Origin of the sequence: Enterobacter sp. MGH119 (assembly GCF_001037675.1) — a bacterium.
GTDB lineage: Bacteria > Pseudomonadota > Gammaproteobacteria > Enterobacterales > Enterobacteriaceae > Enterobacter > Enterobacter hormaechei_C.
Genome location: NZ_KQ089929.1, coordinates 1,912,906 through 2,028,248 on the forward strand (window position 1 = coordinate 1,912,906; position 115,343 = coordinate 2,028,248).

The following is a 115,343-nucleotide window of genomic DNA, read 5'->3' on the forward strand; positions in this document are numbered from 1 at the left end:
ATAACGCCCGTCAGGTGGTGGATAAGATTGGTCACCTGTGCGATTACATTCTGTTTGACTCCGCCTGGGTGGGTTACGAGCAGTTTATCCCGATGATGGCCGACTGCTCACCGCTGCTGCTGGAGCTGAACGAAAACGATCCAGGCATTCTGGTTACCCAGTCGGTGCATAAGCAGCAGGCGGGCTTCTCGCAAACCTCGCAAATCCATAAGAAGGACAGCCATATAAAAGGCCAGGCGCGCTATGTCCCGCATAAGCGCCTCAACAACGCCTTTATGATGCACGCCTCCACCAGCCCGTTCTATCCGCTGTTTGCCGCCCTGGATATCAACGCCCGCATGCACGAGGGGCAAAGTGGGCGCAACATGTGGATGGACTGCGTGGTGACCGGTATCGAAGCGCGAAAACTGATCCTTCAGAACTGTCAGTTTATTCGTCCGTTCGTGCCAGAGACGGTGGATGGCCGTCCATGGGAAAGCTGGGATACGGCAGAGATTGCTACCGATCTGCGCTTCTTCCATTTTGTTCCGGGCGAACGCTGGCACGCCTTTGAGGGATATGCCGAGCATCAGTATTTTATCGATCCCTGCAAACTGCTGCTGACCACGCCAGGCATCAACGCCCGCACCGGCGAGTACGATGATTTCGGCGTGCCCGCCACCATCCTCGCCAACTTCCTGCGTGAAAACGGCATCGTGCCGGAAAAATGCGACCTCAATTCCATTCTGTTCCTGCTCACCCCGGCGGAGGACATGGGCAAATTGCAGCAGCTCGTCGCCCAGCTGGTGCGCTTCGAAAAACTGCTCCAGAGCGATGTGCCGCTGAAAGAGGTTCTGCCCTCTCTTTATAAGCAACATCCGGAACGTTATGCGGATTATACCCTGCGTCAGATTTGTCAGGAGATGCACGACCTCTATGCCCGCCATAACGTGAAGCAGCTGCAAAAAGAGATGTTCCGCAGGTCTCACTTCCCGCGCGTCATGATGAACCCGCAGGAGGCGAACTATGCCTATCTGCGCGGTGAGGTCGAGCTGGTGTCCCTGCGCGACGCGGAAGGCCGTATCGCCGCGGAAGGCGCGCTGCCTTACCCACCGGGGGTGTTGTGCGTGGTTCCGGGGGAAGTCTGGGGCGGTTCCGTGCTGCGCTACTTCGCCGCGCTGGAAGACGGGATCAATCTGCTGCCGGGCTTTGCGCCGGAGTTACAGGGGGTTTACGTCGAGGAGTGTGACGGTCGCAAACAGGTGCGCTGCTACGTCATCAAACAACCTGCCGCTCAGCCATCGCTGCTGAAAGGAGAAAAATTATGAGTAAGGCCAACAAGATGGGCGTGGTGCAACTCACTATTCTCACCATGGTGAATATGATGGGTTCGGGGATCATCATGCTGCCCACCAAGCTCGCTGAAGTGGGGACGATTTCGATTATCTCCTGGCTTGTTACCGCCGTGGGTTCGATGGCGCTGGCATGGGCCTTTGCCAAGTGCGGAATGTTCAGCCGCAAGTCCGGCGGGATGGGTGGCTATGCCGAATATGCGTTCGGTAAGTCCGGTAACTTTATGGCGAACTATACCTACGGCGTGTCGCTGCTGATCGCCAACGTGGCGATTGCCATTTCCGCTGTCGGTTACGGTACGGAGCTGTTTGGGGCGACGCTGACCCCGGTGCAGATTGGGCTGGCAACCATCGGCGTGCTGTGGATCTGTACCGTCGCCAACTTTGGCGGCGCGCGCATCACCGGACAACTTAGCAGCATTACCGTCTGGGGCGTGATCATCCCGGTTGTCGGCCTGTGCATCATCGGCTGGTTCTGGTTCAGCCCGACCCTGTACGCCAACTCCTGGAATCCGCATCACGTACCGTTCTTCACTGCCGTGGGATCGTCCATCGCCATGACGCTGTGGGCCTTCCTCGGGCTGGAGTCAGCCTGTGCGAATGCGGAAGTGGTGGAAAACCCGGAGAAAAATGTGCCGATCGCGGTACTCGGCGGGACGCTGGGGGCGGCGGTGATCTATATCGTCTCGACCAACGTGATTGCGGGAATTGTGCCCAACATGGATCTGGCCAACTCCACGGCGCCGTTCGGGCTGGCGTTTGCGCAGATGTTTACGCCGGAGGTAGGGAAAGTGATCATGGGACTGATGGTGATGTCCTGCTGCGGCTCGCTGCTGGGCTGGCAGTTCACCATCGCTCAGGTGTTTAAATCCTCGGCTGACGAAGGCTATTTCCCGAAAATCTTCTCCCGCGTGACCAAAGCGGATGCACCTGTGCAAGGGATGCTGGCGATTGTCATCTTCCAGAGTGGTTTGTCGCTGATGACCATCAGCCCGTCACTGAACAGCCAGTTTAACGTGCTGGTCAACCTGGCGGTGGTGACGAACATCATTCCGTACATTTTGTCGATGGCGGCGCTGGTGATTATTCAGAAGGTGGCGAAGGTTGATCCGCGCAAAGCCCGTGCGGCCAATATTGTGGCGCTGATTGGCGCAATTTACAGCTTCTATGCGCTCTATTCCTCCGGCCAGGAAGCGATGCTGTATGGTGCGATGGTGACCTTTATGGGCTGGACGCTGTACGGTCTGGTGTCGCCGAGATTTGAATTGAAGAACAAGCACAGTTAGGTAAAAGCAAAACGGCAACCCTGAGGTTGCCGTTTTTCGTGTTTTCTCCCTCTCCCCGTGCGAGAGGGCCGGGGTGAGGGCATCAGCCCGCACCAAACACCACTTACGCGTTTTTCAGCACTTCGCTGACAATCTCTACCGCTTCTTTCTCAATCTGCTGACGATGCTCAGCGCCGAGGAAGCTTTCGCAATAGATTTTGTACGCATCTTCCGTACCGGATGGACGCGCGGCGAACCAGCCGTTTTCGGTCATCACCTTCAGGCCGCCGATGGATGCGCCGTTACCCGGCGCCGCCGTCAGACGCGCGGTGATCGGGTCACCTGCCAGGGTGCTGGCGCTGACCATCTCCGGAGAGAGTTTTGACAGAGCTGCTTTTTGCGCAGACGTGGCGCCAGCCTGGATACGGTTATAGCTTGGCGCACCAAAACGTTCCGCCAGCTCGTTGTAATGTTCCTGCGGGTTCTTACCGGTGACCGCGGTGATTTCCGCCGCCAGCAGGCACATGATGATGCCGTCTTTATCGGTTGACCATGGGGTGCCGTCGAAGCGCAGGAAGGATGCCCCCGCGCTCTCTTCACCGCCAAAGCCGAAGCTGCCGTCGTGCAGACCGTCAACAAACCACTTGAAGCCCACCGGCACTTCCACCAGCTTGCGGCCCAGCGCATCGACCACACGGTCAATCATGGCGGAAGAGACCAGCGTTTTACCCACCGCGACCTCTTTGCCCCACTGCGGACGGTGCTGGAAGAGATAATTAATGGCCACAGCCAGGTAGTGGTTCGGGTTCATCAGCCCAGCCGGGGTGACGATACCGTGACGGTCGTAGTCCGGGTCGTTAGCAAACGCCAGATCGAACTTGTCGCGCAGCGCCAGCAGGCCAGCCATTGCGCATTCGGAGGAGCAGTCCATACGGATCGCGCCGTCTTTGTCCAGGTGCATAAAGCGGAAGGTCTGATCGACGTGATCGTTCACGATGGTCAGATCCAGCTTGTAGTGCTCGGCAATGCGTTTCCAGTATTCAATACCGGAGCCGCCCAGTGGATCCACGCCCAGCTTCAGACCGGCTTTCTGGATAGCGGCCATATCGACGATATCCGCCAGCCCTTCCACGAACGGCTGAACCAGATCCTGCTCTTTCACGTGGCCGGAGGCCATGGCTTCATCCAGTGAGATACGCTTCACGCCGTTCAGACCGTTAGCCAGTAACGCGTTGGCGCGATCTTCCACCACTTTCGTGACGTTGGTATCCGCCGGGCCACCGTTTGGTGGGTTGTACTTGATGCCGCCATCTTCCGGTGGGTTGTGGGACGGGGTGATCACAATGCCGTCAGCCTGCGCGCCACCTTTTTTGTTGTGTACCAGAATAGCGTTAGACACCGCAGGCGTTGGCGTGAAACCGTTGTTCTCCTGAACAATCACGTCTACGCCGTTCGCCGCCAGCACTTCCAGCACGGAGATAAAAGCAGGTTCAGACAGGGCGTGGGTATCTTTCCCTACATAGCACGGACCGGTGACGCCATTTTTGGCGCGCTCTTCCGCGATGGCCTGAGCAATGGCCAGAATGTGCGGTTCGTTAAAGCTGTGGCGCGCCGCGCTGCCGCGGTGGCCAGATGTACCAAACTTCACTGCGTGTTCTGCGTTGCCCACCACCGGTTTCAGCACGTAGTACTGCGCGGTCAGTTGAGCGACGTTAATCAAATCGCGTTGTTGCGCAGGTTGTCCTGCACGGCTGTGATTTGCCATTGCCTGGTCCTTCTGATGCAAGGGTTAAATTGTACCGCAAACCTTTTCGATCAATTCCGCCGGGAACTGCATGGACTGCATGATATGTTCGATCATGCTGCACTTGCGGCCCGTATTGGTATTGGTGATCACCCAGTATGGCGTACCGGGAACGTGTTTGGGTTTGGTTTGGTTGCCATTTTGCAGCAAGGTCTGCTCGTCGCCTGCGAAATAAACGCGCGTGCGACCGTGCAGCGACTCTGTCGCTTCTGCAAATGCGTTGTTATCCAGTGAGTAAAGTGTAGACAGCACCAGCATAAAGCGGTTAACGGCCTTTTTCTGCTCGGCATATTCATCGGACAGCAGCAGCTCGCGCATCGCGCGCACTTTGTCCTTTGCCGGCATGACGGCAGGTTTTACTTGTGCAACAACGCTCGGCTGAGACACGACATCTTTAGTGACAGGAGTGGGCTGTGAGGCGGCGGAAATTTTAAGCATGCGCCGTAAAATGTCGGACGCGCTCTCCCCAATATGCCGCGTCTGGCTGGCAATATACTGATAGAGTTCGTCATCAACTTCGATTGTTTTCATCTTAATCCAGTGCGATATCTTATCTGAATACAAGTCGTTGAGATTATAAGGTCAAATCCCAACAGCGGATAGCGTCAAACCAGGTTGGCGGCAAAAGTCAGATTAAACTGGATCCTTGCCCCCGGGCGGCAGAATGGTCAACATGATACCCTAACCTGACAAACCTAAAAAAAGAACTTTGCCATGAAATTGAATACCCGAGCGCAAACTGCACAATCGCCGAACAATAATTCTCCCATCGTACTGGTTCACGGCCTGTTTGGTAGCCTGGATAATCTGGGTGTGCTGGCGCGCGATTTAGTGACCGATCACGAGATCCTCCAGGTTGACATGCGCAATCACGGTCTTTCAGGGCGCTCGGAGGAGATGACCTACGCAGCCATGGCGCAGGATCTGCGGGACACCCTCGATGCGAATAATATTCAGAAAGCGACGCTTATCGGGCATTCAATGGGCGGTAAAGCGGTGATGGCGCTCACTGCGCTGGCACCTGAGCGAATTTCCGGGCTGGTGGTCATCGACGTTGCGCCCGTCAATTACGACGTTCGCCGTCACGATGAGATTTTTGCCGCCATCAATGCGGTCACCGAAGCGGGTGTCGCAACCCGCCAACAGGCGGCTGCCGTTATGCGCGAGCATCTTGATGAAGAAGGCGTGGTCCAGTTCCTGCTGAAATCGTTTGTTGACGGGCAATGGCGCTTTAACGTCCCGGTGCTGTGGGATCAGTATTCGCATATTGTGGGCTGGGAAGCCGTCCCCGCCTGGCCGCACCCTACCCTTTTTATTCGCGGCGGCAACTCCCCTTACGTCACTGACGCGTACCGTGACGCGCTGCTGGCGCAATTCCCGCAGGCTCGCGCTCACGTCATTGCGGGTGCCGGGCACTGGGTACACGCGGAAAAACCGGATGCCGTCCTGCGCGCCATTCGCCGCTATCTTACTGATACAGCGAATTGATTAAAAAGCCAGCGACCGGAAGACGACGGGCTTCCAGTCGTTGGCGTGTGGATTTGGGTGATGTATGATGGCGCGCTTATCGCCCGGGCATTAGCAGGGCGGCGTGTTTCCCCCGAAGTCTCAGAATCATGGCCAAAGAACAAACGGACCGTACGACACTAGATCTGTTCGCGAATGAGCGTCGACCGGGACGACCGAAAACGAATCCGCTTTCGCGCGATGAACAGCTGCGTATCAATAAACGCAACCAGCTTAAACGCGATAAAAATCGTGGGCTTAAGCGTGTCGAACTGAAGCTGAATGCCGATGCCGTCGATGCGCTTAACGAATTAGCTGACGCGCGCAACATCAGCCGCAGCGAATTGATCGAAGAGATGCTGATCGCCCAGCTTGAGACGTTACGCGGCAAGGCGTGAGTCAGAAAATCCCCAATATTACCTTTTTCATGTAGCACAGAGTGCAGTCCTGCGTGATAGCTGTTTCCGCAGGGTTGCCTGTTCTGCTATTATTGCCCTTATCCGTGGACAATTTGCGCCACCATACCATTAAGTTTCAAGAGGTTATTTTACTCATGGCAATCATCGGCATTTTCTTTGGCAGTGATACCGGCAATACTGAAAATATCGCAAAAAACATTCAAAAACAGCTCGGTAAAGACGTTGCTGATGTGCATGACATCGCCAAGAGCAGCAAAGAAGATCTCGAGGGCTATGACATCCTGCTGCTGGGCATCCCCACATGGTACTACGGTGAAGCACAGTGTGACTGGGACGATTTCTTCCCGACGCTGGAAGAAGTAGACTTCAACGGCAAGCTGGTTGCCCTGTTTGGCTGTGGCGATCAGGAAGACTATGCTGAGTATTTCTGTGATGCGCTGGGCACTATTCGCGACATCATTGAGCCACGCGGTGCGGCGATCGTCGGTCACTGGCCAACGGCGGGTTACCATTTCGAAGCTTCCAAAGGTCTGGCAGATGACGATCACTTCGTTGGCTTGGCCATTGATGAAGACCGTCAGCCAGAGCTGACCGCTGAGCGTGTAGAAAAATGGGTTAAGCAGGTTCGTGAAGAGCTGAACCTGGACGATATCCTTAACGCCTGATATCCCTGCGGCGCAACTCCGGTTGCGCCCGTTTTCCAGGTAAAACCGATTAAATTAATTGCTACAAACTTTTAACTTTTTCGCCCAGACCTGTACAATATCCCCCTGGTAAAAAGTGGGTGCCATCGAACAAGTTTGTTGGTGATACCACGTTTTTATAAGCATACTTTGCTTGAGACTTGCAGTTTTCATTTAGCCATGGCAGTTCTATAATGAGACGCATTATCCCAAGTGCATTTTCTGTCACTTCTTCTTTTGAAGTGAATCGTTTAGCAACAGGACAGATTCCGCATGACTGACAACAATACCGCATTAAAGAAAGCTGGCCTGAAAGTAACGCTTCCTCGGTTAAAAATCCTTGAAGTGCTTCAGGGGCCAGACAATCACCATGTCAGTGCGGAAGACCTTTATAAGCGTCTTATCGATATGGGTGAAGAGATTGGGCTGGCAACCGTCTATCGTGTGCTGAACCAGTTTGATGACGCGGGCATTGTTACTCGTCATAATTTCGAAGGCGGTAAATCCGTGTTCGAGCTGACTCAGCAGCACCACCACGATCACCTGATCTGCCTCGACTGTGGCAAGGTCATTGAATTTAGCGATGATTCCATTGAATCGCGCCAGCGTGAAATCGCCGCCCGTCATGGCATCCGCCTGACCAACCACAGCCTGTACCTGTACGGTCACTGTGCTGAAGGTGATTGCCGCGAAAATGAACATGCGCACGACGCAAAATAAGTGAGTGTTCATACTCTGAGCCAGCCGTGAGGTTGGCTTTTTTTTGCCTGAAAAAAGCCCGGTGACGCTGCGCCACCGGGCGTAAAGCAACTTATTTATTGTTATTGCGTATCTCGTTCCAGATCTTATCGCAACGCTTCGCCACTTCCTGATCGTTACCGGTTTTACGCGCCTGAATACAGGCCTGGTAATCCATTACGCGAACGTTTTCCTGCGTGGCGAATTGCTCATGGGCTTTGTCTTTTTTCAGCACGTTCAGCACGCTTTGACAGGCCTCAATCTTCTCAGGTGAACCCTGTGCGGTATTGATGCACGCGCTGTAGGCCTCTTTCAGACGGGAGTCCTCTTTCGGCACCTGATCCTGCGCGCATGCCACCAGCCCGAAGGTCAGCAACGCAACGATTACCCTTTTATTCATCATGCTCAGTCTCCATAACGGCGGGACACCGCCCGCCGCAGCATTCCTCAGAAGATGGTAAATGGCGCAATGACCATGAATTTCACGTCACGTTCATCCTGGAAGATGTTGCCGTAGCCGCCCGCGTAGCTCGGGATATCGGAGTGGTTGTCATACTGGGTGAAGTGCAGTTTGAACATCGTGCCTTTCGCACGGCCCTCCTGAAGGGTATAAATCGCATCCAGACTGTATGAAGACTCTTTCAGACGGTAGTTCGGATCGTAGTACGCGTCTGGCGTTGCCATATCCCCGGGCTTCGCATCCCAGGCGTACGCGTAGGATGCTCCCACTGCCCAGCCGGGCAGGTTCCAGTTTTTCAGGTCATACATTGCCCCGAAGAAGACCGCCTTTTCGCCGTCGGCGTTAAAGTCAGAGCGGTTATCCCACCAGATATCCAGACGACCGTTAGAGGAGGCGTAGGTAGGCGTCATACGTTGCAGGAAGTAACCCTGCTGCCCTTCTGCCTTGACCCATGTTCCCTCCAGACGCAAATCAACCTGACCTACCTTGTAGCCGAAGGTCAGCGCCTGTAACCACGCGGTGCCGTCATAGATATCATTTACGCTGCCATCACTGACCTTGTCGCGCGTACCGTAGAACTGATAGCTGGTGCTCAGCGGGCTACCCGCGATATCAAATTTGTAGCTGGCTTTAGCAAAGTACTGATCGATATAGCCTTCAGCCTGACCAAATGCAGCTTCCAGCACCAGATCGTTTTTAAAGTCGTACTTCGCTCCCAGCGAGTGGAGATAATCAACTTTGGTTTTTTTATCGTTCTGATAGAACTTGTCCATCTCAATGTGCCACGGCGCTTTGTACTCGTTGGTCCACATATAGGAGAAGCTCAACGCCCCCGCATCGCCGTAGTCAAAATTAGCACCGGCTTCCGCCCCCTGATAGGTGCCTGGCATAAAGCTCCAGTGCGGCGCTAACAGCGTCTGACCGGTTGGCTGGATATAACCTCCGCGCGCCCAGACCGGACCATATTTGAATTTTGCAGCCGCTTTATACAGGCTGATTCCGCTTTTATCGCCGGACCAGTCTTCGTCGTAGGCTTTATTGCTGGAGGAGAACGCAATTTCGTTCGGATGGCCGCTGTCGCCATTTTCGGCCATTTCAATTGCGGTGAACGCTGCAATATCGATCCCGAACATATCGGCGGCATATCCCGACTGGAAATCAAGGTTGGCGTTCCAGGTCGAGTGAGAAAGGTTGGTTTTGTATTTATCTTCAGTGACGTCTTTACGGTCACGCTCACGCTGCCAGTAATAAATACCGCCCGTGAGGGTGGAATCTTCGATGAAACCTGCTGCTTTTGCCTCTGGCGCAACCACCAGGCCCGACATTGCTGTCACACCGGCGATAGCCAGCGCCAGCGCACTACGTTTGCCACTGAACGTACGCATAGATTATTCCTCTTTGACGAATTAAAACGCCTTAAACGGCGAAAAACAGAAAAGACCAAGTGGTCAGGGGTAGTCAGAAATACCCTCGAATTAACTACCGTCTTTAGGTTATTTTTCGCGACGCGAATTATCAATGCTTTTAATCAGGCAAAAGTCAGGATTATGACGAAGAGCACATATTTCGTAGTGCTTTGTAACATTTACCGGGAAGCGAGTACTGGCGGGGGAATGCGCTAATTTTCAGTAAGTAACATTGATATTGTGAATATATTTTTCAGTGTTTCTGTTTTTGGAAAACAACAAACTTTTTTTAAATAAAATAAGTAGCACCACATTGACCTGGAATGTTGGGTTTAAATGATTATCCCGATGCTTAACGACATGATCGTTAAATAAAAAAACGCCGCATTACGCGGCGTTTGTTTCTCATTGACCAGAGCAGCGTTATTATTCGCCGATCTTAGTCCAGGTATCACGCAGACCGACGGTACGGTTAAATACCGGTTTTTCTGCCGTGCTGTAACGGCTGTCCAGGCAGAAGTAACCCTCACGTTCAAACTGGAACGCTTTACCGGCTTCAGCGGCTTTCAGAGACGGCTCGGCATACCCCTGCTTGATAATCAGAGACTCAGGGTTAATGACCGCCAGGAAGTCCTCCGCAGCGCCTGGATTAGGCACGCTGAACAGACGATCGTAGAGACGGATCTCAACCGGCAGCGCATGCTGCGCGCTCACCCAGTGGATTACACCTTTTACTTTACGACCATCCGCCGGATCTTTACTCAGCGTCTCTGCGTCGTACGTACAGAAGATGGTCGTGATGTTACCTTCCGCATCTTTCTCTACGCGCTCGGCTTTGATCACATATGCGTTACGCAGACGCACTTCTTTGCCCAGCACCAGACGCTTGTACTGCTTGTTCGCTTCTTCGCGGAAGTCGGCGCGATCGATCCAGATTTCACCGCTGAACGGCACGTCGCGGATGCCCATTTCCGGTTTGTTCGGATGGTTAGGCATCGAGACCTGTTCGCTTCCGCCCTGCGGATAGTTTTCGATAACCAGTTTCACTGGATCGATCACCGCCATCGCGCGCGGCGCGTTTTCGTTCAGGTCTTCACGAATGCAGGATTCCAGAGACGCCATTTCGATGGTGTTGTCCTGCTTGGTGACGCCGATACGTTTGCAGAACTCACGAATGGAGGCGGAGGTGTAGCCACGACGACGCAGGCCAGAGATGGTCGGCATACGTGGGTCGTCCCAGCCTTCAACGTGCTTGTCAGTGACCAGCAGGTTCAGCTTACGCTTGGACATCACGGTGTATTCCAGGTTCAGACGAGAGAACTCGTACTGACGCGGATGCACAGGAATGGTGATGTTATCCAGCACCCAGTCGTACAGACGACGGTTGTCCTGGAATTCCAGCGTGCACAGAGAGTGCGTAATGCCTTCCAGCGCATCGCTGATGCAGTGGGTGAAGTCGTACATCGGGTAGATGCACCACTTGTTACCGGTCTGGTGGTGTTCAGCGAACTTAATGCGGTACAGCACCGGATCGCGCATCACGATGAACGGAGACGCCATATCGATTTTGGCACGCAGACACGCTTTACCTTCTTCGAAGCCACCGGCACGCATTTTTTCAAACAGCGCCAGGTTCTCTTCCACGCTACGATCGCGGAACGGGCTGTTTTTACCAGGCTGAGTCAGCGTACCGCGGTATTCACGGATTTCGTCAGCTGACAATTCGTCGACGTATGCCAGACCTTTGTTAATCAGTTCAACCGCGTAGGCATACAGCTGATCGAAATAGTCTGAGGAGTAGCAGATATCGCCAGACCAGTTGAAGCCCAGCCATTGCACGTCGTTTTTTATCGACTCAACGTATTCGATGTCTTCTTTTACTGGGTTGGTGTCATCGAAACGCAGGTTGCACTGCCCCTGGTAATCTTGCGCAATACCAAAGTTCAGGCAGATCGATTTGGCGTGACCAATGTGCAGGTAGCCATTTGGCTCCGGCGGGAAACGCGTGTGGACTGTGGTGTGCTTACCACTGGCCAGATCTTCATCGATGATCTGACGAATAAAGTTACTCGGGCGGGCTTCTGCCTCACTCATCGTGGATTCCTCAAAGCGTAAACAACGTATAACGGCATATGATCTTATAAGCCGGACGTAGTGACAACCCTTAAAACGTCCCGGAAGAAAATAATGGGGGCAATTGCTGCAAAAAAAAGCGGCGGAGGATATCCCCCGCCGCTAAAGGCATAACTCTACTCAGGAGCGATTACTTGCCTTTAATCTCATACAGTGGCGTCTGGCCTGCAACTACCTGCCCCTGCGCCTGGATCACCAGACCGCTGAAGTCGTCGATGTTGCTGCACACGACCGGGCTTATCATGGAGCTCGCGTTGGCATTCAGGAAGTCCAGATCCATTTCCAGAATCGGCTGGCCTGCCGCCACTTCAGCACCCTCTTCCACCAGGCGAGTAAAGCCCTGGCCGTTCAGCGCAACGGTATCGATACCCATATGGACAACGATCTCCGCGCCTTTTTCCGTTTCCAGGCAGAACGCATGGTTGGTGTTGAAGATTTTCACGATAGTACCGGCAGCCGGAGAGACCACAGTTTTGTCCGTTGGTTTCACCGCCACGCCGTCACCGACCGCTTTGCTGGCGAACGCTTCGTCAGGCACCTGTTCAAGCGCAACAACGTCACCTGTCACCGGAGAAACCAGCGCAGCGATGGTCACCGCGTTTGGCACAGCCTGCGGTTTTGCAACCGGCGCGTCAGCCACTGGCGCGTTATCCGTTGAGGCGGCAGCTACCGGCCCACGGGCAACCACTTTTTTCATTTCATCGCCGATAGATTCGGCTTTCGCACCCACGATAACCTGGATGGTTTGTTTGTTCAGTTTCACCACACCAGACGCACCCAGGCGTTTGCACATTGCATCGCTTACGCGCGCGGAGTCACCTACGGTCAGACGCAGACGGGTAATACAGGCATCGATCGCTTTCAGGTTGTCGGTGCCACCCACAGCGGCAATGTAGCTGGTTGCCAGTTGGGTTAAACCCTCTTCGGTATTGCTGTTGGCTTCACTGGTCACAACATCATCTTTCGTATCTTCGCGGCCAGGCGTCTTCAGGTTAAACATACGAATAACCGCGCTGAACAGAACGAAGTAGATAACGAAGAAGATCAGGCCCATCACCATCAGGATCCAGACGTTGCTGCTTGCCGCCGGCAGGTTGTACATCAACACATAGTCGATGGCGCCTGCGGAGAAGGAGAAGCCAGCATGGATACCCAGAAGGGTGGCGACGAACAGGCTGATACCGGTCAGGATCGCATGCATCAGATACAGCAGCGGAGCCAGGAACATGAACAGGAATTCCAGTGGCTCGGTCACGCCGGTCAGGAAGGCGGTGATCGCAACGGACAGCAGCATCCCGCCAACCATTGGGCGACGCGCTTTCGGCGCAGCCAGGTACATTGCCAGCGCCGCGCCAGGCAGACCAAACATCATGATTGGGAAGAAGCCAGACATGAACATGCCCGCGGTGCCGTCGCCTGCGTAGAAGCGGTTGATATCACCGTGGAATACCGCGCCGGCCGCGTTGGTGAACTCACCAATCTGGAACCAGGCGATGGTGTTCAGTACCTGATGCAGACCGGTTGGGATCAGCAGACGGTTAATGAAACCGAAGATGCCCGCACCCATTGCGCCCGCAGACACGATCCACTCGCCACCCGCATGGATAGCATGCTGCACCGGTGGCCAAACGTAGCCAAAGATGGCGGCGAGGATCAGACAGAAAAAGCCCGTCGCAATCGGCACAAAACGTTTACCGCCGAAGAAGCTCAGGAAGTCAGGAAGTTTGATACCTGCCCAACGGTTGTACACGGCGCCACCCACCAGGCCAGTAATGATACCTGCCAGCACACCCATGTTGATTTCAGGATTGATGGTTACCATCGCTTTCGTGAGGATGAAGTAACCGACAGCCCCTGCCAGTGCCGCGGCACCCGCGCTGTCTTTTGACCAGCTTGACGCCACACCGATGGCGAAAATCAGCGCCAGGTTGTCAAAAATTGCGCCGCCTGCCTGGGCAATAAACGGCACGTTAAGAAGATCGGGTTGCCCGAATCGCAGCAGCAATGCTGCAACCGGTAGCACGGCGATAGGGAGCTGCAAAGCCCTACCGAGGCGCTGGAAAAAACCTAAAATATTCATCCTATTCCCCCTACGAGACCCTTTGTTAAGACTCGCGCATAAACTATGTTTTTATTGTGTCACGAACGATAGATACAGTTGATGATTCACTGGCAGTGTGAGTGTGTGAAAAATTAATTCGTATCGCAAATTAAACACCTATTTTTTGTGATTATTGTCACCAAATATCGTATTAAACCCTCCCTGTCACTGGCTAACGACGAAAACTTATTTTATCATTCAAAAAATCAAGACGGATTGATCCGGCCTGAAAGGTTCCAGGTTACGCTTAGTTCAGGTTGCACTAATCATCCGCCCACTTTTACTTAAACTTTAGAGGTGAATAATGAGACTGATTCCCCTGGCAACAGCTGAACAAGTCGGAAAATGGGCTGCTCGTCATATCGTTAATCGCATCAACGCGTTCAAACCAACAGCCGATCGTCCTTTCGTTCTCGGTCTTCCAACCGGCGGCACGCCCCTGACCGCTTATAAAGCTCTGGTTGAAATGCACAAAGCGGGCCAGGTTAGCTTTAAACACGTTGTGACCTTCAACATGGACGAATATGTCGGCCTGCCAAAGGAACATCCGGAAAGTTACCACAGCTTTATGCACCGTAATTTCTTCGATCACGTTGATATTCCGGCTGAAAACATTAACCTGCTGAATGGAAACGCGCCTGATATTGACGCAGAATGCCGTCAGTATGAAGAAAAAATCCGTTCCTACGGTAAAATCCACCTGTTTATGGGCGGCGTAGGCAACGATGGTCATATCGCGTTCAACGAACCGGCATCTTCACTGGCTTCCCGTACCCGTATTAAAACGCTGACCCATGATACGCGCGTGGCTAACTCCCGCTTCTTTGACGGCGACGTCAATCAGGTGCCTAAATACGCGCTGACCGTGGGCGTGGGCACGCTGCTGGATGCCGAAGAAGTGATGATTCTGGTGCTGGGCGCGGTGAAAGCGCAAGCGCTTCAGGCTGCCGTTGAAGGCAACGTGAACCATATGTGGACGATCAGCTGCTTACAGCTGCATCCAAAAGCGGTTGTCGTGTGTGACGAACCGTCCACCATGGAGCTGAAAGTGAAAACGCTGAAATACTTCAACGAGCTGGAAGCTGAGAACATCAAAGGTCTGTAATTGAATAACCGCCTCTTTTATCCGGGGCGGTCGCTTTTTTTAACCGGGGGTCGATATGTACGCTTTAACCCACGGTCGGATTTATACCGGCCATGAAATTCTGGATGACCATGCGATTGTAATCGCCAATGGCCTGATTGAACGTGTTTGCCCGCTGGCGGAACTGCCGCCGGAGATCGAACAGCGTTCACTCAATGGAGCTGTAATCTCCCCCGGTTTCATCGACGTACAGCTTAACGGCTGCGGCGGTGTCCAGTTTAACGATACCGCAGAAGCGGTGACGGTTGAAACGCTGGAAATTATGCAGAAAGCCAACGAGAAATCGGGCTGCACCAGCTATCTGCCAACGCTGATCACCAGCAGCGATGACCTGATGAAACAGGGTATCCGCGTCATGCGCGAATACCTGGCAAAACATCCGAATCAGGCGCTGGGCCTGCACCTGGAAGGGCCTTGGCTGAATATGGTCAAGAAAGGCACCCATAACCCAAACTACGTGCGCAAACCGGATGCCGAGCTGGTTGATTACATGTGCGCCAATGCCGATGTGATCACCAAAGTGACGCTGGCCCCAGAAATGACCGGCACGGACGTTATCAGCAAACTGGCCGCCGCCGGGATTGTGGTATCTGCGGGCCATTCGAACGCGACGCTGAAAGAGGCGAAGGCCGGTTTCCGCGCAGGCATTACATTTGCCACACACCTTTATAACGCGATGCCCTATATTACTGGCCGCGAACCGGGACTGGTTGGCGCAATTCTGGATGAACCAGACGTCTACTGCGGCATTATCGCCGACGGCTTGCATGTCGATTACACCAACATCCGCAACGCCAAACGCCTGAAAGGCGACAAGCTCTGCCTGGTGACGGATGCTACCGCTCCGGCAGGAGCGAATATTGACCAGTTCATTTTTGCTGGTAAAACAATATACTACCGGAATGGACTGTGTGTGGATGAGAACGGCACGCTGAGCGGTTCTTCTCTGACGATGATCGAAGGGGTACGTAACCTCGTTGAACATTGCGGCATCGCGCTTGAGGAAGTGCTGCGCATGGCCACGCTTTATCCGGCGCGCGCCATTGGCGTCGATAAACAGCTCGGTGGTATTGCGCCAGGTATGGTTGCAAACCTGACGGCGTTCACACACGATTATAAAATTATTAAGACCATCGTTAATGGTAACGAGGTCGTCACTGAGTAAGTAAAAGTATGACACCAGGCGGACAAGCTCAAATCGGTAATGTCGATCTCGTTAAACAACTTAACAGCGCGGCAGTTTATCGCCTGATTGACCAGCACGGGCCAATCTCACGCATTCAGATAGCCGAACAAAGCCAGCTTGCTCCCGCCAGCGTGACAAAAATTACACGTCAGCTTATTGAGCGCGGCCTGATCAAAGAAGTCGATCAGCAGGCCTCCACCGGGGGCCGCCGCGCGATTTCCATCGTCACGGAAACCCGCAATTTTCAGGCCATTGGCGTTCGCTTAGGACGTCATGACACCACTCTTACGCTCTACGACCTGAGCAGCAAGGCCATTGCCGAAGAGCATTACCCCCTTCCTGAGCGCACGCAGGAGACGCTTGAACATGCGTTACTGAATACCATTGCGCAGTTTATCGAAAGCTGTCAGCGCAAGATCCGTGAACTCATCGCCATCTCGGTGATTTTGCCCGGCCTGGTTGACCCGGAAAGCGGCGTTATTCGCTACATGCCGCATATTAAGGTAGAGAACTGGGGGCTGGTTGAGGCGCTGGAAAAGCGCTTCAAGCTGACCTGCTTTGTTGGTCACGATATTCGCTCGCTGGCGCTGGCGGAGCACTACTTTGGTGCGAGCCAGGACTGCGAAGACTCTATTCTGGTGCGCGTTCACCGTGGTACAGGTGCGGGCATCATCTCGAATGGCCGCATTTTTATTGGTCGTAACGGTAACGTAGGCGAGATTGGTCATATCCAGGTGGAACCGCTTGGCGAGCGTTGCCACTGCGGTAATTTTGGCTGTCTTGAAACCGTTGCCGCCAACGCCGCCATTGAACATCGCGTTCGCCATCTGCTGGAGCAGGGTTACCAGAGCCGCGTCACGCTGGACGATTGTAAGATCGGCGCCATCTGCAAAGCGGCAAACAAAGGCGATGCGCTGGCCTGCGAAGTGATCGAACAGGTAGGACGCCACCTGGGTAAGACCATCGCCATTGCCATCAACCTGTTTAATCCGCAAAAGGTGGTGATTGCCGGCGAGATCGTTGAAGCCGAAAAAGTGTTACTGCCCGCCATTGAAGGCTGCATCAATACCCAGGCGCTGAAGGCATTTCGCCAGAATTTGCCGGTGGTGCGATCTACGCTCGATCACCGCTCGGCAATTGGCGCATTCGCCCTGGTAAAACGTGCCATGCTGAACGGGATCCTGCTGCAACATTTGCTGGAATCCTGATCGGATCTTATAGTAACGCCTTCTTTTTTTGATGTCGGATTGTCCATGACCATTAAGAATGTAATTTGTGATATCGACGGCGTGCTGATGCACGACAACGTTGCCGTGCCGGGTGCTGCGGAGTTTATTCACCGCATCATCGATAAAGGAATGCCACTGGTTCTTCTCACGAACTACCCTTCACAGACTGGTCAGGATCTGGCAAACCGCTTTGCTACTGCGGGCGTCAACGTCCCGGACAGCGTGTTTTATACCTCTGCGATGGCGACCGCGGATTTCCTGAAGCGTCAGGAAGGCAAAAAAGCCTATGTGGTTGGTGAAGGTGCGCTGATCCACGAGCTGTATAAAGCGGGCTTCACCATCACCGACGTGAACCCGGACTTTGTCATCGTGGGCGAAACGCGCTCCTTTAACTGGGAGATGATGCATAAGGCAGCCTACTTTGTCGCCAACGGTGCGCGTTTTATCGCCACCAACCCGGACACGCACGGTCGCGGTTTTTATCCCGCCTGCGGTGCGCTGTGTGCCGGTATCGAAAAAATCTCGGGCCGTAAGCCGTTTGTTGTCGGTAAACCGAGCCCGTGGATTATCCGCGCCGCACTGAATACGATGCAGGCACACTCAGAAGAAACCGTCATTGTGGGCGACAACCTGCGTACCGATATTCTTGCTGGCTTCCAGGCGGGGCTTGAAACCATCCTGGTGCTTTCTGGCGTTTCACAGCTTGATGACATTGATACGATGCCGTTCCGGCCAAGCTGGATTTACCCCTCTGTCGACGAAATCGACGTTATTTGATTCAGAACCACGCCTCAGGGCGTGGTTTTTCATTTCTGCTGTCTGAAAACATCACTTCATCTAACGAAATCAGCTCTTCATTGAGAAATCATCAATAGAATCGCTTAAGGCATACTCTTTTTTTAAGATTCGGCAATTGCCATTGCACTTTTTACGTTTTCATCGGTAAAACGCTTGCGCCCCCTCCCCTTTTTGCGGCATTTTCATAAGCAAGCAACATCACAACGCAACAGGGTTAACGGAGAAGGTTATGTGTTCTATTTTTGGCGTACTGGATATTAAAACTGACGCGGGCGAACTGCGTAAAAAAGCACTCGAATTGTCCCGCCTGATGCGCCATCGCGGTCCGGACTGGTCAGGCGTTTACGCCAGCGATAAAGCGATTCTGGCTCACGAACGTCTCTCCATTGTTGATGTCAACGCTGGCGCACAGCCGCTGTATAACGAGAAAAAAACGCACGCGCTGGCTGTTAACGGTGAAATTTACAACCATCAGGCGCTGCGCGCTGAGTACGGCGATCGCTACGCGTTTCAGACCGGCTCAGACTGCGAAGTGATCCTGGCGCTGTATCAGGAGAAAGGCCCGGAGTTCCTCGACGACCTGCAAGGTATGTTCGCCTTCGCCCTGTACGACAGCGAAAAAGACGCTTACCTGATTGGCCGCGACCATATTGGTATTATCCCGCTGTACATGGGACACGATGAACACGGTAACTTCTACGTTGCCTCAGAGATGAAAGCCCTGGTACCGGTATGCCGCACCATCAAAGAGTTCCCGGCAGGTAGCTACCTGTGGAGCCAGGACGGCGAGATCCGCCCGTACTACCAGCGCGACTGGTTTGATTATGAAGCGGTGAAAGACAACGTGACGGACAAAGCGGAACTGCGTCAGGCGCTGGAAGAGTCAGTGAAAAGCCACCTGATGTCAGATGTCCCCTACGGTGTACTGCTCTCCGGCGGTCTGGACTCCTCCGTGATCTCCGCGATCACCAAGAAATTCGCCGCACGTCGCGTGGAAGATCAGGAGCGCTCTGAAGCCTGGTGGCCACAACTGCACTCCTTTGCCGTGGGTCTGGAAGGGGCACCTGACCTGAAAGCCGCCCAGGAAGTGGCGAACCATCTTGGCACGGTGCACCATGAAATTCACTTCACCGTACAGGAAGGTCTGGATGCGATCCGCGATGTGATCTATCACATTGAAACCTATGATGTGACCACCATTCGCGCCTCCACGCCGATGTATTTGATGTCGCGGAAGATCAAAGCGATGGGCATCAAGATGGTGCTCTCCGGCGAAGGTTCTGACGAAGTGTTTGGCGGTTACCTCTATTTCCACAAAGCGCCAAACGCCAAAGAGCTGCATGAAGAAACGGTGCGTAAGCTACAGGCGCTGCACATGTTTGACTGCGCGCGCGCCAACAAAGCGATGTCCGCCTGGGGTGTGGAAGCCCGCGTGCCGTTCCTCGATAAGAAATTCCTCGATGTGGCGATGCGCATCAACCCGCAGGACAAAATGTGCGGCAACGGCAAAATGGAGAAACATATCCTGCGTGAATGTTTTGAATCCTACCTGCCGGCGAGCGTGGCGTGGCGTCAGAAAGAGCAGTTCTCCGATGGCGTAGGCTACAGCTGGATCGACACCCTGAAAGAGGTGGCGGCGAAACAGGTTTCTGATCAACAACTGGAAACTGCGAGCTTCCGTTTCCCGTACAACACGCCAGCCTCGAAAGAGGCGTATTTGTACCGTGAGATCTTTGAGGAGCTGTTCCCGGTTCCAAGCGCAGCCGAGTGCGTACCGGGTGGTCCTTCGGTCGCCTGCTCTTCTGCTAAAGCAATTGAATGGGATGAATCCTTCAAAGCGATGAACGATCCGTCAGGACGCGCGGTGGGCGTTCACCAGTCTGCTTATAAATAATGTCCAGACTATAATCAGGCCCTCCGGGGCCTGATTTTTTTGCCTCTCTTTTCCCGGCATAAAATCGATTAATAACCAATAATTGTCGAATATTCGGCCTCGCTGTTCGCAACCTAACCAAACAGTCACATTCCGGCTATTTTCATTGAAAAAGGTGTTGACGCTGCAAGGGTCTATACGCATAATGCGCCCCGCAACGCCGATAAGGTAACGCGAAAAAAAGATGGCTACGTAGCTCAGTTGGTTAGAGCACATCACTCATAATGATGGGGTCACAGGTTCGAATCCCGTCGTAGCCACCATCTTTTTTGCGGGAGTGGCGAAATTGGTAGACGCACCAGATTTAGGTTCTGGCGCCGCAAGGTGTGCGAGTTCAAGTCTCGCCTCCCGCACCATTCCCAGGTAAGCGTTGCACGGATGGGGTATCGCCAAGCGGTAAGGCACCGGTTTTTGATACCGGCATTCCCTGGTTCGAATCCAGGTACCCCAGCCATATTTCTTCGATCATGCGGTTCTCCGCGGTATTGGGGTATCGCCAAGCGGTAAGGCACCGGTTTTTGATACCGGCATTCCCTGGTTCGAATCCAGGTACCCCAGCCATCGAAGATTGCAGTACTGGCTACGTAGCTCAGTTGGTTAGAGCACATCACTCATAATGATGGGGTCACAGGTTCGAATCCCGTCGTAGCCACCATATTTACGTTATCGAATAAGATTCGGTAAACTGAACATTGTTGGGGTATCGCCAAGCGGTAAGGCACCGGATTCTGATTCCGGCATTCCGAGGTTCGAATCCTCGTACCCCAGCCACTTTAAAGTCGTTAAGCAGTTTGTTTAACGCAATTGGGGTGTCGCCAAGCGGTAAGGCTCTGGTTTCTGATACCAGCATTCCGGGGTTCGAATCCCTGCACCCCAGCCACTTTAAACAAACAAGCCCGCTCTGCGGGCTTTTTTGTTTTTGTTGTTCAGAATAGTGCGGCCTGATGCCTTCACCCTAACCCTCTCCCACGGGGAGAGGGAATAAAGATCAGAGTCCGAGGGCGTACTTCAGGGCCTGACGCTTCAGACCACCGGCACGTTCCGCTGCCATCAATCCAATATTGCGCACTATACGCACCGGACCAACATCATTGCTGAACCCGGCATAGAACAGATCCATCCCCGACTGCATAATGAAGTTATCCGCCATACGGCGCGTCTGGTAGCGCTTCAGAACCTGATGGCTGGCCCAGGCTTCCGCGTGGGCGCGAGCGTTACCCAGCACATCCAGTAACGCATCGACGTCACGGTATCCCAGATTCACCCCCTGCCCCGCCAGCGGATGAATGGTGTGCGCCGCGTCCCCCACAAGCACCAGTCCTTCACGGGCATACTGCAACGCATGGCGTCGCATCAGCGGGAATGCGCCGGCGGCAACCGGGGTCACGTTGCCCAGACGGCTCGGGAAGTGCTGGCGGATTTCGCGCTGCAACTGATCCATGGACAGCCCCTGCAACTGTCGAATGCGCGCCGGTTTGTCGTACCACACCAGCGAAGCCCAGTTATCAAACAGCGGTAAGAATGCATGCGGGCCGTTCGGCGTAAAATGCTGCCAGGTGCTTTCGCCCGGCGCGTTTGCTGACTGAACGGTGATCAGCATGCAGGACTGCTGGTACTGCCAGGCATGGATCCCAATGCCTGCCATCTGCCTGACCTGCGAGTTCGCGCCATCCGCCCCCACCACCAGCTTCACGGCCAGCTCATCGTCGTTGTCCAGCGTCAGGAGATACCCGCCCTCATGACGATGCAGGCCTTTCAGCGAGTCCGGCACGCGCAGCGTCACCTTCGGGTGCGCCTCCAGCGCCTGCCAGAGTGCCTGCTGGAGCACGTTGTTTTCCACCATATAGCCCAGGCGCGGCAGTTTCAGCTCGGCGGCATCAAACGACACGTGAGCATTTTCCCACTCCCAGGTTTCGAGACGGCTGTAAGGATGCGCGCGCATCGCCAGCACCGCCTCCCAGACGCCCAGCCCGCGAAGCAGATCAACAGAGGCCGCGCTGATGGCGGAAATACGCACGTCCGGTTGGCTGGCAGGATCGAATGCCGGCGGAGCCGCCTGTTCAATAACGGTTACGTCAAATCCCTGCTGCGCCAGCCCCAGCGCCAGTGCGCCGCCGACCATACCGCCGCCAACAACGGCAACTTCGGTGTTCAGGAGTGTCATGGTCACTATTCCTTATTGAAGAATGCCTTAAGTTTACCGGATTTTTGCGGCCCTGAGGTTGACAACCTTCATACTGGTCACAACCGCACCAAAGCATTACAATACGCGGCTTGCAATCCTGAGCTGAGCAAGTCGATGACTAAAAAACTCCATATAAAAACCTGGGGCTGTCAGATGAACGAATACGATTCATCGAAGATGGCCGATCTGCTGGATACCACCCACGGATACCAGCTGACTGAAAATGCGAAAGAAGCCGATGTGCTGCTGCTGAACACCTGTTCAATTCGTGAAAAAGCACAGGAAAAAGTCTTTCATGTGTTAGGCCGCTGGAAGCTTCTCAAACGGAAAAATCCGGACCTGATCATTGGCGTGGGTGGCTGCGTCGCATCGCAGGAAGGTAAGCTGATCCGCCAGAGAGCCCCCTATGTGGATATCGTTTTTGGCCCTCAGACCCTGCACCGCCTGCCAGAGATGATTAATCAGGTTCGCGGCAGCCGTAGCCCGGTGGTTGACGTGAGCTTCCCGGAGATCGAGAAATTTGACCGTCTGCCAGAGCCGCGCGCTGATGGCCCGACCGCCTTCGTCTCCATCATGGAAGGCTGCAACAAATACTGTACTTACTGCGTGGTGCCTTACACCCGCGGTGAAGAAGTGAGCCGCCCGGCAGACGATATCCTGTTTGAAATCGCGCAGCTTGCCGCGCAGGGCGTTCGCGAAGTGAACCTGCTGGGGCAGAACGTGAACGCCTGGCGCGGGGAAAACTACGACGGCACCACCGGCAGCTTTGCTGAACTGCTGCGTCTGGTGGCGGCGATTGACGGCATCGACCGCATTCGCTTTACCACCAGCCATCCGATGGAATTTACCGACGACATTATTGACGTCTATCGCGATACGCCAGAGCTGGTGAGCTTCCTGCACCTGCCTATCCAGTGCGGCTCTGACCGCGTGCTGAACCTGATGGGTCGTCCACATACGGTGCTGGAGTATAAGTCCACCATCCGCAAGCTGCGTGAAGCGCGCCCGGATATCCAGATTAGCTCCGACTTTATCGTCGGCTTCCCTGGCGAAACCGCTGATGACTTCGAGCGCACCATGAAGCTCATCGGCGAGGTGAATTTCGACGTCAGCTACAGCTTTATCTTCTCTGCGCGCCCGGGCACCCCTGCGGCCGATATGGTTGATGATGTACCGGAAGAAGAGAAAAAGCAGCGTCTGTATATTCTACAGGAGCGTATCAACCAGCAGGCCAACGCCTGGAGTCGTCGCATGCTCGGCACTGTCCAGCGTATTCTGGTGGAAGGCACCTCCCGTAAGAGCATCATGGAACTGTCTGGTCGAACCGAAAATAACCGCGTGGTGAATTTTGAAGGCACCCCGGACATGATCGGTAAGTTTGTGGACGTCGAGATTGTCGAAGTGCTCACGAACTCGCTGCGCGGGAAGGTGGTACGCACTGAGGACGAAATGGGTCTGCGAATTGCACAGACTCCGGAATCCGTTATCTCTCGCACCCGCAAGGTCAACGACTCTGGCGTAGGTATTTACCAGCCGTGATCCTCCTGGCCTGCCTGTCCGGCAGGCCTTGTATTTCCTCTCATCACCCCCAATATCTACCGCAACGCTTGCGCCTTTATTCTGTGGCGTGAATAATTTCGGTAATGACCGTTTTATTACGCCGTGTGGCCACAGGTCAGTTAACCAATTAAAGAGGAACAGTTTGAACATAGATACGCGTGAAATTAGCCTTGAGCCCGCAGACAACGCTCGCCTGCTGAGCCTGTGCGGGCCGTTTGATGACAACATCAAACAACTGGAGCGACGTCTGGGTATCGAAATCAATCGTCGCGATAACCATTTCAAACTCACCGGACGCCCAATCTGCGTCAACGCCGCGGCAGATATTCTCCGCAGCCTGTATGTTGATACCGCCCCGATGCGCGGTGAGATCCAGGATATTGAACCTGAACAGATCCACCTGGCCATCAAAGAGGCGCGCGTGCTTGAGCAGAGCGCGGAGAGCGTGCCGGACTATGGCAAAGCCATCAACATCAAAACTAAACGCGGCGTGATTAAGCCTCGTACCCCGAACCAGGCGCAGTACATCGCCAATATTCTCGACCATGACATCACCTTCGGCGTGGGCCCGGCGGGTACGGGTAAAACCTATCTGGCCGTTGCTGCTGCGGTCGATGCGCTTGAGCGTCAGGAGATCCGCCGTATCCTGCTGACCCGCCCTGCTGTTGAAGCCGGTGAAAAACTGGGCTTCCTGCCGGGCGATCTGAGCCAGAAGGTCGACCCGTATCTGCGCCCGCTGTATGACGCGCTGTTCGAAATGCTCGGCTTCGAGAAAGTTGAAAAGCTCATCGAGCGTAACGTGATTGAAGTGGCCCCGCTGGCCTACATGCGTGGCCGTACGCTTAACGACGCGTTCATCATTCTGGATGAGAGCCAGAACACCACTATCGAACAGATGAAGATGTTCCTGACGCGTATTGGCTTTAACTCGAAAGCGGTGATCACCGGTGACGTCACCCAGATTGACCTGCCGCGTAACACCAAATCGGGTCTGCGTCACGCCATCGAAGTCCTGGCCGAGGTAGAGGAAATCAGCTTCAACTTCTTCCACAGTGAAGACGTGGTACGCCATCCGGTGGTCGCGCGTATCGTTAACGCTTATGAGGCCTGGGAAGAGGCAGATCAGAAGCGCAGGGCCGAACTGGCCGCAGAACGTAAGCGCGAAGCGCAGGAGCATGAACAGAAATGAGTCAGGTGATCCTCGATTTACAGCTGGCCTGTGAAGATAATTCCGGCATGCCAGAAGAGGCACAGTTTCAGAAATGGCTGGATGCCGTTATCCCCCAGTTTCAGGAAGAATCAGAGGTCACGATTCGCCTGGTGGATGAAGCAGAAAGCCATGAGCTCAACCTGACCTACCGCGGGAAAGATAAGCCGACCAACGTGCTCTCTTTCCCGTTCGAAGCCCCTCCGGGCATTGAGATGCCGCTGCTGGGCGATCTGATCATCTGCCGTCAGGTGGTTGAGCAGGAAGCCAAAGAGCAGCAAAAGCCGCTGGAAGCGCACTGGGCACACATGGTGGTGCACGGTAGCCTGCATCTTCTGGGTTACGACCATATTGAAGATGACGAAGCGGAAGAGATGGAATCCCTCGAGACAGAGATAATGCTTGCTCTGGGCTATGAGGATCCGTACATTGCCGAGAAAGAATAGTCAGTCACTGACTACCATGCCGCCGCGCAGGGACATAGCGCGGCGGTTAACGTTGAACTAACAAGAGAACCCTTAACAAACGCCATGAGCGACGACAATTCACACAGTAGCGACACGACAACCACTAAAAAGGGATTTTTCTCCCTCATTCTGAACCAGCTTTTCCACGGCGAACCGAAAAACCGTGATGAACTGCTGGAGCTGATTCGTGATTCCGGGCAGAACGACCTTATCGACGAAGATACGCGCGAAATGCTCGAAGGGGTGATGGACATCGCCGACCAGCGCGTCCGCGACATCATGATCCCCCGCTCGCAGATGATTACCCTGAAACGCAACCAGACGCTGGACGAGTGCCTCGATGTGATTATCGAATCGGCTCACTCACGTTTCCCGGTCATCAGCGAAGATAAAGATCACATTGAAGGGATTTTGATGGCGAAAGATCTGCTGCCGTTTATGCGCAGCGATGCCGAAGCCTTCAGTATGGAAAAGGTGTTACGCCCGGCCGTGGTTGTGCCGGAAAGTAAGCGTGTGGATCGGATGCTGAAGGAGTTTCGCTCCCAGCGCTATCACATGGCGATTGTTATTGATGAATTTGGTGGCGTTTCCGGTCTGGTCACAATCGAAGACATCCTTGAGCTGATCGTGGGCGAAATCGAAGACGAGTATGACGAAGAAGAGGATATCGACTTCCGTCAGCTGAGCCGCCACACCTGGACCGTGCGCGCGCTGGCCTCCATTGAAGACTTCAACGATACCTTTGGCACCAGCTTCAGCGATGAAGAAGTGGACACCATTGGTGGTCTGGTGATGCAGGCCTTCGGCCATCTTCCGGCCCGCGGTGAAACCGTTGACATCGATGGTTACCAGTTCAAGGTCGCAATGGCTGACAGCCGACGTATTATTCAGGTTCACGTCAGAATGCCGGACGACTCACCGGTGCCAAAACTGGAAGATTAATGTAAATGGCATTTGCCCCACTCTTTGAACGCCAGCGCGTCCGTTTGCTGCTGGCGCTGTTACTCGGAGCCAGCGGTACGCTGGCTTTTTCTCCTTACGATATCTGGCCAGCCGCTATTCTCTCCCTGATGGGGCTACAGGGGCTTACCCTGAACCGTCGTCCGGTACAGGCCGCGGCCATCGGCTACTTCTGGGGGCTGGGACTGTTTGGCTCTGGTATCAACTGGGTCTACGTCAGTATCGCGCAATTTGGCGGAATGCCGGGGCCGGTTAACGTCTTCCTGGTTGTGCTGCTCGCCGCCTATCTTTCGCTCTACACTGGCCTGTTCGCGGGCATCCTGTCTCGCCTGTGGCCAAAAACGACCTGGCTGCGCGTGGCGATAGCGGCACCCGTTGTCTGGCAAATCACCGAATTTCTGCGCGGCTGGGTACTGACCGGCTTCCCGTGGTTGCAGTTCGGCTATAGCCAGGTAGACGGCCCGCTGAAAGGCCTGGCCCCGGTCATGGGCGTGGAAGCCATCAACTTCCTGTTGATGATCGTCAGCGGCCTGCTGGTGCTGGCCCTGGTGACACGTAACTGGAAGCCGCTGGTTGCCGCGTTAATCCTGTTTGCCCTGCCCTTCCCGCTGCGTTATATCCAGTGGTTTACGCTGGAGCCCGCGCGCGCCACGCAGGTTTCTCTGGTCCAGGGCGATATCCCGCAGTCCCTGAAATGGGATGAGAATCAGCTGCTGAACACGCTGAAAATCTACGCCAACGCCACTGAAAAGGTGATGGGCAAATCGCAGCTCATCATCTGGCCTGAGTCTGCGATCCCAGACCTGGAGATCAATCAGCAGCCCTTCCTGAAGATGATGGACGATCTGCTGCGCGCACGCGGCAGTACGCTGATCACCGGAATTGTGGATGCGCGTCTCAATCAGCAGAACCGCTATGACACGTACAACACGATCATTACGCTCGGTAAGGGCAGCGAATACAGCTATACCTCCACCAATCGTTACAACAAAAACCACCTTGTACCGTTTGGCGAATTTGTTCCGCTGGAGTCTATTCTGCGCCCACTGGCACCGTTCTTTGATTTGCCGATGTCCTCATTCAGCCGGGGCCCTTACGTTCAGCCGCAGCTGCATGCGCACGGTTTTGCCCTGACGGCCGCCATTTGCTACGAGATTATCCTCGGCGAGCAGGTGCGCGATAATTTCCGCCCGGACACCGACTATCTGCTGACCATCTCAAACGATGCGTGGTTCGGTAAATCGATTGGTCCGTGGCAGCACTTCCAGATGGCGCGAATGCGTTCTCTGGAGCTGGCGCGTCCGTTGCTGCGCAGCACCAATAACGGCATTACCGCCGTGATTGGTCCGCAGGGTGAAATCCAGGCCATGATCCCGCAATTTACCCGTGAGGTGCTGACTACTAACGTCACGCCAACTACCGGGCTCACCCCTTACGCGCGCACCGGGAACTGGCCGCTGTGGATTTTGACCGTGCTGTTCGGCTTTGGCGCAGTGCTGATGAGCCTGCGTCAGCGTCGTAAATAACCTTACCTTCTGTTGCCGGGTGGCGGCTACGCCTTACCCGGCCTGCTCTCCGGCGCCGGCGCCACCCGACAATTTCCTCCCAAACTTCAATTCTGGCACGCCTGTTGCTTTGTTTAATTACATCAACGCTGTCTGGCTTAACGTGCAACCTTGTCGCACCAGCGTAGATCATCGGTAGCACCGAAATGGTGCAACGAGGGATTATTGCCTCTGAATGGTGCGGCGCGCTTCGCAAAAATAAACAATAACGCAGCAAAATCTTTACATTAAGCCAGACTAAATGTTAACAAGCTTGCATAACACTGCACTCGCATTGCGCGAGATATAACAACATCACAATGGGTATCTATGCGTCACTGGCGCTGATAAGAAAGGAGTTGGGTATGCAATTACGTAAACTGGCCACAGCAATGCTGGTTATGGGAATGTCTGCGGGGGTTGTCCACGCTGAAGACGCTCCGGCAGCAGGAAGCACTCTCGACAAGATTGCCAAAAACGGCGTGATCGTGGTCGGCCACCGTGAATCTTCTGTCCCGTTCTCTTACTACGACAACACGCAAAAAGTCGTGGGCTATTCACAGGATTACTCCAACGCCATCGTTGAAGCCGTGAAGAAAAAGCTGAACAAACCTGACCTGCAAGTGAAGCTGATCCCCATCACTTCACAGAACCGTATTCCTCTGCTGCAAAACGGCACATTTGATTTTGAATGTGGCTCAACCACCAACAACCTTGAGCGTCAGAAACAGGCCGCTTTCTCGGACACCATCTTCGTTGTGGGCACCCGCCTGCTGACAAAGAAAGGCGGCGACATCAAAGATTTTGCTGACCTGAAAGGCAAAGCGGTTGTCGTGACCTCCGGTACCACGTCCGAAGTGCTGCTGCACAAGCTGAACGACGAAAAGAAAATGGACATGCGCATCATCAGCGCGAAAGACCATGGCGACTCCTTCCGTACCCTGGAAAGCGGCCGTGCCGTCGCGTTTATGATGGATGACGCTCTGCTGGCAGGCGAGCGCGCCAAGGCGAAGAAACCAGACAACTGGGAAATCGTCGGTACCGCCCAGTCGAAAGAAGCCTACGGCTGTATGCTGCGTAAAGGTGACGAGGACTTCAAGAAACTGATCGATGACACCATCGCTCAGGCGCAAACCTCCGGCGAAGCGGCAAAATGGTTCGACAAATGGTTCAAGAACCCAATTCCACCAAAAAACCTGAACATGAACTTTGAACTGTCTGACGACATGAAAGCGCTGTTCAAATCACCAAACGACAAAGCTCTTAACTAATTAGAACGACAGGGGCGGGATCTCCTGCCCTCTCGATTGTCGGGAAGCATGGACAGACTATACGTTGAGTGGTCGTTCCCCACTCAGCGCAAAAATTGAGCTTCTCACCAATCTTCGAGGGTAGCGCTGCTACCCTTTTTTTTCTGGAGTTTACTATGTCAATTGACTGGAACTGGGGCATCTTTCTGCAACAAGCCCCGTTCGGCAACACCACCTATCTCGGCTGGCTGTGGAGCGGCTTTCAGGTTACCGTTGCGTTATCGATAACGGCGTGGATTATCGCGTTTCTTGTCGGTTCGCTGTTCGGTATTCTGCGTACCGTCCCTAACCGTTTTCTCTCTTCAATTGGCACGCTCTATGTGGAACTGTTCCGTAACGTTCCGCTGATCGTGCAGTTCTTTACCTGGTATCTGGTGATCCCGGAACTGCTGCCGGAAGATCTCGGCATGTGGTTTAAGGCCGAGCTGGATCCTAACGTACAATTTTTTGTCTCCTCTATGCTGTGTCTGGGGCTGTTCACCGCTGCGCGCGTCTGCGAGCAGGTACGTGCCGCCATACAGTCACTGCCGCGCGGGCAAAAGAATGCGGCACTGGCGATGGGCCTGACTCTGCCTCAGGCCTACCGTTACGTACTGCTGCCGAACGCTTACCGCGTCATCGTTCCGCCGATGACGTCCGAGATGATGAACCTGGTAAAAAACTCGGCTATCGCCTCAACCATTGGTCTGGTAGATATGGCGGCGCAGGCGGGCAAACTGCTGGATTATTCCGCTCACGCATGGGAATCCTTCACGGCGATCACGCTCGCCTATGTTCTGATTAACGCATTCATCATGCTGGTGATGAACCTGGTTGAACGCAAAGTACGCCTGCCGGGCAATCTGGGGGGCAAATAAATGTACGATTTTGACTGGAGTTCCATTGTTCCCTCCATGCCCTATCTGCTGGATGGACTGGCAATCACCTTAAAGATCACCGTTATCGCCATTATCGTCGGTATTGTCTGGGGCACCCTGCTGGCAGTGATGCGCCTGTCGAGCTTTAAGCCGCTCGCCTGGTTTGCCACGGCTTACGTTAACGTGTTCCGCTCCATTCCACTGGTCATGGTGCTGCTGTGGTTTTATCTGATTGTTCCCGGCTTTTTACAGAACGTACTGGGACTGTCGCCAAAGACCGATATCCGCCTGATCTCTGCCATGGTGGCGTTTTCCATGTTTGAAGCCGCCTACTACTCAGAGATCATCCGCGCCGGTATTCAGAGTATCTCGCGCGGGCAGTCCAGCGCTGCGCTGGCGCTCGGTATGACGCACTGGCAGTCTATGAAGCTCATTATTCTGCCGCAGGCGTTTCGCGCCATGGTTCCGCTGCTGCTGACGCAGGGCATCGTCCTGTTCCAGGATACCTCCCTGGTCTACGTGCTGAGCCTGGCAGACTTCTTCCGTACCGCCTCCACCATTGGCGAACGTGACGGAACGCAGGTTGAGATGATCCTCTTCGCGGGCGGGGTCTATTTTGTGATTAGTTTAAGCGCATCGCTGTTGGTCAGCTGGCTGAAGAAAAGGACGGTATAATGATTTCCCTGAAAAATGTTTCTAAATGGTATGGGCACTTTCAGGTGCTGACCGACTGCTCAACAGAAGTGAAAAAAGGCGATGTGGTGGTGGTATGCGGTCCGTCCGGTTCCGGTAAGTCCACGCTTATCAAAACCGTTAATGGGCTGGAACCTGTCCAGCAGGGCGAGATTGTCGTTAACGGCACCAAAGTGAATGACCGCAAAACCAACCTTGCCCAGCTTCGCTCCCACGTAGGGATGGTGTTCCAGCATTTTGAGCTGTTCCCTCACCTCTCCATCATTGAGAACCTGACGCTGGCGCAGGTGAAAGTGCTGAAGCGCGACAAAAAAGCGGCGCGCGAAAAGGGCCTGAAGTTGCTGGAACGCGTCGGGCTGTCTGCACATGCGGATAAGTTCCCGGCGCAGCTTTCGGGCGGCCAACAGCAGCGTGTGGCAATCGCGCGTGCGCTGTGCATGGATCCGGTGGCTATGCTGTTTGATGAGCCGACGTCCGCGCTCGATCCTGAGATGATCAACGAAGTGCTGGACGTCATGGTGGAGCTGGCGCACGAAGGGATGACCATGATGGTGGTGACGCACGAAATGGGCTTCGCCCGTAAAGTGGCCAACCGCGTGATCTTCATGGACGAAGGGAAAATTGTTGAAGACTCACCAAAAGAAGAGTTCTTCGCAAATCCTAAATCTGAACGTGCAAAAGACTTCCTCGCCAAAATCCTGCATTAATCTTTTTAGTGCGCAATCTGCGGATTGCGCACTGCTTCACGCTTTAGATCTCTTTTTCTATTCGGCGTCACATCGCAGCGTTAACCTTGTCACAAATAATGCTGAGAATGGAGAACGCTATGGCACAGCCAATTATTCTCGACTGCGATCCGGGTCATGATGACGCGATCGCACTCGTCCTTGCTCTTGCTTCCCCTGAACTGGACGTAAAAGCTGTCACCTCCTCCGCCGGAAACCAGACGCCGGATAAAACCTTGCGAAACGTGTTGCGCATGTTGACGCTGCTGAAACGCACCGATATTCCTGTCGCAGGTGGTGCCGTTAAGCCGCTGATGCGCGAGCTGATCATTGCGGATAACGTTCACGGTGAAAGTGGGCTGGATGGTCCGGCGCTGCCGGAGCCGGATTTCGCACCGCAAAACTGCACTGCCGTCGAGCTCATGGCGAAGGTGCTGCGTGAGAGCGCAGAGCCCGTGACGCTGGTGGCGACCGGCCCGCAGACCAACGTTGCGCTGCTGCTGAACAGCCATCCTGAACTGCACAGCAACATCGCCCGTATCGTCATCATGGGCGGGGCAATGGGGCTGGGGAACTGGACGCCAGCAGCAGAGTTCAACATCTTCGTTGACCCGGAAGCCGCGGAAATCGTCTTCCAGTCGGGCCTGCTGATTGTGATGGCGGGGCTGGACGTTACCCACCGCGCACAAATTATGGTGCAGGACATCGAACGATTTCGTACTGTGGGTAACCCGGTTGCAACGACCGTGGCAGAGCTGCTCGATTTCTTTATGGAGTATCACAAAGCCGAGAAGTGGGGCTTCCACGGCGCCCCGCTGCATGACCCATGCACCATCGCCTGGCTACTGAAGCCGGAAATGTTTACCACGGTCGAGCGTTGGGTTGGTGTGGAAACACAGGGGAAATATACCCAGGGAATGACGGTGGTGGACTATTACTCGCTAACGGGAAACAAGCCGAATACCACGGTGATGGTGGATATCGATCGGGAAGCGTTTGTGGATTTGCTGGCGGAGCGGCTGGCTTATTATATGTAGTCCGAAAAAACAGTACATTATTGGGCATTTTAGGCGGTTCTGCTGCCTAATGCCCTTATCATGCCTCCCTCATACTAAAAACTTCATTAAATAAAACAAGCAAGAAAAAACAGAACGCTTTTATTTGATAATAGCTAAACCATTAGCCCCACCCATTTGTCACAATTATTATTACTTGCTACTGATTCACTCCTCAAATAAAAACAATGAATTCTTTTATGGATACTTTCAAAAGTGAGATAAACATCACTTTGCTTGGCAAGGACATGTTCGATGATCGAATGAACATAGCAAGGGAGCACGTTATGTATTACAGCGAAGAAATTATTAAGCAACCTGGAACTGACAAAGAGCTAGCTGTGCGGTTAGATAAAGCGTTAATAGGCGTTAAAGAAGGTGTACAATATTATGTAAATGGTCTTGGCGATGCCACAACACGCTTACTTTATTATACATCCTGTCTTACAGAAAATTATCAAGATGTTTGTAAAAAACTTGGTTCTGAAGATGTCAGATTTATTTGCGCTCTATATGAACTAGTCAAACATAGAAATGTTATATTTCGAATGTTGAATATATATATAGAAACCCTCTTAAAAAATAAAAGCGATGTAGAAAAGAAAACAATCCTTGAAAACTTAACGCCATTCGCCAAAAACTATCCCATTAAATACATTTCAAAAATGGTTTGATTTACTTTATAACATCATATATATGCTACGGAAACAAAATGAATTTATCTGTTCAGAATGCATTAATGAAAAAATAGGAAGCAGAGTTGGGTGGGTCATAGGAGGATTGAATATTTATGGGATTGTACAACGTGCTGCTGATAGCGCAGATAATCTAAAAAATTTCTGCCCAATATTTTATAACGCCTTATATAGAGAGGGGTTAGAAATGATGTATTTCTTGATCGAACCCATGATCATGAAGTCTTGCTATCTAAATATTAGCACAGCATCTGATGAAGAAATTGTCAGAGCACTTAAGAGAATGATGTGAAAATGCTTAATTTGATGAATAATCTATTAAGAAGATGTATCAGGCGTTTTTATAATAGTATCAAAGATGATTGCATCAACAATATTATAGGCTGTGCAATAATTTTCCTTATAGCCATAATCTCCATTTTGGTTTCTATTTTTGTCGATAATAACAAAATTGCATTTGGAATTATCGCCTTGATAGTAACACTGACATTTTCACTAATATTTTTTTACAACGGAAAAGAATGAAATGACTATCCCGGCACATATTTGGCTCATCGATGACAATGGCTCACCTTTGATAGGAGAGTGTTTAATGCCATCACGATTGGGTTCCACTGAGCTTAAGTCCTTTAATCATTCGGTATGGATTCCTACAGACCATAATACAGGGAAACTGACTGGAACACGTCTTCATGTACCGATTAGATTTAAAAAAGAGATAGACCGGCTCACACCCTATCTATTCAGAGCCGTATGCGAAGGAAGAATACTGAAAGAAGCTTTAATAAAAATGTATAAAATTAATGATGCAGGAATAGAACTGGAATATTTCAATATAAAGCTGGAAAATGTAAAGATAACTCAAATCTCCCCCGTTCTATTTCCAGTAGGTATTGCAAGTAAGCATATGGAAGAAGTTGAAATTCGCTATGAGTCTATAGAATGGAAGTACACTGAAGGAAACATAATGTACAAAGACTCGTTGAATGAAAGGGTCACAGCCTAAAGAGGGTGGAAATCTTTCGGGAAACGTTTGGATATTTACTGGCGGAGCGGCTGGCTTATTATTCTGCGGCCTGATGCCCTCACCCCGACCCTCTCCCACAGGGAGAGGGTGCAAACAGTTTTGCTTTTACCTACGGCTCAAACGGCCGACGCTGGAACTGGTCGTGCCCGCACTTCGGACACAGCGACAACACCTCCGGCGTATAAACGGCGATATGGTGGTGGCACTTCTCACACACCAGGTTCCCCAGCCCCACTACTTCGCCGCTGTGATAGACACCGTGGTGGTTTAAATCCTGGAACACCTCGCGCCACTCCAGCTGAGTTTTATCGGTAATATCCGCCAGCTCCTGCCACAGGCTCTCTTTAATTACCCGCATAAAAACACTGTCGGCGATCTCGTCCTGGCTCTCTTCATAGCTTCGCGCGAACTCCTCCAGGTCGCGGCGCACGGCGCGCGTTACCTCTTCCACTTCGGTTCGCGTTAACTCACCCGTTTGCGTCACGCGTGCGCGTGCCTGTTCGACCAGCGCGTCGATATCACGCTCGCCGTTACGCAGCCGTTCCGTCAGAGTCGCTACCAGTTCACGGTAAAATTGAGCAACCTTGTTCATCATTTTGCCTCCCGGGTAAGTAACTGTCTCTAATAATAGACCTTATTTCGTCGCCGCTTTGTCAGGTGAAGCACAGACCCGGTAAATTCCTGCAAAGTGCATTTGCGTGAAAGGCTGTTTTGACGCGGGCGTTTGGGCTATGCTATGCGGATCTGAATTACCACATCCATTGGCTACATTTGTAGCTGTATTGAACACAGGACCACTGGCTGCCATGCAAGAGCAATACCGCCCGGAAGAGATAGAATCAAAAGTCCAGCAACACTGGGACGAGAAGCGCACCTTTGAAGTAACCGAAGACGAGAGCAAAGAGAAGTATTACTGCCTGTCGATGCTTCCCTATCCTTCTGGTCGACTACACATGGGCCACGTGCGTAACTACACCATCGGTGACGTGATTGCACGCTACCAGCGCATGCTGGGCAAAAACGTTCTTCAGCCTATCGGCTGGGATGCGTTCGGCCTGCCTGCTGAAGGCGCGGCGGTGAAAAACAACACGGCACCGGCTCCGTGGACGTACGACAACATCGCGTACATGAAAAACCAGCTGAAAATGCTGGGCTTCGGCTATGACTGGAGCCGCGAGCTGGCAACCTGTACCCCGGAATACTACCGCTGGGAGCAGAAGTTCTTCACCGAGCTGTATAAAAAAGGCCTGGTGTACAAGAAGACCTCTGCCGTTAACTGGTGCCCAAATGACCAGACCGTTCTCGCGAACGAACAGGTTATCGATGGCTGCTGCTGGCGCTGCGACACCAAAGTAGAGCGTAAAGAGATCCCGCAGTGGTTTATCAAAATCACCGCCTACGCTGACGAACTGCTGAACGATCTGGACAATCTGGACCACTGGCCAGATACCGTTAAGACCATGCAGCGCAACTGGATCGGCCGTTCCGAAGGTGTGGAAATTACCTTCAACGTTGAGAACTACGATCAGACCCTGACCGTCTACACCACCCGCCCGGACACCTTCATGGGCGCGACCTACCTGGCCGTGGCCGCAGGTCACCCGCTGGCGCAGAAAGCGGCAGAAAACAATCCAGAACTGGCGACCTTTATCGACGAATGCCGCAACACGAAAGTGGCCGAAGCCGACATGGCGACGATGGAGAAAAAAGGCGTTGATACCGGCTTCAAAGCGATCCACCCGCTGACGGGCGAAGCGATCCCTGTCTGGGCCGCCAACTTCGTACTGATGGAATACGGCACAGGCGCCGTGATGGCCGTGCCGGGTCACGACCAGCGCGACTACGAATTTGCCACCAAATACGGCCTGACCATCAAGCCTGTTATTCTTGCTGCTGACGGCTCTGAACCCGATCTCTCTGAGCAAGCGCTGACTGAAAAAGGCACCCTGTTTAACTCCGGTGAGTTCAGCGGCCTGAGCTTTGAAGAGGGCTTCAACGCCATCGCCGACAAGCTGGCCTCCCTGGGCGTGGGCGAGCGTAAAGTGAACTACCGTCTGCGCGACTGGGGCGTTTCCCGTCAGCGTTACTGGGGTGCGCCAATCCCAATGGTGACGCTGGAAGATGGTACCGTGATGCCAACGCCAGAAGATCAGCTGCCGGTGATCCTGCCGGAAGACGTGGTCATGGACGGCATCACCAGCCCGATCAAAGCCGATCCTGAGTGGGCGAAAACCACCGTCAACGGTCAGCCAGCGCTGCGTGAAACCGACACCTTTGACACCTTTATGGAATCCTCCTGGTACTATGCGCGCTACACCTGCCCGCAGTACAAAGAAGGCATGCTGGATTCTGATGCAGCAAACTACTGGCTGCCGGTAGACATTTACATCGGTGGCATTGAACACGCCATCATGCACCTGCTCTACTTCCGCTTCTTCCACAAACTGATGCGTGACGCAGGCCTGGTCAACTCCGACGAGCCGGCAAAACAGCTGCTGTGTCAGGGTATGGTGCTGGCAGATGCGTTCTACTACGTTGGCGCGAACGGCGAGCGTAACTGGGTTTCTCCGGTTGATGCGATTGTCGAGCGCGACGAGAAAGGCCGTATCGTGAAGGCGAAAGACGCTGAAGGTCATGAACTGGTTTATACCGGCATGAGCAAGATGTCCAAGTCTAAAAATAACGGCATCGACCCGCAGGTGATGGTTGAGCGTTATGGTGCGGATACCGTGCGTCTGTTCATGATGTTCGCCTCCCCGGCAGATATGACCCTTGAGTGGCAGGAATCCGGCGTTGAAGGGGCCAACCGCTTCCTGAAGCGCGTCTGGAAACTGGTTTACGAGCACACCTCTCAGGGCGATGCGCCAGCGCTGAACGTAGCTGCACTGACTGAAGATCAACAGGCGCTGCGTCGTGATGTTCATAAAACTATTGCGAAAGTCACCGATGATATTGGTCGTCGTCAGACCTTCAATACCGCAATTGCGGCTATTATGGAACTGATGAACAAGCTGGCGAAAGCCCCGCAGGATGGCGAGCAGGATCGCGCGTTAATGCGTGAAGCGCTGCTGGCGGTCGTTCGCATGCTGAACCCGTTCACGCCGCACGTTAGCTTTACCCTGTGGCAGGAACTGAAAGGCGAAGGCGATATCGACAATGCGCCGTGGCCAGTGGCGGATGAATCCGCTATGGTGGAAAACACCACGCTGGTGGTGGTGCAGGTTAACGGTAAAGTGCGCGGTAAAATTACCGTCGCGGTCGACGCAACCGAAGAACAGGTTCGCGAGCGCGCAGGCCAGGAGCATCTGGTCGCTAAATACCTTGAGGGCGTTACCGTACGTAAAGTGATCTACGTACCTGGTAAACTGCTGAATCTGGTCGTTGGCTAAGCGCGGGAGGAAACGTGCGACAACTGGCAACAATACTCTTATCTCTGGCGGTGCTTGTCACCGCTGGCTGCGGCTGGCACCTGCGCAACACCACGGCAGTGCCTGCGCAGATGAAAACGATGATCTTCGACTCATCCGATCCGAACGGACCGCTGAGCCGGGCCATTCGTAACCAGCTGCGTTTGAACGATGTTAAGCTGATCGAGAAGGGAACCCTACGTCAGGATGTTCCTTCGCTCCGTGTCCTGAAATCAACGCTGTCACAAGATACGGCCTCGATCTTCCAGGATGGGCGGACGGCGGAATATCAGATGGTGCTAACCGTTGATGCGGCCGTCTTGATGCCAGGTAAAGATATTTACCCTATCAATACCAAAGTCTACCGCTCGTTCTTCGATAACCCGCAGACGGCGCTGGCAAAAGACGCCGAACAGCAGATTATCATCAAGGAAATGTATGATAAGGCCGCGGAACAGCTGATCCGCAGGCTGCCTGCCATTGCCGCGTCGACGAAAAAAGGCGCTGACGTTATCGAAACACCGGATGCCAGCACGCCGGATATGCCAACGTCTCTGGGTAACTGATGATCAGGTTGTATCCTGAACAACTCCGCGCGCAGCTCAACGAAGGGCTGCGCGCGGCCTATCTGCTACTCGGCAACGACCCCCTGTTACTACAGGAAAGCCTTGATGCGGTTCGCCATGCGGCAGCCGCGCAGGGTTTCGATGAGCATCATACGTTCCAGATCGATAACAGTACCGACTGGAACGCTATCTTCTCGCTTTGTCAGGCCATGAGCCTGTTTGCCTCTCGTCAGACAATCCAGATCCTGCTGCCTGAGAATGGTCCTAACGCTGCCATCAATGAACAGCTGGCTATGCTGGTGAGTTTGTTACACGGCGATCTGCTGCTTATCGTACGCGGCAACAAACTCACAAAAGCGCAGGAAAACGCTGCCTGGTTTACCCGGCTAACCCCCAGTGCGGTGCTTGTCTCCTGCCAGACTCCAGAGCAGGCGCATCTGCCAAAATGGGTTGCCGCGCGAGCAAAGCAGCACAATTTGCAGCTGGATGAGGCCGCCAGTCAGCTCCTGTGCTACTGCTACGAAGGCAACCTTCTGGCACTGGCGCAGGCGCTGGACAGGCTCGCCCTGCTGTGGCCCGATGGCAAGCTGACGCTGCCGCGCGTGGAACAGGCGGTGAATGATGCCGCGCACTTTACCCCCTTCCACTGGGTTGATGCGCTGCTGTCGGCGAAAAGTAAACGTGCTCTGCACATCCTGCAACAGCTGCGCCTGGAAGGGAGTGAGCCGGTCATCCTTCTCCGTACGCTCCAGCGCGAATTACTGCTGCTGAACAACCTTAAACGCCAGTCAGCACACACGCCCCTGCGCGCCTTATTCGACAAACATCGCGTCTGGCAAAACCGTCGGGCGATGACCACGGAGGCGATAAACCGCCTGAGCCAGGAGCAGTTGCGTCAGGCAGTGCAACTTCTGATGCGCGCCGAACTGACGTTAAAACAGGATTACGGTCAGTCTGTCTGGGCGGAGCTGGAGAGTCTCTCTTTGCTGCTCTGCCATAAGGCGCTGGCAGACGTATTTATCGATGGGTGATATGCATTCTTTACAGGCAATGTATGGCGGGACCTTCGACCCGGTGCACTATGGGCATCTTAAGCCGGTAGAAATCCTCGCGAATTTGATTGGCTTGCAGCGGGTGATCATCATGCCCAACAATGTTCCGCCGCACCGTCCTCAGCCAGAAGCAACCAGCGAGCAGCGTAAAGCGATGCTCGCGCTGGCTATCGCCGATAAGCCTCTCTTCACACTGGATGAGCGTGAACTGCGTAGAGATACCCCTTCCTGGACATCGCAAACGCTGCGGGAGTGGCGCGCTGAGCAGGGGCCCATGAAACCGTTGGCGTTTATCATCGGCCAGGATTCCTTGCTCAACTTTCCCAGCTGGTACCAGTACGAAACCATTCTGGAAAACAGTCATCTGCTGGTCTGCCGCCGTCCGGGCTACCCGCTGACCATGCGCGACGCGCAGCATCAGCAGTGGCTTGACGCACATCTGACGGACAATATAGAAGACCTGCACAGTCTCCCCGCCGGGAAAATTTACCTCGCTGAAACGCCGTGGTTTGATATTTCTGCGACCCTCATCCGCGAGCGTCTCCAGCAGGGTTTAGACTGTGACGATCTCCTCCCCTCGCCCGTGCTGGCCTATATCCATGCGCACGGTCTGTATCAGAAAAGTACAGATGTCTGAGCATCGCCGGCGAAATTGTCCGTTAATGATTATCCTGCCTTGACAGGCTAAGCCATACTGATATCCTCCGCTGCCAGACTTTCCCGCCGATCGCTGCTTTACAGAAATTGTTTTACAAAAATGGCGATGCAATCTCAGGCGGAGGGTGGGATGATACCCGCCTTCAAAAGCCGGGCGGTGACATTTGTCCCGCGACTGGCGTCAGTTCAGGTATACTGACTGGCCACGAATTCATAGTTGTACAATCTCATTCACCCAGGGGGAAAACTTGCAGGGTAAAGCACTCCAGGATTTTGTTATCGACAAAATTGATGACCTGAAAGGTCAGGACATCATCGCTATCGACGTTAAGGGTAAATCCAGCATCACCGACTGCATGATCATCTGCACCGGCACCTCAACTCGTCACGTTGTTTCGATTGCTGACCATGTTGTTCAGGAATCGCGCGCGGCAGGGCTGCTTCCGCTGGGCGTTGAAGGTGAAGCGACCGCTGACTGGGTGGTTGTCGATCTCGGCGATGTGATTGTCCACGTCATGCAGGAAGAGAGTCGTCGCCTGTATGAGCTGGAAAAACTCTGGGGTTAATGCGTGAAGTTGCAACTGGTCGCCGTCGGCACCAAAATGCCGGACTGGGTACAAACCGGTTTTACTGAGTATCTGCGTCGTTTCCCAAAAGATATGCCGTTCGAACTGGTGGAGATCCCAGCAGGAAAGCGCGGCAAGAACGCAGATATCAAACGTATTCTCGATAAAGAGGGAGAGCTGATGCTGGCTGCCGCAGGCAAAAACCGCATCGTGACCCTCGATATCCCGGGCAAACCCTGGGATACGCCGCAGCTGGCGCACGAACTGGAGCGCTGGAAGCAGGATGGTCGGGACGTCAGTCTGTTGATTGGCGGACCAGAGGGGTTATCTCCCGCCTGCAAAGCGGCAGCAGAACAAAGTTGGTCACTCTCGGCGCTGACGCTGCCCCACCCGCTTGTACGGGTTCTCGTGGCAGAAAGTTTGTATCGCGCATGGAGCATCACTACCAACCACCCTTATCACCGCGAGTAATGACTGACCAGGGTAATTTAAGCAGCGGATGAAACTACAGAATTCTTTTCGCGACTATACGGCTGAGTCCGCGCTGTTTGTGCGCCGGGCGCTGGTCGCCTTTACGGGGATTTTGCTGCTTACCGGCGTGCTGATCGCCAACCTCTATAATCTGCAAATTGTCCGCTATACCGATTACCAGACCCGCTCAAACGAAAACCGTATCAAGCTGGTGCCCATCGCGCCCAGCCGCGGCATTATCTACGATCGTAACGGCACGCCGCTGGCGCTTAATCGCACCATCTACCAGATAGAGATGATGCCCGAGAAAGTGGATAACGTGCAGGATACCCTGAACGCGCTGAGAAGCGTTGTCGACCTGACTGATGACGATATCGCTGCGTTCAAAAAAGAGCGCGCACGTTCTCACCGCTTCACCTCCATTCCGGTAAAAACCAACCTGACGGAAGTGCAGGTCGCCCGTTTTGCCGTTAACCAGTACCGTTTCCCCGGTGTGGAAGTCAAAGGCTATAAACGCCGCTACTATCCTTACGGCTCCGCGCTGACGCACGTCATTGGTTACGTCTCCAAAATCAACGATAAAGACGTCGAACGCCTTGATAAAGATGGCAAGCTGGCTAACTACGCCGCAACCCATGATATTGGCAAGCTTGGGATCGAACGTTATTACGAAGATGTGCTGCACGGTCAGACCGGGTATGAAGAGGTTGAAGTTAACAACCGTGGCCGTGTGATCCGACAACTGAAAGAGGTGCCCCCGCAGGCGGGGCATGACGTCTATCTGACGCTCGACCTGAAGCTACAGCAGTATATCGAGACGCTGCTGGCGGGTAGCCGTGCTGCGGTTATTGTGACCGACCCGCGTACCGGCGGCATTCTGGCGATGGTTTCGATGCCAAGCTACGATCCGAACCTCTTCGTGGATGGCATCTCCAGCAAGGATTACTCCGGCCTGCTCAACGATCCAAACACGCCGCTGGTAAACCGCGCGACGCAGGGGGTTTATCCTCCAGCTTCAACGGTTAAACCGTATGTCGCCGTGTCTGCGCTGAGCGCGGGCGTCATCACCCGTAATACCAGTCTGTTTGACCCCGGTTGGTGGCAGTTGCCTGGCTCTGAGAAACGCTACCGCGACTGGAAAAAATGGGGCCACGGCCATCTGAACGTGACCAAATCACTGGAGGAGTCGGCGGATACCTTCTTCTATCAGGTCGCCTACGACATGGGTATTGACCGTCTGTCTGAATGGATGAGCAAGTTCGGCTACGGGCATTACACCGGTATAGATTTGGCGGAAGAGCGTTCCGGCAACATGCCAACCCGCGAATGGAAGCTGAAGCGCTTTAAAAAACCCTGGTATCAGGGTGACACCATTCCGGTGGGGATCGGCCAGGGCTACTGGACGGCAACGCCGCTGCAAATGAACAAGGCGATGATGATCCTCATCAACGATGGCGTCGTGAAAGTGCCGCACCTGCTGCAAAGCACCGTTGAAGACGGCAAAAAAGTGCCATGGATACAGCCGCACGAGCCGCCGGTGGGTGACATTCATTCCGGATACTGGGAAATCGCGAAAGACGGCATGTACGGTGTAGCCAACCGCCCTAACGGGACGGCGCACAAATATTTCGCTGGCGCACCGTATAAGGTAGCCGCGAAATCAGGTACGGCTCAGGTCTTCGGTCTTAAAGCGAATGAAACTTACAACGCACATAAAATTGCCGAACGTCTGCGTGACCACAAGCTCATGACGGCGTTTGCCCCTTATGATAACCCGCAGGTTGCGGTGGCGATGATTCTGGAGAACGGCGGCGCAGGCCCGGCGGTGGGTACCATCATGCGTCAAATCCTCGACCACATCATGCTGGGTGACAACAACACCGAACTGCCAGCTGAAAACCCGGCAGCCGCTGCGGCGGAGGACCAATAATCATGACGGATAATCCGAATAAAAAATCGCTGTGGGACAAGATCCACATCGACCCAGCCATGCTGCTGATTCTGCTGGCTCTGCTGGTCTATAGCGCCCTCGTTATCTGGAGCGCCAGCGGCCAGGATATCGGCATGATGGAGCGTAAAATCGGCCAGATCGCCATGGGTCTGGTTATTATGGTGGTGATGGCGCAAATACCGCCGCGCGTGTACGAGGGTTGGGCGCCCTATCTCTATATTTTCTGTATCATTTTGTTGGTGGCAGTAGATGCTTTCGGCGCCATCTCGAAGGGGGCACAACGCTGGCTGGATCTGGGGATTGTCCGCTTCCAGCCGTCGGAAATCGCCAAAATCGCCGTCCCGCTGATGGTGGCGCGCTTTATTAACCGCGACGTCTGCCCGCCGTCGTTGAAAAATACCGCCATTGCGCTGGTGCTGATTTTCCTGCCGACGCTGCTCGTGGCCGCACAGCCGGACCTCGGCACCTCGATTCTTATCGCCCTCTCCGGCCTGTTCGTCCTGTTCCTGTCCGGCCTGAGCTGGCGTCTGATTGGTATCGCCGTGGTGCTGGTTGCCGCGTTTATTCCTATCCTCTGGTTCTTCCTGATGCATGATTACCAGCGTCAGCGCGTTATGATGCTGCTCGATCCCGAGACCGATCCGCTGGGCGCAGGCTATCATATTATTCAGTCGAAGATTGCGATTGGCTCCGGCGGCCTGCGCGGCAAAGGCTGGCTGCACGGTACGCAGTCGCAGCTCGAATTTTTACCGGAACGCCACACCGACTTTATCTTTGCCGTTCTGGCTGAGGAGTTAGGGCTGGTTGGCATCCTGGTTCTGCTTGCACTCTACGTGCTGCTGATCATGCGAGGTTTGTGGATTGCCGCACGCGCCCAAACCACCTTTGGTCGCGTGATGGCAGGCGGATTAATGTTGATTTTGTTCGTTTATGTCTTCGTAAATATTGGTATGGTGAGTGGGATTCTGCCGGTTGTCGGCGTACCGCTGCCGCTGGTGAGTTACGGGGGCTCGGCACTGATCGTGTTGATGGCCGGGTTTGGTATCGTCATGTCGATCCATACCCACAGGAAAATGTTGTCCAAAAGCGTATAAAAATAAGGGGATCGCAATGCGTAAGCAGTGGCTGGGGATCTGCATCGCAGCAAGTTTACTTGCCGCCTGTACAAGTGATGATGGTCAGCAACAGGCAACCGTCGCGCCGCCGCAGCCTGCGGTCTGTAATGGCCCGATTGTCGAGATTAGCGGTGCCGATCCCGTTTATGAACCGCTGAACGCCAGCGTGAATCAGGATTATCAGCGCGACGGTAAAAGCTATAAAATCGTTCAGGATCCTTCCCGTTTCAGCCAGGCTGGCTTTGCTGCCATCTATGACGCTGAGCCCGGTAGCAACCTGACCGCGTCGGGTGAAACCTTCGATCCGATGCAGATCACGGCGGCACACCCGACGTTGCCTGTCCCGAGCTATGCACGCATCACTAACCTGGCGAATGGCCGAATGATCGTGGTGCGTATCAACGATCGCGGGCCTTACGGCACCGATCGCGTGATCTCCCTGTCCCGCGCGGCGGCCGACCGTCTGAACACCTCAAACAATACTAAAGTGCGTATCGACCCGATTATCGTGGCGCAGGATGGTTCACTGTCTGGCCCGGGCACGGCCTGTACCACGGTCGCGAAACAGACCTATGCCCTGCCCGCTCGCCCGGATCTGAGCGGTGGTATGGGGGGCGCTTCAACGCCGGCAGAGCCCACACAGCCGCAGGGTGAAGTGCGCGCCATCAGCAACGATACGCTGCAAAGTGAAGACGCGACAGGCGCCCCGGTGAAAAGCAGTGGTTTCCTTGGCGCACCCACCACGTTAGCGCCGGGCGTGATTGAATCAAATGAACCTGCCCCAGCGCCTGCGCCCGTCGTTGCTGCACCCGCTGCACAACCCGCCCCGGTGACCGCGCCTGCTGCTACGCAGACTGCGGCGCCTGCGACGGCGAGCGGCAGCTACGTGGTTCAGGTTGGCGCTGTCAGCGATCGGACCCGTGCAGAGCAATATCAGCAGCGTTTAAGCAAACAGTTTGGCGTGCCAGGCCGCGTTGAGCAAAACGGTGCGGTATGGCGTATCCAGATGGGTCCGTTTGCCAGCAAATCGCAGGCAGCATCCCTGCAACAGCGTTTGCAGAGCGAGGCGCAGCTCCAGTCGTTTATCGCTGTTGCAAAATAATTATTCGGTGGTATCCGAAATGTCAGTTTGTGTAAACCACGTTAACACTCTCATGATGAAAGTCGGATGCCTGCCCGTATAGCATTTGCTATAGTAAGGCACTTTTTTAATTCCATCACGGATGTCGTAGTTCTGACCATGAAGACCACTTTTTCTGCTCGTTTTGTGCAGCGCATGGCGCTGACCACGGCCCTTTGCGCTGCTGCGTTCTCCGCAGCTCACGCGGATGACCTGAACATCAAGACCATGATCCCTGGCGTTCCGCAGATCGACGCGGAATCCTACATCCTGATTGATTACAACTCCGGCAAAGTTCTGGCAGAACAGAACGCCGATGCCCGCCGCGATCCGGCCAGCCTGACCAAAATGATGACCAGCTATGTTATCGGTCAGGCTATGAAAGCAGGTAAATTCAAAGAAACCGACCTGGTGACTATCGGTAACGATGCGTGGGCAACCGGCAACCCCGTGTTCAAAGGTTCATCGCTGATGTTCCTGAAACCTGGCATGCAGGTTCCGGTCTCTCAGCTTATCCGTGGCATCAACTTGCAGTCCGGTAACGACGCCTGCGTGGCCATGGCTGATTTTGCCGCGGGCAGCCAGGACGCGTTTGTGGGCCTGATGAACAGCTACGTCTCCGCGCTGGGTCTGAAAAACAGCCACTTCCAGACCGTTCACGGCCTGGACGCCGAGGGTCAGTACAGCTCCGCGCGTGACATGGCGCTGATCGGTCAGGCGCTGATCCGCGACGTGCCAAACGAGTACTCTATCTACAAAGAGAAAGAGTTCACCTTCAACGGCATTCGTCAGACCAACCGTAACGGCCTGCTGTGGGACAACAGCCTGAACGTCGACGGTATCAAAACCGGCCACACCGATAAAGCTGGCTATAACCTGGTGGCCTCCGCCACTGAAGGCCAGATGCGTCTGATCTCTGCCGTGATGGGGGGGCGTACGTTTAAAGGACGCGAAACGGAAAGCAAAAAACTGCTGACCTGGGGCTTCCGCTTCTTCGAAACCGTGAACCCGCTGAAAGCCGGTAAAGAATTTGCCTCTGAACCTGTCTGGTTTGGCGATAACGACCGCGCTTCCCTGGGCGTGGACAAAGATCTCTATCTGACTATCCCACGCGGTCGTATGAAAGATCTGAAAGCCAGCTATGTGCTGAATACCACCGAGCTGCACGCCCCGCTGCAAAAGAATCAGGTCGTGGGTACTATCAACTTCCAGCTGGATGGCAAAACCATCGATCAACGCCCGCTGGTGGTGCTGGAGGAGATTCCTGAAGGCAATTTCTTCGGCAAAATCATTGATTACATTAAGCTGATGTTCCATCACTGGTTTGGTTAAAAATTGAACACTTGAAAGTGTGATTTTGATCCCCATATACTACGTATCAGTAAAACTCCCGCCCCGTGGCGGGAGTTATTATTTTTTACATACACGCCGGAGCTGACATGAAAACCAAACTTAACGAACTGCTTGAATTCCCTACCCCTTTTACTTACAAAGTAATGGGTCTGGCGAAACCTGAGCTGGTTGATCAGGTGGTTGAAGTGGTACAGCGCCATGCGCCGGGCGACTACTCTCCATCAGTCAAACCGAGCAGCAAAGGTAATTACCACTCGGTCTCAATCACCATCACTGCGACACACATTGAGCAGGTTGAGACGCTGTACGAAGAGCTCGGCAATATCGAAATTGTTCGTATGGTGCTGTAGTCTCTCAGCGGTTACCCGGTTTGCCGGGTAACCCACTTCCCCGCTGTGATATACTCCGCGTTACCTATTCTCCCTTGTCTTCGGAGACGTCCTTTTGTACCAGGATAAAATTCTTGTTCGCCATCTTGGGATACAGCCTTACGAGCCAGTCTCTCAGGCTATGCATGACTTTACCGATATGCGCGATGACACCACCCCTGATGAAATCTGGCTGGTTGAACACATGCCGGTGTTTACTCAGGGCCAGGCAGGAAAAGCCGAACATTTATTGATGACGGGTGATATCCCGGTGATCCAGAGCGATCGCGGTGGACAGGTAACCTACCACGGCCCGGGCCAGCAGGTAATGTATGTCCTGCTTAACCTGAAACGCAGAAAGCTGGGCGTACGTGAGCTCGTGACCTTACTGGAACAGACCGTGGTGAACACGCTCGCTGAGTACGGTATCGACGCTCATCCTCGCGCCGATGCCCCGGGCGTCTACGTGGGAGAGAAGAAAATCTGTTCGCTGGGGCTGCGTATCCGTAAAGGCTGCTCGTTCCACGGGCTGGCGCTGAATATCAATATGGATCTGACCCCTTTCCAGCGCATCAACCCATGCGGGTATGCGGGTATGGAAATGACGCAAATGCGCCAGTGGGTCGCTACCGCCACGCCTGAGAATATCCGCCCCGTGCTTTTGAAGAAGTTTTTAGCGCTGCTTAACAATCCTGACTACGAATATATTGCTGCTTAACACACTTCCGGCAGTGGTTCGGTTATTTGACCAGCCACTGCTTAATTGCCGCATTTACGCTTTACAATAAACCGCATATTCTATATTTTCGAGTCGCCCATATATTAGCGTCCCATATTAATTAGAACCTTAATAGTACCATCACCGGGTATCGTGTAACGTGCGTGATAATCACCCAACTGCTTGTTTTCGATAAACAAGGGAAACTTACGAAACACTTTACGAATCTCTGCAAGCATAATAAATAAATTCAACTATCATTCATATTGTGAATGGATACGGAGTAAGAGCGTGGAGCCTACTAATTTACCAGCCAAACGCCTGAATGAAACCAGCGGCGAAGATAAGCCGCAAATTTTCCGGACTTTACGTAATATTGATCTCAATTTATTGACTATTTTTGAGGCGGTATATGTCCACAAAGGTATCGTTAATGCTGCGAAAATTCTTAATCTCACACCCTCTGCTATTAGCCAGTCAATTCAAAAATTGCGCGCGATATTTCCCGATCCCTTATTTATTCGTAAAGGCCAGGGCGTAACCCCCACCGCGTACGCAACCCATCTGCATGAGTACATCAGCCAGGGTCTGGAATCGATTCTGGGCGCGCTGGATCTCACCGGCAGTTACGATAAGCAACGAACCATCACCATAGGCACTTCTCCCTCTGTGGGCGTTCTGGTCATGCCCGCTATTTACCAGGCTGTTAAACAGCATGCGCCACAGCTGCTGATCCGCAATGTGCCCGTTAACGATCCGGAAACTCAGCTGGCGCAATTCCAGACGGACCTGATCATCGACAGCAACAGCTTCGCGGCCAGAGCATTAGGGCATAACGTTCTCTATACCGACTCTCTGGCGCTCGTTTGTCGTCAGAATCATCCTGTATTGAGCGCACCTTTGACGCCTGAAAATTTGCGTCATTACGAACATGCAACCTTTATGTCCGAGGGGCAGGGCCCGGATCCGCTGCGCCAGCGTATTGACGAACTGTTCCCGGACCGTCTGATCAGCTTCAGCAGTTACAATATGTTTACCCTCGCGGCCCTGATTGGCAGCAGCGATTTGCTCTGTATTATGCCCGTGCGTCTCTTCGCTTTGCTTCAAAAATGCTGGCCGCTGGAGAGCATTCCATTGAGTCAACTTACGACGGAATCTGTTGAAATCTCACTGCATTACAACAAGCTAAGCCTGCGCGATCCGGTGCTGGAAAACGTCATTAACGTGATCCGCCAGGCTTTCTGATCCCGCCTTTCAGCGCAAGCCCCTGCCGCAAGCGGGGCAAAAGGCACAAAACAACAACTATTTTACAAATTGGCGACCTGGCAGGCTGCTTTATCGCCCCTTTAAATGATATACTGCCTGTCGTTCGTTCAAAAATAGTTGATAATTACAACATTCCCTTGAATTGAAACGCTTTCCTTCGATATTCGCAACTGGAACACGCACGCTATGAGTAAACCCATTGTGATGGAACGCGGTGTTAAATACCGCGATGCCGATAAAATGGCCCTTATCCCGGTTAAAAACGTGGCTACAGAGCGCGAGGCGCTGTTAAGAAAACCGGAATGGATGAAAATCAAACTTCCGGCCGACTCTTCGCGTATCCAGGGGATCAAAGCGGCGATGCGCAAAAATGGTCTTCACTCTGTCTGTGAAGAGGCCTCGTGCCCTAACCTTGCTGAATGTTTCAATCACGGTACCGCGACATTTATGATTCTGGGTGCCATCTGCACCCGCCGCTGTCCGTTCTGTGACGTTGCCCATGGCCGTCCCGTTGCGCCAGACGCTAACGAACCGCAAAAACTGGCGCAGACGATTGCCGATATGGCGCTGCGTTATGTTGTTATTACCTCCGTTGACCGTGACGATCTGCGCGATGGCGGTGCTCAGCATTTTGCTGACTGTATTACCGCCATCCGCGAAAAAAGCCCGAACATTAAGATTGAGACGCTGGTGCCGGATTTCCGTGGCCGTATGGATCGCGCGCTCGATATCCTGACCGCGACGCCTCCAGACGTGTTCAACCACAACCTGGAGAACGTACCGCGTATCTACCGTCAGGTACGTCCCGGTGCAGACTACAACTGGTCGCTGAAGCTGCTGGAACGCTTTAAAGAAGCCCATCCGCATATTCCAACCAAGTCTGGTCTGATGGTCGGCCTGGGTGAAACCAACGCTGAGATCATTGAAGTGATGCGCGATCTGCGCCGCCACGGCGTCACCATGCTGACGCTGGGCCAGTACCTCCAGCCAAGCCGTCACCACCTGCCTGTACAGCGTTACGTAAGCCCGGATGAGTTCGATGAAATGAAAGCCGAAGCGATGGCGATGGGCTTTACCCATGCCGCGTGCGGTCCGTTTGTTCGCTCCTCTTATCACGCCGATATGCAGGCGAAGGGCGAAGAAGTGAAATAAAGCTGTAAAATTTATTTACAGTAAAACAAAAAACCGGCCTCGTGAGCCGGTTTTTTTATGCAAGCCTTGCAGCATTGCCATTACTCTTTGTGTGAAAGCTTCTGTGCAGTGATGTCATCTTCGGCACTTTTCTTCGCTGCCGCGTCGTCATCGTTCATTGCTTTCTTAAAGCCCTTAATGGCAGCACCCAGGTCTCCACCCAGCGTGCGTAACTTCTTGGTACCGAACAGCAGGACGACCAGTGCGGCAACCACCAGCAGTTTGGTAATACTAATCTCACCCATAAATACCTTCTTTACATGAAACAGGCTGCATTCCGCCAAAAAACCTGAACGTATTAACGGTCATTTGGCGCGTGCACACAATAGCAATCTGTAACAAGGTGAATCAAGCATTGTTGAAAAAAACATCACATTAATTGCGGTGGCGCAAACCTGCGGTTGCGCAGAACAGGTAATTGCTGCCGCGCAAGCGCTATTCGGGCTGAAATTATCTCCGTCAGCAATAACGCAGGCGTCTCCGCTGCCGCAACAACCGTCACCCCCAGCGGATCGACAACCCTGCTCTGCCCAATATTTTTGTTACCACATTCACCCGCGGCTACCACGTAACAGGTGGTATCCAGCGCGCGTGCTGCCAGCAGCGTCGCCCAGTGATGCTCCTTAAGCGGTCCTTTGACCCACGCGGCGGGCAGAACCAGCACCTCCGCCCCCTGCAATGCCAGGTTCAGCGCCAGCTCGGGAAAACGGATATCGTAGCAGGTCATCAGGCCAACCTTAAAACCCTCCACCTCAATCAGCGGCGGAATTACACTCCCCGGATCGACCAGGCGCGACTCCTGAACGCTGAACGCATCATACAGATGAAGTTTGGCGTAGCTCGCGACAATGGCACCCTCACGTATCGCCACCAGCGTGTTCACCGCGCGCCCCGGCGAGGACGGAATATGGACCGTCAATATGGTGGTGAGCGTGTTGCCAACGCTTTCGGCCAGCAGTCGTTTCAGAAACGCTCCTTCCAGCGTTTGCGCAGACTTTACCGACAGGTCCGGATCGCCATCATCACGGGCCAGTAACGCCTCGGGAAGTACCAGCAACGACGCCCCCTTTTGCTTCGCCGCATGCATCAGGGAGACGCATTTTTCCGCGTTTTCATTCCAGTCCGGCGTCACCGCGAACTGCCCTACTGCAACATACATAATTGTCTCCCGGTCAAAAACAGCGTTACACTCGACGCACTTACACAGCAAATAGCAGGTACTGACAGTGTTACAACTACTTATAGCCGTTTTTATTGGTGGAGGCACGGGTAGCGTTGCGCGGTGGCTCTTAAGCATGCGGTTTAACCCTCTGCATCAGGCCATTCCGATGGGGACACTGGCGGCAAATCTGATCGGGGCGTTTATTATTGGGATGGGGCTGGCCTGGTTTAATCGCATGACCAACATCGACCCTATGTGGAAGGTTCTGATTACAACCGGTTTCTGCGGCGGCTTAACAACGTTTTCTACCTTCTCTGCGGAGGTGGTGTTTCTGTTTCAGGAAGGCCGGATGGGCTGGGCGCTGACGAACATTGCCGTTAACATGCTTGGCTCGTTTGCGATGACTGCGATCGCATTCTGGTTATTTTCCTCCGCCAGCGGACATTAAGCACGGCAACCTTAATGTTGGCTTAATTTTTCTCTGTCACTCTTGGCTCAATATTGAACGAGGGTGATAGCATGAAAGAAAATCTCTTAGGCGTGGGTATGGTATTGCTAAGCGTCGCGATCGTCGCCAGCTTCCTGAAGATCTATCTTATCGGTTGATTCAGAACGAAAAAAACCCGCTCATTGAGCGGGTTTTGAAATTCTTGCTGACGCGTCTGAATTACAGAGCGATTACGTTAGCAGCAGAAGGGCCTTTGGCACCGTTAGTGATTTCGAACTCTACGCGCTGACCTTCAGCCAGAGTTTTGAAACCATTAGACTGGATTGCAGAGAAGTGTACGAACACGTCTTTGCTGCCATCTTCAGGAGTAATGAAACCGAATCCTTTGGACTCATTAAACCACTTAACGTTACCTTTAATCTTAGACATCAAAATTACCTTTACATTAAAAAACGACACAAATGCTGTGTCGGGTATCAGTACAACAATTGTGAGGCGTTTTGTCCAGCGGATCTTTGATAAAAAGTGACAAAAGTCGCGTTAATTTTCGCTGTCCGATTTTTATTCTTTACATTTCCATGTCTGTGCATTTTTTGGCCGATTTAGCAGAAAAACTCAGTTAAAACTGAAACCGCATCCAGGCAAAGTAAACGTTACCGTTGTTATAGGTACCCGGTATGTAGGTCATCTGAAACGTCGCCGGACCGTAACCAATGGAGGCAAGCGGCAGCAGTACCGGAACAGGAATGTATTTCCAGTTATCACGCGCCGTAAACCCTGCCGTATAGCCCAGCCCGAGACGGAAGTTGTCGTCTGATAACGGACGCCAGGTTTTTTCCCAGCCGTAACCGCCAATAGGCTCCCATTTATTGTAGGAGTCCTTAAACGCCATCAGGTACAGGCCATGCCAGTTACCTTTTTCATCCCAGCGAGACTGACCGAAGCCGGCCCCCCACGGACGTTCGTTATAACGGTCTGTTTTTTCTTTATCGTAGGCGAAACGTGCATGCCACGTAATGGCCGGAATATAGAGATCGTAATGCTCAGGTTCATTCCATGTTTGCGCGACGTTATCCGTGAAGGTGGTGAACCAGCCTTTATCCGCTGTATTGCTGTCTGCATTAACAGCAGACGCACACGATAACTGCCCAATAATAAACAACAAAATCAGGGGGAATTTAATTCGTACAATCACAATGCCATTACCATATTTAGTATTCGGTGCAGACCTTAACACAGAATACTTGAATGAACGCTTAACAGCATGGGTGTTATTCCTAATTACCATCCCGTTCCTGGGAATAATCTGAGGATACATAAACTGCATGCCTGAATAAGCACATGCAGTTGACATATTTAACGTTGATGTAACAATTTGTAGAGTGCGGGAATAACTAACATCGACAATAACGGTGCCGTTACCATGCCACCAATCATCGGCGCGGCAATACGTTGCATCACCTCCGAGCCACTCCCACTCCCCCACATGATGGGCAGCAGTCCTGCCATAATAGTGGCGACCGTCATCACCTTCGGACGCACGCGCAGCACGGCACCTTCGTGGATCGCCCGCATCAGCACCGTATTTCCCCCTTCTGGCTCCAGCCTGTGATATTTATCGATCGCATGATTCAAATAAAGAACCATAATTACGCCGAATTCTGCCGCCACTCCGGAAAGGGCGATAAAGCCAACGGCCCCCGCCACTGACAAATTATATTCAAGCAGCCACAATAACCACACGCCCCCAATAAGCGCGAACGGCAATGCCCCCATTATTATCAGGACATTTGATATCCGCCTGAAGGTTAACCATAAAAGGACGAATATAATCATCAGCGTGACAGGTAAAACTATTTTGAGCCTCGCGGTCGCCCGTTCCAGATATTCAAACTGCCCGGACCAGGAGAGAGACACGCCCTGCGGCAATACCACCTTCTCCTCCACCCGTTTTTGCATTTCATCCACGGCGGACTTCAGATCGCGCCCGCGCAAGTCAACATAGATCCAGCTGGAAAGGCGCGCGTTTTCACTTTTTAGCATCGGTGGGCCTTCCGTCACGACGATATCGGCCAATTCCCCCAGCGCCACCTGGCTACCGCTGGCGGTCACTACCGGCAACACCCGCAACGCGTCGACGTTATCACGCAAATCGCGGGGATAACGCAGGTTGATGGGATACCGCTCGCGTCCCTGGATCACCTCGCCAATGTTATCGCCCCCGACCAGCGTGGAGACCAGGCTTTGCAGTTCATCGACGGAAACGCCGTAGCGCGCGGCTTTTTGCCGATAGATACGAATATCCACGTAGCGTCCGCCTTCCAGACGCTCCGCCAGCGCAGAGGAGACGCCAGGAACGTCCTTCACCACCTGCTCAATCTGCCGGGCCACACGCTCAATGTCGGCAATATTATTGCCGTTCACCTTAATGCCGACCGGGCTTTTGATCCCGGTTGCCAGCATGTCCAGACGGTTACGGACAGGCGGCACCCACACATTGGCAATGCCCGGCAGCGACACGGTTTTATCGAGCTCCTCCACCAGCTTTTGCGGCGTCATTCCTGGCCGCCACTGCTCGCGGGGCTTAAAGTGGATGGTTGTTTCCAGCATGGTTAATGGCGCGGGATCGGTTGCCGACTCTGCCCGACCGGCTTTGCCAAACACGCTCGCCACCTCCGGGACGCTTTTGATCAAGCGGTCCGTCTGCTGAAGCAGCCGTGATGCCTCGCGAGCAGAGATCCCCGGCAGCGTGGAGGGCATATAGAGTAAATCTCCTTCATCCAGCGGCGGCATAAATTCGCTTCCCAGGCGGCTCAACGGCCAGAGCGTGGCGATCAGCAGCAGACATGCCAGTGCCAGCGTCGTTTTCGGGAAGGTCAGTACCTTGTCCAGCAGCGGCTCATACAGGCGGATCAGGAGGCGGTTGATCGGGTTTGCCTTCTCATCCGGGATTTTCCCGCGAATGAAAAAGCCCATTAGCACCGGCACCAGGGTGATCCCAAGCCCGGCGGCCACGGCCATCGACCAGGTTTTGGTGAACGCCAGCGGCGAGAACATTCTGCCCTCCTGCGCTTCCAGCGAAAAAACCGGTATAAATGACAGCGTGATGATTAACAGGCTGCAAAACAGCGCCGGTCCCACTTCAACCGCCGCCTTTTCCGCCAGACGCCAGTATTCCCCCGGCGCGGGCTCCTTGCCCGGATTATCATGCCGCCACAGCTCCAGCACCTTGTGCATGTTTTCAATCATCACAATTGCGGCATCCACCATCGCCCCGATGGCAATGGCGATCCCGCCGAGCGACATCATATTCGCGTTAATGCCCTGATAGTGCATCACCACAAAAGCCCCGAGGATCCCCAGCGGCAGAGAGACCATCGCCACCAGCGCGGAGCGCAGGTGGAACAGGAACAGCGCACACACCAGTACCACCACGGCAAACTCTTCGAGCAGCTTGTGCGTCAGCGTTTTGACCGAGTCCTCAATCAGCGTGGAACGATCGTAGACCGGAACAATCTCGACGCCCTGCGGCAGCGTTTTTTGCAGCTCACTCAGTTTCGCTTTTACCGCATGAAGCGTTTCCAGCGCATTCTGCCCGTAGCGCATCACGATCACGCCGCCAGCGACCTCCCCTTCACCGTTAAGCTCCGCCACACCCCGGCGGATCTCCGGGCCAATGCCAATGGTGGCGACATCTTTCAGCAGGACAGGTACGCCATCGCGGGTAGCGATCACCACATTGCGAAAATTCTCCAGCGAGCGCAAATAGCCCGTTGCCCGCACCATATACTCCGCTTCGCCCATCTCCAGCAGGGCGCCGCCGCTCTCCTTATTGGCGGCCTGCACCGCGCCGGATAGCTGGCTGTGGGTAATATTCAGCGCGCGCATTTTCGCCGGGTCCGCCACGATCTGATACTGACGCACCATTCCGCCAATACTTGCTACCTCAGATACATTCGGTACCGTCTTAAGCTCGAACTTAAGCGTCCAGTCCTGTAGGGCCCGCAGATCTGCCAGGCTGTGTTTTCCACTACGGTCGATCAGTGCATATTCGTAGATCCAGCCGACGCCCGTCGCATCCGGCCCCAGCGACACCTTCACGCCCGGCGGAAACTGCGCCTGTACCTGGCTTAAATATTCCAGCACCCGGGATCGCGCCCAGTAGAGATCGGTGCCATCCTCAAACAGCACATACACATAAGCGTCACCAAACATTGAAAAACCGCGCACGGTTTTAGCGCCCGGCACAGACAACATGGAGGTTGTCAGCGGCCAGGTCACCTGATCTTCAATCACCTGCGGCGCTTTCCCGGGGTAACTCGCTTTGATAATGACCTGCACATCAGACAGATCGGGCAACGCGTCCAGCGGCGCGCGTTGCACCGCCCACCAGCCCCAGCCTGCCATCATCAGTGCGGCCAGGATCACCAGCAGGCGGTTACGCAACGAGGCGCGAATCACAGCGGCAATCATGGCGTCACCTCCGGCATCACGCTACGCAGGCTGGCTTCGGAATCAATGAGGAATTGCCCGGACGTCACCACCTTATCGCCCTCTTTGACCCCGGACAGGATCGCCGTCCAGCCCTGCGCCGTCAGGCCGGTTGTCACCGTCACAGGCTGGAAATAACCGTCCCCGGTAGCCAGCAGCAGACGCGCAGACTCTCCGCTGTTAATCACCGCCTCTTCCGGCACCGCCAGCACCGGCGAGCCTTTCATCTCTTCCGCACGCCTGACGGAGAGGTACATACCCGGCTTCAGCTTATGTGCGGAATTTTCCATCACGATACGGGCTTTCAGGGTTCGCGTGGTCGTCTCCATCTGCGGCAGCAATTCGCTGACCGTGCCGTGGAATTGCTCCCCCGGCCAGCTTTCTGACGTTGCGACCACGTTGCTGCCCACTGCCAGAGACTGCGCCTGCGTTTGCGGGTAATCGACCACCAGCCAGACCGGATCGAGGCTGGCGATCTCAAACAGCGGAGCCGTTGCGGTGATTTGCGCCCCTTCCCGCACGTCCAGCTTCACCACATAGCCGGCCTGGTCAGCGCGCAGGATGAGCGTGGTCTGCGGCTTGCCGCTACGCTCCAGCAAACGAATGACCTCTTCCGGCATAAACTGCAACGCCAGCCGCTCGCGTGCGGCGCGGGTCAATGCGGCATCGCCAAGCTGACGAACTGCGAGATACTCCTGCTGGGCGGTGGTCCATTGCGGGATCCACAGTTGCGCCAGCGCCTCTCCGGCTTTCACCTGCTGCTGCGGTGCATTAACAAACAATTTTGACACCACGCCATTGGCCGGAGCTGACACCACCGAGACGTTACGTTCATCCGTTGCAACCGTGGCAAAGGCCGAGAACGGCGAAACCAGCTGGCGCATCTCAACGTTGGCGGTTTTCATCCCCAGGTTTTGCTGCTGTTGAGTGCTGATGGCCACGCCTGACGCCGCCTGCGCTTCATCAGCGTAGCGCGGGACCAGATCCATATCCATAAAGGGGGATTTACCCGGCTTATCGAAGCGCTGACCGGGTACCATGGGGTCGTACCAGTAAAGCACCTTACGTTCAGAGGGTTGTGCAGCCGCAGCCGGCTGATGCGTCTGCTTCTGTCCGACAAAATAGCCGCCAGCGGCAGCTATCGCGATGGCAATCGCCATTAACGTTGTTTTTTTCATTGCGCCAGCTCCTGCGGGATCAACCAGTTCACGGCAGCCCAGGTTCGCGCCATTTCGCGCTCCGCCTGGTTCACCGCCAGTTCCGTATCCAGTACGCCACGACGCGCCTCCAGCAGGGCCGGAAGCGCCGACTGTCCAGAGCGATATTGCGCCGTCAGTACCGCCAGCCGTTGACGCTGCAACGGTAGTACCTCGTCCCGCTGTCGCTGCCACACCGTTTGCGCAGCCTGATACTGCGCCACCAGCGTTTGCACCTGGGCAATGTGTTCGCGCTTGAGCAGCGTCAGTTGATCCGCCGCCTGCATAGAGCGGGAAACATCGGCGGCGTAATCCTTGTCCTGACGTTTTGACTGGAACAGAGGCAGATCCACGCTGAACATCACGCCAGCCATATCGTCATAGCCTTCAGCGCGGTGGGCGTAATAGACCTCCACATCCACATCGGGTATCGCCGCCACGGCAGATTGCGCTGAACGCGCTTTCGCGGTCTCGGCTTCACGTCGTGCGGCCTCCACTTCCGGGTGCCTGACGATCCCCTCCTGCAACGTTTTTTCATCGGCAGGAAGACGCTGATAGCGCGGCAGCGGACCGCGAACCGCCGTAATCGCGTGCCCCGTAAGCTCCAGCAGACGGCTTTGCGCCAGCTGCACATCCCGCTGCGCCAGCGTCTCTTTGTCGCGCATGGCGCTGAGGATCATTTGCAGGGCCAGTACGCTGTCTGGCGTTGCGCTTCCCGCCCCGACGCTCGCCTTCTGCACGCCGCGCTGACGTTCCGTTTCACGGACCAGCGTTCTGGCCGTGTTCAGTGCCTGCTGGGCCAGCGCCAGATCCAGCCAGGCCTGGGCGGTATCACGCTGAAGCGCGGCGCGGACGGCCTCGGATTTTGCCAGCACGCTTCGCGCCTGCGCCTGAAAGGTCTGCGCTTTACGTTCCCGCTTCTCTGAGCTGACGTAGCTTTGCATGATGCCAACCTTCTGCATGGTCATCCCTTCGCGCGTCAGCCGCCGATCGTTGCTGCCCTGTACCGGCACGTTTTCGATACCGAATTTCAGTTTTGGGTCAGGTAATTGCGTGGCGGAATCCGCCATCGCATCCAGCGCCTGCGCTTCGTTACGGCTGGCGGAGAGTTCTGCTGAGTAGCGCTGGGCTTCGGTCAGGGTGTGTTCGAGCGTCCACGGCTCCGCCTGCGCGGCGGAGGTTAACAGGCCGAACAACACCCCACCGAGCCACAGGCTCAGTGTGTGTTGTTTCATGGTGACCTCGCTTAGCGCGCTGGCGTCAGCGAGATAATCTGGAAACCGTCACCCGCACGCTCAAGCGTGAAGGTCACCTCATCCCCCGGTTTGGTGCCATTCAGCGTGGCGCCGGCAGATAAAGTAAACGGCATGGTCATCGCTGACCATTTTAGTTCCGGTATGGCCTCGTGCCGGAGCATGACGGCGCTGTCAGAGATCGACTGAACCACGCCGCGGCCCTGCCAGGTCTGGTTTGCCTGAACGGTATAAGAAGCGAAAGAGACGGACGCGCCAACCAGCGCGGAAAGGAATACGGTACGCATGATAAAACTCCTGTTAAACGTTAAGTAAATAAAATCAACGAATTAACAGGTTTTTACTCCCGAAACCGGCAATAGCGGATCGTTGCCGGCGGCCCCACAGCAGGAGGGGTAACGGACCACGCAGAATGGCTTGCAGACGAGCACTCTGGCGGAGTTAAGGTCAGGGTCATGGCGGCAGGCAGCGCCACCAGATGCGGCTGGGCAGGATCTTTTTGTACCTGATCCGGCACACAATGTTTTTCACACAGCGGTGAAGCACCGGCAGCATAATGCGGCCCCGGTTGCGCCATCATCTCCATATGCTGGATGGTGGCCACCTCGCCGCGCAAATCCATTGAACATTGATGGGAGGCGACGGCCACCTGAGTCTGGATCAACAGCCAGCCAAACGCCAGCAAAAACATCAGCAGATGTTTTTTGATAAAGCGCAGGCGATATGTCCAGCTGGCGTACATATTGAGATCGTCGGACAGGAGAAAGTGAACCGAGTATAAGCAGGCAAAAGAATGAAAGAGAAGTGGTTTTAAAGAGATTTACGTTTTAAATCGATTGTCGGCAAGTAATACTCAAAACCTTAACACTTCACCATCAATTTAATGACATATAATATCTATTCATCAGGTCAATAACGTCTTAATATAAATGACGCAGGGTTAGCAAAAATATCGTCATCAGTGCCTTTAGTAGTCTCTTTCTTGATTTTAATCAGCAAGGACTGGACATTTATTCGGCACATTTCAGCTTCTTTTTTATTGATTATTTGTCTCTCGGGCAGCAAGGAAATAGGGGAAATCATGCTTACTTTTCTCGAACTCCTCATTGGAGTCGTGGTCATTGTCGGTGTAGCACGCTACATCATTAAAGGTTACTCAGCCACCGGCGTGCTATTTGTCGGCGGCCTGACGCTGCTGATCATTAGCGCGCTAATGGGTCATCAGGTTTTACCCGCCAGCGAAGCCAGTACCGGATATACCGCTACCGATATTGTGGAATATATAAAAATTCTGCTGATGAGCCGCGGCGGCGATCTGGGCATGATGATCATGATGCTCTGCGGATTTGCTGCCTATATGACCCATATCGGCGCGAATGATATGGTGGTAAAACTGGCTTCTAAGCCGCTGCAATATATTAACTCCCCCTATCTGCTGATGGTCGCGGCCTATTTCCTGGCCTGTCTGATGTCATTAGCCGTTTCCTCAGCAACGGGCCTTGGCGTGCTGTTAATGGCAACTTTATTCCCGGTAATGGTTAACGTCGGGATCAGCCGTGGTGCAGCGGCGGCTATTTGCGCCTCTCCGGCGGCGATTATTCTCTCCCCTACTTCCGGTGACGTAGTGCTGGCCGCGAAAGCCGCGGAAATGTCGCTAATTGACTTCGCCTTCAAAACCACACTGCCGATCTCCATCACCGCTATTCTCGGCATGGGCGTGGCGCATTTCTTCTGGCAGCGCTATCTCGATAAGAAAGAGAACGTCAGCCACGAAATGATGGACGTCAGCGAAATCACCACTACCGCCCCGGCGTTTTATTCCATCCTGCCCTTCACGCCGATTATTGGCGTGCTTATTTTCGACGGCAAATGGGGCCCGCAGCTGCACATCATCACTATCCTGGTGATCTGTATGCTGCTGGCGGCCATCCTGGAGTTCGTTCGTGGTTTTAACACCCAGAAAGTGTTCACGGGTCTGGAAGTAGCCTTCCGCGGTATGGCGGATGCCTTCGCGGGCGTGGTGATGCTGCTGGTTGCCGCGGGGGTGTTTGCCCAGGGGCTGAGCACCATCGGCTTTATTCAGAGCCTGATCTCTATCGCCACCTCGTTCGGCTCGGCCAGCATTATCCTGATGCTGGTGCTGGTGGTGCTGACCATGCTGGCGGCGATGACCACCGGCTCCGGTAACGCGCCGTTCTACGCCTTTGTTGAGATGATCCCTAAGCTGGCACACTCCTCCGGCATCAACCCGGCTTACCTGTCCATTCCAATGCTTCAGGCCTCCAACCTGGGTCGTACCATTTCTCCGGTATCGGGCGTGGTGGTTGCGGTTGCGGGGATGGCGAAAATCTCTCCGTTTGAAGTGGTAAAACGCACGTCAGTGCCGGTGCTGGTTGGCCTGATTATCGTTATTATCGCCACCGAAGTGCTGGTTCCCGGCGCTGCCTAAGCGAAATTCCTGATATCCAAAAAGCGCCTGCGGGCGCTTTTTGTGCTTTAATAACCCCCAGAAATTAATCGCGCCCAACCAATCAGGAAAGCAAATGTTCAGGAAGGATATCGTTATCCCGTCTGGCGCAGTAGCGCTTGCACTCTGTGTCTTCTCAATTCAGGCAGATCCGCTTAAGCCAACCCAGTACGGCGATTTCGATCGCTACGTTCTGGCCCTTTCCTGGCAAACCGGATTTTGCCAGAGCATGGTCGAACGTAACCGTGACGAACCGGAAGAGTGTCGCCTGCAAAAAGAGAGCAGCAACAAAACCGATTTTCTGACCGTCCACGGCTTATGGCCAGCATTGCCGAAATCGATTGCCGCTCGCGGAGTGGATGAACGCCGCTGGATGCGCTTCGGCTGCGCCACTCGTCCGGTTCCGAATATGCCGGAAGCAAAAGCCAGCCGCAAATGTGACGCCGCAGAGACCGGACTATCGCTAACGGGCGCGGCGAAGCTGAACAGCGTGATGCCCGGCGCGGGCGGCAACTCCTGCCTTGAACGTTATGAATACGCGAAACACGGCGTCTGCTTTGGTTTTGATCCCGACGCTTACTTCGGCACCATGGTGCGCATGAACCAGGAAGTGAAGCACAGCGCGGCAGGAAAATTTCTGGCGGAAAACTATGGCAAAAGCGTCCGCCGCAGCGACTTCGATACAGCCGTGGCCAAAAGCTGGGGAAAACAGAGCGTAAAAGCGTTCAAGCTTACCTGCCACGGCAATCCGGCTTATCTGACCGAAATGCAGATCTCGCTGAACGCCAGCACCATCAACAACCCACTCTCTGACGGCTCCTTTGCGCCACAGCCGCATCCGGGCAACTGCGGCAAACAGTTTGTCATTGATAAAGCCGGTTACTGATGCTGCGCCGGGCAACTTTTTGCCCGGTTTTTCATTGGCTTCCGTGATATGACGATTAACCTCACACTTCCGCTCACACGCATCATTTTTCCAGCAAAAGCATTATTAATCTGGTAAACATCACTGAAACCTCCCCGTCATAATCGTGGCGTTATCTACAGGAGGAATTTCACATGGCTAAAAAACTGATTGCACTGTGCGCCTGCCCGATGGGCCTGGCACATACCTTCATGGCAGCCCAGGCGCTGGAAGACGCGGCGACGGAAGCCGGTTATGAGGTAAAAATTGAAACCCAGGGCGCGGACGGGATCCAGAATCGCCTGACCCCGCAGGATATTGCCGACGCTGACATTATCATCCACGCCATCGCGATCACCCCGGAAGACAATGAACGCTTCGAAACGCGCGACGTGTATGAGATTACGCTTCAGGACGCCATTAAAAACGCGGCAGGCACCCTGAAAGAGATCGAAGAGATGATTGCAGCAGAACAATAATAATCTTCACATCCAGGGGTTTTCGTCATGGCTATTAAAAAACGCAGCGCGGTTCGCCCGGACAGTCACGAGGGTGACACACTTGCCATCAAATCCGCACCGGTTGCCGCCGGTGCGTCTTTCTGGAAAGAGCTTCCACAGCACATTATGTCGGGGATATCCCGCATGGTGCCAACACTTATCATGGGCGGGGTTATCCTCGCCATTTCACAGCTTATCGCCTACGTCTGGCTGGAGATCCCGCCTGACACCGGTATTCTCGACGCGCTTAACTCAGGCAAATTCACCGGTTTCAATCTCTCGCTATTGAAATTTGGCTATCTGACTGAATCGTTCGGCGGGCTGCTGTTCAGCTTCGCCATCCCAATGTTTGCCGCCTTTGTCGCCAACTCTATCGGCGGAAAACTGGCCTTCCCGGCCGGGTTTATCGGTGGCCTTGTCGCCACGCAGCCGACGCTGGTGCTGAACTTTGATGCGGAAAAACTGACCTGGCTTGCCACCAAACCCGTGCCCTCCACGTTTATTGGCGCGCTGATTATCGCCATAGCCGCAGGCTATCTGGTCAAATGGCTGAATAGCCGCATTAACGTTCCACAGTATCTGCTGGCCTTTAAAAGCACCTTTCTGATCCCAATCCTCTCGGCGCTGTTTGTAATGCTGGCGATGTATTACATCATCACGCCGATTGGCGGCTGGCTGAATGCAGGTATGCGGACCGTACTGCTGGCGGCGGGTCAGGCGGGCTCCATGATGTACGCCATCGGGATGGCGGCGGCCACGGCGATTGATCTTGGCGGCCCCATTAACAAAGCGGCGGGATTTGTTGGCCTGGGGCTGACAACCGATCATGTCCTGCCCATCACCTCCCGCGCCGTGGCGATTGTTATTCCGCCCATTGGTCTGGGGCTGGCCACGCTGATTGACCATCGTCTGACCGGCAAACGCCTGTTTAGTCCGCAGCTTTATCCGCAAGGCAAAACGGCCATGTTCCTCGCCTTTATGGGCATCAGTGAAGGGGCCATCCCGTTCCTGCTGGAAAATCCGCTTGCGACGCTGCCGGCGTATATGGCGGGCGCGATCGCCGGTGCAATGACTGCCACCGCGCTCGGTGCCGTGCAGTGGTTCCCTGAATCGGCGATCTGGGCGTGGCCACTGGTCACCAATCTGGGAGCGTACATGCTCAGTATTGTGGTCGGGGCGGCGATCACCGCGCTGTTGGTAGTGATTATTCGTAACAGTCTGCACAAGCGCGGGAAACTCGCTATCGACACGCTGTAACGGGGTGAACCATGGAATTACTGAGAAGGCTTCGTGCCTGGCTGGCTGCGGAAAAACTGGACGGCGTGCTCATCTCTTCGCGCCAGAATAAACAGCCGCACCTGGGCATTTCAACCGGTTCGGGATATGTGCTGGTGACACAAACCGCGGCACATATCCTGGTGGATTTCCGTTACTACAGCGATATCGCTTCACGAGCGGCGGGCTATGAGATGCATCTGCTTAACACGGAGAACCCGTTTGCGCAGGCGGTGAACCAGATTATTGCGAAGGAAGCTCTCACCCGTCTTGGCTTTGAGGGTGAATACGTGAGCTGGCAAACAGGCGTGCTGTGGCGCGATACGCTGAATACCGCCCTTTGCAGCACCTCGCTTGACGCGCTGCGGCAGATAAAAACCGCTGACGAAATCGACCGTATCCGTGCAGCATGCGGCATTGCCGACCGCGCCGCACAGCACATCCGGCGTTTCATTCAGCCCGGTATGCGCGAACGTGAAGTCGCTGCCGAGCTGGAGTGGTTTATGAAGCAGGAGGGCGCGGACAAGCCCTCTTTCGACACCATTGTCGCCAGCGGGCCGCGCGGTGCGCTGCCCCACGGCAAAGCCTCTGACAAAGTGATTATGCCTGGCGAGATGATCACCCTTGATTTCGGCGCCCAACACCAGGGGTATTGCTCGGATATGACAAGGACCTTTCTTGTCGCCGGGCAAAACACGCCGCCGGAGGAACACCCTCTCTATGCGGTGTACCAGATCGTTCTGGCGGCACAACAGGCAGCTATTGATGCCATCCGCCCCGGCGTTTCCTGTCATCAGATCGATAGCGCCGCACGTTCCGTGATTGAACGTGCAGGTTACGGTCCGCAGTTCGGGCATAACACCGGCCATGCCATTGGTATTGATGTTCATGAAAATCCACGTTTTTCCCCTACCGACCGCACCCCGTTGCAGCCCGGCATGGTGCTGACCGTTGAGCCGGGGATCTACCTTGAACACCTGGGCGGGGTACGAATTGAAGATGTGGTGCTGGTGACGGAAACGGGCGCCGAGGTGCTTTATACCTTCGACAAACGGCTATTGCTGACGGGAGAATAAGAGTGGACAGAGATTTACTGCGCGCCCTGAGCGAAGCAGACGCCATTGCGGCCTCAGAGCAAGAGGTGCGCGACATCCTGCTCAGTGAGGCGCAAAAGTACCATAAAGAGGTTCAGTTTGATGGGCTGGGTTCCGTGCTTATCCGCGTCAACCAGAGCCGGGGCCCGAAGGTGATGGTCTGCGCCCATATGGATGAAGTCGGTTTTATGGTGCGCAGCGTCTCGCGCGAAGGGGCCATTGATGTCCTGCCCATCGGCAACGTGCGCATGATGGCCCGTACCCTTCAGCCGGTGCGCATCACCACGCGTAACGGGAAAAAAATACCGGGACTGCTGGATGGGGATCTGAAAGGAGAAAACGTTGACAATTTGCGTGTCGACATTGGCGCGACGTCGGCGGAGGAGGTGTTCGCCGCCGGTATCGACGCAGGCGACCGCGTGACGTTCGATACACCCTTTCAGACCCTTCCCCACAATCGGGTGATGGGTAAAGCCTTCGACGATCGTCTCGGCTGTTACCTGCTGATCGCGCTGCTGCGCGAGCTGCACCAGACGCCGCTCGACTGCGAGCTTTGGCTGGTGGCCAGCTCAAGTGAAGAGGTCGGCCTGCGCGGCGGCCAGACCGCCACGCGCGCCATTCATCCTGATATCGCGCTGGTGCTGGATACCGCCTGCTGGTCAAAAAATTTCGATTATGGCAGCGCCAACCATCGCCAGATCGGTGCGGGCCCGATGCTGGTGCTGTACGACAAAACGCTCATCGCCCCAGCCAAACTGATTGCGCTGGCTGAGACAATCGCGCGCTCGCAGGGGATCCCGCTGCAAAAAGACATGTTCAGCAACGGCGGAACGGACGGCGGGGCGATCCATCTCTTCGGCACTGGCGTGCTGACTCTTGTGCTTGGTCCCCCTACCCGACACGGGCACTGCGCGGCATCCATTGCCGACGAAAAAGACATTCATCACACCCAACAACTGCTTGTCGCGCTTGTGGCAGGCATGAACCGTGAGACCGTGGATCATCTGACGGACTTCAGATGCTGATCTCACGCGGCCAGGAGGAAGTATGCTTTCAATTGAATTTTTCTGCCCACTGCCCAACGGCCTGCATGCGCGTCCGGCCTGGGCGTTAAAAGAGCAGTGCAGCGCATGGCGCAGCGACATCCGTTTTATCAACAGACGGCTTCACACTCACGCGGATGCCAAAAGCTCGCTGGCGCTGATCAGTACCGGTACGCTGTTTAATGACAGCTGCGTGCTGGAAATTAACGGCAGCGACGAGGAGCAGGCCCGACGCGTGCTGGAGGCGTATCTCACCGGCGCGTTTATCGACAGCGACAGTATTCCCTCCGGCGACGCGCCGCACGTTGCGCATCCCCTGCCCCGCTCGCTTGTAAGGCTTGCTCCCCATCTTCAGCACGGCATTACGCTCGCCAGTGGCATCGGGGCTGGCACTCTGCGAGGCTGGCAGAGCGATAACCTCAAACGTTATTGTCAGATCCCCGCCTCGCCGGAAGATATTACCCGCCTGGAACACAGCCTGGCGACGCTGGCCGAACGGCTCAACCACCGCCTGCGCGGGCTCGACGGCGAGAGTAAAACCATTCTTAGCGCGCATCTTTCGCTGATCCAGGATGAGGAGTTTGGCGGCACCATACGCCGACTGATCGCCGAGGAGCGGCTAAGCCTTGCGGAGGCGATCATTCGTAATATGGAGCTGATCTGCGACAAGCTGTCACTCTCCGCCAGCGACTACCTGCGTGAACGCGTCAGCGATATTCGCGACATCAGCGAGCAGCTTCTTAACATTACCTGGCCGGAGTTGCAGCAAACCTCCGCATTCACCCTCAGCGCCCCCACTATTCTGGTGGCGGAAGATCTGACGCCCAGCCAGTTTCTCAGCCTCGACACGCAGTACCTGAAAGGCATGGTGCTTGAAAAAACAGGCCGGACGTCGCATACGCTGATCCTGGCACGCGCGGCCTCCGTGCCTGTGCTGAGTGGTTTAACGGTCGCCTCACTGGCGCCGTTGATGGGAAAAGAGGTCATTCTGGACGGCATCTGTAGCGTGCTGGTCGTTGAACCCAACGACGCGGTGAATGATTACTACAGCGTGGCGCAGCGCCTTGCCGACCGACGCCACCAGCAGCAGATCAAAGATGCGGGTCTTCCAGCGCTCACCCGCGACAACGTACCGGTAGAGATTGCCGCCAACATCGGCAGCGCGCTGGAAGCGCCCGGGGCGTTTACCTGCGGCGCGCAGGGTATCGGGCTGTTTCGCACTGAAATGCTGTATATGGACAGAGACACCGCGCCGGACGAGCAGGAGCAATTCGAAGCCTATCAGCAGGTGCTGCTCTCCGCGCAGGGCAAGCCGGTCATCTTTCGCACAATGGACATCGGCGGCGATAAGCAGATCCCTTACCTGAACATTCCCCAGGAAGAAAACCCGTTCCTCGGCTATCGCGCCGTTCGCATTTATCCCGAATTTGCCGATCTCTTCCGCACCCAACTGCGCGCGATCTTACGCGCAGGCGCAAGCGGCAATGCGCTGTTGATGATCCCGATGGTGCACAGCCTCGATCAGATTTTATGGATCAAACAGGAGCTGCAAAACGTTCGTGACGCCCTGGCCTCACAGGGGTTACGTCACACCGCGCGCCTGCCGCTGGGGATCATGGTTGAAGTGCCTTCAGTCTGCTTTATCATCGATCACTTCTGCGAAGAGGTGGATTTCTTCAGTATCGGCTCGAACGATATGACTCAGTATCTCTACGCTGTCGATCGCAACAACCCGCGCGTTTCGGGGCTGTATAACCCCATCACACCGTCTTTTTTACGCATGGTTCGCCAGATCGTCACCGCAGCGCATCGTCACGGGAAATGGGTCGGCATTTGCGGGGAACTTGGCGGAGAGCAGCGCTACCTCCCTCTTCTGCTTGGGCTGGGCTTAGATGAGTTCAGCATGAGCGGGCCGCGCATCCCTGCGGTAAAAACCCAGTTGCGTCAGCTGGACATGGCGACCTGCCGGGCGCTGGCAGATAAGGCCTGCGACAGCCGCAGCGCAGAGGAGATTGAAGCCCTGCTGGCGGATTTCACACCGGAAGCGCCGCCGCGTCCATTGCTGGCGCTGGAGACTATCGTGGTCAATGAGCCGCTGACCTCAAAAGAGCAGGTGCTTCAATTCTTATGCGGAAATCTTGCGATTCATGGCAGGACCGAAAACCCGCTCGAGCTTGAAGAAGATCTCTGGCAGCGCGAAGAGATTGTCACCACCGCCGTCGGGTTTGGCGTGGCGATCCCTCACACCAAATCGCAATGGATACGCCACTCCAGCATCAGCATTGCCCGTCTGGACAAGGCGATTGACTGGGAGTCGGATATGGGCGACGTCGAGCTGGTGATCATGCTGACGCTCGGCGCTCAGGAAGGGATTAATCACGTGAAGGTCTTTTCCCAGCTGGCGCGGAAGCTGGTCAATAAAACGTTTCGCGAGTCGCTGTTTGCAGCAACGACGCCGCAAAGTATCCTGGATCTGTTGAACGCAGAAATCACGTTCTGACTGTCACTGAAAGCGTGCGCGATACTCCCCCGGCGTCAGGCCAAACTGGAGCCGGAACAGACGGCTAAAATAGTCGCTATCGGCATAGCCGCAGCGCTTCGCCACTTCCCCCACCGGCAGGTGGTATTTTTGCAGGATGGTTCTCGCCTTCGCCATACGCACCCAACGAACGTAATCCACAAAACTCATCGTCCCCTGTTGAGAGAACAGGCGTGACAGATGGTTAGCCGAAATATTAAACAGCGAAGCGACGCTGTCCCGCGACAGGGGTTCAGCATAGTTTTCCTGCACCCAGTTACAAATGCTCTGATAGAGGAAATCCCCGCGCGACACTCCCGGTTCAGGCAGCGACGACACCACTTTACGGCACCAGTGCAGCAGGCTCAGCACCAGTGGTTGAATAATAGCCTGGTCCTGCGGGGAAGCGCTCAGGTGCGTCAGGGCCATCAGCATCGCGGCACACTCACCTCGTTCAGGGTGAGGAAGCTCCACGTGTCGCTGCGCAGGCACGGATCGCCCGTGCCGGGTATCATGAAACACCAGCCCCAGCCACGACGGCGCGAAAAGAATGCTCAGCAGCATGACCGGTCGTTCAAACACCGGGACGCTGGCGGCCTGGGCGGGAAGAAACAGCATTTCCCCCTGGTGGAGGGGCTGCTGCCCGGCAACCAGTCTGTTGCCATATTCCCCGCGAAGAACGACGTCAAGCCGTGGCCAGTCGCGGCTCACGCTTCCGACAGCGTCAGACGCGCCACGATGAGCAAACCAGACTCGCCCCAACTGCTGTGGGTTGAGCACCAGGCCGCTCAACAGATCGGCAAAAAACTGCTGATCGGCGGGCAACAGGGTTGCGCGCATATTACCCCCTGCGCGCATCCGGGCGTACCAGGTCGAAGCGATGGCTATCACTGATGGCATAGTAGGCCGTCGGTCCACCCGCACGCAGAATGGGCTGCGCTTTCGCGGTCTGGTAAATCCCCTCTTCCAGCAAACTCTCGGCGATATGGACGCCCACGACTTCGCCGAGCACCAGCCAGGTATCAATCGGTGTCCCATCCGCGCCGCTAAGCTGAATGCACTGTGACAATCGACACTCGAAATTCACCGGGCTTTCCGCCACGCGCGGCGAGCTCACAAGCTGGCTGGCTACGGGCGTCAGGCCGGCAAAGGTAAATTCATCCTCGCCATGAGGGAGCGTGGCGGAGGTTTCATTCATCGCCTCGGCCAGATCGCGGGTTGCGAGGTTCCAGACAAACTCCCCCGTTTCGGTAATATTCCGCACGCTATCCTTCCAGCCATTGCTGGAAAAACCAATGATCGGTGGGCGATAGTTAAAACAGTTAAAGAAGCTGTACGGGGCAAGGTTCAGTTGACCGGCCTTATCACAGGATGAGATCCAGCCAATCGGACGTGGACCGATAATGGCGTTCAGCGGGTCGTGCGGCAGGCCGTGCCCCTGAGAAGGTTGGTAAAAGTACATATCGCTCTCTCTACGCTGGGGCTGCAACGCGCATTGCCCGGGTTCAGTCTTTCCAGCGTAACGAAATTTCCGTTCAGCGTGAATCGGGACGCCGGGTTTATTGCCAAAAATTCATATGGCGCATGATTGTGACCTTCATCACTTCAAACTTACGGTTTCAGACAGTATCATCAGCTAAGTTAAACCCTCGCTGCCAGACGGCGAGGGTTTTCTTTTGGATTGGTTTCTGCGTTACACGCAGCATTAACGACATGGAGTAAAAATGTCCAGACCTACGATTATCATCAATGAACTCGACGCAGAACGTATTGACCGACTGTTGGAGAAACCAGAATTCGCCTCGCTGCCGGTAGCCGATGCGCTGAACGAAGAGCTAGACCGGGCGCAGATGTGTACGCCTGAGACCATGCCGCATGATGTGGTCACCATGAACAGCCAGGTGAAGTTCCGCAACCTGACCACCGGCGAGGAGCTCACCCGTACGCTGGTCTATCCGGCGCAGATGACCGACAGCAGCACGCAACTGTCGGTGCTGGCACCCGTGGGCGCGGCGCTGCTTGGACTGCGCACAGGCGATACTATCCACTGGGAACTCCCGGGCGGTGCCTCAGCTCACCTGGAAGTGCTTGAGCTGTTCTACCAGCCCGAAGCCGCTGGCGATTACCTGCGTTAATCCCTTCTGAACAAGCGACCCCGCTTTGCACAGAGGATGCACCCGCATCCTCTTTCCGCAAATTCACCCGATTGTGTTATATCGGACAAAAACCGCTTAATCCACGCTTACTCTGTTGTGGTGCCGTGGGGACGGTCATGGGTGAGATACTTGTTATCACACTGGTTTTTCTCATCATCCTGGCGATCCTCGTCGTGGCCGTGCTATACCTTGAGCGCCACTGGTGAGTGAGGAACCTCACACAACGCCGCCGGGGAAGGCATTCACCAGTCCCTTCACTTTCTGCTGCGCTGCCTCCGGGGTGTCTGCACCAGGCACCAGGATCACCTTGCGGCACTCCTCCTCCCGTTTTTCGAAGATTTTATAGGCGCGCTCCGCATCAGCCAGCGGAAGATAGTGGGTGACAATATCTTCCGGTGTAAGCAGCCCTTTTTCGATAAGCGGCAGCAGCTCTCCCAGCCAGGCATGGACGTGGGTCTGCCCCATCTTAAAGCTCAGCCCTTTATCGAAGGCATCGCCAAACAGGAAGCCGTGTATAAAACCGGCATACACGCCCGGCACGCTGACCACGCCTCCGCGCCGCACCGCAGCAATGCACTGGCGCAGGGCTTTGCCGCTGCTGCCTTCAATTTTCAGGTTACTGAGGATCGTTTCCGTGGTGCTGCCTTTGGCCTCAAACCCGACGGCATCAATCACCGCATCCACTCCGCGCTGTCCGGCCGTTTGCTCAATGATTTTCTCCGCCGCGTCGTTATCGTCATCAAAGTTAATCGGGATCGCGCCGTAGCGCTCCTGGGCAAACCGCAGTCGATAGGGATGATGATCAACCACAAAAATCTGCTCTGCGCCGAGAAGCCGCGCGCAGGCAATGGTCAGTAGCCCCACCGGCCCGGCCCCGAATACGGCGACGCTGGAGCCTCTCTGAATCTGCGCATTTTTCGCCGCCTGCCAGGCGGTAGGCAGAATATCTGACAGGAAAAGCGCTTTGTCGTCAGACAGCAGCTGAGGCACTTTAAACGGCCCCACGTTGCCTTTCGGGACGCGCACATACTCCGCCTGTCCGCCCGGCACGCCGCCGTAAAGATGGCTGTAGCCAAACAGCGCGGCAGGGGCGGGAATTTGCTTTTTGTTCAGCGCCGCGCCCTGCCCGCGATTCGTGTTTTCGCAGGCCGCGTACTGTTGCATCTGGCAAAAGAAGCAGTCACCGCAGGCAATTACAAACGGGATCACCACCCGGTCACCTTTCTGCACGTTCTTCACTTCGCTCCCGCACTCCACCACCTCGCCCATAAATTCATGACCAAAGATATCGCCATGCTGGACCTTGGGAATTTTTCCGCGATAAAGATGCAAATCAGAACCACAGATCGCCGTGGCCGTTACGCGCAGGATGATATCGTCAGGCTGTTCGATGCCCGGATCGGGGACATTATCGACCCGAACATGATGTGGACCGTGATAGGTGAGAGCTTTCATGCAACCTCCGAAAGGGTGTGGGTAAGCTTATAAAAGGGTAGCTACCTCTCGGGATCTGCCCCGGAATCCGGCTGTTTTGAGATTTATCCTGGCGAGATAAAAAAGTGCTGTCGGGATTACAGAAACCATTTATATTTTGTGGTTGAATGATTCCAGCGTTTATTAACAAGGAGAAACGGTTATGTATCAAACAATCATTATGCCGGTTGATGTTTTTGAAATGGAACTGAGTGATAAGGCTATACGTCACGCGGAATTTCTCGCGCAGCAGGACGGAATTATTCATCTTCTGCATGTTTTGCCGGGCTCTGCCAGCCTGAGCCTGCATCGTTTCGCTGCTGATGTGCGTCGTTTTGAAGAGCATTTACAGCACGAAGCCGAGACGCGCCTGCAAACCATGGTCGGGCACTTCAGCATCGATCCTTCCCGCATCAAAACCCACGTCCGGTTCGGTAGCGTGCGCGACGCCGTTAATGAGCTTGCCGGGGAATTAAATGCCGACGTGGTAGTGATTGGTTCACGTAACCCTTCCATCACCACTCACCTGCTGGGGTCGAACGCCTCCAGCGTGATCCGCCACACCCACATTCCGGTGATGGTCGTCAGATAAAAAAAGAGGCCACCTTTAGGTGGCCTCTGGCATTGCAGGTGTCGTCTTGCTTTCTTTTATTATGCAGTTTTGGTGCGGATCAGGTAATCAAACGAGCTCAGCGACGCTTTCGCACCTTCACCGGTAGCGATGATGATCTGTTTGTACGGCACGGTGGTGCAGTCGCCCGCCGCAAATACGCCCTTAACGCTGGTTTCGCATTTCGCATCGATGATGATCTCGCCCATGCGGTTACGCTCAATAGCGCCTTCCAGCCAGGTGGTGTTTGGCAGCAGGCCAATCTGAACAAAGATCCCTGCCAGCGCTACGCTGTGGATATCGCCGCTCACGCGGTCACGGTATTCCAGACCAGTCACTTTGCTGCCGTCGCCTTTCACTTCTGTCGTCTGGGCATTGAGCACAATGTCGACGTTATTCAGGCTACGCACCTTATCCTGCAACACCTGGTCCGCTTTCATCTCCGGAGCGAACTCCAGCAGGGTAACGTGTTCCACAATTCCCGCCAGATCGATAGCCGCTTCCACGCCGGAGTTACCGCCGCCGATCACCGCGACGCGTTTACCTTTGAACAGCGGGCCGTCACAGTGGGGGCAATAGGTCACGCCTTTGGTGCGATACTGATCTTCGCCCGGGACGTTCATGTTGCGCCATTTCGCGCCGGTGGCAATGATCACGCTGCGCGCCTTCAGCACCGCGCCGGACGCCGTTTCAATCTGGTGCAAACCACCCTCGACCGCCGCCGGAACCAGTTTGCTGGCGCTCTGGCTGTCAATGACATCCACGTCGTAGTCGCTGACGTGCGCTTTCAACGCACCGGCCAGCTTCTGGCCTTCGGTTTTCGGCACGGAAATGTAGTTTTCAATGTCTACGGTATCCAGAACCTGACCACCGAAACGCTCGCCCATCAGACCGGTACGGATCCCTTTACGTGCGGAGTAGACCGCTGCCGCCGCGCCCGCCGGGCCTGAGCCAACAATCAGCACGTCATAAGCATCGCGTTGGTTCAGCTCTTCCGCCGCGCGTTTTTCTGCGCCGGTATCCACTTTGGCGACGATTTCGGTCAGCGTCATGCGCCCCTGGCCGAACTCCTGGCCATTCAGGTAAACCGCCGGAACGCCCATCACGTTGCGCTCGGTGATTTCGTTCTGGAACGTACCGCCGTCAATCGCCGTGTGCTTAATGCGTGGGTTGAGGACTGACATCAGGTTCAGCGCCTGCACCACGTCCGGGCAGTTGTGGCAGGAGAGCGAGTAATAGGTTTCAAACTCAAAATCACCGTCGATATCGCGGATCTGCTCCAGCAGCGCCTGCGCTTCTTTTGACGGATGACCACCGGTCCACAGCAGCGCCAGCACCAGGGACGTAAATTCGTGCCCCAGCGGAGAGCCCGCGAAACGCGGCCCCTGGTCAGACCCTGGGTTGGCGATCAGGAAAGAAGGCTTACGGACTGCCAGCGTGTTGTCTTCTTTGAAGGTCACTTTCGGCGACAGCTCAGCAATCTCTGTCAGCAGTGCTTTGATTTCTGCCGATTTCGCGCTGTCGTCCAGCGTGGCAATCAGCTCAACAGGTTTGGTCAGTTTCTCAAGGTAGGCCTTGAGCTGGGTTTTCATGTTAGTGTCGAGCATTATTCTTCCCTCTCTTAAAACGTCATCATGCAAGCCGCCTTATACGGGCTGCCTGAATGCAACTTGCATCATGGTGCTGGAATGAAATGGGCGCGGGGAGCGCCCATGACTGAAACAATTTCCAAAGTATTTCGCGTCAGAGCAAGGCGGCTAGCCTGAGAATCCCCGGGAGCTTACTAAAGTAAGTGACCGGGGTGAGCAGGCGACGCCAACGCAGCTATGGCGTGAAAAACAACGGAAATTTAGATCTTGCCGACCAGGTCCAGAGATGGCGCCAGCGTCGCTTCGCCTTCTTTCCATTTCGCCGGGCACACTTCGCCTGGGTGAGAAGCAACGTACTGAGCCGCTTTCACTTTGCGCAGCAGGTCAGATGCATCACGGCCGATACCTTCAGCGGTAACTTCGATAGCCTGGATAATGCCCTGCGGGTCAACAACGAAGGTCGCGCGGTCTGCCAGGCCTTCATCTTCACGCATGTTGTCGAAGTTACGGGTCAGGGCGCCAGTCGGGTCGCCGATCATCGCGTATTTGATTTTCGCGATAGTTTCAGAGCTGCTGTGCCACGCTTTGTGGGTGAAGTGGGTATCGGTAGAAACAGAGTAAACGTCTACGCCCAGCTTTTGCAGTTCTTCGTAGTGGTCTGCCACGTCGCCCAGTTCGGTCGGGCAAACGAAGGTGAAGTCAGCCGGATAGAAGAAGAACACGCTCCAGCGGCCTTCGATATCTTTCTCGGTTACTTCGATGAACTCACCGTTTTTGAACGCCTGGTTTTTGAAAGGTTTAATTTTAGTGTTAATCAAAGACATCTGTACTTCCTCCGTGTTTTCGTTGAGATGTAAGGTAACCAACTTTATCCATCGGGGCTAATGCGTATGCTTTATCAAATCAATCAGCCAAACCTTACAACAGCAACAAGACAGCAAGGTGAACCTTTTACAGGAAAGCCTGAAAGTAAAAAGGCCGCCTCAACGGGCGGCCCTGATACCTGAATTCCCCGCAGGTACATTCAGTGCCAGCCGAAGCTGGCGTTTCGTTGCGCTCTACATACCTTGTATCAAGGCCGTAACAGCGCTTTGATTACAGCACCCCTGCGCGCATTGAGCAATGCATAAGAGGGATAGTCCTGCCTATGGCTGTGATAGGCAGTATCGAAGAGTTCTCTGAAAGATTATAAATTTAATTTCATTATGGGTTTCACGCTATATATAAACACCACTTTTCATTCAAATAATTCAATCAAACTTTAAAGATAAAATTATCTTAATTAGTCTTGAAGTTATGTTTCAATAATCCAAAGCCGTGATATATTAAGATCACTTAAATTTTAAATTAAGCGAGTTATTCACACGGATTGTAAAGGGTAACTTCCCTCTGTCGTACTCCAGGATGTGATAACGACAGCAAACTCAACTCACTCAGGACGAAACATGGCAAACCTCTACGACCTAAAAAAATTCGATCTCAATCTGTTAGTCATCTTCGAATGCATTTACCAACATCTCAGTATCAGTAGGGCTGCCGAGACGCTTTATATCACGCCATCCGCCGTCAGCCAGTCGCTGCAACGCCTGCGCGGTCAGCTTAATGACCCCCTGTTTATCCGTTCAGGGAAGGGAATTACGCCAACCACAGTAGGTACCAACCTGCATCATCATCTGGAAAAAAATCTCAATCAGCTTGAGCAGACGATCAACATGATGCATCACTCGGACATCAAAAAAAAGTTCGTTATCTATTGCTCTCAAATGGTGTCTCCTGGTTCGATGCTCGAACCGTTGAAGCTTTTAATATCTGAAGAGAATTATGAGATAGAGCAAAGAGACATGCTCATTTCCTCCGAATCAGCGGAAGATTTGTTGGCCTATCGTAAGGCCGATCTCATCTTCTCTATCGCACCTATCCACAATCGCTCTGTGGTCTGCACCCACTTCACCACGGTGCCGATAGCCTTAATCTGTAGAGCAGACCACCCAAGGCTCGCTGACGCAGTCACGCTGGAAGTGCTATACCAGGAGAAATTCACTTTTTACCAGAGTGCTCATCCGGGTGTAAAAGAGTTTCAGAGTCGCGCAAATGACGCGTTTCCGGAAAGAAATATTGCTTTTCGTACGGACTCCCTTAGCTCTCTCATCTCCATGGTCTGTTCATCTGATCTGTTAGGCTTCATCCCCGTGTCGATCTATGAAACATATAAAGAACCGTTGAAATTAAAAAGGCTTGAGCCACCGTTTGAGCTGCCTGAATTAAAGATCTATATGCTCTACAGCCGTTCATCACTGAATAGCACTGTTTTTTCAACATTCATTGAAAAAATGCATAAGCTCTGCGTTTCTCCGCCGTCTGCGTAAAATACATTTGCATGGTGAATGCAAATAAGGCAACCCGAAGAAAATGCCCCCGTGAAATTAAGGACAAATAATTCCATAATATCGTTTTGTTTTTTTCCAGACATTTAACACGCAGGACGCGATTAATCATGTCGATCTATAAAATCCCTTTACAGGAAAATGTTTTAGACGCTTCTGCGGAACGCATAGACTGGACGCTTAACAATTTCTCCAGGGTCTGCGTTTCCTTTTCCGGTGGAAAAGATTCTACCGTGATGCTGCATCTCGTTGCCCAGAAAGCACGGCAATTAAAGCGAAAAATAGATGTCATCTTTCTGGACTGGGAAGCGCAATTCTCCTCAACCATTCAGCATGTTGACACGATGAGAACGCTGTATCGGGATGTTATCCATCAGTTCTGGTGGGTAGCGCTTCCGCTCACGACCCAGAACGCCCTGTCACAGTTTCAACCTGAATGGCAGTGCTGGGAACCCGGGACAAACTGGGTTCGCCAGCCACCGGAAGATGCCATTACCGATTACCACTATTTCGATTTTTATCAGCAGGGAATGACGTTTGAAGCCTTCGTGCGCGAGTTTGCCGAATGGTATGCACAAAAACGTCCTGCCGCCGTCATGGTGGGGATCCGCGCCGATGAATCTTACAACCGCTTTCTGGCTATCGCGTCGGCGCGTAAGCAGCGCTTTTCTGACGATAAACCCTGGACGACCGTCGCCCCGGGTGGGCACGCCTGGTATATCTACCCCTTGTACGACTGGAAAACCGCCGACATCTGGACGTGGTTCGCGAAATCAAAATGTTGCTATAACCCGTTATACGACCTGATGTACAAGGCGGGGGTGCCGCCGCGTTATATGCGCATCTGCGAACCGTTTGGCCCGGAACAGCGTCAGGGCTTGTGGCTCTATCATGTCATTGAACCCGAACGCTGGGCGGCGATGTGTGAACGCGCCTGCGGCGTGCGAAGCGGAAGTATTTATGCCGGGCACGATAACCATTTTTATGGCCACCGGAAGATCCTGAAACCAGACCATCTCGGCTGGCGCGAATACGCCATGCTGTTACTCGACAGCATGCCGCAAAATACGGCGGAACATTACCGCAACAAAATCGCGGTTTATCTCCACTGGTATCAAAAGCGAGGCATGAACGATATTCCCGACACGCAGGAGGGTGACATTGGTGCAAAAGATATCCCTTCCTGGCGACGCATTTGTAAGGTTTTACTCAACAATGACTATTGGTGCCGGGCACTTTCGTTTAGCCCAAATAAGCCTAAACACTATCAGCGCTACAGCGACAGAGTGAAAGCAAAACGCAAGGAATGGGGGATTTTATGCAACAACGAATAATCACCGAAATGGAAACGTACCTTCAGGCACTTTCAGAAGAAGAGCGAATAGCCGCTATTAATGCGTTTCGTCAGGCATTACATGAAATCAGCCCTTTTCGCGATCAGCCCGTCGATTGCGTATTGTGGATAAAAAAGACAAACATCACCGCTAACGATTACAACCCAAATAACGTCGCGCCGCCGGAAAAGCGGCTGCTCAGCAAGTCACTGGAGCTGGATGGATTCACACAACCTATCGTTGTGACGGAAAATGCGCCACAGCACTACGAAATTGTCGATGGTTTTCACCGTCATGATATCGGCAGTAACCGGGCGATCCTGAAGCGCCAGCTTAAAGGTTACCTCCCTGTTACCTGCCTGCGTAAAGCGCGCCAGGAAAAGTTCGATCGCATGGCGGCAACTATTCGTCACAACCGCGCGCGTGGACGCCACCAGATCAACGCCATGTCAGAAATCGTGCGAGAACTGGTGCTTATGGGCTGGAGTGAGCAGAAAATTGGCCAGGAGTTAGGTATGGACAGCGATGAAGTGCTGCGTCTGAAGCAGATCAACGGTCTGCTCGAACTCTTCGCAGACCGTCGTTTTTCAGAAGCCTGGACGGTGAAATAGTCAGAGCGTCGCCAGACGCTCTGCCGCAGCGAGCAGCGTCGATTCCTGCTTCGCAAAGCAAAGACGAATCAGCTTATGCGGGAAGGGATCGGCGCAGAACACCGACAGCGGAATGGCCGCCACTCCCACCTCTTTCGTCAACAACTGGCAGAAACTCACGTCGTCCAGATCGGAAATCGCGCTGTAGTCGGCCAGCAGGAAATAGGTTCCTTCAGACGGCAAAATTTCCAGGCGGCTTTTGCTCAGCGCCGCCACAAACAGATCCCGACGTTCACGATAGAAGTGCGGCAGCTCGCGGTAATGTCCGGGTTCCGCACGCAGCATATCCGCCAGCGCCAGCTGAGCCGGTGTGTTCACGGCAAACGTCAGGTACTGATGCACTTTGCGCAGCTCAGCGCTAATGGCCGCCGGGGCCACGCAGTACCCTACCTTCCAGCCGGTCATATGGTAGGTTTTCCCAAATGACGATACCGCGATTGCACGCTCGCGAAGTTGCGGATGCGCCAGCACGCTGGCATGCCCCACTTCGGCGAAGCAGATATGCTCATACACCTCGTCGCTCAGAACATATATTTCACGTTCGGCGATGGCCTGCCACAGCGCAGCAAAATCGGCTTTTTGCCACACCGTCGCCGACGGATTATGCGGAGTATTCAGGATCACCAGACGGGTTTTGTCACTCAGCAGCGCAGCAAATGCCTGCCAGTCAGGGCGAAAATGCGGTGGCTGGAGCGCCACGCGCTTCACCACGCCGCCGGCCAGTTCAATCGCCGGGGCGTAGCTATCGTAGCTCGGGTCAAAACAAATCACCTCATCACCCGTACGCACCAGGGCGGTTATCGCCGCATACAGCGCTTCGGTCGCCCCTGCCGTCACCGTAATATCGCTGTTCGCGTCAGGCTTATGGCCGTATAACTCCGCCGTTTTATCCGCAATGGCTTCACGCAACGTCTGCACGCCGGTCATCGGCGCATACTGGTTGGCTCCCTGCGCAACGTGGTACGCCAGACGCTCCTGCAAATATTTCGGCCCATCAAAATCCGGGAAACCTTGTGAGAGGTTAATGGCGTTGTGCTGCTGCGCCAGGGCGCTCATCTGCGTAAAAATCGTCGTGCCGAGATTGGGAAGTTTACTCTGCGGGATCAACGGGTTATTGCTCATTGTAGTGTGCCTGCCTGTAATACTTATGTTGCTGACACTATAACACGATGTTAGTCTTTGGCAATCAAGACGCTTAGACGTCTAAACGATATAAATATTCCTGGCCGAGAGGGTAAAAGGAAATGACAGACAACCTGCAACTCACACACCTGGTCGAGGCCTGCCGCTGGATTGGCGCTAAAGGCTGGGCGCCCGCTACCGGCGGCAATATGTCCATGCGTCAGGATGAACACCTGTGCTGGCTGAGCGAATCCGGAAAAGATAAAGGTAGCCTGACCACCGCCGATTTTCTACAGGTTGAAATCGCCACCAACCGTGCGCCGTCTGGCCGTAAACCGTCGGCAGAGACCGGGCTGCATACCCTCATCTATCGCCTGTTCCCCGAAGCTAACGCCGTCCTGCACGTTCACACCGTCAATGCCACGGTGCTGTCGCGGCTGGTGAACGAGGCCGAGCTGAAGATCACCGGTTTCGAGATGCAAAAATCCCTTACCGGGCAGACCACGCATCGGGATACGGTGGCCATCCCGGTGTTTGATAACGACCAGGACATCGACGCCCTCGCCTCGCGCATCGCCCATTACGCGCAGGAACGCCCGCTTAATTATGGTTTTCTTCTGCGCGGCCATGGCTTAACCTGCTGGGGACGCGACGTGGCCGAAGCCCGCCGTCATCTGGAAGGTTTAGAATTCTTATTTGAATGCGAAATGCGTTTACGACAATGGGAGAGAGTATGATTCGCGCGATTGTGACGGATATTGAAGGGACCACCAGCGATATCCGTTTTGTCCATGATGTTTTGTTCCCCTACGCGCGTGAGCGGCTGGCGGCCTTCGTGACCGCGCAGCAGTACGCCGAGCCGGTCAAATCGATTCTGGACAACCTGCGCGATGAAATCAGCGCTCCGCATGCCAGCGTCAGCGATCTCATCAACGTGCTGTTTACCTTTATGGATGAAGACCGCAAATCGACGGCGCTCAAAGCCCTGCAAGGCATCATCTGGCAGGACGGTTACGTCAACGGCGACTTTACCGGCCATCTCTACCCGGACGTGCTCCCGGCGCTGGAAAAATGGAAAGCGCAAGGGATTGATCTCTATGTTTATTCCTCTGGCTCCGTCGCCGCGCAGAAACTGTTATTTGGCTACAGCGACGAAGGTGATATTACTCATCTGTTCAGCGGCTATTTTGATACCCACATTGGCGCCAAGCGCGAGGTGCAGTCTTATCAAAACATTGCGGCGCAAACGGGCATCGCCCCGTCGCAGATCCTGTTTCTGTCAGATATTCATCAGGAGCTGGACGCAGCTGAACAGGCGGGTTTTCGCACCCTGCAACTGATTCGCGGTGAAGATGACGGCGCAAGCCATCACCATCAGATCCACCAGTTTGACGAGATTAATCCGGAGCAGATCCCTTCATGAGCGCATTGACCATTTATTCCGATAAAGACGCCAGTCAGCACCAGTGGCACAGCACCGACGCCGCCGAGATTGCCCAACAGCTCAACGCAAAAGGCGTGCGGTTTGAACGCTGGGCTGCGGATCGCGATTTAGGGCACGATCCCGCGCCTGAAGCCGTGATCGCTGCGTATCAGCATGCGATCGACAAGCTGGTGGCAGAGAAAGGTTACCAGAGCTGGGATGTGATCAGCCTGCGCGCCGACAATCCGCAGAAAGAGGCGCTGCGCGCGAAGTTCCTGAACGAACACACTCACGGCGAAGACGAAGTACGCTTCTTTGTGGAAGGCGCGGGGCTGTTCTGCCTGCACATTGGCGATGAGGTGTATCAGGTGCTGTGCGAGAAAAACGACCTGATTTCCGTTCCTGCGGGCACGCCGCACTGGTTTGATATGGGCTCAGAGCCGAACTTTACCGCCATTCGTATTTTCGATAACCCGGAGGGTTGGGTGGCGCAGTTTACCGGGGATGCGATTGCGGATGCGTATCCGCGCCTGGCCTGATCTTTTCTCCCTCTCCCTGTGGGAGAGGGTCGGGGTGAGGGCACCAACGCGCACTAAGCGTTAAGCCCTTTCACATACCCCACCAGCTGATCCAGCACAATCCCCCACCCTTCGTGAAATCCCATCTGTTCATGCTGCTCGCGGATTTCCTTCGTGGGGTGGCGCGCTATCGCCGTATAGCGGGTTTTGCCCTCCCCGGCGTCTTCCAGGAGCAAAATTGCCGTCATAAACGGCTTCTCGGCCGGCTTCCAGCCTTCGGTATAGCCGTCGGTAAAGACCAGCTTTTTCCCCGGATCGATTTCAAGGAATACGCCCCGGTTATCCATCCGCTGCCCGTCCACCTCAAACACGGTATTGAACCGCCCGCCCACGCGCAGGTCGAGGTCGCATTCGGTCACCTTATGGGGAGCAGGAATGAAGAAGTTTTTGATGTGCTCTGGCGTAGTCCAGCAGAGCCACAGCAGATCGCGCGGTGCGTCCACCACGCGCTCCAGTTTTAAGTCTGTTTCAGGATCGAGCGTCACGATGTTGTCCTCTTAAGGGAGCCCCTTAAAGGATAGCCGGACTCAGGCAAATTTCCCTTCCGCCACCTCGTCCGGAGTGACCACGCCCGTATCCAGTACCCAGCCGCTAATCAGCGAGGCGGGGGTGACGTCAAACGCCGGGTTATAGACCTGCGCGTTTTCCGGTGCCCACTGCACCGCGCCAAAGCTTCCGGCGACGCCCGACACCTCGCTGGCGGCGCGCTGCTCAATCGGGATCGCGTCACCGTTCGGGCAGTCCGGGTCGAGGGTCGTTTGCGGCGCGGCGACATAGAACGGAATGCCGTGGAATTTCGCCAGCACCGCCAGAGAGTAGGTGCCGATTTTGTTCGCCACGTCGCCGTTGGCCGCAATGCGGTCTGCCCCCACCCACACGGCGTCCACCTGCCCTTTTGCCATCAGGCTGGCGGCCATGGAGTCGGTAATTAGCTGATACGGCACGCCCAGCTCGCCGAGTTCCCACGCGGTCAGCCTGCCGCCCTGCAATAGCGGACGGGTTTCATCCACCCAGAGGTTGCTTACCTTGCCTTCCTTATGCGCGCGAGCAATCACCCCCAGCGCGGTACCGACGCCCGCCGTCGCCAGCCCGCCGGTGTTGCAGTGGGTCAGCAGACGGCTGCCGGGCTTAACCAGCGCGCTGCCCGCTTTTGCAATCGCGTCGCAGAGCCGTTTGTCTTCGTCAATCAGGCGCAGCGCCTCAGCCACCAGCGCCGGAACGAAATCCTCTTCCCACAGCGCAAGCTTCATGCGGTCGAGGTTGTTCATCAGGTTTACCGCCGTCGGGCGGGATGCGCGCAGGGTTTCCATCGCCACCGCCAGCTCGTCGCGGCTTTTGCCGCTTTCCGCTAACAGCGCCAGCAGCAGGCTTGCAGAGAGACCAATCAACGGTGCGCCACGTACGCGCAAAGCGTGGATATGCCCGACCAGCGCCTCGACCGTCGAGGCATCCACCCAGCGTTTCTCCTGCGGAAGCGCCTGTTGGTCGAGAATAAAGAGCTGATTATTCGCCACCCGCAGGCTGGTCGTCTGTAATGTCTGCATGTCGTTAATTCCCTGTTGCGTTGTTGTAGCACATTGTGTCAGGATGAAATCCAGATGTATAGACGTCTACATGTCTTAATTAGCAAAACTGAGGAGCAGGCCATGTCGCAATACCGTACCTTTACCGCTCAGGACGCCGTGGAGTATGCCAGGCAGTTTGGCGGACTTGACGATCCGTCATCCCTGGTAGAGGCGCAGGAAGTGGGCGACGGCAACCTCAATCTGGTTTTTAAAATTTTCGACAGCGCGGGCGTCAGCCGCATCGTCGTTAAGCAGGCGCTGCCCTACGTACGCTGCGTCGGCGAATCCTGGCCGCTGACGCTGGATCGTGCCCGTCTTGAAGCGCAAACCCTGGTCGAGCATTACCAGCACAGCCCTCAGCACACCGTGAAAATCCACCACTTTGATCCGGAACTGGCGGTGATGGTGATGGAAGATCTCTCCAGCCATCGCATCTGGCGCGGCGAGCTGATCAGAAATAATTATTACCCACAGGCAGCGCGTCAGCTGGGGGAATATCTGGCTCACACCCTTTTCCACACCAGCGATTTTTATCTGCATCCGCACGAGAAAAAAGCGCAGGTGGCAAAATTCATCAACCCGGAGATGTGCGAGATCACCGAAGATCTGTTCTTCAACGATCCGTACCAGATCCACGCGCGCAACAGCTACCCGGCCGAGCTGGAAAACGATGTTGCCGCCCTGCGCGACGACGCCCAGCTTAAAATCGCCGTGGCCTCCCTCAAGCACCGCTTTTTCTCGCACGCCGAAGCCCTGCTGCACGGAGACATTCACAGCGGTTCGATTTTTGTGGCCGACGGCAGCCTGAAGGCCATCGACGCTGAGTTCGGCTATTTCGGGCCGATTGGCTTTGACGTTGGCACCGCCATCGGCAACCTGCTGCTGAACTTCTGCGGCCTGCCGGGGCACCTCGGCATTCGCGATGCCGCCGCCGCGCGCGAGCAGCGCCTGACCGATATTCAGGAACTGTGGAACACCTTTGCGGAGCGCTTCCAGGTGCTGGCAAACGAGAAAGCCCGCGACGCCGCACTCAGCGCACCGGGCTATGCCTCCGCATTCCTGAAAAAGGTCTGGCACGATGCCATCGGATTCTGCGGCACCGAGCTGATTCGCCGCAGCGTCGGGCTTTCCCATGTGGCGGATATCGACACCATTCAGGATGAAGCGATGCGTCACGAATGCCTGCGCCACGCGATATCCCTCGGTAAAGCGCTGATTGTGATTGCCGACCGCATCGACAGCGCGGAAGAGCTGGTGGCGCGGGTGCGGCAGTACAGTTGATTTTCTCCCTCTCCCCGTGGGAGAGGGCCGGGGTGAGGGCATCAAACCGCACTCACCCCAGATACTCAATCACCGACAACCCACCGTTATAATCCGTGCTGTAAATAATCCCCTGCGCATCCACAAACACGTCGCACGACTGGATCACCTGCGGGCGATTCGGCCGCGTATCCATCATCCTCTCCGGCGCCGCGGGCACCAGCGCTCCCGTTTCCACCGGGCGATACGGATTGGAAATGTCATACGCGCGCACGCCCGCGTTCTGATACGTCGCGAAGATCAGCGTTGAGCTGACAAAGCTCCCCGGCCGGTTCTCGTGCAGGTTGTGCGGGCCAAAATGCGCCCCTTTCGCCACGTAGTCGATTTCATCCGGCTGCGGGAAGGTAGAGATACTCACCGGGTTCGACGGCTCGCGAATATCAAACAGCCAGATCAGCTTCTCGCCGTCTTCCTGGTTATCGAGCACCGCTTCGTCCAGCACCACCAGCAGATCGCGGTCCGGCAGCGGCAGCGCGGTGTGCGTCCCACCGCCAAACGGCGGGCTCCAGTTACGGTGGCTAATGAGCTTAGGCTGGGTGCGATCCTTCACGTCCAGCAGCGTCAGGCCGCCGTCGCGCCAGCTGCCGTACGCGGTATCCCCCGCAATAATCGCGTGGTGCAGCGCGTAGCGTTTCCCTTCCGGCCAGTCCGGCTGTTCGCCTGCGGCCTGGTTCATCCCCGGCAGCCACCAGCGCCCCGCCACCTCGGGCTTGCGCGGGTCCGCCAGGTCAATGGTCAGGAAAATGTAGTCGGTAAAACCGTCGATCAGCGCCGACACGTATGCCCAGCGGCCACCGACGTACCAGATGCGGTGAATGCCGATGCCGCTCAGCGACAGAAAGCCGATTTCGCGCGGCCTGTCCGGCGTGGAGATATCAAAAACGCGAAGCCCGGCGCTCCAGCCCCTGTCCTGAACGTCGCTGACGGTCTCTCCTACCTGACGGGTGTAGTAGACCTTCTCGTCGGCGAAGCGGGCATCGGCAAACAGATCCCGGGCGTTGATCACCAGCAGCAGGTCGTCATGCGCCTGGAGGTGCACGTTCCAGGTGCCCGGCGGCGCGGGGACATAGCCCGCGGGTTTCGGATTTTTTGGATCGCGCACGTCGACAATCGAAAAGCCCTGCGACACCATATGGCCGATATACGCAAAGCCGCGGTGCACCATCAGCTGCACGCCGTCCGGGCGACCGCCCTGGTCGCTATGGCCAATCAGCCGCATATTGCGGCTGTATTCTGGCGTAGGAAGCATGCTCATTTATTTTTCGCTTCCAGCGTCGCAAACCACGGCGCGATAAAATCTTCCGTCTGGCCCCAGCCCGGAATGATTTTGCCCAACGACGCCACGTTCACCGCCCCCGGCTGCGCGGTCAGCAGCGCCTGCGGGATCGCAGCGGCTTTGAAGTCGTAGGTGGCAGGCGTGGCTTCACCGGCAATCTTGTTGGCGATCAGGCGTACGTTGGTCGCGCCAATCAGCTTCGGATCTACCGCCACGCTCACCTTCCACGGGCTACCCGGCTCGCGCATCAGCTGTAAATCCTGGTTGGAGATGTCGATGCTGTAGAGTTTAATCTCGGTGCGGCCGTTCTCTTTCAGCGCCTTATACGCGCCCTGGCTGAAGGCATCCCAGGTCCCCCAGATGGCGTCGATTTTGCCTTTCGGGTATTTCGCCAGGATCGCGCCCACCTTGTTGGCGGTGTCGCCCTGCACGTCAGAGGAGACCGCGCCGATGGACTCCAGCTCTTTAATCTCCGGGTACTGCTTTTGCAACTCTTTATACGCCGCCTGACGACGCTCCATCGGCGGGAAGCCCGCTACCCACAGCTTGACGATATTGGCCTTGCCGTTGAAATCTTTCGCCAGCTGGCCGAAGGAGAGATTGGTCAGAGAGGCATCGTCCTGTTGGGTAACGGTCACGCCCGGAATCTCGCCGTTGACGGCGGTATCAAATACGGCGACCTTGATCCCGGCATCCACCGCCTTTTTTACCAGCGCGGTGGAGTACGGATCGCGGCCCTGAGACAGGATAATCCCGTCATATTTCTGGCTGATGGCCTGGTTCACGAAGTCCTGGAATTTAGCGTCATCCCCGTTGCTCAAAAAGGTGCTGACCTTAAAGCCGAGCTTTTTCCCTTCCTGAATGGCCCCGGCAACAAACTGCGTGGTGTTGTCGTCTGAGCCGAGGTTGCGGATCACCGCAATGCGAATGGGCCCGTCATGGTTGGCAATGGCCGCCGGGAGCGGTGCGGGCGTGGCCGCGAAGCCAGGCAGAGCGGTGAATAACCCTAATGCCACCAAAGAGAGTGCAATCTTTTTCATTTTTTATCCCGTTGTGTTGTCAGCGTTTTTGTATGTAGGTAATCGCCAGCGCTACCGCGAGCACCAGCCCTTTTATTATGTCCATGGCGTAATACGGCACGGAGAGCATCACCAGCCCGTTCGACAGCACGCCGAGGATCACCGCCCCCACCAGGGTCCCCAGGGCATTCGGCTTGCCGGACCCGGCCAGCGAGAAGCCGATCCACGCCGCCGCCACCGCATCCATCAGGTAACCGCCGCCCGCATTCACCTGCGACGACCCAATACGCGAGGCCAGCAAAATCCCGCCCAGGCCCGCCAGCAGGGAGGCAATCACGTAGGCCGCCACCTTGTAGCGCGTGGTGCGAATGCCCGAGAGGCGCGCGGCTTCGGGGTTGCCGCCAATGGCGTACATCCGGCGGCCGTGCGTGGTCAATGAGAGGCCCAGCTGCGCCAGAATCGTCACCACCAGCATGACGATCACAATGGTCGGCACCTGCCCCAGCAGGCTGAACGCCGCCGGAATGGTCCCTTCCGCCATGTCGCCGCTCGGCAGCACCATGTTCTCAGTAATCGACCCGCCGTAGCTGTAGGTCATCGCCACGCCCTGGATGACAAACAGGCTGGCAAGGGTCGCGAGCATGTCCGGAATGCGCAGGATGACGATCAGAAACGCGTTAAACAGGCCGACCAGCGTACAGAGCGCGAGAGTGATTACAATCGACTCGGTGGTGCCGAAGCCGTGCCAGACGAAGAGCGAAATCACCAGCGCGTTCGCCAGCGACGCGGTGGATCCCACCGAGAGATCGAACCCGCCGACGGTCAGGGAGATCGACACGCCGATGGCAATCACCGTCACGATGGCAATCGAGCGCAGAATGTTAATGATGTTGTTCGGATCGAGGAAGCTGTCCGACGCCAGGCCAAAAACGGCCACCAGCGCGACGACGGTCAGCAACATGCCCCACTTGTAGAGAAAATCGAAAATCTGCTGACGGCCAGACGCCGCCGCGCTCACTGAAAGGGCCTTGCTCACGACGCCGTTCCTCCGGTTGAATAATAAAGTAGTGTCTCTTCACGGGCCTCGGCCCCGGCGATTTCCGCCACGATGCGCCCGTCCCACAGGACGCAGATGCGGTCGCAGAGCCCCACCAGCTCGGCGAACTCGCCGGAGGCGTAAATCACCCCTTTGCCCTCGCGCGCCAGGCCGTCGATAAGCTGAAACAGATCGGTTTTGGCCTTCACGTCCACGCCTTTGGTCGGCTCGTCGAATATCAGCACGCTGGCGTCATTACGCAACCATTTACCGATGGCGACCTTCTGCTGGTTGCCGCCGGAGAGACGTCGCAAAACCTGCCCGGGACCGCGGGCGCGAACGCCGACGCGGGCGATCACCTCCTCCGCCCAGCGCCACGCCTGACGATGGCCGAACAGGCTCCAGCGCGAGAAGCTGTTATCGGCGCACACGGCAAGATTCATGCTCACCGGCTCGTCGATAAAAATGCCCTCTTTGCGCCGCTCTTCCGGCACCAGCGCCAGGCCGCGCAGCACCGAGTCCGCCGGGTCGCGCGGTTTCCAGTCCTGATGGTTCAGCTCGCCGTTCGCGACGCGGCTTTTACTGGCGCCAAACAGCGCCTTACAGAGTTCTGTTTTGCCCGCGCCCGCCAGCCCGGCAATGCCGAGAATTTCGCCCTTGCGCAGGTGCAGCGAGATATCTTTCAGCAGCGCGTCGTCGTGCAGCCCTTCTACCCGCAGCAGCGTTTCGTCGCCGTGCGGCGGGCGCGCGGGCGGGTAGATATCGCTCAGCACGTGGCCGAGCATCTTCTCAACGATCGCTTCACCGCTGAGATCGGCCATCGGGCCAGACTCAATCAGCTTGCCGTCGCGCAGCACCGTGAGGGTGTCGCAGATAGCTTTTAGCTCGTGAATGCGGTGAGAGATAAACACCACGCCGATGCCCTGCTGTTGCAGACGTCTTACCACCGCAAACAGACGCTCGCTCTCGTGCGCGTCCAGCGGCGCGGTGGGCTCGTCAAGAATCAAAAAACGGCAGTGATGAGATAACGCCCGCGCCAGCAAAATCTGCTGTTTTTCAGCCAGCGTGCAGCCGTCGATGGAGCGGCGAACGTCGAGCGAAACATCCAGCTGCGCCAGCGCCTGCCGCGCCTGCTGGCGGATGTCGCGCCAGCGGTAGCGGTGCCCTGGCTGCGCCAGCTGGTCGAGCATGATGTTTTCAGCAATGCTTAACCCCGGGATCAGCGCCACGTCCACCTCCTGCTGCACGAGGTGGATGCCCAGCCGTTTGGCGTCCAGCGGCTCGCGGATGCTTACCGGCTGGTTGTTAATGCAGATTTCGCCTTCATAGTGGTCGTGCGTCCCGCACAGCACCGCCATCAGCGTCGATTTCCCCGCGCCGTTGGCGCCGGTCAGCGCATGCACCGACCCGCCGTTCAGGGTGAAATCCACGCGCGACAGCGCCTGAAAGCCGGAAAAGGCCAGGCTGATACCGCGCATCTCAAGGCGACTGGAAACCATCCGCGTAAATCCTTCATTACTCTTCTGATTTAGCGAATTTTTCACAGCTCCGGTTGACTGACAACGACGGAAAAGGCATAAGATAAAGCGAAATATTATTAGCCATCCGGATGTCCAGACATAACATCGGGTTAGCGCTTGCTAAAAAAGGACAACTTCATGAGCAACACCGATATCCGCGTCGTACCCGGCCCGGCGAACTACTTCTCTCATCCGGGAAGCCTTGCACACCTGGATAATTTCTTTACTCCGGAACAACTTTCCCGCGCGGTGTGGATCTACGGCGAGCGGGCAATCGAGGGCGCACGCCCTTATCTGCCGCAGAGTTTTAACGCGACGGGGGCAAAACATCTGTTGTTTAAGGGCCATTGCAGCGAGCGTGACGTCACTCATCTGGTAAACGAGTCGGGAAGTGAAACCAGCGTGGTGATTGGCGTGGGCGGCGGTGCGGTAATGGATACCGTCAAGGCCGTGGCGCGTCGTCTGGGCGTGCCGTTCGTGGGCATTCCCACTATCGCCGCCACCTGCGCGGCGTGGACCCCGCTCTCCGTGTGGTACAACGATGCCGGTCAGGCGCTACAGTTTGAGATTTTTGACGACGCCAACTTTCTGGTGCTGGTGGAGCCGCAGATCATCCTTAACGCCCCGGCGGAATACCTGCTGGCGGGCATCGGCGATACGCTGGCGAAGTGGTACGAAGCGGCGGTGCTCGCCCCTCAACCTGAGAGTCTGCCGCTGACCGTGCGTCTTGGCCTGAACGGTGCGCTGGCGATCCGCGACGTGCTGCTGGAACGCAGCGAAGAGGCGCTTGCAGATCAGCAGCGCGGCGAACAGACGCAGGCGTTCCGGGACGTGGTGGATGCGATTATTGCCGGAGGCGGAATGGTCGGCGGTCTGGGTGAGCGCTATACCCGCGTGGCGGCGGCACACGCGGTGCACAACGGCTTAACCGTGCTGCCGCAGACGGAAAAATACCTGCACGGCACCAAGGTGGCCTACGGCATTCTGGTCCAGAGCGCCCTGCTCGGCCAGGACGACGTGCTGGCGCAGCTGGTGGCGGCATACCAACGCTTTAACCTGCCGATCACGCTTCGCGAGCTGGACGTTGATGTAAACAACCGCGACGAGCTGGATAAGGTCATTGCCCACACCCTGCGCCCGGTGGAGTCGATTCACTATCTGCCGGTGACGTTAACGCCTGAGGTGCTGCGCGCCGCGTTTGCGAAGGTGGAATCCTTCAGTCGTTAATTGCGCCGACGGGCTATACCTAATGATGATTCTCTCCACTCTTGCAACGAGGTCATCATGCAGATCGATTTAACAGGTAAAAAGGCGCTGGTTACCGGCGCCAGTCGTGGGCTGGGTCGGGCGATTGCGCTGTCGCTGGCGCGCGCCGGTGCCGATGTGGTTATCACCTACGAAAAATCCGTCGATAAAGCCCAGCAGGTCGTCGATGAGATCAACGCGCTGGGGCGACACGGCGAGGCGATTCAGGCCGACAGCGCCAGCGCGCAGGCGATTCAGGATGCGGTCACGCAGGCGGCGCGCGCTCTCGGCGGGCTGGATATTCTGGTCAATAACGCCGGGATTGCGCGCGGCGGCCCGCTGGAGTCCATGACCCTGGCGGACATCGACGCTCTGATCAACGTCAACATCCGCGGCGTGGTGATCGCCATTCAGGAAGCGCTGGTGCATATGTCGGACGGCGGACGCATCATCAACATTGGCAGCTGTCTGGCGAACCGCGTGGCGCAGCCGGGGATCGCCGTCTACTCGATGACCAAGTCTGCCCTTAACTCTCTCACCCGAGGTCTGGCCCGTGATTTAGGCCCGCGCGGCATTACCGTCAACCTGGTCCACCCCGGGCCGACCAACAGCGATATGAACCCGGAAGACGGCGAGCAGGCTGACTCTCAGCGTCAGCTTATTGCCCTGGGCCATTACGGCCAGCCGGAGGATATCGCAGCGGCAGTCACCTTCCTCGCCAGCCCGGCTGCGGGGCAAATTTCCGGCACCGGTCTGGATGTCGACGGCGGTCTGAACGCCTGATCGCAAATTTACTGTATGCCTCTGTCGCCCGGCAGAGGCCTGTTCGAGCCGCCTCGACGATTCGCGTTTTGCCGCTTTCTCGCGGTTATTCTCCGCTCTACAGTACCTCATTAGAAATTCGGAATTTATCTAATAGTCTTATTATTTCCTTATATTTTGTGTGGGCGTACAGTGGAGGTACGGATGAAGATTGTGTGGTCTAAAACAGCAGAGAAGCAGTTTTCTAAAATCGATCCTCGATATCAGAACCGCATTAAATTCAGGCTGGAGAAGATGGACGATAAAACATCACCTGTCGCGGATATCAAGAAATTATCTTCTCCCGAAAACCACTACAGGTTGCGATTAGGTGATTACAGGGTCATTTACACCTTCGGAGACCCGCCGGGTGATATCTGCTACGTAGTGGCAGTAAAACGCCGGACAACCACTACCTACCTTCATGAGGAGCATACGGAATATGACTATTCAGTTCATCAAGGATGAAGAAGGAAAAAAACAGTATGTTGTCATACCCTACGGTGAATATTTTCGCATGCGTTTAGCCATGCTTGAGTACGATGACGATGATGAAAACGACTGGGAAGACATCCCTTACGAATCAGACATCTACGATAACGTAGGTTTACCGGGTGAAGTGTGCGACATCATGCATAACGAGAACGTCAGCCTACAGGCCGCCTGGCGCATTTTACGCGGCATGTCCCAGCAGGAGGTGGCGGAGAAGCTTGGCATCAGCCAGTCCGCCGTGTCACAGCTGGAAGCGCTGGACTCCCGACCGCAAAAGCGCACCCGCGAAAAGCTGGCGGCAATTTACGGCTGTAAACAGGAGCAGATTAGCCTCTATTTACCAAAAGAGGGTTAACAGCACTTCGCCCCGCCCTTGCCGCCGTAGCGGGCGTCCTGACGGTCGCGGAAAAATTCTTCGTAGGTCATGGGCGTCTGGTCCGGGTGGTTGACGCGCATATGCTCGACGTAGTTGTCGTAATCCGGCACGCCAATCATCATTTTAGCGGCCTGGCCCAGGTATTTACCTGCTTTGGAAAGGGTGTCGAACATAATCAGTTTCTCGTTTGTATTCCCCTCACCCTGACCCTCTCCCCAAAGGGGAGAGGGAACTTTAACACCCTCTCCCCTTTGGGGAGAGGGGTGGGGTGAGGGGGTTTGGTAATGTTAATGCGCCCCTTTCGCCTGGGTGACAATCTCGTCCAGGTTCTCAGGCATTGGCTCATACGGCGTCTCTTTCGCCGTCGGTTTGTCGACTTTCAACGCCGCCAGCGCGGTTTTCAGAGAATACAACGCCAGCACCACAACCACCACCATAAAGAAGATGGTCAGCCCGGCGTCCAGACGGTTGTTAAACACCAGCTGCGACAGCTGAGATTCGGTGTACTGTGCCGGGATCTTACCGCTGTCGATCATCGCCTGGAACTTGTTGGCGATCGCCAGGAAGCCCACCTTGTTGTCCGGGCTGAAGGCTTTCTGCCAGCCCGCGGTCAGGGTACAGATCAGCAGCCACGCCGTTGGCACCAGCGCCACCCATGCGTAACGCTGGCGCTTCATCTTGAACAGCACTACCGCGCAGAGCATCAGGGCCATGCCCGCCAGCATCTGGTTGGCGATACCGAACAGCGGCCACAGGGTGTTAATCCCGCCCAGCGGGTCGACCACGCCCTGATGCAGGAAGTAGCCCCACGCCAGCACGCACAGCGCTGTCGCCAGCAGGTTAGCCGGGAGTGAATCGGTACGTTTCAGGTTCGGGGAGATCACCCCCAGCAGATCCTGCAACATAAAGCGTGCCGCACGCGTACCGGCATCCACCGCCGTCAGAATAAACAGCGCCTCGAACAGAATGGCGAAGTGATACCAGAACGAGACATCCATCAGCCCGCCCAGCGCGCCGTGCAGGATGTAGGCCATGCCCACCGCCAGCGTTGGTGCCCCGCCTGCGCGGGAAATAATCGACTGCTCGCCGACCTCATTAGCGATATGCGTCAGCGTTTCAGGCGTAATCGCAAAACCCCAGCCGCTCACCACCTGCGCGGCGGAAGCGACCACGTCAACGGTGCCCGCCGGAGCCAGGACCGCCATCGGGCTGTTCATCGCGAAATACACGCCCGGGTCAATAATGCAGGCGGAGACCAGCGCCATAATCGCCACGAAGGACTCCATCAGCATGCCGCCGTAGCCAATCAGGCAGGCCTGATTCTCATTCGCCAGCATCTTCGGCGTGGTCCCGGAGGCAATCAGCGCGTGGAAGCCCGACACCGCCCCACAGGCGATGGTGATAAACAGGAACGGGAACAGGTTGCCGGTCCAGACCGGGCCGGTACCGTCGATAAATTTGGTCAGCGCAGGCATGGTCAGGGTCGGGCGCATAATCAGAATGCCGATCGCCAGCCCGACGATGGTGCCGATTTTCAGGAAGGTAGAGAGGTAGTCACGCGGGGCCAGCAGCAGCCATACCGGCAGCACCGCCGCCACGAAGCCGTAGCCTACCAGCATCCAGGTCAGCTGCACGCCGGTGAAGTCGAAGAACGGTGCCCAGGTCGGGCTTTCCGCCACCCAGCCGCCGGAGATAATGGCGAACACGAGGAATACCAGGCCAATCACCGACACTTCACCAATGCGCCCCGGACGCAGGTAGCGAATGTAGATCCCCATGAACAGCGCCAGCGGTATGGTGAAGGCGACGGTATAGGTTCCCCACGGGCTGTGGGTCAAGGCTTTCACCACGATCATCGCCAGCACCGCGAGGATGATCACCATGATCATAAAGGTCGCCACCAGCGCAATCACCCCGGCGGTTGCCCCCATCTCTTCTTTCACCAGCTCACCCAGCGAACGACCGTCGCGACGGGTGGAGACGAACAGCACCATGAAGTCCTGCACCGCGCCCGCCAGCACCACCCCCGCGAGGATCCAGATCATCCCCGGCAGGTAGCCCATCTGCGCGGCCAGTACCGGCCCCACCAGCGGGCCTGCCCCGGCAATCGCCGCGAAATGGTGACCGAACAGCACTTTTTTATCGGTCGGCACGTAGTCCAGACCGTCGTTGTGGCGCACGGCAGGCGTCATGCGCGTGCCGTCTACGCCCAGCACCGTCTTTGCGATATAGCGGCCATAAAAACGGTATGCGATCAGATAAATGCAGACGGAGGCGACGACGATCCACAGCGCGTTGATCTGCTCCCCCCGGTTGAGGGCGATATAGCCCAGGGCAAAGGCTCCCACCACGGAGAGCACCGCCCACGTAAGGTATTTCCCTGAGTTGTTCATAGTTGTTGTCCGTTGTTGTGAAACAGTGAGATGTTACATTTTGTTTCTAGAACAACGGGTAAAATTTAACAACTTTGAAACGCAATAATGCGTGGTCAAACCAGAGATTTACACCACAGTGTTAAGCCGATCACTTTCAGCTGAATGACTTACCCCAACACCATCGTACTCAACCGACAGGTACAGCACCGCCGTCCCTGCTCGTCGAACACCACGATCTCCCAGCTCTGGCTGGAACGGCCCAGATGCAGCGGCTGACACACGCCGCGTACCTTACCGTGTGAGACTGCGCGGTGGTGCGTGGCATTCAGTTCCGTACCCACCACGTTCTGCCCGTCACGGGTCATCAGAAAACCGGCCATCGAGCCCAGCGTTTCCGCCAGCGCCGCCGAGGCGCCGCCGTGCAGCAGGCCAAACGGCTGATGGGTGCGCGCATCCACCGGCATCTCCGCTTCCAGCGTATCGTCCCCGAGGCGGGTATAGACGATGCCAAGGTGCCCCACCATCGTATTCAGGCTGGTGGCGTTCAGCTCCTCGAGCGTTAAATGACGTTTCCAGATCATTACGCCCCCAGCGTGGAGCCGCCGTCCACCACGATATCCTGCAGGGTGATATGGCTGGCGGCATCGGATGCCAGGAACAGCACGGTCGCAGCAATCTCCTGCGGACGGGCAATTTTACCGAGCGGAATGCCGAGCTTGAATTGCTCGCCAAAGCCGCGAATGCGCCGCTGTTCCGCATCGTCGCTGGTCCACAGGGTGCGCTGCATGTCGGTATCCGTTGAACCCGGCGACACCAGGTTACAGCGTACGCCGCTGCCCGCCAGTTCCAGCCCGACGGTCAGCGCCAGGCTTTTCAGCGCCGCTTTCGACGCGCCGTAGGCGCTCATGCCGATGCGCGGCGTGTGCGCCGCGTCAGAGGCCACCGTCACAATCGCCCCACCCTGCTGACGACGGAACTGGCCCATCGTCTGCTGGAACAGGTTGAACGCGCCGCCGACGTTGACCGCAAAGGTCTGCTGCCAGTCCTCCTGCGAAAGCTGATCCGTCGCGCCCATACGCAGAATGCCCGCTGCGTTAACCAGCACGTCGAGCCGCTCAAGGCTGCTGAGCAAACGCCCGCAGACGTCACTCGCCTGCACCGCATCCGCCACGTCCAGCGTTTCGGTGGCAAACGGATATTCGCCGTGAGGGAAAGCCAGATCGAACCCGGTCACCTGCGCCCCGGCCTCCACAAATGCCAGCGCGGTCGCATAGCCAATGCCCTTACCCGCGCCCGTCACCCAGACGGTTTTACCGGTAAAATCAAAAGCCATCACTTCACCTCGCGGGAGAGCAGCGCCCACCAGGCATCGAGGGTCGGATTTTTCGCCAGCATCACGAAGTCGATGTCGCCGTGCGCTTTGCGCCAGCGGGCGGCGAGCGCCATCATCCGTACTGAATCCAGACCGTAGTCGATCAGGTTTTCGTCATCCATCGGCTCGTCGGACTCGTCCAGCAGCGGCAGGATCAGCTCACGCAGCGCGGCTTTCGTTGCCGGAACGGACGGCAGCAGCTCGTCGGTCATCACCACGCGGCCAGAACGTCCTGCCACGTATTTCAGCGACATCAGGTGCTCGTCGCGGGTGAAGTCCGCCAGCGCGTCGGCGATAAAGAACGGTTTGATGTCGCGCATAAAGGCGTCGGTGGCGGTGGTCATGCAGCCGATGTGGGCGTATACGCCGGTGATCAAAAGCTGGTTGCGCCCGGTCTCTTTCAGCATCTGCTCCAGCGGCGAGCGGTGAAACGCGCTGTAGCGCCACTTCACCAGCACGGTGTCCGCTTCATCCGGGGTCAGCTCGGCGACGATGCGCTGCTGCTCCGGCGAACGGGTCAGGCCCGGCCCCCACATGTCGTTCAGCAGGGCACGGTCTTCATCGCTCTGATCTTTCGGCTGCGCGGTGTAGTACACCGGAATATTGTGCTCTTTGCAGTACGCGCGCAGTTTAGCGATGTTCGCCACTACCTGCTGCATCATATCGCTATTTTCGCCCCAGAAGTTCAGGAAGTACTCCTGCATATCGTGGATCAGCAGCGCGGCGCGCTCCGGTTCAAATGCCCAGTTCACTTTACTGGTCGGCAGTTCGGCGGCGGTTGGCAGCGCGTATGCGGTTAATTTTGGAATGGCCATTCTCTGTTCCTCAGCCCCGGGCGCGTTCAGCAAGCCACAGGCGCAACTGTTTCTTATCAACTTTGCCGACCGGCGTGAGCGGAAGCGCATCCACGCTCTCCACGCGGTCCGGCAGCTTAAATTCGGCAACGCCCTGCTCGCGCAGGAAGCGGCGCACCTCCACCGCGCGCAGGGGCTGTTTCACCACCAGGTACGCGCAGCTTTTTTCGCCCAGCAGGCTGTCCTCCATGCTCACCAGCGCGGCGTGGATCACCGCGTCGTGGCGCAGCAGCAGGTTTTCGATCTCTTCGGCGGCGATCTTCTCGCCACCGCGGTTGATCTGATCTTTCTCGCGCCCCTGCACGGTGATGTAACCCTGCTCGTCGATGGCGATCAGATCGCCCGAGCAGTAGAAACCGTTGGCATCAAAGGCGCTGGCGTTGTGTTCCGGGCTGTTGAAATAGCCGCGGAAGGTATACGGGCCGCGCGTCATCAGACGCCCGACTTCCCCGCGCGGCAGCGGGTTGCCGTCCTCATCCGCCACCCACACTTCATCGTCCGGGCACATCGGGCGGCCCTGGGTATTGATGATGCGCTCCGGCGCATCGTCGAGGGCGGTGTAGTTCACCAGCCCTTCCGCCATGCCAAACACCTGCTGAAGCTGGCAGCCAATTTCCGCCGGAATGCGCGCCGCAAGCGTGGCGGAGAGACGTGCGCCGCCTACCTGGAGCAGTTCGAGGGATTTCAGCTGGGCGTTCCCCGCGCCGTCGGCAATCGCCTGCAACCACAGGCTGACCGCGGGCGGCACCAGCGAGGTGACGTTGATCTGATGCTGCTCAATCAGCGGGAAGCAGAGCGTGGCGCTCGGATCGTTCGCCAGCACCACGCAGCCGCCCGCCTTGAAAACGCCTAACGATCCCGGCGAACTCATGGCGTAGTTGTGCGCCGCGGGAAGCGCGTTCAGATAGCGGGTGTGCGCAGTGATACCGCAGATTTCGTTGCTGCGGCGAATGCTGTAGTCGTAATCGTTGTGCGTACGCGGGATCAGCTTCGGCGTGCCGGTGCTGCCGCCGGAGAGCTGGAAGAACGCCACTTCGTCTGCGGGCGTCGGGTTCGGGATGAAGTTGTCCGCCGGGCGTGAAATCGCCGCCTCCAGCGCGTGTTCGCCCTTATCGCCGCGTAGCAGCACAACGCGAACCGAGCGGTGAGCGTCCACAAAGGTATTGAGAAAATCATCGCCCGAGAACAGCGCGTGGTCGCGATCGGCAATCAGCACGGCGGGTTTGATCTGCTCCGCGTAGGCGTTGAGTTCACTGCGCTGATGGCTAAAGAGCGCGTTGACCGGCGCGACGCCGATTTGCAGTAGCGCGAAGAAGGTGATGTAGAACTCGGCCACGTTGCCGAGCTGCACCAGCGCGGTCTCGCCGCGATGCAGCCCCTGCGCCTGAAGGGCGGACGCCAGATTCGTCACCGCCTGATTAAACGCGCGGTAGGTAATGCGGCGATCGCCGTCAATTATCGCGACCGCATCGCTGTCCGCATGGTCCGTCAGGATGTGGGTCAGCGGCAGATCCTGCCAGTAGCCTTTTTCACGGTAGCGCCGGGCAAAATCCTCAGGCCAGCGGGTAAAAGGGATGGTCATGAGTATTCCTTAGTGCAAACCAAACACGTTGAGCATGGTGGAGAGCTTCACGCCCGTCTCGCGCCACTCGCCCACCGGGGAGGAAGCAGGCACAATGCCCGCGCCGGCAAACAGGCGAACGGTATTTTGATGCAGCCGCGCGCAGCGGATAGTTACCACCCACTCGCCGTTACCTTCGCTGTCGCACCAGCCAACGATGCCGCCGAACAGTTCGCGGTCGAAGGGCTCCAGCTCGGCAATGAGTTCTTTTGCCGCCTGATGCGGGAAACCGCTCAGGGCCGGGGTCGGGTGCAGCAGGCAGGCCAGCGTCAGGGCGTTCTCGTTTTCACGCGCGTCACCCTCAACCGGCGTGGCCAGATGCCACAGCGTTGGGGTGGTAATGAGCTGCGGGGAAGCCGGCATGCTCAGATGATGGCTGCGCGGTTCCAGAATGGTTTTCATCGCCTGGGTTACCAGGTCGTGCTCGTGACGGTCTTTTTCGGAGGCCAGCAGCTTAGTGCCCGCTTCGCGATCCAGCACATCGTCCGGCTGACGGCGCGCAGAGCCCGCCAGCGGCAGCGAACTAAAGTGCGCGCCCTCTTTACGCAGCAGCAGTTCCGGGCTGGCGCCCAGCAGCACGCCGCCGTCTTCCAGCGGTACGTGGAAGTTAAAGCTCGCCGGGTTCTGGGCGATAAGACGCTCCATCAGCGCGCTGCTATCAATCTGTTTGTCGGTGGCAATATCAATCAGGCGCGACAGCACCACCTTATTCACCTGCGGCGTGGCGGTGAGCGACGCGGCGCGGGCCACCATCTCCTCGAAAATCGGCTGCGGCGGGATCTCGGTGCGTTGTTGCACGTTCAGCGTCTGCGCGCCGGAGGCGTAGCGTGCGGACTGCTGACGCGCCGGGCGGGAGAAGGTTTGCCAGCGTTGCGGAATAAACAGCGATGACGGTTTGCGGGTATCGAAGGGGATCGCCCCTACCATCACCGGATGGGCAATGCCGCTGTTTTTCGCATTCCGGAAAGCCTGAGCTAATTTCTGCTGAAAGGGACCCGCCGGATCGTCACCGCCGACGGCGGGTTCAGAAAAACGGGCAAAACAGCCGGACGTGGTAAAACTGCGGTAAGGCGACATAAAGAAAAAGCTATCTGCTTGCAGCGTAGTCGCGGTGTGCTGAACTTCCTCAGCCAGGGACGTGTCCATATCATCCTCCTTAAAATGATAAAAGAAGCAATAATGATTATCATTTATATTTTCGTCGGCTAACCTAATCCCACATCGCCCCGCTGTCAACCGTCGGGCAAATAACTTGTGCGACAAACGCTTGCATCCCTTCCCTACAGCCCTGAAAATGAGAAGCATTATCTTCAATAAAATCAGGATGCCGCTCTGTGAAAATCGCTGCCGTTTGCCGCAATGCCCTTCTTTTAACAGGACTTTTTGTTTTAGGACTAACCTCAGCCGCCGCCGACGACTGGCCGCGCCAGGTCTCCGACAGCCGCGGCGTTCACACGCTTGAGAGCAAACCGACGCGCATTGTCTCCACCAGCGTGACCTTAACCGGCTCCCTGCTGGCCATTGACGCGCCGGTCATTGCCAGCGGAGCGACCACGCCGAACAACCGCGTGGCGGATGCGCAGGGCTTTTTACGTCAGTGGGGCGATATCGCGAAGCAGCGTAAGGTTGCCCGGCTGTACATCGGCGAGCCGAGCGCCGAAGCGGTCGCGGCCCAGATGCCGGACCTGATTTTGATCAGCGCCACAGGCGGGGATTCCGCGCTTGCGCTCTACGAGCAGCTTTCCGCCATCGCGCCGACGCTTATCATCAATTACGACGACAAAAGCTGGCAGGAACTGCTGACCCAGCTGGGGACGATCACCGGGCAGGAGACACAGGCCGCAGAGCGCATCGCTGCCTTCGATAAACAGCTCGCCCAGGTGAAGCAGCAGATGAAGCTGCCGCCACAGCCGGTGAACGCCATCGTTTACACCGCCGCGGCACACACGGCGAACCTGTGGACGACAGACTCCGCGCAGGGCAAGCTGCTGCACCAGCTGGGCTTTACGCTGGCGGACCTGCCTGCCGGTTTGCAGACCTCAACAAGCCAGGGCAAGCGCCACGACATTATTCAGCTGGGTGGAGAAAATCTGGCGACGGGGCTGAACGGCGAAGGGCTGTTCGTGTTTGCCGGCGACCAGAAAGACGTGAATGCGATTTACGCCAATCCGCTGCTGGCGCATCTGCCGTCGGTGAAGAACAAGCGCGTCTGGGCGCTGGGAACGGAGACGTTCCGCCTGGATTATTACAGCGCGATGCTGGTGTTAGACAGATTGAATGCGTTGTTTAAGTAGGCATTTTTCCTCCCTCTCCCCGTGGGAGAGGGCCGGGGTGAGGGCATCAGGCCGCACCGTCGTTCAACGCAACCTCCTGCCTGAACCGCCGCAATTCCACCAGCGTCACCAGTAAGATCGCGCCAATCATCGCTAACACAAACCCGCTGCTGCTCGCCGACGCCACCGGGGTCATTATCGCCCCCATCCCGCCGAGGATCGCCGCGCCAATTGCATCGCCCGTCACGTTCTGCGCGGTCCACAGGCCGTTAATGCGCCCGAGCATCCCTTCCGGCGTCTGGGTCTGGATCAGGGTGTACTGTAAAAGCGAGCTGACCGCGCTCAGCCAGCCAAAAATCACCAGACACATCACCCCCAGCGCCCACACCGGCATCAGGCTGAAGAAACCAATCGCGATAAACGAGGCCAGCGTCGCCACCAGCATGATCAGCCCCGGTCTCGCGCTCTGCGCCAGGTTGCCGCTGGTCAGCGCCCCACACGCGGCGCCGAGCGGAATGGCGGCGTACAGCACGCCAATCTCTGAGGCGCTCATCTGCCACTCGCCCGCCAGCGCCGGGTACAGCACGCGCACGGCGCTCGCCATCGTCAGCAGGCCGCCGAGCAGCGCAATGCCGCCAATCAACGGGTTGCTGAACAGAAAACGAATCGCGGCCATCAGGGACTTCAGCGGATGCTCGCGCGGCTGCGGCGGCGGTGGCAGGAGCGGCAGACGCAGCAGCGTCAGGGTGGTGATAAAGGTTCCGGCTGCGGCAAGGCCGTAGTTCCACGCCACGTTGCCGGTCGCCAGCAGCAGACCGCCGACCATCGGCGAAATCACCGAGCCGAGGCGCACGGTGAGCATGGTGATCGCCCCCGCCTGCATCAGGTTTTCGCGCCCGACCAGCGCGGGCGTGGCCGCCAGCAGCGCCGTCACGCCTAACGAGGCAAAAAAGCCGTCCCACAGGCCCAGGGCATAAATCACCATCAGCGACGGCTCCGGCAGCATGGCGTTCAGACACAGCCCGACAAAGCCCACCCCGCAGGTACCGCGCGCCAGCAGGATAAGCTTTTTACGCTCGTAGCGGTCCGCCAGCACGCCGCCCACCATCAGGCCGATAAACATCGCCCCGCCGGTTAAGGTGACGGATAACCCTACCAGCCAGCTGGAGTGAGTCATGGTCTGGATTTGCACCGGCACGGCCACACCAAGCAGACCGAGGGACAAAATGGAGATAAAGCGAGCGATAAAAACGGCGCGATACGCCGGGTGTGTTTTGAGCAGGCTGAGGTTAAGCAGCCAGGATTTTTGATTCATGACAAAGCCTTGAGTCTATTTCTACCCATTCCATGGGCGCACATGCTAACATAGCCAAATAAGATAGATAACGATAATCACTATCATTATCAAATCATGGATGTTGCTATGTCGTTTTCCTCTTCTGCGGTGCGCGCCCTTGCCGTGCCCGTTTTATTGCTACTGCTAATCCTTGCGATTGCACTCAGCCTGCTGGTCGGCGCAAAACCGCTGCCCGCGTCCGTTATTGTCGATGCGCTATCCGGTACCTGTCAGAGCGCCGACTGCACCATCGTGCTCGACGCTCGCCTGCCCCGCACCCTTGCCGGCCTGCTGGCCGGTGGTGCGCTCGGCCTTGCCGGTGCCCTGATGCAAACCCTCACCCGCAACCCGCTGGCGGACCCTGGCATTCTCGGCGTGAACTCTGGTGCCAGCTTCGCCATTGTGCTCGGCGCGGCGCTGTTTGGTTTCACCTCTCCGTCTGAACAGCTGGTGATGGCCTTCTGCGGCGCGCTGGCCGCCTCGCTGGTGGTGGCGTTTACCGGCAGCCAGGGCGGCGGACAGCTCAGCCCGGTACGCTTAACGCTGGCGGGCGTAGCGCTCGCGGCGGTACTGGAAGGCTTGTCCAACGGCATCGCCCTGCTCAACCCGGACGTGTATGACCAGCTGCGCTTCTGGCAGGCGGGTTCGCTGGATATTCGTACCCTTGAAACCTTAAAAGTGGTGGTGATCCCGGCGAGCGTCGCTGCCGCCGTGGCGCTCTGTTTAAGCCGGGCGCTGAACAGCCTGAGCCTCGGCAGTGACACCGCGACCGCCCTCGGCAACCGCGTGGCGCGTACGCAGCTGACGGGCCTGCTTGCCATCACCGTGCTGTGCGGCAGCGCGACCGCCGTGGTCGGCCCGATTGCCTTTATCGGCCTGATGATGCCGCACATGGCGCGCTGGCTGGTGGGGGCGGATCACCGCTGGTCGCTGCCGGTCACGCTGCTGGCGACCCCTGCCCTGCTGCTGTTTGCCGACGTGCTGGGCCGCCTGCTGGTGCCGGGCGAACTGCGTGTCTCGGTGGTCAGCGCCTTTATCGGCGCGCCGGTGCTGATCTTCCTGGTACGACGCAGACGCGGGGGTAGCGCATGATGGCCCCGTCCCGTCGTTTACTCACCAGCGTCGCCCTGCTGGTCGTCGCCAGTCTGCTGCTGGCGGTCTGGAGCCTGCAAAGCGGTGCCGTAACGCTTGATTTCGCGCAGGTCTTTCACGCTCTCACCGGCAGCGCGCCGCGTAACATCACCATGGTGGTCACCGAATGGCGACTGCCGCGCGTGGCAATGGCGATCCTGGTTGGCGCGGCGCTTGGCGTCAGCGGCGCGATATTCCAGTCGCTGATGCGTAACCCCCTCGGCAGCCCGGACGTGATGGGCCTGAATACCGGCGCGTGGAGCGGCGTGCTGGTGGCGATGGTGCTGTTCGGGCAGCATCTCACGGCCATTACCTTTACGGCGATGGCGGGCGGCATTCTCACCTCCCTGCTTATCTGGGCCCTGGCCTGGCGCAACGGCATCGACACCTTCCGCCTGATCATCATCGGGATCGGCATCCGCGCGATGCTGATGGCGTTTAACACCTGGCTTCTGCTACAGGCGTCGCTGGAAACCGCACTCTCCGCCGGGCTGTGGTACGCCGGTTCCCTCAACGGTCTGACGTGGGTAAAAACCTGGCCCGCCGCGCCGCTGATTATCCTGATGTTTATCGGCGCGTTGCTGCTGGTCAGGCGCATGCGGCTGCTGGAGATGGGCGACGACAGCGCCTGCGCGCTGGGCGTGAGCGTAGAGCGCTCGCGCCTGATGCTGATGCTGGTGGCGGTCTTGCTGACCGCAGCGTCTACCGCCATCGCCGGGCCGATCTCGTTTATTGCCCTTGTCGCGCCGCATATCGCGCGGCGACTTAGCGGCACCGCGCGCTGGGGATTAACCCAGGCGGCGCTGTGCGGTGCAGTATTACTGCTGGCCGCCGATCTCTGCGCCCAGCGGCTGTTTACGCCTTATCAACTGCCGGTGGGCGTGGTGACCGTCAGCCTCGGCGGGATTTACCTCATCGTCTTGCTCGTTCAGGAGTCACGCAAGAAATGACAGATTCAACCACCCGCTTGCGCGGCGAAAACTTGACCCTCGGCTACGGCAAAAAAATCATTGCCCGGGACTTATCCGTCGCCATTCCGGACGGCCACTTCACCGCCATTATCGGGCCAAACGGCTGCGGCAAATCAACATTGCTGCGCACGCTGAGCCGCCTGATGTCGCCGGTTGAGGGTAGCGTGTTCCTCGACGGGGAACAGATCCAGCGCTTCGCCAGCAAAGAGGTGGCGCGCCGAATTGGTCTGCTGGCGCAAAACGCCACCACGCCGGGGGATATTACCGTGCAGGAGCTGGTCTCCCGCGGGCGCTATCCGCACCAGCCGCTGTTTACCCGCTGGCGCAAGGAGGACGACGAGGCCGTGAAGCGCGCGATGCAGGCGACGGGCATCACCGAGCTGGCCCAGCAAAGCGTCGATACCCTCTCCGGCGGACAGCGCCAGCGCGCGTGGATCGCAATGGTGCTGGCGCAGGAAACCTCGATCATGCTGCTGGACGAGCCGACGACCTGGCTGGATATCAGCCATCAGATTGACCTGCTGGAGCTGCTGAGCGAGCTGAACCGTACGCAGGGGTACACCCTGGCGGCGGTGTTGCACGACTTAAACCAGGCGTGCCGCTACGCGACGCATCTGATTGCGCTGCGCGACGGCGAGATTGTGGCGCAGGGCGCGCCGAAGGAGATTGTGACGCCAGAGCTGATCGCGCGGATCTACGGCATGCGCTGCATGATTATTGACGATCCGGTGGCGGGTACGCCGTTGGTGGTGCCGCTTGGAAAACGTGCGGTCTGATGCCCTCACCCCGGCCCTCTCCCACAGGGAGAGGGAGCAAACCATCCCCTCTCCCCGTGGGAGAGGGTTAGGGTGAGGGGCATTTGCACTATCCTAAAATTTCCTTCAGTACCGGCCCAATTTTCTCAAACGCCTGCGGTGAAATAATATCCACGTGAGCGCAGTCCTGGCTGTAGACCTCCAGCTCGCCCACCCACGGCGCCCACGCGGCCTGAGGATCCAGGGTTCGCGTTCGCTCGGCGACAAACAGCGTCGCTTTACCGTCAAAGCGCGCGCTGTGCGCGGTGGTGAGCAGCCGCACCGCGTCGGCGTAGTTGCCCTCAATGGCGTTAAACAGCTCGCTGGAGCCCTGCCCCTGCTGGGCGGCGATAAACGCCTGACGCTCGCGCTCAATTTCCGCCAGCACCTCCGGGTCGAGACCGTTGGCCTCTTTCTCCGCCCAGTTCTGGGTTTCCGGCGGCCAGGTATCCAGCAGGCCGAGGAACGCCACCGCTTCACCCTGCTCGCGCAGGCGGGCCGCAATGCCCTGCGCCAGCGTGCCGCCGAGGGAATAGCCGAACAGGTAATACGGCCCCTGCGGCTGCTGCTTACGCAACGTGTTCAGATGATGTTCGATCACCCCATCGAGATCCGCGCACTGCTGCATCGGGCCGTTTGGCCGCGGCGACTGAATGCCGACGATGGACCAGCGCGGGCTGAGGTAGCGCGCCAGGACGCTAAACTGCCAGGCAAAGCCGGACGCCGGATGGAAGCAGAACAGCGTCGGGCCGTTGCTTTCACGCAGCGGCAGAAGGGTTTCATACCCCAGACGCTGCGCCTGCTCGTCGCTCATCTGCGAGTCCAGCAGGGCGCTAAGCTTGCTTACCGTCGAGGCGACCATAATCTGCCCCGGCGTGACCTTACGGCTGAACGCACGGCTGAGCTGAGCCGCGAGGCGCATCGCCAGCAGCGAGTGGCCGCCGAGGGCAAAGAAATCGGCCTCGATATCGTTCACCGCGCAGCCCAGCAGGGAAGAAAACGCCTGCGCCACGGCCACTTCGGTTTGCGTCTCAGGTGCGCGACCGGAAGTTCTGCTGGTCAGCTCCGGCAGCGGCAGCGCCTTGCGATCCAGCTTGCCGTTGGCGCTTAACGGCAGCGCGCTGATTTGCAGCAGCACCACCGGCACCATATGCGGTGGCAGCTGGGCTTTGAGTGATGCAAGCAGCGCGTCGCGATCCAGCGGTAAGCCGGATTCGGAAACCACGTACCCCACCAGCTGTCGGGCATCGCCACCCGTGGCTGCCGCCTGGTTGAACACGCAGGCGTGCGCCACGGCCTGGGCCACATCCGGCAGCGCAAGCATGGCCCGGTCGATTTCACCCAGCTCGATGCGCTGGCCGCGAATTTTCAGCTGGTCGTCGCTGCGGCCCAGATATTCCACCGCGCCGTTATCCAGCCAGCGGGCAACGTCACCGGTGCGGTACATCCGCTCGCCCGGCGCGAACGGGTCGGCGATAAAGCGGCTGGCGGTAAGGTCGGGGCGTCCCAGATACCCCTGCGCCAGCTGGATGCCGGTGAGATACAGATCCCCCGCCACGCCGAACGGTACCGGGCGCATCATCGCATCCAGAATGCGCAGCCCCGTATTCCATACCGGGAAACCGATCGGCACGCTGTTGCCCTCCACCGCCGCCAGCTCGGGGCCGTACGCCGGATACCAGCTGACGTCCACCGCTGCTTCGGTCGGGCCATAGAGGTTGTGCAGCGGCGCATGGGTGAGCAGTTCCCACTCGCGACACAGCGCAGTCGGCAACGCCTCGCCGCTACAGAACACCTGCTTCAGCGTCCTGCAACAGTGGGCGTTTTCCGGCGTCAGCGAGGCGACGAACGCCGCCAGCATCGACGGCACGAAGTGGGTGGTGGTTACGCCATATTCTGCGAAGAAGCTCTGCATCGCCTGCGGATCGCGGTGCGCGTCCGGCTCCGCCATCACCAGCTTTGCCCCGGCGATAAACGGCCACCAGAACTCCCACACCGACACGTCAAAGCTGCACGGGGTTTTCTGCGCCACCACGTCATGCGCCGTCAGTGGATAATGATCCTGCATCCACTTCAGGCGGTTAACGATGGCGGTATGGCCGACCATCACCCCTTTTGGACGTCCCGTAGAACCGGAGGTAAAGATGATGTACGCGGTTTGCTCCGGCTTCGCCAGGCGCAGCGGTTCAGCACCCGAGGTCGGTAATAGTGTGTTGTAACTAAACGTCTCGACGGAGAGATCGCTAAAGCGCGGAAGCTGCTCGTCGGTGGTAATGAGCAGCGACGGCTTCGCGTCCTCCAGCATCATCCGCAGACGGTCATCCGGGTAACCGGTATCCAGCGGCAGCCAGGCGGCGCCAGCTTCAACAATCCCGTGCAGCGCCAGGGTCAGGAACACCGAGCGCGGGAGCGCCACCGCCACGCTGTCGCCCGGCTTCACGCCGCGCGCGCGCAGCAGGTTTGCCAGCGCGACCACCTGCTCGCGCATCTGGCGGTAGTTCAGTTCAGTATGGGCATCCGCCAGCGCGGGGGCGTCCGGCGTTTTGCTCGCCTGCTCCGCGACCAGATCCGCCAGCGTGGTGGACGGCAGCGCCAGCCCGGTATCGTTGATGCGCGCCAGCCGGGCATACTCCTGCTCTGATACGGTTTCCACGTCGCCACAGCGCAGGTCCGGGTTGGCGGCAAACTGCGTCAGCATTGCGTTCAGCCGCGCCGCGTGACCCTTTAGCGTCGCCTCGTCGTAACGCTGCCCGTTGGCGAGGATCTCAATGCTCAGTCCGCCCTGCTCGTCCGGGAACAGCGCAAGCTCCAGATCGTTCACCGGGCCGGTCGCCAGCGTGTGGGTAATGGCCTCCACGCCGTCGATATCCAGCTGATAATCGAACACCTTGACGTTCAGCACCGGACCAAACAGGGCTTCATCGCCTGCGGCACGTCCGCTGTCGCGCACGATCTGTTCGGCGTCGTAACGCTGATGGCGACGCATCTTTTTCAGCTGGTTCGCCAGGCGCAGCGCCAGTTCCGGCAGGCTCTCGTGCGGGCGAATATTCACCGCCAGCGGCAGGACGTTGAGCACCGGTCCGGTCGCGGTCAGCGCGGCGGAGCCCATGCGGCGCATAAAGATAAACCCGGCGGCGTAGTCCAGCCGTCCGGTCAGGCGGCCCAGCCACAGCACCACCAGCGCAAGCGCCAGATCGGTACGCTGCGCCTGGCCTGCCATCTGTGCAAGCTGGCTGAAAGCACGTCCGTCCATCGCCATTTTCAGGCGCAGGATGTCGGTGGTGGCGGCGTGTCCAGGCAGGGGCGCGGAAGAGAGCGAGACCGGAGAAGGAAGCTGTTGGCGCTGTTCGGCCCAGAAAGCACCGTCGCGCTGATACGCCTCACTGTCGCGATAGCGCTGATACTCCTCCACCACCTCGGCGAAAGGGGTAAACGGGGAGGCGGGCGCGGGTTTCCCTTTCTGCCACGCAGCGTAAATGGCGGCGATCTGACGCGTAATGGCCGGGAAACTGAAGCCATCTACCACCAGATGATGATACCGCTGATACCAGTACCAGTGGCTTTCTCCCACTTGAATCAGCTGGTGAAACGCCAGCGGCTGACCGCTGTCGACGCGCAGGTTCTGCTTGAGATCGGCCTCCATCAGCGCCACGGCGGCGTCGTGGGAGTCAACGCGCACGATGGACGGCTCCGGCAGGAGCATGGCCTCATCGATCCACTGCCACACCTCACCGTGATCTTCGGCAAAACGCATCCGCAGGGTGTCGGCCTGCATCATGCCTTCAGCGATGGCTTTTGCCAGCAATGGCGCATCGATAGCGCCTTTCAGTTCGGTATAGTGCGCGACGCTCCAGGCGTTTGGCAGGGAGGAAAGCTGCTCTGCCATCCAAATCCCCGGCTGGGCGGCGACAAGAGGGAGACGGTTCATGCGCTCTCCCCCGCAAAATAATACGGCTCAAGCGTCTGCCACTGTTCCGCCAGCCACTGCTGGCACGCCTCCTGAGATTGCGGTTCGCAGACCACGCGCCAGCCCGCGGGCAACTCGCACTGCTGCGGCCACAGGCTGTACTGCCCCTGGTCATTTTGCAAAATGGCGAACTGTCCCTGCGGATTATCGAAAGGATTGCTGAATTCCATACAGACTCCGTTATTGAATAAGCGGCTGCCAGAGGGTCATCAGCCCCTGCGTCAGCCCACCGCGCCAGCAAAGCGCATCGTGTCCGCCGTCAACCTGACGCCAGAAAACCGGTTGCTGAGTGTGTAGTTCGGCGAGGATCGCCTGGTTTGCGCGCAAAATAAGCGGCTCGTTGCGCCCGGCCTCAAGGACGATGCGCAGCCCGCGAGCGGTTTTTTCACCCGCTTTGAGTTGTTCGATGAGCAGCCCGTCCTGCTGCGCGCCGCGGTGCGGCCACCAGTAGGATCCGGACTGGCTGAGGATGCAGCCAAAACGCTGCGGCCAGTTGAGGCCCGCATAGAGGGAAGAGAGTCCGCCGAAGCTCTGACCCGCCACCACGGTATGGTCGGCGCGGTCGCTGAACGGGGCCATGCTTTTCACTTGCGGGAGAAGTTCTTCCTGCACTGCCAGCCAGAAATCAGGGTTGCACGGCAGCTCGCGGCTGCGGTGTGCGGTGTCAATGACGTCAATTAAGACATAAACCGCAGGCGGCAGTTTGCCTTCATGGGTGAGCGACGCCAGAGCAGGCCAGACGGGCATGCTTTCGGCCCAGAACTGCCCGTCAAGGAGCACCGCCAGCGGGCGCTCGGGGCTTTCATCCCCGGTGGTAAAAATCCACACGCGACGACGGTTCTTCAGACGCGCGCTGTGCCAATCAATACAGACAGGCTTATTGTAAGGGGTATCGGGATGGTTCCAGCCGGGCTGTACGGGCGCCTCCGGCATCTCCAGCGCCGAGACGGCGTGCCCGCGCCCGCCGCGCCAGCTTTGCGGATTCAGCGGGTCGGACACCGCGTGCGGCAACAGTTTACGCCAGCCTTCGCGCAGCGCCATGCGGTCCGGCTGCTCGCCTTCAAACACTGCATCGGCAAAATCGTTTTCGTTATCGGAGGGGATAAAACAGTAGCTGCCGCGCCATTCGGGGCTGAACTCGCCCTGCCACTGCCAGACGTCGGTATCCGGGACACGTTCAAGGGATTGCGGACGGGCATTTTGATGGTGATCGGTCACGCCGGTGACGTAGAGCCAGACGCGTTTCACCGTCGAGGTTTTCTGCGTTCCCGCCGGGTCCCGCCACCAGAATGTCACGCGATAGTTTTCCTGATGACGTTCCCGTTCCGGCCCGTTTTTCGCCTGCCACCACGCTTCACTTCCGGTTGTTAACACCGTCACCCTTATAACCCCATGTTTAACAGTCTTTTTTGTTTCAGAGCAAATTTTATTGATAATATTATTGATAACTATTTGCATTTGCAATAGCGTAATGCCCGCGCTGTGGGAAGCGCGCTCATTAAATAACCATAAAAGCGGGACGTACAATGAATAAGAAGATTCACTCTCTGGCCTTGCTGGTCAATTTAGGGATTTATGGTGTCGCGCTGCCCGCCATGGCAGACGACAACACCGCCTCCGCGCAGCACGAAGACACCATGGTGATCACTGCCGCCGAGCAGAATTTGCAGGCGCCGGGCGTGTCGACCATCACCGCCGATGAGATCCGCAAAAACCCGCCAGCGCGCGACGTGGCGGAAATCATCCGCACCATGCCGGGCGTTAACCTGACCGGCAACTCCACCAGCGGCCAGCGCGGGAACAACCGTCAGATTGACATTCGCGGCATGGGCCCGGAAAACACCCTGATCCTGATCGACGGCAAGCCGGTCACCAGCCGCAACTCCATCCGTCTGGGCTGGCGCGGCGAGCGTGATACCCGCGGCGATACCGGCTGGGTCCCGCCGGAGATGATCGAGCGCATCGAAGTGATCCGTGGCCCGGCTGCTGCCCGCTACGGTAATGGTGCGGCGGGCGGCGTGGTGAACATCATCACCAAAAAATTTGACGACCAGTGGCACGGCTCCTGGAACACCTACCTGAACGCGCCAGAGCATAAAGACGAAGGTTCCACCAAACGCACCAACTTCAGCCTGAGCGGCCCGCTGGGCGGGGATTTCAGCTTTCGCATGTACGGTAACCTGGATAAAACCCAGGCCGACGCGTGGGATATCAACCAGGGTCACCAGTCTGACCGCACGGGCGCTTACGCCAACACCCTGCCCGCAGGCCGTGAAGGTGTGGAAAATAAAGACATCAACGGCGTGGTGCGCTGGGACTTCGCGCCGATGCAGTCGCTGGAGTTTGAAGCGGGCTACAGCCGCCAGAACAACCTGTATGCGGGCGACACGCAGAACACCAACAACGACAACGCGCTGGTGAAGAAGAACTACGGTAAAGAGACTAACCGTATCTATCGTCAGAACTTCGCCGTGACCTGGAACGGCGGCTGGGATAACGGCATCACCACCAGCAACTGGGCGCAGTACGAGCACACCCGCAACTCTCGTCTGGGTGAAGGGTTGGCGGGCGGTCTGGAAGGCCTGTTCAATAGCAATAAATTCACCGATACCGATCTGGCCGACGTGATGCTGCACAGCGAAATCAACCTGCCGATTGATTTCATTGTGAACCAGAACCTGACGCTCGGCACCGAGTGGAACCAGCAGCGCATGAAGGACTCAACCTCCTTTACACAAACCCAGCAGGGGGGCACCATCCCGGGCATGAGCGAAGATCGTAGCCCGTACACGTCAGCGGAGATCTTCTCCCTGTTTGCCGAAAACAACATGGAGCTGACCGACAGCACCATGCTGACCCCTGCCCTGCGCTTCGACCACCATACTATTGTGGGTAATAACTGGAGCCCGTCCCTGAACCTGTCGCAAGGTCTGGGGGATGACTTCACCCTGAAGATGGGCATCGCGCGCGCCTATAAAGCGCCAAGCCTCTATCAGACCAACCCGAACTACCTGCTGTACAGTAAAGGCCAGGGCTGCTACGCCAGCTCCGACGGCGTGGGCTGCTACATGATGGGTAACGACGATCTGAAAGCGGAAACCAGTATCAACAAAGAGATTGGCCTGGAGTGGAAACGCGACGGCTGGCTGGCTGGCGTGACCTGGTTCCGCAACGACTATCGCAACAAGATTGAAGCGGGCTACGCGCCGATTGGCCAGACGTCCACCGGCAAAGTCACCACCGACATCTACCAGTGGGAAAACGTGCCGAAGGCGGTAGTGGAAGGTCTGGAAGGCTCCCTGAACGTGCCGGTCAGCGACACCATCAACTGGACCAACAACATCACCTACATGCTGCAAAGTAAGAACAAGGAGACCGGCGATCGTCTGTCGATCATCCCGGAGTATACGCTGAACTCTACCCTGAGCTGGCAGGTACGTCAGGATGTCTCATTGCAGTCGACCTTCACCTGGTACGGCAAGCAGCAGCCGAAGAAGTACAACTACAAAGGTCAGCCGGTGACCGGGTCTGAGAAAGACGAAGTCAGCCCCTACAGCATCGTTGGCCTGAGCGCGACCTGGGACGTGACCAAAAACGTCAGCCTGACCGGCGGCGTGGACAACGTCTTCGACAAGCGCCAGTGGCGCGCGGGTAACGCCCAGACCACAGGTAATACCACGACGGGTGCGTATATGTACGGCGCGGGTGCGTATACGTATAATGAACCGGGTCGCACCTGGTACATGAGCGTAAATACGAGGTTCTGATACAGGCAGTGACTTCCCCCTCTCCCTGTGGGAGAGGGCTGGGGTGAGGGCGAGGTAAAAGCAAAACGGCAACCCCGTTGCCGTTTTTAGTGTTTGCTCCCTCTCCCTGTGGGAGAGGGCCGGGGTGAGGGCATCAGGCCGCACAATACAGAAGGAAAAGCCATGCACACCACCCACAGCACATTTTCTCTCGCTGGCCACACCCTCCACCGCATCACCTTCGACCCCACCACCTTTACGGACGCCGATCTCCTCTGGCTCCCCCACCACGCCCAGTTGGCTAACGCCGGACGCAAACGCAAGGCCGACCACCTCGCAGGCCGCATCGCCGCCGCGCACGCCTTACCTGACTACACCATGCCCGCCATCGGCCCCAGCGGGGAACCGCTCTGGCCGCAAGGAATTTCCGGCAGCATCACCCACAGCGGCACGCAGGCGATAGCCGTCGTCACGCAATACCCGGCGCTTATCGGCATCGACTGTGAAACGATCCTCTCCGAAAACGAAGCCAGGGAAATCAAAGACGGCATCATTGATACACAGGAAGAACCTGTGCTTTCCCGCCTGGGTTACCCGTTCGCCCTCGCCCTGACGCTGGTTTTCAGCGCCAAAGAGAGCCTGTTTAAGGCCCTCTTTCCGCAGGTACAGGCCTGGATGGGTTTTGACTGCGCCCGCGTTACCAAGCTCGACGATAAGACGCTCACGCTGGCATTGACCTGTCAACTAGCAGACTTTCAAGAAGGCACCGCCTTCCCCCTGCACTGGCAGCAGCACGGCGAACAGGTCATCACTCTGCTGTCATACGCTCCTGGCGACGAGCCTTCACGCTGGTCACCACAAACGTCACGATAAACACCATCGCGAACAGGACCACAATGGTCGGCGCAGGCGCGCTGTCGAGATAAAACGAGGCATACACGCCGCTTACCGACACCAGCGCTGAAACGGCGACCGCCACCAGCAGCGCCATGTGAAAGCGTCGGGTAATCAGCACCGCCACCGCGCCGGGGGCAATCAGCAGGGAAATCGACAGAATGATCCCCACCGCTTTCAGCGTCGCCACAATGGTCAGCGAAACCATGCACAGTAAGCCGTAGTGCAGCCAGCGGGTGCGCAGGCCACTCGCCTGCGCCTGCTGATAGTCAAAGCAGAACAGCAGAAAATCGCGCCACTTCAGGCCAATCACCAGCGCAATCATCCCCGCGACGAGACCGCTTTGCAGAATGTCCATCCCGTTAATACCCAGCATATCGCCGAACAGAATGTGGTCGAGATGCACCTCAGGTTTGACAGCGATATAGAGGATCAGCCCGGCGCCGAACATGCCGGAAAAGACGATCCCCATGACCGTATCCTGTTTGATGCGGCTGTTATCCTTCAGGTATCCGGTGGCGACCGCGCAGAACAGACCGGCCACGAACGCGCCCAGCGCCAGCGGCAGGCCCATCATCCAGGCCAGCACGACGCCGGGAAACACCGCGTGGCTCATGGCGTCGCCCATCAACGCCCAGCCTTTCAGCACCAGAAAAACCGACAGCAGCGCGCAGGGCACGGCCACCAGGAGTGAAATCAGCAGCGCGTTGTTCATAAACGCAAACTGGAAGGGTTCGAGGAGCAGCGTCATCATGGGTGTGCCTCCCGCGCCCGACGACGGCTGGCAAGCAGTCCGTGCTTCGGCGCAAAGACGAACGCCAGCAGAAACAGCAGCGTCTGGGCGACCACGATAATGCCGCCGGTGGCGCCGTCCAGGTAATAGCTGGCCCACGCGCCGAGGAAGCTGGTGATGCTGCCAATGGCGACGGCAATCATCAGCAGGCGCGGGAAGCGGTCGGTCAGCAGCCACGCGGTCGCGCCGGGCGTGACTACCAGACAGATCACCAGAAACGCGCCGACGGTTTGCAGCGCCGCCACGGTAGAGACCGCCAGCAGCGTGAAGAAGAGAATTTTCAGGCGTTCAGGACGCAGGCCGATGGCGCGGGCGTGGTTCTCATCAAAAAAGGTCACCATCAGATCTTTCCATTTGAACAGCAGGATAACTATCGACACCACGCCGATAATCGCCAGCTGGACGATATCTTCCGGGGCGATAGCCAGAATATTGCCGAGGACGATGGTCTGAATGTTCACAGAAGTCGGGTTGAGCGAGACCATAAACAGCCCCAGCCCGAAAAACGAGGAGAAGATCAGCCCGATAATGGCGTCCTCCTTCAGGCGGCTGCGCTGGTTGAGAAACAGCATGCTGCCCGCCGCCAGCCCGCCCGATAAAAACGCCCCCAGCGAGAACGGCAGCCCGAGCATGTAAGCGCCCGCTACGCCCGGCACGATGGAGTGCGACAGCGC

The 115,343-nt window shown here is 56.4% G+C and carries 107 protein-coding genes, 7 tRNA genes and 1 pseudogene (2 of these 115 only partly in view); 73 read left to right on the forward strand and 42 right to left on the reverse strand.

Annotated elements, in window-relative coordinates; genetic code table 11:
* A protein-coding gene (gene speF / locus SK53_RS09105; protein ID WP_022650609.1) for an ornithine decarboxylase SpeF crosses the window boundary here: on the forward strand, positions 1-1,307 show its 3' portion. The gene continues 892 nt to the left of window position 1, outside the view; the window shows 1,307 of its 2,199 coding nt (coding positions 893-2,199); the start codon falls outside the window, past its left edge; its stop codon occupies positions 1,305-1,307.
* Positions 1,304-2,617: a putrescine-ornithine antiporter gene (gene potE / locus SK53_RS09110; RefSeq protein ID WP_003858648.1), complete on the forward strand. Its 1,314-nt coding sequence runs from the start codon at positions 1,304-1,306 to the stop codon at positions 2,615-2,617. The genes speF and potE overlap by 4 nt, the downstream gene beginning before the upstream one ends.
* A 103-nt stretch (positions 2,618-2,720) precedes the next feature.
* On the opposite strand, the gene pgm is transcribed toward potE, so the two are convergent.
* Together pgm and seqA are read right to left on the reverse strand one after the other, a co-directional pair.
* Positions 2,721-4,361, reverse strand: a complete 1,641-nt coding sequence (gene pgm, locus SK53_RS09115) for a phosphoglucomutase (alpha-D-glucose-1,6-bisphosphate-dependent) (protein WP_003858649.1) — start codon at positions 4,359-4,361, stop codon at positions 2,721-2,723.
* Positions 4,362-4,385: 24 nt separating this feature from the next.
* Positions 4,386-4,931, reverse strand: coding sequence for a replication initiation negative regulator SeqA (gene seqA / locus SK53_RS23590; RefSeq protein ID WP_003858650.1), 546 nt, complete (start codon positions 4,929-4,931; stop codon positions 4,386-4,388).
* Between the two features lie 183 nt (positions 4,932-5,114).
* On the opposite strand from seqA, the gene ybfF reads away from it, so the two are divergent.
* The 4 genes from ybfF (at position 5,115) to fur (ending at position 7,728) form a co-directional block, all read left to right on the forward strand.
* Positions 5,115-5,888: an esterase gene (gene ybfF, locus SK53_RS09125; RefSeq protein ID WP_003858651.1), complete on the forward strand. Its 774-nt coding sequence runs from the start codon at positions 5,115-5,117 to the stop codon at positions 5,886-5,888.
* 128 nt (positions 5,889-6,016) lie between these two features.
* Entirely contained in the window at positions 6,017-6,304 is a 288-nt protein-coding gene (gene ybfE, locus SK53_RS09130) for a LexA regulated protein (protein WP_003858652.1), read from the forward strand.
* A gap of 155 nt (positions 6,305-6,459) precedes the next feature.
* Entirely contained in the window at positions 6,460-6,990 is a 531-nt protein-coding gene (fldA, locus tag SK53_RS09135; RefSeq protein WP_003858653.1) for a flavodoxin FldA, read from the forward strand.
* Between the two features lie 291 nt (positions 6,991-7,281).
* Positions 7,282-7,728, forward strand: a complete 447-nt coding sequence (gene fur, locus SK53_RS09140) for a ferric iron uptake transcriptional regulator (RefSeq protein WP_003858655.1) — start codon at positions 7,282-7,284, stop codon at positions 7,726-7,728.
* A gap of 91 nt (positions 7,729-7,819) precedes the next feature.
* Here fur and chiQ read toward each other — a convergent pair whose 3' ends face one another.
* Positions 7,820-8,146, reverse strand: coding sequence for a ChiQ/YbfN family lipoprotein (chiQ, locus tag SK53_RS09145; RefSeq protein ID WP_045350624.1), 327 nt, complete (start codon positions 8,144-8,146; stop codon positions 7,820-7,822).
* Positions 8,147-8,193: 47 nt separating this feature from the next.
* Positions 8,194-9,591, reverse strand: coding sequence for a chitoporin ChiP (gene chiP / locus SK53_RS09150; RefSeq protein ID WP_023315635.1), 1,398 nt, complete (start codon positions 9,589-9,591; stop codon positions 8,194-8,196).
* Positions 9,592-9,717: 126 nt separating this feature from the next.
* Between chiP and SK53_RS24050 the strand changes: the two are divergent.
* A pseudogene (locus SK53_RS24050) lies at positions 9,718-9,786 on the forward strand (hypothetical protein); the annotation flags it as partial.
* Positions 9,787-10,038: 252 nt separating this feature from the next.
* Here the strand turns inward: SK53_RS24050 and glnS are convergent.
* Together glnS and nagE are read right to left on the reverse strand one after the other, a co-directional pair.
* Positions 10,039-11,706, reverse strand: coding sequence for a glutamine--tRNA ligase (glnS, locus tag SK53_RS09155; protein WP_003858661.1), 1,668 nt, complete (start codon positions 11,704-11,706; stop codon positions 10,039-10,041).
* A 169-nt stretch (positions 11,707-11,875) separates the two neighbouring features.
* Positions 11,876-13,825, reverse strand: a complete 1,950-nt coding sequence (nagE, locus tag SK53_RS09160) for a PTS N-acetyl glucosamine transporter subunit IIABC (RefSeq protein WP_048209124.1) — start codon at positions 13,823-13,825, stop codon at positions 11,876-11,878.
* Positions 13,826-14,150: 325 nt separating this feature from the next.
* On the opposite strand from nagE, the gene nagB reads away from it, so the two are divergent.
* The 12 genes from nagB (at position 14,151) to SK53_RS09220 (ending at position 21,016) form a co-directional block, all read left to right on the forward strand.
* Complete coding sequence (gene nagB / locus SK53_RS09165) at positions 14,151-14,951, forward strand: glucosamine-6-phosphate deaminase (protein WP_003858663.1); 801 nt, start codon at positions 14,151-14,153, stop codon at positions 14,949-14,951.
* Positions 14,952-15,006: 55 nt separating this feature from the next.
* Complete coding sequence (gene nagA, locus SK53_RS09170; protein ID WP_003858664.1) at positions 15,007-16,155, forward strand: N-acetylglucosamine-6-phosphate deacetylase; 1,149 nt, start codon at positions 15,007-15,009, stop codon at positions 16,153-16,155.
* Positions 16,156-16,163: 8 nt separating this feature from the next.
* Positions 16,164-17,384 carry a DNA-binding transcriptional regulator NagC gene (locus SK53_RS09175; protein ID WP_017694286.1) on the forward strand — a complete coding sequence of 407 codons (1,221 nt, stop codon included), beginning with the start codon at positions 16,164-16,166 and terminating at the stop codon, positions 17,382-17,384.
* Between the two features lie 45 nt (positions 17,385-17,429).
* The gene (nagD, locus tag SK53_RS09180) at positions 17,430-18,182 is read left to right on the forward strand and encodes a ribonucleotide monophosphatase NagD (protein ID WP_048209126.1); all 753 of its coding nucleotides are present in this window, start codon (positions 17,430-17,432) and stop codon (positions 18,180-18,182) included.
* A 250-nt stretch (positions 18,183-18,432) separates the two neighbouring features.
* Entirely contained in the window at positions 18,433-20,097 is a 1,665-nt protein-coding gene (asnB, locus tag SK53_RS09185; protein WP_003858669.1) for an asparagine synthase B, read from the forward strand.
* A 225-nt stretch (positions 20,098-20,322) separates the two neighbouring features.
* Positions 20,323-20,399 (forward strand) — tRNA-Met (locus SK53_RS09190).
* A gap of 8 nt (positions 20,400-20,407) precedes the next feature.
* Positions 20,408-20,492 (forward strand) — tRNA-Leu (locus SK53_RS09195).
* Between the two features lie 23 nt (positions 20,493-20,515).
* A tRNA-Gln gene (locus tag SK53_RS09200) sits at positions 20,516-20,590 on the forward strand.
* Positions 20,591-20,622: 32 nt separating this feature from the next.
* Positions 20,623-20,697: transfer RNA gene (locus SK53_RS09205), tRNA-Gln, on the forward strand.
* Between the two features lie 17 nt (positions 20,698-20,714).
* A tRNA-Met gene (locus tag SK53_RS09210) sits at positions 20,715-20,791 on the forward strand.
* A gap of 41 nt (positions 20,792-20,832) precedes the next feature.
* Positions 20,833-20,907: transfer RNA gene (locus tag SK53_RS09215), tRNA-Gln, on the forward strand.
* A 34-nt stretch (positions 20,908-20,941) separates the two neighbouring features.
* Positions 20,942-21,016: transfer RNA gene (locus SK53_RS09220), tRNA-Gln, on the forward strand.
* A gap of 108 nt (positions 21,017-21,124) precedes the next feature.
* Here the strand turns inward: SK53_RS09220 and ubiF are convergent.
* Complete coding sequence (gene ubiF / locus SK53_RS09225) at positions 21,125-22,300, reverse strand: 3-demethoxyubiquinol 3-hydroxylase (RefSeq protein ID WP_047054208.1); 1,176 nt, start codon at positions 22,298-22,300, stop codon at positions 21,125-21,127.
* Between the two features lie 135 nt (positions 22,301-22,435).
* Here ubiF and miaB point away from each other — a divergent pair, with 135 nt between their 5' ends.
* The 12 genes from miaB to SK53_RS09290 all read left to right on the forward strand — a co-directional run bounded on the left by miaB (position 22,436) and on the right by SK53_RS09290 (position 34,400).
* Positions 22,436-23,860 carry a tRNA (N6-isopentenyl adenosine(37)-C2)-methylthiotransferase MiaB gene (gene miaB / locus SK53_RS09230; protein ID WP_003858672.1) on the forward strand — a complete coding sequence of 475 codons (1,425 nt, stop codon included), beginning with the start codon at positions 22,436-22,438 and terminating at the stop codon, positions 23,858-23,860.
* A 163-nt stretch (positions 23,861-24,023) separates the two neighbouring features.
* Entirely contained in the window at positions 24,024-25,070 is a 1,047-nt protein-coding gene (locus tag SK53_RS09235) for a PhoH family protein (protein WP_003858674.1), read from the forward strand.
* Positions 25,067-25,534, forward strand: a complete 468-nt coding sequence (ybeY, locus tag SK53_RS09240; protein ID WP_003858677.1) for an rRNA maturation RNase YbeY — start codon at positions 25,067-25,069, stop codon at positions 25,532-25,534. The genes SK53_RS09235 and ybeY overlap by 4 nt, the downstream gene beginning before the upstream one ends.
* Positions 25,535-25,618: 84 nt before the next feature.
* Positions 25,619-26,497, forward strand: coding sequence for a CNNM family magnesium/cobalt transport protein CorC (corC, locus tag SK53_RS09245; protein ID WP_003858679.1), 879 nt, complete (start codon positions 25,619-25,621; stop codon positions 26,495-26,497).
* 5 nt (positions 26,498-26,502) lie between these two features.
* The gene (lnt, locus tag SK53_RS09250) at positions 26,503-28,041 is read left to right on the forward strand and encodes an apolipoprotein N-acyltransferase (RefSeq protein WP_023315631.1); all 1,539 of its coding nucleotides are present in this window, start codon (positions 26,503-26,505) and stop codon (positions 28,039-28,041) included.
* 383 nt (positions 28,042-28,424) lie between these two features.
* The gene (locus SK53_RS09255; protein ID WP_003858681.1) at positions 28,425-29,330 is read left to right on the forward strand and encodes an amino acid ABC transporter substrate-binding protein; all 906 of its coding nucleotides are present in this window, start codon (positions 28,425-28,427) and stop codon (positions 29,328-29,330) included.
* A gap of 155 nt (positions 29,331-29,485) precedes the next feature.
* Positions 29,486-30,226, forward strand: coding sequence for a glutamate/aspartate ABC transporter permease GltJ (gltJ, locus tag SK53_RS09260; RefSeq protein ID WP_015571133.1), 741 nt, complete (start codon positions 29,486-29,488; stop codon positions 30,224-30,226).
* On the forward strand, positions 30,227-30,901 hold the full coding sequence (gene gltK, locus SK53_RS09265) for a glutamate/aspartate ABC transporter permease GltK (protein ID WP_003858686.1): 675 nt from the start codon (positions 30,227-30,229) through the stop codon (positions 30,899-30,901). It abuts the gene before it with no gap.
* A complete protein-coding gene (locus SK53_RS09270) occupies positions 30,901-31,626 on the forward strand; it encodes an amino acid ABC transporter ATP-binding protein (protein ID WP_006809622.1) in 726 nt (241 codons plus the stop codon). Before gltK ends, SK53_RS09270 begins: the two co-directional genes overlap by 1 nt.
* 119 nt (positions 31,627-31,745) lie before the next feature.
* The gene (rihA, locus tag SK53_RS09275) at positions 31,746-32,681 is read left to right on the forward strand and encodes a pyrimidine-specific ribonucleoside hydrolase RihA (protein WP_048209129.1); all 936 of its coding nucleotides are present in this window, start codon (positions 31,746-31,748) and stop codon (positions 32,679-32,681) included.
* 218 nt (positions 32,682-32,899) lie between these two features.
* A complete protein-coding gene (locus SK53_RS23910; protein ID WP_064590481.1) occupies positions 32,900-33,373 on the forward strand; it encodes a hypothetical protein in 474 nt (157 codons plus the stop codon).
* Between the two features lie 547 nt (positions 33,374-33,920).
* On the forward strand, positions 33,921-34,400 hold the full coding sequence (locus SK53_RS09290; protein ID WP_048209133.1) for an Hcp family type VI secretion system effector: 480 nt from the start codon (positions 33,921-33,923) through the stop codon (positions 34,398-34,400).
* A gap of 130 nt (positions 34,401-34,530) precedes the next feature.
* On the opposite strand, the gene SK53_RS09295 is transcribed toward SK53_RS09290, so the two are convergent.
* Positions 34,531-35,013, reverse strand: coding sequence for a zinc ribbon-containing protein (locus tag SK53_RS09295; RefSeq protein ID WP_003858689.1), 483 nt, complete (start codon positions 35,011-35,013; stop codon positions 34,531-34,533).
* 214 nt (positions 35,014-35,227) lie between these two features.
* On the opposite strand from SK53_RS09295, the gene leuS reads away from it, so the two are divergent.
* The 14 genes from leuS to lipA all read left to right on the forward strand — a co-directional run bounded on the left by leuS (position 35,228) and on the right by lipA (position 50,183).
* Positions 35,228-37,810: a leucine--tRNA ligase gene (gene leuS / locus SK53_RS09300; RefSeq protein ID WP_022650605.1), complete on the forward strand. Its 2,583-nt coding sequence runs from the start codon at positions 35,228-35,230 to the stop codon at positions 37,808-37,810.
* Positions 37,811-37,824: 14 nt separating this feature from the next.
* Entirely contained in the window at positions 37,825-38,394 is a 570-nt protein-coding gene (gene lptE, locus SK53_RS09305) for an LPS assembly lipoprotein LptE (protein ID WP_022650604.1), read from the forward strand.
* Complete coding sequence (gene holA / locus SK53_RS09310) at positions 38,394-39,425, forward strand: DNA polymerase III subunit delta (RefSeq protein WP_022650603.1); 1,032 nt, start codon at positions 38,394-38,396, stop codon at positions 39,423-39,425. The genes lptE and holA overlap by 1 nt, the downstream gene beginning before the upstream one ends.
* Complete coding sequence (nadD, locus tag SK53_RS09315; RefSeq protein ID WP_003858694.1) at positions 39,418-40,083, forward strand: nicotinate-nucleotide adenylyltransferase; 666 nt, start codon at positions 39,418-39,420, stop codon at positions 40,081-40,083. Before holA ends, nadD begins: the two co-directional genes overlap by 8 nt.
* Before the next feature lie 268 nt (positions 40,084-40,351).
* Entirely contained in the window at positions 40,352-40,669 is a 318-nt protein-coding gene (gene rsfS, locus SK53_RS09320; protein ID WP_003858696.1) for a ribosome silencing factor, read from the forward strand.
* Between the two features lie 3 nt (positions 40,670-40,672).
* Positions 40,673-41,140 carry a 23S rRNA (pseudouridine(1915)-N(3))-methyltransferase RlmH gene (rlmH, locus tag SK53_RS09325; RefSeq protein ID WP_003858701.1) on the forward strand — a complete coding sequence of 156 codons (468 nt, stop codon included), beginning with the start codon at positions 40,673-40,675 and terminating at the stop codon, positions 41,138-41,140.
* A 28-nt stretch (positions 41,141-41,168) separates the two neighbouring features.
* On the forward strand, positions 41,169-43,070 hold the full coding sequence (gene mrdA / locus SK53_RS09330) for a peptidoglycan DD-transpeptidase MrdA (protein ID WP_015571138.1): 1,902 nt from the start codon (positions 41,169-41,171) through the stop codon (positions 43,068-43,070).
* A gap of 2 nt (positions 43,071-43,072) precedes the next feature.
* On the forward strand, positions 43,073-44,185 hold the full coding sequence (gene mrdB / locus SK53_RS09335) for a peptidoglycan glycosyltransferase MrdB (RefSeq protein ID WP_015571139.1): 1,113 nt from the start codon (positions 43,073-43,075) through the stop codon (positions 44,183-44,185).
* 16 nt (positions 44,186-44,201) lie between these two features.
* Positions 44,202-45,308 (forward strand): endolytic peptidoglycan transglycosylase RlpA, encoded by a 1,107-nt coding sequence (gene rlpA / locus SK53_RS09340; protein WP_003858712.1) that lies wholly within the window; start codon positions 44,202-44,204, stop codon positions 45,306-45,308.
* A gap of 138 nt (positions 45,309-45,446) precedes the next feature.
* On the forward strand, positions 45,447-46,658 hold the full coding sequence (gene dacA, locus SK53_RS09345; RefSeq protein WP_003858714.1) for a D-alanyl-D-alanine carboxypeptidase DacA: 1,212 nt from the start codon (positions 45,447-45,449) through the stop codon (positions 46,656-46,658).
* A gap of 107 nt (positions 46,659-46,765) precedes the next feature.
* Positions 46,766-47,029, forward strand: coding sequence for a DUF493 family protein YbeD (gene ybeD, locus SK53_RS09350; protein ID WP_003858718.1), 264 nt, complete (start codon positions 46,766-46,768; stop codon positions 47,027-47,029).
* A gap of 94 nt (positions 47,030-47,123) precedes the next feature.
* Positions 47,124-47,765, forward strand: coding sequence for a lipoyl(octanoyl) transferase LipB (lipB, locus tag SK53_RS09355; RefSeq protein ID WP_022650601.1), 642 nt, complete (start codon positions 47,124-47,126; stop codon positions 47,763-47,765).
* 291 nt (positions 47,766-48,056) lie between these two features.
* A complete protein-coding gene (locus tag SK53_RS09360; protein WP_023315623.1) occupies positions 48,057-49,010 on the forward strand; it encodes a YbeF family transcriptional regulator in 954 nt (317 codons plus the stop codon).
* 207 nt (positions 49,011-49,217) lie between these two features.
* Positions 49,218-50,183, forward strand: a complete 966-nt coding sequence (gene lipA, locus SK53_RS09365; RefSeq protein ID WP_006809637.1) for a lipoyl synthase — start codon at positions 49,218-49,220, stop codon at positions 50,181-50,183.
* An 80-nt stretch (positions 50,184-50,263) separates the two neighbouring features.
* Here lipA and tatE read toward each other — a convergent pair whose 3' ends face one another.
* Both tatE and SK53_RS09375 read right to left on the reverse strand, forming a co-directional pair.
* Positions 50,264-50,467 carry a twin-arginine translocase subunit TatE gene (gene tatE, locus SK53_RS09370; RefSeq protein WP_003858723.1) on the reverse strand — a complete coding sequence of 68 codons (204 nt, stop codon included), beginning with the start codon at positions 50,465-50,467 and terminating at the stop codon, positions 50,264-50,266.
* A gap of 125 nt (positions 50,468-50,592) precedes the next feature.
* Positions 50,593-51,381 carry a deaminated glutathione amidase gene (locus tag SK53_RS09375; protein WP_032608852.1) on the reverse strand — a complete coding sequence of 263 codons (789 nt, stop codon included), beginning with the start codon at positions 51,379-51,381 and terminating at the stop codon, positions 50,593-50,595.
* A gap of 67 nt (positions 51,382-51,448) precedes the next feature.
* On the opposite strand from SK53_RS09375, the gene crcB reads away from it, so the two are divergent.
* Positions 51,449-51,832: a fluoride efflux transporter CrcB gene (crcB, locus tag SK53_RS09380; protein WP_017382474.1), complete on the forward strand. Its 384-nt coding sequence runs from the start codon at positions 51,449-51,451 to the stop codon at positions 51,830-51,832.
* A 219-nt stretch (positions 51,833-52,051) separates the two neighbouring features.
* Here crcB and cspE read toward each other — a convergent pair whose 3' ends face one another.
* From cspE to SK53_RS09415, 7 genes are all read right to left on the reverse strand, one after another.
* Positions 52,052-52,261: a transcription antiterminator/RNA stability regulator CspE gene (gene cspE / locus SK53_RS09385; RefSeq protein WP_002439184.1), complete on the reverse strand. Its 210-nt coding sequence runs from the start codon at positions 52,259-52,261 to the stop codon at positions 52,052-52,054.
* 190 nt (positions 52,262-52,451) lie between these two features.
* The gene (gene pagP, locus SK53_RS09390) at positions 52,452-53,027 is read right to left on the reverse strand and encodes a lipid IV(A) palmitoyltransferase PagP (RefSeq protein WP_045342250.1); all 576 of its coding nucleotides are present in this window, start codon (positions 53,025-53,027) and stop codon (positions 52,452-52,454) included.
* Between the two features lie 161 nt (positions 53,028-53,188).
* Positions 53,189-56,305, reverse strand: coding sequence for an efflux RND transporter permease subunit (locus SK53_RS09395; RefSeq protein ID WP_048209137.1), 3,117 nt, complete (start codon positions 56,303-56,305; stop codon positions 53,189-53,191).
* Positions 56,302-57,501 (reverse strand): efflux RND transporter periplasmic adaptor subunit, encoded by a 1,200-nt coding sequence (locus tag SK53_RS09400; protein ID WP_048209139.1) that lies wholly within the window; start codon positions 57,499-57,501, stop codon positions 56,302-56,304. The genes SK53_RS09395 and SK53_RS09400 overlap by 4 nt, the downstream gene beginning before the upstream one ends.
* Positions 57,498-58,754, reverse strand: coding sequence for a TolC family protein (locus SK53_RS09405; RefSeq protein WP_048209140.1), 1,257 nt, complete (start codon positions 58,752-58,754; stop codon positions 57,498-57,500). Before SK53_RS09405 ends, SK53_RS09400 begins: the two co-directional genes overlap by 4 nt.
* Before the next feature lie 11 nt (positions 58,755-58,765).
* Positions 58,766-59,059, reverse strand: coding sequence for a copper-binding protein (locus SK53_RS09410; protein WP_032608845.1), 294 nt, complete (start codon positions 59,057-59,059; stop codon positions 58,766-58,768).
* 53 nt (positions 59,060-59,112) lie between these two features.
* Positions 59,113-59,514, reverse strand: a complete 402-nt coding sequence (locus SK53_RS09415; RefSeq protein ID WP_032608844.1) for a hypothetical protein — start codon at positions 59,512-59,514, stop codon at positions 59,113-59,115.
* A 339-nt stretch (positions 59,515-59,853) separates the two neighbouring features.
* On the opposite strand from SK53_RS09415, the gene dcuC reads away from it, so the two are divergent.
* The 7 genes from dcuC (at position 59,854) to ptsP (ending at position 68,555) form a co-directional block, all read left to right on the forward strand.
* Positions 59,854-61,221, forward strand: a complete 1,368-nt coding sequence (gene dcuC, locus SK53_RS09420) for an anaerobic C4-dicarboxylate transporter DcuC (RefSeq protein ID WP_017382481.1) — start codon at positions 59,854-59,856, stop codon at positions 61,219-61,221.
* A gap of 94 nt (positions 61,222-61,315) precedes the next feature.
* On the forward strand, positions 61,316-62,125 hold the full coding sequence (gene rna, locus SK53_RS09425) for a ribonuclease I (protein ID WP_023315614.1): 810 nt from the start codon (positions 61,316-61,318) through the stop codon (positions 62,123-62,125).
* 173 nt (positions 62,126-62,298) lie between these two features.
* Positions 62,299-62,622 (forward strand): PTS fructose transporter subunit IIB, encoded by a 324-nt coding sequence (locus tag SK53_RS09430; protein ID WP_017382483.1) that lies wholly within the window; start codon positions 62,299-62,301, stop codon positions 62,620-62,622.
* 27 nt (positions 62,623-62,649) lie between these two features.
* Positions 62,650-63,900, forward strand: a complete 1,251-nt coding sequence (locus SK53_RS09435) for a PTS fructose transporter subunit IIC (protein ID WP_003858745.1) — start codon at positions 62,650-62,652, stop codon at positions 63,898-63,900.
* Between the two features lie 11 nt (positions 63,901-63,911).
* Positions 63,912-64,994, forward strand: a complete 1,083-nt coding sequence (ypdF, locus tag SK53_RS09440; RefSeq protein ID WP_032608839.1) for an aminopeptidase — start codon at positions 63,912-63,914, stop codon at positions 64,992-64,994.
* Positions 64,995-64,996: 2 nt separating this feature from the next.
* Entirely contained in the window at positions 64,997-66,037 is a 1,041-nt protein-coding gene (ypdE, locus tag SK53_RS09445; protein WP_048209143.1) for an aminopeptidase, read from the forward strand.
* A 22-nt stretch (positions 66,038-66,059) separates the two neighbouring features.
* Positions 66,060-68,555: a phosphoenolpyruvate--protein phosphotransferase gene (gene ptsP, locus SK53_RS09450; protein ID WP_048209145.1), complete on the forward strand. Its 2,496-nt coding sequence runs from the start codon at positions 66,060-66,062 to the stop codon at positions 68,553-68,555.
* Between the two features lie 3 nt (positions 68,556-68,558).
* Here the strand turns inward: ptsP and SK53_RS09455 are convergent, their stop codons facing one another.
* On the reverse strand, positions 68,559-69,413 hold the full coding sequence (locus SK53_RS09455; protein ID WP_048209147.1) for a helix-turn-helix domain-containing protein: 855 nt from the start codon (positions 69,411-69,413) through the stop codon (positions 68,559-68,561).
* A 1-nt stretch (position 69,414) separates the two neighbouring features.
* Positions 69,415-70,035, reverse strand: coding sequence for a flavin reductase family protein (locus SK53_RS09460; protein WP_048209149.1), 621 nt, complete (start codon positions 70,033-70,035; stop codon positions 69,415-69,417).
* Between the two features lie 262 nt (positions 70,036-70,297).
* Between SK53_RS09460 and rnk the strand changes: the two genes are divergently transcribed.
* Complete coding sequence (rnk, locus tag SK53_RS09465; protein WP_032608834.1) at positions 70,298-70,708, forward strand: nucleoside diphosphate kinase regulator; 411 nt, start codon at positions 70,298-70,300, stop codon at positions 70,706-70,708.
* Between the two features lie 137 nt (positions 70,709-70,845).
* Positions 70,846-70,935, forward strand: coding sequence for a small membrane protein YldA (gene yldA / locus SK53_RS24010; RefSeq protein WP_015571155.1), 90 nt, complete (start codon positions 70,846-70,848; stop codon positions 70,933-70,935).
* A gap of 10 nt (positions 70,936-70,945) precedes the next feature.
* Here yldA and SK53_RS09470 read toward each other — a convergent pair whose 3' ends face one another.
* Positions 70,946-72,184, reverse strand: a complete 1,239-nt coding sequence (locus SK53_RS09470) for a zinc-dependent alcohol dehydrogenase (RefSeq protein WP_022650589.1) — start codon at positions 72,182-72,184, stop codon at positions 70,946-70,948.
* A 181-nt stretch (positions 72,185-72,365) separates the two neighbouring features.
* Between SK53_RS09470 and uspG the strand changes: the two genes are divergently transcribed.
* On the forward strand, positions 72,366-72,794 hold the full coding sequence (uspG, locus tag SK53_RS09475; RefSeq protein WP_022650588.1) for a universal stress protein UspG: 429 nt from the start codon (positions 72,366-72,368) through the stop codon (positions 72,792-72,794).
* 59 nt (positions 72,795-72,853) lie between these two features.
* On the opposite strand, the gene ahpF is transcribed toward uspG, so the two are convergent.
* Together ahpF and ahpC are read right to left on the reverse strand one after the other, a co-directional pair.
* On the reverse strand, positions 72,854-74,419 hold the full coding sequence (gene ahpF, locus SK53_RS09480; RefSeq protein WP_022650587.1) for an alkyl hydroperoxide reductase subunit F: 1,566 nt from the start codon (positions 74,417-74,419) through the stop codon (positions 72,854-72,856).
* Between the two features lie 242 nt (positions 74,420-74,661).
* Positions 74,662-75,225 carry an alkyl hydroperoxide reductase subunit C gene (gene ahpC, locus SK53_RS09485; protein ID WP_003858764.1) on the reverse strand — a complete coding sequence of 188 codons (564 nt, stop codon included), beginning with the start codon at positions 75,223-75,225 and terminating at the stop codon, positions 74,662-74,664.
* A 621-nt stretch (positions 75,226-75,846) separates the two neighbouring features.
* On the opposite strand from ahpC, the gene SK53_RS09490 reads away from it, so the two are divergent.
* The 3 genes from SK53_RS09490 to SK53_RS09500 all read left to right on the forward strand — a co-directional run bounded on the left by SK53_RS09490 (position 75,847) and on the right by SK53_RS09500 (position 78,730).
* A complete protein-coding gene (locus SK53_RS09490; protein WP_022650586.1) occupies positions 75,847-76,767 on the forward strand; it encodes a DNA-binding transcriptional repressor CitR in 921 nt (306 codons plus the stop codon).
* A gap of 128 nt (positions 76,768-76,895) precedes the next feature.
* Positions 76,896-78,119, forward strand: coding sequence for a phosphoadenosine phosphosulfate reductase (locus SK53_RS09495; RefSeq protein ID WP_048209154.1), 1,224 nt, complete (start codon positions 76,896-76,898; stop codon positions 78,117-78,119).
* The gene (locus SK53_RS09500; RefSeq protein ID WP_022650584.1) at positions 78,104-78,730 is read left to right on the forward strand and encodes an IbrB-like domain-containing protein; all 627 of its coding nucleotides are present in this window, start codon (positions 78,104-78,106) and stop codon (positions 78,728-78,730) included. The genes SK53_RS09495 and SK53_RS09500 overlap by 16 nt, the downstream gene beginning before the upstream one ends.
* On the opposite strand, the gene SK53_RS09505 is transcribed toward SK53_RS09500, so the two are convergent.
* The gene (locus SK53_RS09505) at positions 78,731-79,891 is read right to left on the reverse strand and encodes a pyridoxal phosphate-dependent aminotransferase (protein ID WP_003858773.1); all 1,161 of its coding nucleotides are present in this window, start codon (positions 79,889-79,891) and stop codon (positions 78,731-78,733) included.
* A 122-nt stretch (positions 79,892-80,013) separates the two neighbouring features.
* Between SK53_RS09505 and SK53_RS09510 the strand changes: the two genes are divergently transcribed.
* The 3 genes from SK53_RS09510 to SK53_RS09520 are packed head-to-tail and all read left to right on the forward strand — an operon-like array spanning position 80,014 to position 81,853.
* Positions 80,014-80,628: a methylthioribulose 1-phosphate dehydratase gene (locus tag SK53_RS09510; protein WP_003858775.1), complete on the forward strand. Its 615-nt coding sequence runs from the start codon at positions 80,014-80,016 to the stop codon at positions 80,626-80,628.
* On the forward strand, positions 80,625-81,314 hold the full coding sequence (mtnC, locus tag SK53_RS09515) for an acireductone synthase (RefSeq protein WP_006809660.1): 690 nt from the start codon (positions 80,625-80,627) through the stop codon (positions 81,312-81,314). The genes SK53_RS09510 and mtnC overlap by 4 nt, the downstream gene beginning before the upstream one ends.
* Positions 81,311-81,853 carry a 1,2-dihydroxy-3-keto-5-methylthiopentene dioxygenase gene (locus SK53_RS09520; RefSeq protein WP_023315605.1) on the forward strand — a complete coding sequence of 181 codons (543 nt, stop codon included), beginning with the start codon at positions 81,311-81,313 and terminating at the stop codon, positions 81,851-81,853. Before mtnC ends, SK53_RS09520 begins: the two co-directional genes overlap by 4 nt.
* A gap of 53 nt (positions 81,854-81,906) precedes the next feature.
* On the opposite strand, the gene SK53_RS09525 is transcribed toward SK53_RS09520, so the two are convergent.
* Both SK53_RS09525 and mtnA read right to left on the reverse strand, forming a co-directional pair.
* Positions 81,907-82,377 (reverse strand): SRPBCC family protein, encoded by a 471-nt coding sequence (locus SK53_RS09525; protein ID WP_023315604.1) that lies wholly within the window; start codon positions 82,375-82,377, stop codon positions 81,907-81,909.
* Positions 82,378-82,419: 42 nt separating this feature from the next.
* On the reverse strand, positions 82,420-83,436 hold the full coding sequence (gene mtnA / locus SK53_RS09530; protein WP_048209156.1) for an S-methyl-5-thioribose-1-phosphate isomerase: 1,017 nt from the start codon (positions 83,434-83,436) through the stop codon (positions 82,420-82,422).
* 102 nt (positions 83,437-83,538) lie between these two features.
* On the opposite strand from mtnA, the gene mtnK reads away from it, so the two are divergent.
* The gene (mtnK, locus tag SK53_RS09535; RefSeq protein ID WP_045342263.1) at positions 83,539-84,738 is read left to right on the forward strand and encodes an S-methyl-5-thioribose kinase; all 1,200 of its coding nucleotides are present in this window, start codon (positions 83,539-83,541) and stop codon (positions 84,736-84,738) included.
* Between the two features lie 52 nt (positions 84,739-84,790).
* Here mtnK and SK53_RS09540 read toward each other — a convergent pair whose 3' ends face one another.
* The 4 genes from SK53_RS09540 to SK53_RS09555 are packed head-to-tail and all read right to left on the reverse strand — an operon-like array spanning position 84,791 to position 89,607.
* A complete protein-coding gene (locus SK53_RS09540; protein ID WP_045332393.1) occupies positions 84,791-86,032 on the reverse strand; it encodes an LVIVD repeat-containing protein in 1,242 nt (413 codons plus the stop codon).
* The gene (locus SK53_RS09545) at positions 86,029-87,093 is read right to left on the reverse strand and encodes a sugar ABC transporter substrate-binding protein (protein WP_022650577.1); all 1,065 of its coding nucleotides are present in this window, start codon (positions 87,091-87,093) and stop codon (positions 86,029-86,031) included. Before SK53_RS09545 ends, SK53_RS09540 begins: the two co-directional genes overlap by 4 nt.
* A 19-nt stretch (positions 87,094-87,112) precedes the next feature.
* The gene (locus tag SK53_RS09550; RefSeq protein ID WP_045345790.1) at positions 87,113-88,108 is read right to left on the reverse strand and encodes an ABC transporter permease; all 996 of its coding nucleotides are present in this window, start codon (positions 88,106-88,108) and stop codon (positions 87,113-87,115) included.
* Positions 88,105-89,607 (reverse strand): sugar ABC transporter ATP-binding protein, encoded by a 1,503-nt coding sequence (locus SK53_RS09555; protein WP_048209159.1) that lies wholly within the window; start codon positions 89,605-89,607, stop codon positions 88,105-88,107. The genes SK53_RS09550 and SK53_RS09555 overlap by 4 nt, the downstream gene beginning before the upstream one ends.
* Positions 89,608-89,766: 159 nt before the next feature.
* Here SK53_RS09555 and SK53_RS09560 point away from each other — a divergent pair, with 159 nt between their 5' ends.
* The 4 genes from SK53_RS09560 to SK53_RS09575 all read left to right on the forward strand — a co-directional run bounded on the left by SK53_RS09560 (position 89,767) and on the right by SK53_RS09575 (position 92,521).
* Positions 89,767-90,855, forward strand: a complete 1,089-nt coding sequence (locus tag SK53_RS09560) for an oxidoreductase (protein ID WP_047054246.1) — start codon at positions 89,767-89,769, stop codon at positions 90,853-90,855.
* Positions 90,856-90,912: 57 nt separating this feature from the next.
* Positions 90,913-91,656: an SDR family NAD(P)-dependent oxidoreductase gene (locus SK53_RS09565; RefSeq protein WP_047054249.1), complete on the forward strand. Its 744-nt coding sequence runs from the start codon at positions 90,913-90,915 to the stop codon at positions 91,654-91,656.
* Between the two features lie 183 nt (positions 91,657-91,839).
* Positions 91,840-92,142 (forward strand): type II toxin-antitoxin system RelE family toxin, encoded by a 303-nt coding sequence (locus SK53_RS09570; protein WP_022647393.1) that lies wholly within the window; start codon positions 91,840-91,842, stop codon positions 92,140-92,142.
* Positions 92,117-92,521: a helix-turn-helix domain-containing protein gene (locus tag SK53_RS09575; protein ID WP_022647392.1), complete on the forward strand. Its 405-nt coding sequence runs from the start codon at positions 92,117-92,119 to the stop codon at positions 92,519-92,521. Before SK53_RS09570 ends, SK53_RS09575 begins: the two co-directional genes overlap by 26 nt.
* Here the strand turns inward: SK53_RS09575 and SK53_RS09580 are convergent.
* The 7 genes from SK53_RS09580 to entC all read right to left on the reverse strand — a co-directional run bounded on the left by SK53_RS09580 (position 92,518) and on the right by entC (position 99,910).
* Complete coding sequence (locus SK53_RS09580) at positions 92,518-92,715, reverse strand: YbdD/YjiX family protein (RefSeq protein ID WP_006809671.1); 198 nt, start codon at positions 92,713-92,715, stop codon at positions 92,518-92,520. The genes SK53_RS09575 and SK53_RS09580 overlap by 4 nt on opposite strands.
* Before the next feature lie 114 nt (positions 92,716-92,829).
* Positions 92,830-94,935: a pyruvate/proton symporter CstA gene (gene cstA / locus SK53_RS09585; RefSeq protein ID WP_015571172.1), complete on the reverse strand. Its 2,106-nt coding sequence runs from the start codon at positions 94,933-94,935 to the stop codon at positions 92,830-92,832.
* A gap of 149 nt (positions 94,936-95,084) precedes the next feature.
* Positions 95,085-95,498, reverse strand: coding sequence for a proofreading thioesterase EntH (entH, locus tag SK53_RS09590; RefSeq protein ID WP_015571173.1), 414 nt, complete (start codon positions 95,496-95,498; stop codon positions 95,085-95,087).
* The gene (gene entA, locus SK53_RS09595; protein ID WP_045896366.1) at positions 95,498-96,250 is read right to left on the reverse strand and encodes a 2,3-dihydro-2,3-dihydroxybenzoate dehydrogenase EntA; all 753 of its coding nucleotides are present in this window, start codon (positions 96,248-96,250) and stop codon (positions 95,498-95,500) included. Before entA ends, entH begins: the two co-directional genes overlap by 1 nt.
* Positions 96,250-97,104, reverse strand: coding sequence for an isochorismatase (locus SK53_RS09600; protein WP_048209161.1), 855 nt, complete (start codon positions 97,102-97,104; stop codon positions 96,250-96,252). Before SK53_RS09600 ends, entA begins: the two co-directional genes overlap by 1 nt.
* Positions 97,105-97,114: 10 nt before the next feature.
* Complete coding sequence (entE, locus tag SK53_RS09605) at positions 97,115-98,725, reverse strand: (2,3-dihydroxybenzoyl)adenylate synthase EntE (protein ID WP_048209163.1); 1,611 nt, start codon at positions 98,723-98,725, stop codon at positions 97,115-97,117.
* A gap of 9 nt (positions 98,726-98,734) precedes the next feature.
* A complete protein-coding gene (gene entC / locus SK53_RS09610) occupies positions 98,735-99,910 on the reverse strand; it encodes an isochorismate synthase EntC (RefSeq protein WP_023324292.1) in 1,176 nt (391 codons plus the stop codon).
* Between the two features lie 188 nt (positions 99,911-100,098).
* On the opposite strand from entC, the gene fepB reads away from it, so the two are divergent.
* Positions 100,099-101,058, forward strand: coding sequence for a Fe2+-enterobactin ABC transporter substrate-binding protein (fepB, locus tag SK53_RS09615; RefSeq protein WP_048209166.1), 960 nt, complete (start codon positions 100,099-100,101; stop codon positions 101,056-101,058).
* A gap of 46 nt (positions 101,059-101,104) precedes the next feature.
* Here fepB and entS read toward each other — a convergent pair whose 3' ends face one another.
* Positions 101,105-102,352: an enterobactin transporter EntS gene (gene entS, locus SK53_RS09620; protein ID WP_023324290.1), complete on the reverse strand. Its 1,248-nt coding sequence runs from the start codon at positions 102,350-102,352 to the stop codon at positions 101,105-101,107.
* Positions 102,353-102,460: 108 nt separating this feature from the next.
* On the opposite strand from entS, the gene fepD reads away from it, so the two are divergent.
* Genes fepD through fepC form a run of 3 tightly spaced genes read left to right on the forward strand, consistent with a single transcriptional unit; the run spans position 102,461 to position 105,251 of the window.
* On the forward strand, positions 102,461-103,465 hold the full coding sequence (gene fepD, locus SK53_RS09625) for a Fe(3+)-siderophore ABC transporter permease (protein ID WP_045340997.1): 1,005 nt from the start codon (positions 102,461-102,463) through the stop codon (positions 103,463-103,465).
* Positions 103,465-104,454 carry an iron-enterobactin ABC transporter permease gene (fepG, locus tag SK53_RS09630; protein ID WP_074135090.1) on the forward strand — a complete coding sequence of 330 codons (990 nt, stop codon included), beginning with the start codon at positions 103,465-103,467 and terminating at the stop codon, positions 104,452-104,454. The genes fepD and fepG overlap by 1 nt, the downstream gene beginning before the upstream one ends.
* Positions 104,451-105,251 (forward strand): iron-enterobactin ABC transporter ATP-binding protein, encoded by an 801-nt coding sequence (fepC, locus tag SK53_RS09635; protein ID WP_032608819.1) that lies wholly within the window; start codon positions 104,451-104,453, stop codon positions 105,249-105,251. Before fepG ends, fepC begins: the two co-directional genes overlap by 4 nt.
* Before the next feature lie 88 nt (positions 105,252-105,339).
* On the opposite strand, the gene entF is transcribed toward fepC, so the two are convergent.
* The 3 genes from entF to fes are packed head-to-tail and all read right to left on the reverse strand — an operon-like array spanning position 105,340 to position 110,616.
* Positions 105,340-109,197, reverse strand: coding sequence for an enterobactin non-ribosomal peptide synthetase EntF (gene entF, locus SK53_RS09640; protein WP_048209171.1), 3,858 nt, complete (start codon positions 109,195-109,197; stop codon positions 105,340-105,342).
* Positions 109,194-109,406 (reverse strand): MbtH family protein, encoded by a 213-nt coding sequence (locus tag SK53_RS09645; RefSeq protein WP_048209173.1) that lies wholly within the window; start codon positions 109,404-109,406, stop codon positions 109,194-109,196. Before SK53_RS09645 ends, entF begins: the two co-directional genes overlap by 4 nt.
* A 10-nt stretch (positions 109,407-109,416) precedes the next feature.
* Positions 109,417-110,616, reverse strand: coding sequence for an enterochelin esterase (gene fes, locus SK53_RS09650; protein ID WP_045350568.1), 1,200 nt, complete (start codon positions 110,614-110,616; stop codon positions 109,417-109,419).
* A gap of 146 nt (positions 110,617-110,762) precedes the next feature.
* Between fes and SK53_RS09655 the strand changes: the two genes are divergently transcribed.
* Both SK53_RS09655 and entD read left to right on the forward strand, forming a co-directional pair.
* Positions 110,763-113,003: a TonB-dependent siderophore receptor gene (locus SK53_RS09655; RefSeq protein ID WP_003858810.1), complete on the forward strand. Its 2,241-nt coding sequence runs from the start codon at positions 110,763-110,765 to the stop codon at positions 113,001-113,003.
* A gap of 162 nt (positions 113,004-113,165) precedes the next feature.
* Entirely contained in the window at positions 113,166-113,855 is a 690-nt protein-coding gene (entD, locus tag SK53_RS09660; RefSeq protein WP_048209176.1) for an enterobactin synthase subunit EntD, read from the forward strand.
* Here the strand turns inward: entD and SK53_RS09665 are convergent.
* Positions 113,791-114,630, reverse strand: a complete 840-nt coding sequence (locus SK53_RS09665) for a metal ABC transporter permease (protein WP_048209178.1) — start codon at positions 114,628-114,630, stop codon at positions 113,791-113,793. The two genes, entD and SK53_RS09665, sit on opposite strands and share 65 nt — an antisense overlap.
* Positions 114,627-115,343 carry the 3' portion of an iron/manganese ABC transporter permease subunit SitC gene (sitC, locus tag SK53_RS09670; RefSeq protein ID WP_022647369.1) on the reverse strand. It continues 132 nt past the right edge of the window, so the window shows 717 of its 849 coding nt (coding positions 133-849); the start codon falls outside the window, past its right edge; the stop codon is at positions 114,627-114,629. The genes SK53_RS09665 and sitC overlap by 4 nt, the downstream gene beginning before the upstream one ends.

Coding starts and splice junctions, on each gene's coding strand:
- SK53_RS09575 (WP_022647392.1), top strand. CDS start 92,117: ATGACTATTCAGTTCATCAAGGATGAAGAAGGAAAAAAACAGTATGTT.
- mtnC (WP_006809660.1), top strand. CDS start 80,625: ATGATTCGCGCGATTGTGACGGATATTGAAGGGACCACCAGCGATATC.
- SK53_RS09405 (WP_048209140.1), bottom strand. CDS start 58,754: ATGAAACAACACACACTGAGCCTGTGGCTCGGTGGGGTGTTGTTCGGC.
- pgm (WP_003858649.1), bottom strand. CDS start 4,361: ATGGCAAATCACAGCCGTGCAGGACAACCTGCGCAACAACGCGATTTG.
- fldA (WP_003858653.1), top strand. CDS start 6,460: ATGGCAATCATCGGCATTTTCTTTGGCAGTGATACCGGCAATACTGAA.
- SK53_RS09295 (WP_003858689.1), bottom strand. CDS start 35,013: ATGAACAAGGTTGCTCAATTTTACCGTGAACTGGTAGCGACTCTGACG.
- rihA (WP_048209129.1), top strand. CDS start 31,746: ATGGCACAGCCAATTATTCTCGACTGCGATCCGGGTCATGATGACGCG.
- miaB (WP_003858672.1), top strand. CDS start 22,436: ATGACTAAAAAACTCCATATAAAAACCTGGGGCTGTCAGATGAACGAA.
- SK53_RS09395 (WP_048209137.1), bottom strand. CDS start 56,305: ATGATTGCCGCTGTGATTCGCGCCTCGTTGCGTAACCGCCTGCTGGTG.
- chiP (WP_023315635.1), bottom strand. CDS start 9,591: ATGCGTACGTTCAGTGGCAAACGTAGTGCGCTGGCGCTGGCTATCGCC.
- SK53_RS09580 (WP_006809671.1), bottom strand. CDS start 92,715: ATGTTCGACACCCTTTCCAAAGCAGGTAAATACCTGGGCCAGGCCGCT.
- SK53_RS09665 (WP_048209178.1), bottom strand. CDS start 114,630: ATGATGACGCTGCTCCTCGAACCCTTCCAGTTTGCGTTTATGAACAAC.
- ahpF (WP_022650587.1), bottom strand. CDS start 74,419: ATGCTCGACACTAACATGAAAACCCAGCTCAAGGCCTACCTTGAGAAA.
- mtnK (WP_045342263.1), top strand. CDS start 83,539: ATGTCGCAATACCGTACCTTTACCGCTCAGGACGCCGTGGAGTATGCC.
- holA (WP_022650603.1), top strand. CDS start 38,394: ATGATCAGGTTGTATCCTGAACAACTCCGCGCGCAGCTCAACGAAGGG.
- SK53_RS09270 (WP_006809622.1), top strand. CDS start 30,901: ATGATTTCCCTGAAAAATGTTTCTAAATGGTATGGGCACTTTCAGGTG.
- nagA (WP_003858664.1), top strand. CDS start 15,007: ATGTACGCTTTAACCCACGGTCGGATTTATACCGGCCATGAAATTCTG.
- SK53_RS09430 (WP_017382483.1), top strand. CDS start 62,299: ATGGCTAAAAAACTGATTGCACTGTGCGCCTGCCCGATGGGCCTGGCA.
- lnt (WP_023315631.1), top strand. CDS start 26,503: ATGGCATTTGCCCCACTCTTTGAACGCCAGCGCGTCCGTTTGCTGCTG.
- SK53_RS09470 (WP_022650589.1), bottom strand. CDS start 72,184: ATGAAAGCTCTCACCTATCACGGTCCACATCATGTTCGGGTCGATAAT.
- gltK (WP_003858686.1), top strand. CDS start 30,227: ATGTACGATTTTGACTGGAGTTCCATTGTTCCCTCCATGCCCTATCTG.
- ybeD (WP_003858718.1), top strand. CDS start 46,766: ATGAAAACCAAACTTAACGAACTGCTTGAATTCCCTACCCCTTTTACT.
- dcuC (WP_017382481.1), top strand. CDS start 59,854: ATGCTTACTTTTCTCGAACTCCTCATTGGAGTCGTGGTCATTGTCGGT.
- tatE (WP_003858723.1), bottom strand. CDS start 50,467: ATGGGTGAGATTAGTATTACCAAACTGCTGGTGGTTGCCGCACTGGTC.
- SK53_RS09455 (WP_048209147.1), bottom strand. CDS start 69,413: ATGCGCGCAACCCTGTTGCCCGCCGATCAGCAGTTTTTTGCCGATCTG.
- SK53_RS09545 (WP_022650577.1), bottom strand. CDS start 87,093: ATGAAAAAGATTGCACTCTCTTTGGTGGCATTAGGGTTATTCACCGCT.
- SK53_RS09570 (WP_022647393.1), top strand. CDS start 91,840: ATGAAGATTGTGTGGTCTAAAACAGCAGAGAAGCAGTTTTCTAAAATC.
- lipA (WP_006809637.1), top strand. CDS start 49,218: ATGAGTAAACCCATTGTGATGGAACGCGGTGTTAAATACCGCGATGCC.
- nagD (WP_048209126.1), top strand. CDS start 17,430: ATGACCATTAAGAATGTAATTTGTGATATCGACGGCGTGCTGATGCAC.
- SK53_RS09435 (WP_003858745.1), top strand. CDS start 62,650: ATGGCTATTAAAAAACGCAGCGCGGTTCGCCCGGACAGTCACGAGGGT.
- SK53_RS09500 (WP_022650584.1), top strand. CDS start 78,104: ATGCAACAACGAATAATCACCGAAATGGAAACGTACCTTCAGGCACTT.
- seqA (WP_003858650.1), bottom strand. CDS start 4,931: ATGAAAACAATCGAAGTTGATGACGAACTCTATCAGTATATTGCCAGC.
- potE (WP_003858648.1), top strand. CDS start 1,304: ATGAGTAAGGCCAACAAGATGGGCGTGGTGCAACTCACTATTCTCACC.
- SK53_RS09505 (WP_003858773.1), bottom strand. CDS start 79,891: ATGAGCAATAACCCGTTGATCCCGCAGAGTAAACTTCCCAATCTCGGC.
- entH (WP_015571173.1), bottom strand. CDS start 95,498: ATGATCTGGAAACGTCATTTAACGCTCGAGGAGCTGAACGCCACCAGC.
- dacA (WP_003858714.1), top strand. CDS start 45,447: ATGAAGACCACTTTTTCTGCTCGTTTTGTGCAGCGCATGGCGCTGACC.
- rlpA (WP_003858712.1), top strand. CDS start 44,202: ATGCGTAAGCAGTGGCTGGGGATCTGCATCGCAGCAAGTTTACTTGCC.
- SK53_RS09290 (WP_048209133.1), top strand. CDS start 33,921: ATGACTATCCCGGCACATATTTGGCTCATCGATGACAATGGCTCACCT.
- cspE (WP_002439184.1), bottom strand. CDS start 52,261: ATGTCTAAGATTAAAGGTAACGTTAAGTGGTTTAATGAGTCCAAAGGA.
- entE (WP_048209163.1), bottom strand. CDS start 98,725: ATGACCATCCCTTTTACCCGCTGGCCTGAGGATTTTGCCCGGCGCTAC.
- gltJ (WP_015571133.1), top strand. CDS start 29,486: ATGTCAATTGACTGGAACTGGGGCATCTTTCTGCAACAAGCCCCGTTC.
- SK53_RS09375 (WP_032608852.1), bottom strand. CDS start 51,381: ATGTATGTTGCAGTAGGGCAGTTCGCGGTGACGCCGGACTGGAATGAA.
- uspG (WP_022650588.1), top strand. CDS start 72,366: ATGTATCAAACAATCATTATGCCGGTTGATGTTTTTGAAATGGAACTG.
- SK53_RS23910 (WP_064590481.1), top strand. CDS start 32,900: ATGGATACTTTCAAAAGTGAGATAAACATCACTTTGCTTGGCAAGGAC.
- ypdF (WP_032608839.1), top strand. CDS start 63,912: ATGGAATTACTGAGAAGGCTTCGTGCCTGGCTGGCTGCGGAAAAACTG.
- SK53_RS09410 (WP_032608845.1), bottom strand. CDS start 59,059: ATGCGTACCGTATTCCTTTCCGCGCTGGTTGGCGCGTCCGTCTCTTTC.
- SK53_RS09520 (WP_023315605.1), top strand. CDS start 81,311: ATGAGCGCATTGACCATTTATTCCGATAAAGACGCCAGTCAGCACCAG.
- mtnA (WP_048209156.1), bottom strand. CDS start 83,436: ATGCAGACATTACAGACGACCAGCCTGCGGGTGGCGAATAATCAGCTC.
- entA (WP_045896366.1), bottom strand. CDS start 96,250: ATGGCTTTTGATTTTACCGGTAAAACCGTCTGGGTGACGGGCGCGGGT.
- corC (WP_003858679.1), top strand. CDS start 25,619: ATGAGCGACGACAATTCACACAGTAGCGACACGACAACCACTAAAAAG.
- asnB (WP_003858669.1), top strand. CDS start 18,433: ATGTGTTCTATTTTTGGCGTACTGGATATTAAAACTGACGCGGGCGAA.
- ahpC (WP_003858764.1), bottom strand. CDS start 75,225: ATGTCTTTGATTAACACTAAAATTAAACCTTTCAAAAACCAGGCGTTC.
- entD (WP_048209176.1), top strand. CDS start 113,166: ATGCACACCACCCACAGCACATTTTCTCTCGCTGGCCACACCCTCCAC.
- SK53_RS09415 (WP_032608844.1), bottom strand. CDS start 59,514: ATGTACGCCAGCTGGACATATCGCCTGCGCTTTATCAAAAAACATCTG.
- SK53_RS09655 (WP_003858810.1), top strand. CDS start 110,763: ATGAATAAGAAGATTCACTCTCTGGCCTTGCTGGTCAATTTAGGGATT.
- SK53_RS09540 (WP_045332393.1), bottom strand. CDS start 86,032: ATGAGCATGCTTCCTACGCCAGAATACAGCCGCAATATGCGGCTGATT.
- yldA (WP_015571155.1), top strand. CDS start 70,846: ATGGGTGAGATACTTGTTATCACACTGGTTTTTCTCATCATCCTGGCG.
- leuS (WP_022650605.1), top strand. CDS start 35,228: ATGCAAGAGCAATACCGCCCGGAAGAGATAGAATCAAAAGTCCAGCAA.
- SK53_RS09510 (WP_003858775.1), top strand. CDS start 80,014: ATGACAGACAACCTGCAACTCACACACCTGGTCGAGGCCTGCCGCTGG.
- SK53_RS09560 (WP_047054246.1), top strand. CDS start 89,767: ATGAGCAACACCGATATCCGCGTCGTACCCGGCCCGGCGAACTACTTC.
- SK53_RS09495 (WP_048209154.1), top strand. CDS start 76,896: ATGTCGATCTATAAAATCCCTTTACAGGAAAATGTTTTAGACGCTTCT.
- nadD (WP_003858694.1), top strand. CDS start 39,418: ATGGGTGATATGCATTCTTTACAGGCAATGTATGGCGGGACCTTCGAC.
- fur (WP_003858655.1), top strand. CDS start 7,282: ATGACTGACAACAATACCGCATTAAAGAAAGCTGGCCTGAAAGTAACG.
- SK53_RS09555 (WP_048209159.1), bottom strand. CDS start 89,607: ATGGTTTCCAGTCGCCTTGAGATGCGCGGTATCAGCCTGGCCTTTTCC.
- fepG (WP_074135090.1), top strand. CDS start 103,465: ATGGCCCCGTCCCGTCGTTTACTCACCAGCGTCGCCCTGCTGGTCGTC.
- SK53_RS09565 (WP_047054249.1), top strand. CDS start 90,913: ATGCAGATCGATTTAACAGGTAAAAAGGCGCTGGTTACCGGCGCCAGT.
- cstA (WP_015571172.1), bottom strand. CDS start 94,935: ATGAACAACTCAGGGAAATACCTTACGTGGGCGGTGCTCTCCGTGGTG.
- SK53_RS09600 (WP_048209161.1), bottom strand. CDS start 97,104: ATGGCCATTCCAAAATTAACCGCATACGCGCTGCCAACCGCCGCCGAA.
- mrdA (WP_015571138.1), top strand. CDS start 41,169: ATGAAACTACAGAATTCTTTTCGCGACTATACGGCTGAGTCCGCGCTG.
- ybeY (WP_003858677.1), top strand. CDS start 25,067: ATGAGTCAGGTGATCCTCGATTTACAGCTGGCCTGTGAAGATAATTCC.
- SK53_RS09400 (WP_048209139.1), bottom strand. CDS start 57,501: ATGAAAAAAACAACGTTAATGGCGATTGCCATCGCGATAGCTGCCGCT.
- nagE (WP_048209124.1), bottom strand. CDS start 13,825: ATGAATATTTTAGGTTTTTTCCAGCGCCTCGGTAGGGCTTTGCAGCTC.
- entC (WP_023324292.1), bottom strand. CDS start 99,910: ATGGACACGTCCCTGGCTGAGGAAGTTCAGCACACCGCGACTACGCTG.
- SK53_RS09460 (WP_048209149.1), bottom strand. CDS start 70,035: ATGTACTTTTACCAACCTTCTCAGGGGCACGGCCTGCCGCACGACCCG.
- chiQ (WP_045350624.1), bottom strand. CDS start 8,146: ATGAATAAAAGGGTAATCGTTGCGTTGCTGACCTTCGGGCTGGTGGCA.
- rnk (WP_032608834.1), top strand. CDS start 70,298: ATGTCCAGACCTACGATTATCATCAATGAACTCGACGCAGAACGTATT.
- SK53_RS09255 (WP_003858681.1), top strand. CDS start 28,425: ATGCAATTACGTAAACTGGCCACAGCAATGCTGGTTATGGGAATGTCT.
- ybfE (WP_003858652.1), top strand. CDS start 6,017: ATGGCCAAAGAACAAACGGACCGTACGACACTAGATCTGTTCGCGAAT.
- SK53_RS09175 (WP_017694286.1), top strand. CDS start 16,164: ATGACACCAGGCGGACAAGCTCAAATCGGTAATGTCGATCTCGTTAAA.
- ubiF (WP_047054208.1), bottom strand. CDS start 22,300: ATGACACTCCTGAACACCGAAGTTGCCGTTGTTGGCGGCGGTATGGTC.
- mrdB (WP_015571139.1), top strand. CDS start 43,073: ATGACGGATAATCCGAATAAAAAATCGCTGTGGGACAAGATCCACATC.
- fepD (WP_045340997.1), top strand. CDS start 102,461: ATGTCGTTTTCCTCTTCTGCGGTGCGCGCCCTTGCCGTGCCCGTTTTA.
- SK53_RS09645 (WP_048209173.1), bottom strand. CDS start 109,406: ATGGAATTCAGCAATCCTTTCGATAATCCGCAGGGACAGTTCGCCATT.
- glnS (WP_003858661.1), bottom strand. CDS start 11,706: ATGAGTGAGGCAGAAGCCCGCCCGAGTAACTTTATTCGTCAGATCATC.
- nagB (WP_003858663.1), top strand. CDS start 14,151: ATGAGACTGATTCCCCTGGCAACAGCTGAACAAGTCGGAAAATGGGCT.
- rna (WP_023315614.1), top strand. CDS start 61,316: ATGTTCAGGAAGGATATCGTTATCCCGTCTGGCGCAGTAGCGCTTGCA.
- entS (WP_023324290.1), bottom strand. CDS start 102,352: ATGAATCAAAAATCCTGGCTGCTTAACCTCAGCCTGCTCAAAACACAC.
- ybfF (WP_003858651.1), top strand. CDS start 5,115: ATGAAATTGAATACCCGAGCGCAAACTGCACAATCGCCGAACAATAAT.
- ptsP (WP_048209145.1), top strand. CDS start 66,060: ATGCTTTCAATTGAATTTTTCTGCCCACTGCCCAACGGCCTGCATGCG.
- SK53_RS09490 (WP_022650586.1), top strand. CDS start 75,847: ATGGCAAACCTCTACGACCTAAAAAAATTCGATCTCAATCTGTTAGTC.
- entF (WP_048209171.1), bottom strand. CDS start 109,197: ATGAACCGTCTCCCTCTTGTCGCCGCCCAGCCGGGGATTTGGATGGCA.
- fepC (WP_032608819.1), top strand. CDS start 104,451: ATGACAGATTCAACCACCCGCTTGCGCGGCGAAAACTTGACCCTCGGC.